Consider the following 108209-nt stretch of genomic DNA (forward strand, 5'->3'; position numbering starts at 1 on the left):
TCTCCAGCAGCGTCTCGCGTTCCTCGAAGAAGGCGGGCGCGTCGGCATCGGCCTCCAGTTCCAGCACTCGTCTGATCGCCTCGGTCGCGTCGCTCTCTGCCTGGAGTGACGATGCGAGGTCGACGTACGCTGCTGCGAGTGTGCCGATCTCGTCGAGGCGCTCCTGCTTGTCGGCGACCGTCGACTGCTTGGCCTCCAGTTCCGCGACGGTCGTCTCGTCGACGGCCTCGCCGGGACCGGCCGGCTGGTCGGGACTGTCTGCCTGTTCCCGACCGGACGCGAGTCGGTCGCGGACGGCAGCGGCCTCCGTGTCGATCTCGTCGAGGAGGTCGTCGATCTCCGCAGAGAGGCGCTCCGACTGTCCGGAAAGGAGCCTCGCCTGTGTGCGACAGTAGTCTACGACGGCCTCGACTGACTGCTCACGGTCGTCCATACTGGTAGTACGCGATCGAGCGGGAAGGTCGTTCCGTCACGAGAACTCGGACGCAGTTAGAACGTGAAGTCGTCGCCGCCCTCGTCGCGGGCTGCGGGGTCGGTCTGGTCGTTCATGTTCTGGTCGAAGAGGTTCTCACCGGGTTCCTCGGTCTCTTCTTCGGCGGGTCCGTACGCGGAGAGGCCCATCGTCAGCAGCTCCTCGTAGGCCTGCTCGCGGTTGAGGTACTCGCCGGACTCGACGAGCCGGTCGATCTCGGAGACGATCCGGTCGGGGAGGTCGACGCTTGTCTTGGCCATGTTCACCCCTCTGTGAGGTACCACCGTCAACGTTACGCTCCCCGTAAGGGCTCTGTCGACACGAACATTGAAGTATGTGCAGTGTTAACATGACAGTAGCGCCAGGGAGCAACCGGCGGGAACCACCGTCGACGCAAACTGGTCGTGGCACTGCACCACAACGACGACCGCGGTGACCGTGGCTCCGGTCCCACCACGAACGCACACCGGCGGAGTCCACGGTCGCCTTTTCACTGGCAGGAAGACCCCCCTGCCTCGCACCGTTTCGCTTTTTTGCGCGAACGTTAAGGACTCGGGCTCACGTAGCAACCGCTATGGACGGGGCCCGGTTGCCGGGAACGCCGACAGACGACGGCGACCGCATCGTCGCCCACGTCGACATGGACTGCTTCTACGCGGCCTGTGAGCGCCGCCGCGAGCCCCCTCTGGAGGGCGAACCCGTCGTCGTCGGTATGGGATTCGAGCCCGGAGAGACACACGGTGCGGTCGCGACGGCCAGCTACGAGGCCCGTGAGTACGGCGTCGACAGCGCGATGGCGATCTCGGCGGCGCTCGGACGACTCCCTCGAAAGGTCGACGCCGTCGAAGATCCCGCTCTGGATGTCGCAGACGCCGGCTTCTACCGCCCGGTCGACATGGAGTACTACGAGTCGGTCAGCGAGCGGGTCCGGGCAATCATCCACGACTGTGCGCCGGTCGTCAGAGAGGTGAGTATCGACGAGGCGTATCTGGACGTGACGGACGAAACGGACTGGAACACCGTAGAGCAGTGGGCGGCGCGACTGAAAGACGAGATCCGGTCGACCGTCGGCGTCCCGGCGAGTGTCGGCGTCGCCCCGACGATGAGCGCCGCCAAGGTCGCGAGCGACCGCGACAAGCCCGACGGGCTCGTCGTGGTCGAACCCGGTGACGTTCGGGACTTTTTCGCCGACCTCCCGGTCGAGGACGTTCACGGCGTCGGACCAGTCACGGCCGAGGAACTGGACGACCTCGGGATCGAGACGGCCGGTGATCTCGCGAGCGCGGACCCGGACGTGCTCGAAGAGCGCTTCGGTGAGCGCGGGCTGGAAATCTACAGCTACGCGCGGGGCGAAGACGACCGGGAGGTGACGCCACGCGGGCGGCCAAAAAGTCTCTCGCGCGAATCGGCCTTCACCGAGGCGACGGACGACCGCGCGGAACTGGGCGACAGGGTGCGCTCGCTCGCGGCGTCGGTCGCGGATCGGGCCACGAGCAAGGACGCACTGTATCAGACGATCGGCATCAAGGTAGTCAGGCCCCCGTTCGACGTCAACACCCGCGCTCGCTCGCTTCCGGGGCCGGTCGACGAACCGGAGCTGGTCGAATCCGTCGCGCTGGACCTGCTGGACGAGTTCGAGGGCCAGCGCGTCAGGAAGGTCGGCGTCCGCGTCTCGAACCTCTCGTTTACCGCCGGTGAGCAGGCCAGCCTCGGCGGCTTCGAGAGCGCGAACGACGACACCGCGACGACCGGGCCAGGTGCGGACGAAGTGAACGACGACGGGGCCTCGGAGCCGGCACCGGACGGCCAGGTGACACTCACCGGGGCCGCGTGGGCGGAGGGCGACGCCTCGGACGACGCCGCGACGCCGGCCGTGGACGGACAGACGACGATCGACGACTTCTGTAAGTGAATCCTCGGGACCGCGTGACGGGCGTCTGACGGAGAGTTATGAGGCGGTGGAAACTGGTAGTGGACAACTGAATCATGGCCGAGACGGAACACATCACTGTCGCGACGACCAGCGCCGGTGTCGGCGGAACTGACGAACCGGGCCACTCCGTCGACCTCCCAGTCGTCGAACTCCTCACCGGCCGGGGGTTCGTCACGGGCAAGTCCGGCTCCGGAAAGTCCAACACGGCGTCGGTCATCGCCGAGAAGCTGCTGGACAACGGCTTCGGCCTGCTGATCGTCGACATCGACGGGGAGTACTACGGCCTCAAAGAGGAGTACGAGATCCTCCACGTCGGCGGCGACGAGGAGTGTGACATCCAGGTCACCGTCGAACACGCCGAGAAGATCGCCTCGCTCGCGCTCGAACAGAACGTTCCGATCATCCTCGACATCTCGTCGTTCCTCGATCAGGAGGAGGCCGAGGACCTCCTCACCGAAGTCGCTCGACACCTCTTTGCCAAGGCAAAAAAGCAGAAACAGCCGTTCCTCATGCTCGTCGAGGAGTGCCACGAGTGGATTCCCGAGAAGGGATCGGTCAACGAGGTCGGGCAGATGCTCATCAAGATCGGCAAGCGCGGGCGCAAGCACGGCCTCGGAATGGTGGGCATCTCCCAACGGCCGGCCGACGTGAAGAAAGACTACATCACGCAGTGTGACTGGCTGGTCTGGCACCGGCTGACCTGGAACAACGACACCAAAGTCGTCGGTCGGATCATCGACTCGGAGTACGCCGACGCCGTCGAGGACCTGGACGACGGCGAGGCGTTCCTGATGACCGACTGGGCCGAGACCATCCGCCGGGTCCAGTTCCACCGCAAGCAGACCTTCGACGCGGGCGCGACGCCGGGACTGGACGACTTCGAACGCCCCGAGCTGAAGTCCGTCAGCGACGACCTCGTCGGCGAGCTGGAGACCATCAGCGAGGAGAAAGAACAGACCCAGGGTCGGATCTCGGATCTCCGGGAGGAACTGGACAAGAAGAACTCCCGGATCGCGGAGCTGGAGAAGGAACTCCAGGACGCCCGCGACATGACCCGCATGGCCGAGCAGTTCACCGAGGCACTGCTGGACCACGTCGAGGGGTACAACCCCGGCCGCACGCAGAAGGAGAAAGAGCGGACCCGACAGGCGCAGCTCCGGGGCGCTCTCGACGACGGTGACGAGGCCGACGACGAATCGAGCGTGGCCGAATCGACCGACGACCGGTCCGCGGGATCGGACGGCCCGGACGGGGAGCCGTCCGACGGAGCCGAGCCCGCATCGACCGCGGACGAACCAGCGGACGCCGCTGACGAATCCGACGGCCGCTCGGACGGGCCCGCGGACACGCCGGACGACGGCTCTGTGACTCCGGACACGGACGAGCCTGCCCCCGACGGGACCTCTGGCGGCGGGTTCGGCGACGCCTTCGGCTCGTTCGCCGACGGTGGCCCGGCCATCTCCGGCGGCGAGCCGGCGGGCGACACTGACGAGACGGCAGCTGGCGAGGGGGCGACCGACGACGCTGGCGAGGGGGCGACCGACGACGCTGGCGACGAACCAGACGGTCTCGACCTCGACTTCGAACCGGCGGCCTCGGGGAACGCCGACGGCGGTGCCGAAGTCGCGTTCGCGGACGCGACAGCCGACGGAGACGAGTCCGGCGACGCGGACGACCAGCGAGAGTCCACAGCCGACGAGAGGCCCCACTCACAGCCGCGGTTCGTGGTCGACCTGCGAACCGAACTCGAAGAGATGGACGAGAAGACCAGGCGGATGCTGCAGTACTACGTCGAGCAGGCCGCGGATACGCCGTTGAACGCGCACTTCTCTGCCGGCGGGAGCGGCGACCGGACGAGCGCCTACGCGCACAACCGCGAGCTTCGGCTCGCCGGGTTCGTCGAACACGTCGGCCGCGGGCGGTACGCGCCGCGGCTGAAAGCGCTCGTCCGAGAGCGCGCTCCCGGCGAGCCGTCGGCGACCGCGGTCGTCGACGCCGTCACGGAGCTTCGAAGCACGATCGGATCGGCGTAATCGCTCGCCTCCTCGCGGTGACGGCGCTACTCCAGCGGTGCGACCAGGTCTTCCAGCGCGGCCCGCGGATCGTCGGCCTTGGCGACGCCGCTCGCGAGCAGGACGCCGCTCGCACCGAGTTCGCCGGCCGACACCACGTCTTCGCCGGTCGAGATGCCAGCGCCACAGAGCACGTCGACGCTCTCGTCGACCGACGCCGCGGCCGAGACCGCGTCCGTGACGATCTCCGGGTCGGCCTTGCTGACCGGCGTCCCGGTCCCGATCAGGGCGGGCGGCTCGACGGCGACGGCGTCCGGTCCCAGCGCCGCCGCGGCGGCGATCTGTTCTGGGTTGTTGGCACAGACGATCGTCTCCAGGTCCGCGCGGTCGGCGGCGTCCAGCGAGCCGTCGATGTCGGCCAGCTTCAGTCGGTTCTCGGAGTGGTTCAACAGCGTCCCGGTCGCACCGGCGTCGACCGCGGCCTCCGCGAGCGTGGAGCCGGTGTGGCTGCCGTGCTCGACGGGACTGACGTGCTGGGCCCACGTCTCGACACCGGTCTCGGCGACGGCGTCGAGGTGGGCCGCCTGAGGCGCGACGGCGACGCGAACGCCGGTCTCGTCGCTCACGTCGGCGGCGGCGGTCGCGACTTCGATCGGATCACACGGGTACGCTTTGAGGTTCACCAGAACGAACATACAGAGCCCACCGGACGCCGGGATCATATGCGTTGCGTGACGCCCTCGGCTCGCGCTCGCCGGTCCCAGTATCGTTAATACGAACAAGCGGGTACCCACTGCTACGAGCGTGAGTGATCTGGTGCCAGACGAACCGACGGTGTTGGTCGTGGAAGACGAGCCCCAGCTGGCGGATCTCTACGCGGAGTACATCGACGACTCGTACACGGTCCTGACGGCCTACAGCGGCGAGGCGGCGATCGAAACGCTTCACGAGGCCATCGACGTGGTGTTGCTCGACCGCCGGATGCCGGTCTGCTCGGGAAACGAGGTGCTCGCCGCCATTGAGGACCATCCACTGGACTGTCGGGTCGCGATGGTGACTGCCGTCGACCCCGACTTCGACATCATCGAGCTCGGCGTCGACGACTACCTCGTCAAGCCCGTCAGCCAGGACGAGATCCGGGAGGTCGTCGATCGACTGTTCAAGATCTCGGAGTACAACGATCAGCTCACGGAGCTCACCGGAAAGAAGCTCAAGCGCAACGTCCTCCAGGTCGAGAAGCCACCGCGCGAACTCGAAGCCAGCGACCGGTTCCAGCAGCTCGAAGCCGAGATCAGAGAACTCGAAGCGACGGTCGAGACGATCGCAGACGACCTCGACGTCGAGGAGCGCGACCTCCGACTCTAGTCCTTCCGCTTGACCACGTCGCCCAGCGTGTACTCGCCACTCGACGAGCCGCCGCTCCACTCCTCGTCGGCGTCGGTACTGCCGGCACTCAGCGAGATGTCGAGCTCGCGTTCGAGCGTCGTCTGGACGTCGTCGCTGGGGAGCGTGTCGCCGTGTTCGAGCTTGCGGATCAGACTCGCCTTCAGGTTGAGCTCGCCGGCCAGCTCCTCCTGGGTGAGGCCGCGTTCCTCGCGCGCCTCGCGGATCCGCTGGTCGTAGTCCTGTGCCAGCTCGTCCATCTCGTCGAACATGTCGTGTCGGGGACGGCTACTGGAGCTGCTGGAACTGCCGGAGCTGCTCCCGGAGCTGCCAGACGAAGAACTGCTCGTCGAGTACTTCGTCGAGGTCGAGGAGCTGTCCTCCGTCGTGACCTCGGTCCCGAAGTCGGTACATTCGTCGCAGACGTCGAGCTCGGCACCCTCGATCTTCACTCGATTCGGTGAAGCGACGTCCTTCCCGCACATCTCACACTGAACCATACGCACGGCTTCGATGTGGCGAGGCATAAATGGTGTGGCACCGGGCCACGGCTCCCCGTGCCCGCCAGTCCCGAGCGACTGTCCCCGTCGAGACGGACCGTCCGTATCAGTCCAGCGCCCGCATCGCGTAGTAGAACCGCTGGAGCGCCGTCAGGTGGCCCACGACCGCGAAGACGACCAGCAGCCAGCCGACGACGGTGAGCCCCTGGACGGGCCGAGTGAGGACGGCCGCGACCGCGCCCGCGACGCCGATCAGCGCCAGCCGGTCCGCGCGACCGAGCAGGCCGCCGTACACCCGGTCGAGGTCGACTGCCTGTGCCTGTGTGCCGAGGTAGGAGGTCATCAGGACGCCGGTGACGGCCGCGAGTCCGAGGTCGTACCGACCGATTCCGGCCGCGAGGCCGACCAGCATGACGATGTCGGCGTACCGGTCGAGCACGTGATCCAGCAGATCACCGCCGGAGGAGGCGACCGACAGCTCTCTGGCCAGCGCGCCGTCGACGAGGTCGAGCCAGCCGTTGGCGAACACCAGCACGGCACCGACGGCGTACAGTCGGGGTCGAGTCCCCGCCAGGAAGAACGCACCGCCGGCCGCGGCCGCGAGGGCGAACGCGACGACGCTGACGCCGTTGGGGCTCACGCCCAGCCGTTTTGCGACCGTCACGAAGGGGCCAAGCGCCCGGTCGGCCAGCGGGCGGAACTGATCCAGCGTCATAGCCACTCGACGAACGAGACGGTGCCGGCGCTCGGCTCTCGCTCACCGTCGACGACGGCCTCGATCTCTTCGGCGACCGACGCCCTCGATCGGTCCGTCGTGTCGATCTCGTAGACGGAGTCGGTGCCGTGAGATTCGACGGCTTCGGTGAGGATCACGTCGAGCGCCTCGCTCTCCGCGTTCTCGGCGATCGAGGCGTCGCTCTCGTCTCGGTCGGCGAGGCGCTCTTCGATCGTCTCCGGATGGGCCCGCAACACGATCACGCGATCCGCGTCGAAGTGGTGCGCGAGGTGAGACTCGATCAGTACGTCGTCGCGGCCGTCGAGCCACGACTCGATCGCTTCGAAGTCGGCCACGACGCTGTCGCGGTCCTCGTCGACGCCGTCGTCCAGCCCCTCGCGCTTGATGGCGTCGTTGAGGTGGATCACGTCGAGCTCCGTCGCCAGCCGCTCGGTCGCCGTCGTCTTCCCGGTGCCCGGCGTCCCGGTGACCGCGACGCGCATCAGTCGAGCACCCCGTTGACGACCTCGACGGCCGTCTTCGTGTCCTCGCGCGTGCCACAGGTGATCCGAACGCACTCGGGCAGGCCGAAGCTGCCACAGTCCCGGACGATGACGCCGTCGCGCTGGGCCGCGTCGGCGACGGCCTCGGCGTCGCCCACCTCCGCGAGCACGAAGTTCCCCCCGCTCTCCCAGGTCGGTGCGTCGAGGTGCTCGTGGTAGTACTCGCGGGCCCACTGGGCGGTCTCGACGGTCTTCTCGACGTGTTCGTCGTCGTCAAGTGCGGCCAGTCCGGCCCGACAGGCCAGTTCGCTGGCCGCAAACGGCGTGTTGATGCGCGCGTAGGCGTCGGCCCACTCCTCCGGGACGAAGCCGTAGCCGAGACGAACACCGGCGAGTCCGTACGCCTTCGAGAAGGTCCGCAGGATGGCCACGTCGTCGCGCTCGTCGACGAGTGCGCGCGCGCTGGTCGCGTCGGTGAACTCGCCGTAGGCCTCGTCGACGAGGACGAGCGTCTCCTCGTCGGTCCGGTCTGCGATCTCGGCCACGTCGTCGTTTCCGATCTCCGTCCCGGTCGGATTGTGGGGGCTGGTGAGATAGACGATCCGCTCGCCGTCGTAGGCCTCGAGGACCGTCTCGGCCGTCTGCTCGAAGTCGTCGGCCTTCGAGAGGGTGTACTCCCGGATCGTGCCGTGGTGGAACCGCGCGCTCATCGGGTAGTAGGCAAACCCCGGCGCGGGGACGAGGACCGCGTCGCCGGGCTCCAGCATCGCGCGGGCGAAGTAGTCGAGGACGCCGTCGCCGCCGTTGCCCAGCCAGACCTGTTCCGGGGCGAGCCCCCAGCGGTCGGCGAGGCGATCGACGAGGTCCGCGTGGGAGGCTTTCGGGTACGAGTGCATCTGTTCGGCCGACGACTGGATCGCTTCGACGGCGGCCGGGCTCGGACCGTACATGTTCTCGTTCGACGCGAGCTTCACGAGGTCGTCCGGGTCCAGGTCGAGTTCCCGGGCGACCTCTTCGATCCCTCGTCCGGCACGGTAGACGCCGTGGGCCGAGAGGTCCCGTGGTTGCATGGTCGATGCAAGCGGACGGGAGGGCTTAAGCGTGCTCACTGTGGGCGGTGTGGCGCGATTACAGCAGTTGATAGCGCGGGGGAAAACAATATGATACGGGCACCGCTCCTGTGAATCGATGCCGTTACTCATCGACGTTCGGAAGCTGTCGATCATCAACCAGCTGATAAAGAGCGGGGCCGAGAACGTGACGGCCTCGCTGGAGACGCTGGCCGGCGTCGAAGCGACCGTCGAGATCAAGAGCCTCTCGTTCGTCGAACCGTCCGACATCCCCGCCGAGATGGGTGACGGCGAGATTTACGGGGCCCGCGTCAGGCTCACCGAGCCGCCCTACGGCGTCTTTCTGATGACCTTCTCTCCGGCGACGGCGGCCGAGGTCGCCAGCCTGCTCACGAACACGTCGACGGAAGACGGCTTCAACCAGCTCCACGAGAGCGCGCTGTCGGAGATGTGTAACGTCCTCACGTCGGGCTTTATCGACGGCATCGCGAACACGCTGGAGACGACGATCGACTTCGCCACGCCACAGCTGGAGCGCGATCAGGCGACGGCGATCGCCGACGACGCGCTGACCCACGTCAGGCGCGACTCGATGTCGATCGTACTGGACTCGATCGTCGACATCGCCGACTCCGACGTGGCGTTCAAGCTTCGGATCTTCCTCGTTCCGGATCCGGGCTCGTTCGTCCACGTGATCGATCAGCTGGAACTCGACCGGTCGACGAGCGAGCCGACGCGGTCGAAGGCCCACGAGGTCGAAGAGCTCGACATGACGGCCGAGGACCCGGTCGACTTCGGCGAGTAATCCCCACTGTTTGATTACGGTCGAGTCCCGACGGCAATCCATGAGCGAGCTACTGGCTGGTATCTACGCCGTCCACATGACGTTCGCCGCTCTGTGGACGGGGAGTGTCGTGTTCGTCGCAATCGCCGTCCTGCCGACCGCGATGGACGGCGAGGGATCGCCCGCGCCGCTGTCGACGATGATCGGGAAACTGAAGCTCATCTCGCGGACCAGCGCCCTCTTGCTCTTCCTCACGGGCGGGCACCTCGCGGCGACTCAGTACGGAGCCAGCGGGCTCACTGGGACGTTCCGTGGCTACCTCGTCGTCGCCATGCTGGTCCTCTGGTTCGTGCTGGCCGGCCTCGTCGAGGTCGGGTCGAGCAAGCTCACGGACGGATTCGACCAGCAGAAGCTCAGAGAGCCGGCGCGCAACGCCCGACCGTTCTTCCTGGGGGCGACGGTCGTCGCCGTCCTCCTGTTGCTCGACGCGGGCATCATCCTCGGGATCTGATCACAGCCGTTCGTCGAGTTCGTCGCCACACCGAAGCGCCAGCGCCGCGATCGTCAGCGTCGGGTTCATCGAGCCCGCAGTCGGGAACACGCTCGACGACGCGATCCAGCAGTTGTCCAGGTCGTGGGTCCGGAGGTCGGGATCGACGACGCTCGCTGCCGGGTCGGTCCCCATCCGCGTCGTCCCCATGTGGTGGGCGGCGGGACCGGTCGAGTCCGGCCCCGCAGTCCAGCCGATGTCGACGCCGAGCTCCGAGAGGACGGCGTGTTGGATGCGGTTCGCCCGCTCGATCGTTCGGAGCACGCGCTCACCCCACGACCAGTGGATCTCCGGGACCGGATTGCCGTGGTCGTCGGTCGTCGACGGGTCGAGCGTGATCCGGTTCTCGGCCCGCGGGGGCTGGCCGACGAGCCCCCCCATCGCGACGTGGTTCCCGTAGCCCGCCCGGAGGTCGTCGAGCAGGTCGTCACCCCACGTCTCGGCGTCTAGCGCCATCTCGACGGGCGACGGGCCGGCGTAGTTGAGAAACTCCAGTTTGATCGGCGACAGCGGGCCGTCGGCGGCCGGCACCACCGTCTCGCCGTCTCTGGTGACCGCCTGTCCGGGCTCGTCGTAGAACTGGTGGCTCTCGCTGGTGAGGAAACCGACGTGGTTCTGGCGGGTCGGCTCGTCGATCGTCCCGCCGGCCCCGGCAAAGAGGTGCTCCATGAAGTACCGGCCGACCGCGCCCGAACTGTTCGCCAGCCCGTCGGGATGGTCGGGCGAGCGAGACAGCAAGAGGAGCCGCGGAATCTCGATCCCGCCGGCCGCCAGCACGAACTGGCGAGCCCGCTGGCGGTGTTCGGTCCCGTCCGGCGTCGCGTACACCGCGGCGTCGATCCGACGGGAATCGTCACCGGTCTCCAGTCGCTGGACCGGCGCGCGGTCGACGACTCGGGCACCCGCGCGCTCGGCCTTCTGGACGTGAGTGTCGGCGCTGTACTTCGCGCCGGAGGGACAGACCGGCTGACAGGTACCGTAGCCGACGCAGGTCGATCTGTCGTCGTAGGGCTCGCTGTTGCGGGCGTTGGGCACGCTGTGGGTCGTGATACCGAGCCGCTCGCAGGCGGGTGCAAACAGCGAGTCGCTGTACGACGGCTCGAACGCCGACATGGGGAATGGCGTTCGCCGTGGCGGTCCGAAGGGGTTGTCAGACGCCCCCGCGACGCCCAGCGCCGACTCCGCCTCGGCGTAGTAGGGTCGGAGTTCCTCGTAGCCGATCGGCCAGCCCGGATCGTCGTTCGGGTGCTCACCGGCGAAGTCTGTCGGATGGAGCCGCGGGACCATCCCCTGCCAGTGAAGCGTCGATCCGCCGACACCCTTGACGCGGTTGGCGTTCAGCGGGTAGAACTGCTCGCCGCCCGTCGAGTACTCGTCGCGCTCGCCGCCCATCCCCCAGATCGACAGGTCGTCGTGGGCCGGCCGGATCGACCGCTCCATCTGCTCGGGCCGCGCGTCGAAGTCGAACCGCGGCCCCGCCTCCAGTACGACCACGTCGTGGCCGGCGCTGGCGAGCCGATGGGCCACGAGCGCGCCGGCCGGCCCCGCACCGACGACGCACACGTCCTGTCTGGGTGACGGCGTGCGCGACTGCACGCGCGAGAATTAGGCAATCCTAAACTTATGGGTTGTCATCCGGCCCGCACTTCGAGAGTCGGGCCCGAGACCATGGTATGGACGTGTTGCCCACCGGCGCGAGTGCAACGGGTGCACGGCGAACGTCCTCCGGGCGGCCCGCGACGCTGGTGTCGAACTGATCGTCTACGCCGCCTCGAACCACGCACAGGAGATGTACGAACTCGACAACGCGCCTGCGATCTACGACTGCGACTTGGTGGCCGATCACACTGAACCCGTTCGGCCCGAACTGTACGACGACGGGCGTGTTCTGGAGCGGTCACGAGTTCGACCACTGGCGACGAGAGTATGAGAACCGTCGTAGCTCACTCCAGCAGTGTGGAAGCCGCTACGCTCGTGAGAACATACCGGAAGTCGGTCGGGAAGAGACAGGCCGGTTCAAGATGATGCTTCATACGGACGGTTGTAGTTGCTTACGCGTAGCGGTCCGCGAACGCCCACTCGCGACGCAGGAGTGCTTCGACGCCGTGGTCCAGCATCGCCTCACCGAGCGAGCTTACGCGGTAGTAGGAGTAGAGACCGTCACGGTCGGGTGCGGATCGCTTTCGGTTCCAGACGAGCCCCACGTCGACGAGGGTGTCGAGATGGTAGTGGAGCGTGTTCGTCTCGATGTCGAGGACCTCAGCGAGCTGGCTCGCGCTCAGGTCGCCGTTGCGCGCCAGCGTCCGGAGGACCTGAAACCGAGTCTCGTTACCGATGGCACGCTGCATCGCCAGGTACTCCGACAGGTCGAGCACGCTGTCGTCGGGGAGCAACGGCTCCGGAGGCTCGGCCCCGCCAGTGTCGTTAGTCGCGTCCGCCATACCCGTTTGTACGGCACGACAGCACATAGTCGTTACTGAGTCAGTATTTACTGAAAACAGCCGTTTTTATATGTGTTGGCGGACACACAGAGCTATGCGCAATCGGCTGCTGGACACCCTCTCGCCCGTTCGATACCGACGCTTTCTGGTGTACGTGATGGGGCCGTACAAAGCGTTCGGAGTCGACGACGTCGTCGACGACGCGGGCCCCTTTCTGGAGTGGGACGAGGACGTAGGCGGCGAGTACGACGAGGAGGACGTGCAAGCGCTGCTCGAACGGACACGTGACAGGCTCCGGGAAGCGGTTGGCGTCAACGCTTTCCTCGCTATCGACGCGGAGATACCACTCGACGAGATGGACGCGGCGACACAGACGATCGAGTTCGCACGAGCAAGCAACGCAGTCGTCTTCGTCGCACCACTGGTCGGAAAGAACCTCGGCGTCGGGATCGAGGTGGGATCAGTGATGGAGGCTCTCGACGAGCAACAGCGTGAGCGGGTGGTATTTGTTCACGAAACAGGTGTTCGCAGTGCGATGATCGATGGTCTAGCACGCCGATGGGACGCGACGATCCTCACCTACGAGACCGAAGACGAACTGTTCGATCGGCTCCGGTACTTCGTCGCACAGGTGATGAACGCAGAGTACACTGGCGACCTCCCAGATCTGGACGAATAAATCTGATCGGTCCAGTCATACGCAACTACACCCGTCCGTATCAGGGAATCCGGACGCTGTGTTTGAGCGTCCCGACGCCTTCGATCTCGATCTCGACGCTGTCGCCGTCGGCCAGCGGACCGACACCCTCCGGTGTCCCGGTCGCGATCACGTCGCCGGGTTCCAGCGTCATGTAGGCCGTGATCTCCTCGATGAGCTCCGGAATGGAGAAGATGAGGTGTTCGATCGAAGAGGACTGCTTGGTCTCGCCGTTGACGCGCGTCTCGATCGTCGCGTCGTCGGGGACGTGTTCCGGCGTCGCGACGAGGGGGCCGATCGGACACGCGTTGTCGAAGGCCTTCCCGCGAACCCAGTTTTGCTCTCTGTTCTGGTCGTCGCGGTTCGAGAGGTCGTTGACGCAGGTGTAGCCCGCGATCACGTCCTCTGCGTTGCGCTGGCTGACGTTCTTGCACTGCTCGCCGATGACCACGCCCAGCTCCGCCTCGTAGTCGATCCGGTCTTTGTTCGCCAGCAGCGTCACCGTCTTGTCGTGGCTCGCGACGGTGTTGGGCGGTTTCAGAAAGAGGAGCGGCCGATCCGGCACGTCGTTGTCCATCTCGTCGGCGTGCTCCGCGTAGTTGCGACCCACACAGACGATCTTCGTGGGCTCGCAGGGCGGGAGTACGTCGACTTCCTCCGGGGCGTAGGACTCGTCGCCGAAGGCGATGCGGCCGTACGGGCCAGCCGCCGCCGTGACGACCGGCTCACCGTCTTCGACGGTCCACCGTCCACCACGGACGTTCCCCGCAGAGTCGCGAAATCGAACACGCTTCATACGGCCGGCAACACGGCCGGTACTGATAAGCGTTTACACGGGCATTCGAGGGCCGTTGTGCGGTACGACGGCCGCCTAGGGCATCTTCGTCAGTCGTCTTCGGCGGCCCCCGAACTGTCCTCCACGTCGATGGGATCTTCGATGTCTCCCGTGATCGACTCCAGCAGGTCGGTGACGGTCACCATGCCGACGACCTCGCCGTTTTCGATGACCAGCGCGAGTTCCTGATTCTCGGCCTGGAACTGGTCGATCGCGTCGCTGACGTCCACGTCCGGTGAGAGAGTCACCGGCGGGGCTGCGAGCGCTTCGAAGTCGACGATACCCTCGGCCAGATCGTCACGGTGGCGTGCGAAGACCGGGAAGTAGAGGATGCCACGGAAGTCGGTCAGCTCCCCGCCGACCAGCGGGTATCGCGTGTGGGGCTGGTCGGCCATCCGCCGGAAGTTCTCCGCCGGGTCGACCGCCGTCGACAGCGCGACGATCTCGTCGGTCGAGACCATCACGTCGCGAACGGGCTGTTCGCCGATCTGGAGGGCGTTCATCACCTCGGTGCGACGCTCCTCGCTGAGATCCCCCTCCTCCAGGACCGACCCGAGTTCGTTTCGGAGATCCGCCCGCGACTCGATGACGTCTTGCTCGGTTTCGAGCCACGCGCCCGTCATCTCGATACCGAACAGCTTCAGCGTCCACTTGGCGACCCCGTCGCCGACCGAGATCAGCGGCGAGATCAGGTGATTGAACCAGTACAGCGGCGTCGCACCGTAGCGACACACCATCCGCGACCGCTCGACCCCGAGATACGTCGGCGTCTGCTCGCCGTGGGTCAGGTGGACGAGGTTGATGATCAGGAACGCGAGGATGGCACCCGATCCGACCGTCGCGAGCACGGTGTTCTCGAACAGCGGTTCGAACAGCGCTGCCAGTGCCGGCTCGGCGACGATCCCGACGGCGATGCTCGACGCCGTGATCCCGACCTGACAGGTGGTGAGATAGATTTCGAGGTTCTGGGTCATCTCCCACGCCCGTTCGAGCGCGGCGTCGCCGTCGCCGACGAACTCGGACTCGGTGAACTGACGGGCCCGCGTCAGCGCGAACTCGATCGCGACGAAGAACCCGTTCGCGAGTATCAGTGCGACACCAGCGACCAGTCTGACGCCGATCTCCGGAGGGTTCATCACTGGACTCCTTCTGATCGACGCCTGTTATACCTCGCGGCTCGGCGACCACCGCAAAGTGTTTGTCGTGGGACTCCCCAGCTTTTATCGTGCAATTGTTGCGTCGGCTACGGGACTGGCTTGCCGGACGGCTTCCGGCCGGGCCCGTACTCGTCGCAATTGGGCTGGTGTGGTTCGCGGGCGCACTCTGGAACTTTCGGCGCGAGATATCCACCCTCGCCGGTGCCGCGTTACCGGTCGCGACGTTCGTGTTGACCGGCGGCCTCTCGGCCGGCGTCGTCTTCGTCGGCTACCGACTCACCCAGAGCCCGTTCGCTCCCGACGAGCGGTGGTCGATCGTCGGCTGGACGGCCGGCGGACTGCTCGTTACGGTGTCGCTGCACGCCGCGACTCTGAGTATTCGCGCCGCGGAGGGACGCCCGATCGGCGAGCCGCAGTTTCCGCTCCTCGTCGCCGGTGGCGTGGGCGCGCTCGCGGGGTACGGCATCGGAGAGTTGCTGGTCGACGTGCGCCGGACGGCCGCCCAGGCGCAACAGGCCCGTGACGGGATGGCGTTCGCGAACAGCCTCCTGCGTCACGACGTTCGCAACGCCCTGCAGGTCATCCTCGGACAGGTCGACGTGCTGACGACGATCGACGACGAGCGCGTCGGCGAGGCCACCAAACGCATCGAGAGCCAGGCCGAAGGGCTGTACGACCTCACGTCGAATGCCGAGGCCGTCACCGCCGTGCTGACGGGCGAGGCGACGCCGGAGCCCAGAAACGTCGTCGAGGACATCGAGACGACCGTCGCCACCGTCACCGAGTCCTTTCCCGACGCCACCGTCGAGACGGCGCTCCACGACCAGCTGGTCGTTCGCGGGACCGACGCACTCAGGCCCGTGTTCGCGAACATCCTCGACAACGCGGTCCAACACACGGGCTCGAATCCGACCGTTCGGGTGACGACGGAGACCGCAGACGGCGTCGCGCGCATCCGCTTTGCCGACGACGGACATGGGATTCCCGAAGGCGAACGCGAACGGATCTTCGAACGCGGCGTCACGACCGACGGCGGGAGCAACGGGCTCGGACTCCACATCGTCTCGACGCTGGTCGAACGCTCTGACGGCTCGATCTACGTCGAAGACAGCGAGCTCGGCGGGGCGGCGTTCGTCGTCGAGTTACCGATCGCGGAGTGATTCCGCTGGACGGGACCGCCCGCCCGAGACGGCAAACTCGCGAGCGGCGGGTGTGTCACGGCCGGCGACCAGCATCGGAGGGAAGCGTTTTGCCCGTCCAGAAACTGCAGGCGGACATGAGCGACCCCACTCTGACCGTCCTCCCGGGCGACGCCGACCTCGAACCCGCCTTCGACGTTCGCCGCGACGTGTTCGTCGACGAGCAGGGCGTCGACGAGGCGATCGAGATCGACGGCAAAGATCCCGACGCGACCCACGTCCTCGCCGAGGTCGACGGCGTTCCGGTCGCTACCGCACGGCTGCGAGTGATCGACGACGGCGTCGGCAAGGTCGAGCGCGTCGCGGTCCGCGCCTCTCACCGGGAGTCCGGCGTCGGTCGCCGGGTCATGCATCGGATCGACCAACTCGCGATCGAGAACGGTCTCGACCGCCTGGAACTACACTCCCAGACCCGTGTCGAAGGGTTCTACCAGCGACTGGGCTACGAGACGGTCAGCGGCGAGTTCGACGAAGCGGGCATTCCCCACGTCGAGATGCGAAAGGAACTGTGAACGTGACCGTTCCCGCGGTCCGTCCGTGATCGGTCGCCGTCGCTCTCGGATTCTCACGTTCGCAGCAAAACGGGCCGGAAGGGATTTGAACCTCGCCCAGACGTGCTCACTCGCTTCGTTCGCTGTGCGCGACTGGTCTGATTCAAATCTCTCGTGTCGTTTTCACTGCTCACTGTCGTTCGCAGCAAAACGGGCCGGAAGGGATTTGAACCTCGGTCAGAGCAAAGCTCTTCCCTGCTTCAAATCCTTCCGCGAAGCTCTCGGATTCTCACGTTCGCAGCAAAACGGGCCGGAAGGGATTTGAACCCTCGACCGACGGCTTAAGAGGCCGTCGCTCTGCCAGACTGAGCTACCGGCCCAGTGCATTCGAAGGTTGTCGGGGCAAGTAAAATAGGTTTCCTTTCGACGCCGCCGTGCAGGGGTTCCACATCCCGCCGCCACCGGAGACAGTTGATATAAGAGGCTTCGATCCGACTCGTATACACACAAATGAGTACAGCCAGCGGGATCACCATGGCCTCTATGTCGAAGTACGCTATTCTCGGGTGTGGGAGCGTGGGCCATGCCGTTGCGGAGGAACTGGTCGACGAGGGTAAGGACGTGCTGATCCTTGACCGCGACGAGGGACGGGTCGAGGCACTGCGCGATCAGGACCTCAACGCCCAGGTGGGCGACATCGCGGACGACGAGATGAGCGAGACGCTGAGCGACAGAGACGTCGTGTTGATTCTCTCGTCCGACGTCGAAGCCAACGCCGCAGCGGTCCGCAATATCCGGGCCGACGGCGGCGAGCAGTTCATCGTCGCCCGGGCCGACGACCCGGTCTCGGCCGACGACCTCAGCGAGGTCGGGGCGGACGTGGTGATCAACCCGTCGACCGTGATCGCCGACTCGGCGATGCGGGCGCTCGAAACGGGCGAGCTGGAGTACAAGGCGAGCCAGCTCGCCGAGGTCATCGAGGACACCGACCAGCGGATGGCGATCCTCATCCACCGCTCGCCGGATCCCGATTCGATCGCCAGCGCGGCGGCGCTGCGGACGATCGCCCAGAGTCTCGACGTGGAGGCGGACATCATCTACGAGGGCGAGATCGGCCACCAGGAGAACCGGGCGTTCGTCAATCTGCTCGGGATCGACCTGGTCTCGCGCGACGAAATCGACCTCGACGACTACGACACGTTCGCGCTCGTCGACACCGCGAAAGGCGGCGATCCGACGGTCGAACGGGTCGATCTCATCATCGATCACTACGAGCACGACCACGCGCACGACGCGACCTTCGAGGACATTCGACCCAACGTCTCCGCGACCTCGACGATCCTGACGAAGTACATCCAGGAACTGGAGCTGAGCCTCCAGCAGGAGGTCGCGACGGCGTTGCTCTACGGGATTCGGGCGGAGACGCTCGACTTCAAGCGCGACACGACGCCGGCCGATCTCACGGCGGCGGCGTACCTCTATCCGTTCGCCGACCACGACACGCTCGAACAGGTCGAGTCGCCGTCGATGTCTCCGGAGACGCTGGACGTGCTCGCGGAGGCGATCCGCAACCGCGAGGTCAAGGGGTCGCACCTGGTCTCGAACGCGGGGTTCATCCGCGACCGCGACGCCCTGTCACAGGCCGCCCAGCACCTCCTGAACCTCGAAGGGATCACGACGACGGCGGTGTTCGCGATCGCCGACGACACGATCTACCTGGCCGCACGTTCGAAGGACATCCGGATGAACATCGGCAAGGTGCTCGACGACGCGTTCGGCGAGATCGGCGACACCGCGGGTCACTCGACGGACGCCAGCGTCGAGATCCCGCTTGGCATCTTCACCGGCATCGAGACGAGCGAGGACAACCGCGACACGCTGCTGGCACTCACCGAAGAAGCGGTCCGGAGCAAACTGTTCGAAGGGATGGGCGTCGACAGCGAGAGTTCGAACGGGAACTGACGGTCGTCTGGTGGCGGTCGCCGCGTCGGCGCTAGGCGGTGACCTCGTCTTCTTCCTCTTCGTCGGCGGGTTCGTTGCTCGCCTGGAGTCGCTCGACGATGTCGTTGACCACGACGACGTCGCCGACGGCCTGGACCCAGCGATAGGGGACGATGACGCCGCGCGCCTGGTTCGCCTTCGCCGAGAACAGTTCGCGGTTCAGTTCGTGCAGCGCGAGTCCGGTCACGCTCTGGCGGTCGAGGTCGAGTCGGATGTCCTCGACTTCACCGACGAAGACGCCGGTGTTCGTGTACACCTCGCGACCCACGAGCGTCGTGATTTCCTGGGGAACACTATCCCGATCCATATGGCTCCGGATGGTGGCCGGCACCTTAATTGTTGGTAGCTGTCTGACGCGGCGGCCACACGACCGACCGTCGTCGGCCACTCGACCGGCCCCATCGCGGCCGAACGCCTCATACCGCCGGCTGTCACTGTTTCAAGACAATTCGGATCACGGGGTCGCGAAATTCGTCACAGACGTACAGCCGGCAGTATCACTCACCGCGCGTCGACGACGCGGTCGGCGCTGTGCGCGAAGCTGTCGGCCAGTTGGTCGTCGAGCGCGTCGCCGGTGATCGTGTAGACGCCCCGGAGGGTCCGGTCGCGGGCCGCCGTGGTGACGTGATCGAAGAAGCGACACACCCGATCCTGGTGGGCGTACATCGCCAGTACGTCGAGCGCGTCGAACAGGACCCAGCCGTGGCCGGCGTCGAGTGCGCCGAGAGCGCTCGTAAACCGCATACTGAGGCCGGTCAGGTCGTCCGGCACGATCGGCTCGCTCGTCCACAGCGGTCCGTCGTATTCGGGCTCGGAGCCGGTGACCGGCACCAGCCCGACCCTCTCGACGGCCAGCCCGCGCTCGCGAAGCCGGCGTTCGACGGTCGCCGGTGGCGTCGACGAGACGAACACGACGTTGTCCGTGACGCCCCGCGGCAACAGCGAGAGCGACCGCTGCATCGACGGCATCGAGACCAGCGCTTGCGTTCCGGGCTCGACGCGCAGACGACGGTCGTCGAGTCCCTGTGTGTCGTTTTCGCTTCGCACGTCGTGTCACCACCGACCGCACCGCCGGCACAGGCACTTCGCCTGCACCACCCCGAGGAGACCCAGTCCTCGTTCCTAACCCGAAGTCGGTACCGACGCTTAAGTGTATTCCGCTCAGCGGGAGTCTGGCCCCCAACGATATCTGTTGTCCGAGCCGTACACTGGTGTATGCCGTCGACAGTCGTACACATGGCGGTCGCGGGCCTCATCGGAGCGGCGCTGCTCGGGACGGCGTTCGATCGACGGTCGGTGCTGATCCTCTTCGGGGCGATGATCGCCGCGGATCTGGACTCGTTCGTCGGTCTGGTCTCGGTCGTGGGCCACCGGACGGCGTTTCACACGCTCCTGGTGCCGATCACGGCGGCCGCCGTCCTGCTGGTCGATCTCCGCCGAGGCGAGGGGTCGTGGGTGCGGCGGCGCTGGGGTCCCCGAGGCGTGCGCATCACGTGGGTGACGATCGTCGCGTACGCCGGTGCGGCGATCGGGCTGGATCTGTTCTCCGCCGGTGGAGCGAACCCGCTCTGGCCGCTCCACGACCAGTTCTACGTGATCGACGGGAAGATAGAACTCTCCAGTCGGCGGGGGATCGTCCAGACGTTCGTCGATCTCGGCTCCGAACGGGCCGGCGACGCGAGCAGTAGCGAGACGGTCGCTCGGGGCACGTCTCGGGATGTCAACGTGAGCACGGGCGTCGACCCGAACCCGGACGGCGGCGACACCGCCGAGCCGGTCGACCGCGTGTTCCCAGTCGTGCGGTCGGGGTGGCAACTCCTCCTGCTCGTCGTGGGAACGGCCGTCACCGCCGCGCGGTTCTACGTCGACCAGGCGGTGCCAGCGGAGTGACTACTCGGGGTCCGGGACGGCGGCCGGCGTGTCGGGGACGTGATCGACGCCGTCGACGAGGTCGCGCGCGCTGGCGGTGTCTTTCAGCCCGGTCCCGGTGACGACGAGCGTGGCGCTGTCTCCTGGGGCGACGGTCCCCGCATCGACCGCGGATTCGAGGCCAGCGAGCGTCGCGGCGCTCGCGGGCTCGGCGTAGATGCCCTCGGTCCGGCCCAGCGTGCGCTCGGCGTCAAGAATCTCCCGATCGGAGACGACGACGGTGGCTCCGCCGCTGTCTTCGAGCGCGCGACACGCCTTCTGTGCGTTGTGTGGGTGGCCCACGTCGATGCTGTCGGCCTGCGTCTCGCCGCCGGCCCGTGCCCGCTCGCCGGTAAAGCGGTCGTGGATGGCGGTTGCGCCCTCGGCCTGTACGCCCAGGAGGCGCGGACACTCCTCGACGATGCCCAGCTCCGCGAACTCGCGGAACCCCTTCCAGGTCGCCGCCAGCCCACAGCCGTTGCCCATCGGATAGACGATCCAGTCGGGCACCGAGGCCCGGCTCTGCTCGGCCAGTTCGTGGCCGACGGTCCGGAGTCCCTCGACGGCGTAGGGGTTGACTGCGGCGCTGCAGTCGTACCACTCGCGGTTCGCTGCGACGCGGCGACACAGCGAGAAGGCGTCGTCGTAGTCGCCGTCGACGGCGTACACGTCGGCACCGTAGACGAGCGGCTGGACGGCCTTGCCCTCGGGCACGTCTGCCGGGACGAAGATACAGCAGTCCAGGCCCGTCCGGGCGGCGTACCCCGCCAGCGACGCCGCGGCGTTACCCGTCGACGCACAGGTCAGCACCGACTCGTCGCCGGCCAGTGCGCGACTCGTCAGGACGGCGCTGGCCCGGTCTTTGATCGATCCCGTCGGATTGCCACGCTCGTCTTTGAGCCGGACGGTGACGCCGAGTTCCCGCGAGAGCGTCGGCGCGTCGAGCAGCGGCGTCCCGCCCGCGCCGAGATCGACCGCGTGCCCGTCCGTCGGCAACAGGGGCGCGTACTTCCAGAGGTCGTCGATCCCCTCTCCGACGCCGGCCGCGACCGCCTCGCGAGCACCGGACTGGTCGTACTGCACGTCGAGGATGCCGCCGACCCCGTCGTGGTCCGGACAGACGAGTCGCTCGTCTGCCGGGACGAACACGCGGCCACAGTCGATGCATTCGAGTGCGATAGTGGGGTTCACGGTACCAGCGACGCTGAATCTGCGTTCGTGGTGTGGTTCCCTGCGACGCGTATATGCCTTCTGGGATTCCGCGGTCCCCGCCGCGTTCCGGACCGTTGATGTACCCCCTCGCACACGTCCCGGTATGGGTCTCGCAGTGCGACGACGACTCGGGGTCGCCGACACCGTGACGCTGGTCAACGCCGTGATCGGGTTCGCCGCCGCGGTCGTCGCCTACAGCGATCCGGCGCTGGCGGCGCGACTGATCCTGCTGGCCGCGATCGCCGACGCGCTCGACGGGATCGTCGCCCGCTTCGCCGGGAACACGGAGGTCGGGCCGCTGCTGGATTCGATCACCGACGTGGTCTCGTTCGGTGCGACGCCGGCACTGTTCGTCCACGGCGTCGCCCGCGAGGCCTACGGCCCGCTGGGCGAGGCGGACACGCCGTTGCGCATCGGGCTCGTCGTCCTCGCGTCGTCGTTCGTCGTCTTCTCGGTCGTCCGAACCGCGTTCTACACGGTCTACGTCGACGAGGGCGAACAGCGGCCGGGCATCCAGAACACGCTGGCCGCGACGATTCTCGCGGCGGCCTATCTCGCTGGCGTCGCACCTGTGCCGGTGTTGCTGGCCGGAACGGTCGTCCTCTCGGCGCTCATGATCGCGCCGGTGGGCTACCCCAAGCTCCGCGCTCGGGACGCGCTGGTACTGGGACTCGTCCAGGCGGGCGCGATCGTCGATCCCGGTGCGTTCCAGCGGGTGTTCCCCCGCGTCCTGCTGGTCGCCGCCGTGGCGTACCTCGCGCTCGCACCCCGGTACTACTGGGGGGAGTGACGCCGTCGTTCGCACTGCGTCGGGCCGTCCGAGAGATCGATTCGAGGCAGTGATGGGGAAAGATTTTACCGTCGGACATCGAACAGACGAGTGATGTCGAAGAAAGCCGTACTTCTGGTTGCAGCAGTCGCCCTGGCCCTCGTCTACTTCGTCAAGAAGTAACTGACGGGTGTCCGAATCGCACGTCAACCGTCGTCCCATCCGGTCTCTGCTCCGACCGGCGGGCGTTCCTTTTCCGAAGTCACTTACCCGGTCCAGGTCGTACCAGCGGACATGTACGGCGTCGTCACCAGGAACGAGGAGGAACTGTCGTGGTCCGAGTTCGACCGCGGATTCTACGAGGTCAAAGACGTGACCGGCCGTGCGGCCGAGCCGGTCGCCGACGCCGTGAACATGGTGTCGTGTTTCGGCGACAACGCCGCCGAGGAGTCACCGGAGCTGCTGCCGATCGACGACGAGGGCAACGAGGCGACGCGCGACCGCCCGTACTTCGACTGGTCGTACGTCTGTCCCACCCACGATCGGTATCGTGAGGGGCTGCTGGAGCTGATCGGGGACGCCGCCGCCGAGAGCGAGGACCTGCGTCTGGACGACGTTGGCTTTCCGCGCGACGAGTACTGCCACTGCGATCGCTGTGAGCGCCGCTTCGCAGAGAGCGAGTACGACGAGTGGGCCGAGTGGCGCGACAGCGTCATCACGTCGTTCGTCGCCGACGCCCGCGAGCGCGTCCCCGGCGACCTGTATCTCACGCTCTACCCCGATCCGTACCCCGGCCACCTCTCGCGGCGGGCCGGGATCGACGTAGCGGCGCTCGAAGCCTACGTCGACGAGTTCGTCGTCCCCGTCTACGATATGGCCTACACGACGACCTACTGGCTCGAAATCCTCGCCCAGGGGTTCGTCGACCGGCTCTCGACGCCGTTCAGTCTCGAACTGTACGCCGTCGACGTAGAGATCGACAACCTCCTGAAAGCGGCGGAGGTCGCCAGCGAGTACGGAGAGAGCGTGCTCTTTGGCTACGACGCGAGCAACGCCCGGGCGACGCTCCGGCGGCTCGACGCCGACGAGCGCGACGGGAAGTCGTTCGGTCCGGACAGCTATAGTAGCCATTGAAAATCAATGCACACCCGATCGCACGACTGCAGTGCGACCGGTGTGTAAATCGTTTCAATTGTTACTATAGACGCGCGTCTCACGCCACTCGTGCAACTGCGCTCGGTCTCGCGTGTCCTCGGGCAACTCGTCGAACCACCCGGCGTCGGAGATCTCGCCGTCGGGGTCGTCGACGGTCAACTCCGTCTCCAGTGCGCGACCCTGGAACATCGGGAGGACGCCCCAGGTGTCGTACTCCTCACAGTGGAACTCGGCGCGTGCGAGAATCGCGAGCCCCTCGTCGGTCGCCTCGATGCCGGCCTCCTCGCGTAGCTCGCGGCTGGCGGCCTCGCGGAACGACTCCGTTCCGTCGACCTGCCCGCCCGGCAGCACCCACATATCTACGTCGTCGTGGCGGACGAGCAACAGCTCTCCGGCGTCGTTCGTGACGACGGTGTGGACCCCGTAGGGCAGTCCGTTGTCGCGGGTCCGTTCGGCGACGGTCTTGAACCGCGGTCGCGAGACGTTTCGGTGTCGCGAGAAGGTGATGTAGTCCTCGTAGTTCGAGGCGAACTGGTGGCGGGTCTGCTCGGCCTGCTGGCGGGCCTGGTCTGCCAGGTACCACAGGTTGTCGACGGCCGTCATACCCATCTGTGACAGGGACGGCTGCGACAATCGTTCTCCGGTCCTGATCCACGTGTCCGAGTCCGGTCGGCCGCCGGCAGTGTCGACGGCGGGCACCGCGGGAACGGGTCCGTGGCCCGAGAGCGCCACGAACGACGACGAGTGGCGAACGCTATCATGCCCGCCAATAGAGCGGGTACTGTCATAAGTGTTCGAGGGCGAAGGGAAAATCAGTCCCTTTTTGCGGGCCGGTCGACTACGGCGAGGTATGGCATTCGAAGAAGACGACACTGTCGTGTTGCACGACAAGCACAGCGAGTACGACGGCGAGGAAGGGACGATCACGCAGGTCGTCGAGACGATGTTCGGTGACGCGAACTACACGATCTCGTTCGAGGACGGTCAGGAGCAGGGCATCCCCGAGGACTCGCTCGAAGCGGTCGAGGAGTAGGCCGGGATGTCGTCGGTCCCGTTTCACTACGTCGACCTGCGAGCGTTCGCCTACGCGACCGAAGACGAAAAGCGGGTCGCCGAGGCGCTACAGACCTATCTCCCCGAGGAGACCGAACTGGAGCGGGCCGAGTCGGAGGGCCACTACGGCGACCGAATCGTCGTCCTCTCGGCGCGGGTCGAGAACGCGGACGACATCCGCCACGTCCTCACGCAGGTCGCGGCGGTCGACGACCTCGAAACGGTGCTCGAAGAGCTGGACGACCGCGTCGACGCCAACTGTTCGTTCTTCCTCACCTTCGACAAACAGGCGGCGTTCGGGAACAGCGTCGAGCGAGGCGACGGGATCACGCTCCGCGCGAAGGTCGAAGCCTACCCCGCCAAACGCGAGACAGCCATCGAGAACGCGCAGGACGCCCTCTCGGAGCTGTGATGTACGCGGCCGTCCACGCCCGTCCGGACGGGCAGAGTACGGTCGCCAGGATGGCCCAGACGGCCAGCCGGTACGGCTACGACGGGATCGTCGTCAGGAACCACGGCGACTGCGCGGCGACGTTCGACCCCGAAGAGATCGCCGACGAGTACGACGTGGCCGTCGTCGAGGGAATCGAGGTCCGGGCGTCTGATCCGTCCCGCGCCAGCGGCCTCGTCGGGAACCACCGGTCGTCCAAGACCATCGTCGCGGTCCACGGAGATTCCGTCGCGATCAATCGCTTCGCCGTCGAGCAGCCCGCCGTCGACGTCCTCGCCCATCCGACGCGGGGCGACGGCGACGTGAACCACGTACTGGCGAAGGCCGCCGCCGACAACGGCGTTCGCCTCGAATTCTCGCTGCAGGACGTGCTCCACGAGACCGGTGGGACGCGGGTCCGTCGCATCCAGTCGCTGCGGAAACTGCGCGAACTCGTCGAACACTACGACGTGCCCTACGTCGTCAGCGGGGACCCACACAGTCACCTCCAGCTCAGAGCGCCGCGGGACCTGATCGCGCTGGGCGAGACGATCGGCTTTTCGCCGGACCAGATCGAGACCGGACTCAGAGAGTGGGCCGAGCTGACCGAGCGGAACCGCCGTCGGCAGTCGGACGCGTTCGTCGAACCCGGTGTCTGGCTCGACGACGAGTGATCCGCCGGGCGTTGTCGGGATCTGTAGACGGCGACCGCCCGTCCCAACGGGGTCGTACGACAGCAACTGAATAGATCGACACGCCGCCAGCCCTCCCGCTCTCGGACGGCGACGAGGATTGATACAGGGCCGTTGCGGTGGATTTATGATGTATGGTTGTTTTCCTAACACTCATGGGGGAGACCGTAAAGTCGTTCGACGCGTACGTCCTCGCGGGCGTCGCAGCGGTGCTGGGTACAGGGTTCGTCGTCGGTGCGATGCTGGCGTTGCTGGGCGGTGCCGAGACGACGACAGCGATGGTACTGGCCGACTCGGTGCCGGTCGGGACGGCGGTCGGCGTCCTGCTGTTGTTGACCACGGGCGCGTTCGTTTCGGGCCAGCGCTGGGCACGCTATCTCGGGTTCCTCGCGTTCGTCGCCGTCGTCCTGTTCGGGTTCCCGTCGCCGTCGAACCCGTCGGTGATCCCGGTGGTACACACGTCCCTGTCGGCGCTGGCAGCCGTGTCCCTCCTCTTCCGGAATCCGATCTCGAAGGCGGAGCGCTCGCAGGTCGACGAGTCCACGAGCGCGAGCAAAGTCGGCTCGACGATCCGGTGACGGCCGGGGCGTCCGGCGGGGCCGGATTTCGACAGTGTATTTGGGCCTGCCGACCAACGACGCCCATGAAACGATCGATCGACGAACACGCCGACCGATTCTCCGACCACGCCGCCGACTACGACGAGAGCCAGGACTCCGAGGAGTACCGCGAGTGTGCCGACCTCGTCGTTCGTCACGCCGCCCCGGCGGCCGACGACGTGGTGCTCGACCTCGGCACCGGAACCGGTGCGATCGCGCTCCCGCTGGCAGACGCGGCAGCCGAAGTCGTCGGCCGCGACATCAGCGAGGGCATGCTCGAACAGGCGCGGACGAAGGCCACGGAGCGTGGCATCGACAACGTCTCCTTCGGCGAAGGACGATTCCGTGAGCCCTCGGTCGACCGCGAGGTCGACGTCGTCACCTCGAACTTCGCGATGCACCACCTCGACGACGAGGCAAAGCGCGAGGCGATCGACGCCATCGCGGCGCTCGAACCGCGCCGGTTCGTCCTCGGTGACGTGATGTTCTTCGACGAGCCCGACCCGTCGATCCCCTTTTACGACCCGTCGGTCGACGATCCGGCCACCGTCGGCGTCCTCGCGGACGCGTTCACCGACGCCGGCTTCGCACTGACGGCCGTCGAGATGGTCCACGGACAGGTGGGGGTCCTCGTCGGCGAGCGAGTGCCCGACGCCGAGGCCGTCGACCAGTCCTGACGGATGAAACACCTCCCCAAACACCTACAGCCCCGGTGGCGCTACCTCGGGGTCGAGATCGAGAGCTGGCCCGACGCCGACTTCGGCCGCAGGACTCTCCAGCGGGAACTGTGGTACGCCGCCCAGAACCTCGTGGGCGACGCCGGCAGTGCCGACCTCGATCTCACCGTGCTCCGCTTCGCGTTCGAGGACGGCCTGGGGAGCGCGCTCGTCCGGACGCGGCGCGACCGGACCGACAGCGCACGTGCCGTGATCGCCTCGCTGTCGACGATCGACGACGACCCGGTCGGCGTCCGGGTCCGTGGCACGAGTGGCACCGTCCGTGCGTGTGAGGAAAAATATATACGACGCGCATCGGAACCGTCCGAACAGAGACAGGTCGCGTTCGACGGCGACGAGCGGACCGCAGTCGTCCGTGACGGCCGTGTCGACGTTGCCACCGACGACGGATTTTCGGGCGCGACCGACCTCGATCTCCAGTAACTATGCAGGGACAAAACCAACAGCAGGCCTACGACCGCGGCAGCACCATCTTCTCGCCCGACGGGCGACTCTACCAGGTCGAGTACGCGCGCGAAGCAGTCAAGCGCGGCACCGCGAGCATCGGCGTCAGGACCAGCGGTGGCGTCGTGCTCGCCGTCGACAAGCGGATCCGGTCGCCGCTCATGGAGCGGTCGTCGGTCGAGAAGATCCACAAGGCCGACGACCACATCGGGATCGCCAGCGCCGGCCACGTCGCAGACGCCCGCCAACTGATCGATCTCGCCCGGCGACGGGCCCAGATCAACCGACTCCGCTACGAGGAACGGATCGGCGTCGAGACGCTGACCAAAGAGATCACCGACCACATCCAGCGATACACGCAGGTCGGCGGCGCGCGTCCGTTCGGCGTCGCGCTGATCATCGCCGGGGTCGCCGACGGCGAACCCAGGCTGTACGAGACCGATCCCTCCGGAACACCCTACGAGTGGAAGGCCCTCGCCGTCGGTGCCGACAGGGCCGACACGCGGGCCTACCTCGAAGAACACTACTCGGAGACGCTGGCCCTCGACGGCGCGATCGGACTCGCTCTCGAAACACTGGCCTCGGTCAACGACGACGCGCTCGCGCCGGAGGCGGTCGGTCTCGCGACGGTCGACGCCGAGACCGAACAGTTCCGCACGCTCTCGGACGAGGAGACGGAGACACACCTCGCCGAGCGAGACCTCCTCGCGGACGGCGAGGACCTCGAAGAGTAACTCACCCTCGCGTCCGCAGTCGGTTTTCGATGCCGTCGTGGAAAGGTCTTTGAACCGGGCCCCAGTAGCGTCGGGTATGATATCACTTGACGAAGCGGTGACGGCGAGACTCGAATCCCACGGCCAGCGGTTCGAAGTGCTCGTCGACCCCGACGCCGCGCTGGCGATCAAACGCGACGAGTTCGACGGGGAACTCGAAGACGTCATCGCCGCCGAGGACGTGTTCGAGGACGCCTCTCGCGGCGACCGACCGCCGGAGAACTCCCTGACGGAGGTGTTCGACACGACGGAGCCACTGGAGATCATCCCGGAGGTGATCAAGCAGGGGGAGATCCAGATCACGGCCGATCAGCGCCGCGAGATGCAAGAACAGAAACACCGACAGCTGATCCAGCAGATCACACGCAACGCCGTAAACCCCCAGATGGACGACGCACCGCACCCGCCAGACCGCATCGAGTCGGCCCTCGAAGAGACGGACTTCAGGGTCGATCCGATGGAGCCCGTCGACAATCAGGTCGACGACGCGCTGGACGCGCTCCGACCCGTGATCCCGATCCGCTTCGACGAGGTGACCGTCGCGGTCCAGGTCCCCGCGGACTACGCCGGTGCCGCCCAGTCTCGCATCCGGCAGTTCGGCGACCTCGAACGCGAAGAGTGGCAGGCAGACGGCTCCTGGATCGGCGTCATCACCTTCCCCGCCGGGATGCAAAACGAGTTTTACGACGTGGTCAACGAACACACGAGCGGCGAGGCCGAGACCCAGATCGTCAAAGACGAAGACGAGATCTCGATCCGCTGAGCGACGCGAGCGACCCCGTGGTCGCACCGACAGCGACCCCGGTCGACGAGTCGCCCGCGCTCTCGGACGCGTGTCGGGTCGGACCGCGATTGTTCGGCTGCGACGAGAACGGTTCGTACTGACGCTATCCCTTCCGGAAGCCGACGAGGAAGCCACCGGTGAATCCGGCGCTCACCGGCAGAGCCGAGAGGAGGCTCATGACCCATCCGGGAGGCTGTGCGCCCGCCGTCTCACCGGCCGCCGACGAGACGTTGCCCGCGGTGCCGCTGATGGCGCTCCAGTTCACTTCGAGGATGCCACGCGTCTCCAGGAACTTGAACAGCGCCAGCTCGATACCGACGAGGATCGCGATGAGCTTCGCGACCTTCTTGGCCGCGAAGCCGATGACCCCCCCGATCACGGCACCGCCGCCGACTTCGAGGCCGACCTGCTGGAGGCCGGGAAGCTCTAGCTGCAACGGTAACTCTATCATATCCGTACTCTCACCGTGATCCGTTAAGGGTCTTGTGCCCTCCGGATCGACCAGCGAAATCGACGTAAGCAGTGGCTACTGATACCGCGGACGACGCTCAGAACGGCCAGTGCAGTCGACTGTCGCCGATACCCGTCGCTGCCGACGGCGGATCGTGTGAGTACCCCGCAGACTAAATAATCGGGCGACGTAGGAAGCGACGAGTGACGGCTAGTACCACAGCGGAGCGAGCGGTCATCGCCAAGCGCGTCGACTCGGGTACTGCAGACACCGAGGAGATCACCGACCTCGCGAGAGCCGCCGGCTACGAGGCCGTCGGCGAGGTGACACAGAAACGGACGGAAGACCCCGCCTACCACCTCGGAGAGGGGAAGGTCGCGCGTCTCGCGAACGTCGTCGCCCGCGAGGGCGCGACGGCGGTGATCTTCGACAACGAGCTGGGACCCTACCAGACGTACAACATCGGCAACGAGCTTCCCGACGGCGTCCAGGTCGTCGACCGCTTCCGGCTCATCCTGGAGATCTTCGGCCAGCGCGCCCAGACGCGCAAGGCACAGCTCCAGGTCGAACTGGCCGAACTGCGCTACGAGTTGCCCCGGGCCGAGGCGAAGGCCAGCCTCGCCAAGCGCGACGAGCGGCCCGGGTTCATGGGGCTGGGCGAGTACGACGAGAGCCGCGAAGAGGACATCAAAAAGCAGATCTCGCGGATACGCGACGAGCTGGCGTCCATCGAGGAGACCGAGCAACACCGACGCCAGCAGCGCCGCGAGTCCGGTTTCGACCTCGTCGCGCTGGCGGGCTACACGAACGCCGGCAAGTCGACGCTGTTGCGCCGCGTGGCCGACGACGTCGACGTCGACGAGAACGAGGAGCTACACCCGGACCTCGATCCGACCGCCGAGAGCGAAGACCGGCTGTTCACGACTCTGGGGACGACGACCCGCCGTGCGGACATGGACCAGCGGGACGTGCTGGTGACCGACACCGTCGGTTTCATCTCGGATCTGCCCCACTGGCTCGTCGAGTCGTTCAAGTCGACGCTTGACGCCGTCTATCGCGCCGACCTGGTGTTGCTCGTCGTCGACGTGAGCGAACCCGTCGAGGAGATCCGCGAGAAGCTGGTCACGAGCCACGACACGCTGTACGAGCGCAACGAAGCGCCGATCGTCACCGTCCTCAACAAGACGGACACGGTCGACGACGCGGAGATCGAGCGCAAACGCGCTGCGCTCTCCGGGCTGGCTCCGAACCCCATCGCCGTCAGCGCGAAAGAGGGGGCAAACGTCGACGCGTTGCTCGACAGGATCCACGACGAACTGCCGGACTACGAGCGCGAGCGACTCGTCTTGCCGATGACCGACGAGACGATGAGCCTCGTCTCCTGGATCCACGACCACGCACACGTCGACAACGTCGACTACGGCGACCAGGTGATCGTCGAGTTCGAGGGGCGATCGGCCGTCGTCGAGCGGTCCCGCGCCAAGGCCGGCGAACTCGTCGAAGCGTCGGCCTAGATCGCGAACGCTACTCTGTGCCCTGCCAGAGCGCCCGTGGGATCGCCGCGACCAGGTCCGTCGCCACGAGTCCGTTGCCCCGCTCGTCGGCGACGAGATCGCCGGCTCGGCCGGTGACGTACGCGCCGATCGCCGCGGCGTCGTGTTCCCCACACGTCGCGGCCAGCGCACTGACCACCCCAGCGAGCACGTCGCCGCTGCCGCCGACGGTCATGCCGGGATTGCCGGTGCGGTTGACGCGGGTTCGCGTCCCGTCGGAGACGATGTCGTAGGCACCCTTGACCAGCATCGTCTGTCCGATCTGTGCGGCGAAGTCGGCGACGCGATCCGCGCGGTCGCGCCACGCCTCTGCCGTCTCGCCGCCCATCTTCAGAAGCTCGCCCTGGTGGGGCGTACAGATCAGGTCCGCCGTCGTCTCGACCTCCGAGACGACCGACAGCGCGTCGGCGTCGACGACGGCGCGCCCGTCGTACCGTTCGAGGAAGTCCGCGGCCGCGTCGAGCGTCGGTTCCGCGTCACCGAGCCCCGGCCCGAGGACGACCGCGTCGCTGGCGTCTGCGAGGGCGATCAGTTCGTCGACGTGTGACGGCGCGAGCGTCGCGCCGTCCAGCGGTCTGACGATGAGGTTCTCGCTGTAGCCCTGTACCGCGTCGGCGACGGCGCGAGGACAGGCGACTCTGACGAGGTCCCCGCCGGCTCGCAGCGCCGCCTGTGCCGCCAGTGCCGGTGCGCCCGTGTACGGGCCGCCGCCGACGACGAGCACCTCCCCGTTGTCGCCCTTGTGGCTCGTCGGATCGCGGTCGAGCCGACGCAGGTCGCCCCGCTCGACGAACAACTCGGCGGTGTCGGGGATGCCGATGTCCGCGACGGTGACGGTCGCGTCGAGCTCGTCCAGTCCGGGCTTCGTATCGTGGAACGTCACGACCCGGTCGGCCTCGACCGCACCCGCTGCCAGCGCCCCGGTGTCGCCGTCCATCCCCGAAGGCACGTCGACGGAGACGACGGTGCTCTCACTGTCGTTTATCCGTGCTGCCGCCGTCGCCGTCGGCTCGCGGAGCGGACCGCTGATCCCCGTGCCGAGCATCGCGTCGACGATCACGTCGGGGTCGTCGAGCGCGAACTGGCTGGCGTCCCTGACCTGCTCGGTCTCGTAGTCGGACTGTTCGAGCGCCGTCCAGTTCTGGCGTGCGATCTCCGTCGTGATCGTCTCGGGTCGCCCCAGCAGTGAGACGCTCAGGTCGTAGGCGTCGAGAAACCGGGCCGCGACGAACGCGTCGCCGCCGTTGTTCCCGCGGCCGGCGACGATCCGTACCGACGCCCCCTGGTCTGCGATCCGTTCGACCGCCCGAGCCACCGCGTTCCCCGAAGACTCCATGAGCTGTTTGCGGGGGACACCCAGCGCGGCCGCGTTCTCGTCGACGACTGCCATCTCCGAACCGGTAATCATGGCTGGGCCTTGGCGCGCGACCATCCTAACGGTAGGGGACGCCGTCGCCGTCGGACACTGTCGCGGACTCGACGATCCGCTACCGCCGGATCTCGAAGCCCTCGATCCCCGCCGGCTCCTCGTACTCGACCTCGACGCCGTCGACGCGGGCTCTGGGACTGCCCTCGTGACACCACTCGACCATCGACTCGACGGCCGACGCGGGGCCCTCGAAGACCGCCTCGACGCGGCCGTCCGAGAGGTTCTTCACCCAGCCGTCGACGCCCGTCTCGCCCGCGGTCTCGCGGGTGGTGGCGCGGTAGAAGACGCCCTGTACCTTGCCGCTGACGAACACGTGTGCGCGCGTGCGATCGGACATGGTCGAACGTGATGACGCCGAGACCCAAGAGCGTGTTCACGCCGGCTCGCCGCCGCTGCGGAGGAAATGGAAGACGTACGTCTGCGCGTAGCCGGCGTACTCGCCGCCCAGCGCCTCACGGATCGCCCGCGAGGTGTCTGCGTAGTTGCCCCGATCGGCGGTCGGGAAGTACTCCTCGATGGTCGTCTTGATCCAGGTGTCCAGCGGGACCGCCTGGAGGAAGTCGAGCGAGAACAGTAACACGCAGTCGGCGACCTTGTCTCCGACGCCGACGAACTGGGTGAGGTGGTCGCGAGCCTCCTCGTAGACCATCTCGCGGGCCGCGTGCGGGTCCGCTTTCCCCTCGGCGACCATCGTCGCGGTCCGCAGGACGTACGGCGCGCGGTAGCCCAGCCCGAGGTCTCGCAGCGCCGCCTCCGTCGTCGCTGCCAGCTGTTCGGGCGTCGGGTACGCGTGGTAGGTCTCGCCGTCGAACGTGACCGGATCGCCGTACGTCTCGCGCAGCGCCTGTTGCATCCCGTGGATGCGGCCCACGCGCATCTGTGCCGAGCAGATAAAGGAGATCAGCGAGCCGAACGGCGGATCGCGGACGAGACGCATCCCCCAGTACTCGTCGTACGCGTCCTGAACGACGGCGTCGTCGGGTGCCGTCGCACGGATCGCTTCGAGGTCGTCGTCCAGTCGGAGCAGTCGCCGGAGGTGCGGCGTCGCGTCGATGTCGCTCTCCCATTCGAGGTGGCCGTCTCGCTGTCGAACCCTGATCACGTGGGCTCGACCGTCGACCCTGACGGTCGTCCAGTACCACGCCGAGCCGCCGTGTGCGCCGTCCTGATCGTACATCCGACCGTCAGAGCGGTCCCAGAGGTACGACTGGCCGCTCTCGACGGTCGACTGGAGGTCGACGCCACCCGGCAGGCTCGCGGTCGCTATCTGGCCCCGTTGCATCGACTCGTCGTCGGGGCTTGGGCGGTTTCTAGTTTTCGAGAGCGTGACGGGCTAACCTTCTTAATACTGGCAGTCGAATCGACATGTATGGATTGTCGAGTTGTCGTCGAGGCCGCTGTGCCCGTCTACGACGTGGAAACTCCCGACGAGGCGGTCCGGATCGCGATCTCGAAGACCGGCGAGATGCTCAATCCGGACCTCAACTACGTCGAGATCAACATGGGTGAACGCCAGTGTCCTCACTGTGGCGACGAACTCGAACCCGCCTTCATCGCTGCCGACGAGAGCCTGGTCGCGCTCGAACTGGAGATGACCGTCTTCAACGTCGAGCGCGACGAACACGCCGCCCGGATCGCTCGCAAGGAGATCGGGCAACGCCTCGAGAACATCCCGCTGGAGGTACTACAGATCGAAACGATCGAGGAGACAGACGACTCCGACGCCGAGGAGCCAGCGGACTCGACCGACGACGAGGCCGACGGTGCCGCGTCCGACACTGACGAGGTGGACGCGGAAACGGAGTCGGATTCGGACGACGTGTTACCAGAGTTCGACGAGTTAATGAACGAATAACGTCGGCGTTTCTCACGCGACAGAGCACTGTCCGTCGATTGCTGTAGATATCGACGACGGGTGACTGAGAGTGGAGTTCAGTCGGCAGCAGCAGAAACAGGTTCTTTTTCTTCGGCGTTCATCTCGGACGTAATACCCTTCGCGAGGGCAAATACAGCGGCCTTGTGATCCGTCTTCGACTTGTGAATCGAGGTCGGCTGGACACCGAGATCGACGTACTTGTCGTGTTCTACTGTGTCCCCTGTCTCTTGTTCGTAGTGGTTCTGTACCTGTGCAAGCAGGCCGTGGAGATGGATGAGTTCCTGCTTCTTCATAGTCACCCACACCTAGAAACCGAAGGGTTATAGTACTACTCTGAGTGTAGTTAACACACACCCCTGAATTACGGTCCCGAAGTAGACGGATTGTACTCCGCTCTCGTCGAAACGAATGCGGTGTCTACTGCCTCTTGGCCGCGGCGTAGTCACTGTCTACGCTCTGTTCAGGCGGAGCGTGAAAGATTTTTGGTCGCCGCTGTGTTGGGTGAGGATATGGACTACGACGAGATGCTCGACCAGGCGATCGAGGAGTCGCCGGAGATCGAGGGCGACGGCGAACGGTTCGAGGTCCCCGACCCGGACCTTCGCCAGGAGGGGAACGCGACGGTGTTCGAGAACTTCCAGTCGGTCTGTGATCGACTCTCGCGAGCGGACGAACACGTGATGCAGTTCCTCCAGAACGAGGTCGGGACGAGCGGCCACATCGACGAGAGCGGCCGGGCCAGGCTCACTGGAGAGTTCCGGGAGCGACGCATCGCCGACGCGCTCGACGCCTACGCCGACGCCTACGTACTGTGTCCGGAGTGTGGGCTCCCCGACACGAAGCTCAAGGACGAGCAGGGCGCGACGGTGCTGCGATGCGAAGCCTGCGGCGCGCAGTCGCCGGCCGGACCGTAGCTACTGTAGTCCCTTCAGCGTCTCCAGGTCTCTGTCGGTTCTGGTGTACTCCGCGAGTCGCCGACTGGCGTGACAGTTCGGACAGTGGTACGTGGCGTCGTGTTTCGGGAGCGCGGTCGGCGTCGACTCCCAGTCTTTCTTGCACTCGGGACAGAGCAGTCGCACGTAGGCCTCCTCCATGGTTGTGAATAACACGCAATGAACGCCGAAAAAGGTTCGTGTTCCAGCAGCGAGCGCATCCGACGCGACGAGCGAGGAGTTACGCCGGGAGGCCGTCGACGTCGAGCAGTTCCTTGTAGCGGTTGCGGATCGTGACCTCGGAGATGTCCGCGACGCCGCTGACCTCGCTCTGGGTGACCTTTTCGTTGGTCAGCAGTGCAGCGGCGTACACGGCCGCGGCCGCGATTCCGACCGGCGACTTCCCGCTGAGAATGCCACCGTCGCGAGCGGCTTCGATCAGTTCGCGTGCGCGTCGCTCGGTCTCGTCCGACAGCGACAGCTCGCTGCAAAAGCGCGGGACGTAGCTCTCGGGCTTTGCCGGGGCGACTTCCAGGCCCAGCTCCCGGATGATGTAGCGGTAGGTCCGGGTGAGTTCCATCCGTTCGACGCGTGAGACGTGGGTCATCTCGTCGAGTGACCGGGGGTTGTTCGCCTGACGCGCGGCGGCGTACAGCGCCGAGGTGGCGACGCCCTCGATGGAGCGGCCGGGCAGCAGGTCCTCGTCGAGCGCGCGGCGATAGATGACGCTGGCGGTCTCGCGGACGTTCTTGGGGAGTCCGAGCGCCGAGGCCATGCGGTCGATCTCGCCAAGCGCCTGCTTGAGGTTGCGCTCCTTGGAGTCGCGTGTCCGGAACCGCTCGTTCCAGGTGCGCAGACGCTGCATCTTCTGGCGCTGGGAGCTGGACAGGGAGTTGCCGTAGGCGTCCTTGTCCTGCCAGCCGATGTTGGTCGACAGCCCCTTGTCGTGCATCATCTTGGTCGTCGGCGCACCGACGCGGGACTTGCTGTCTCTCTCGCTGGCGTCGAACGCGCGCCACTCGGGCCCGTGGTCGATCTCGTCTTCCTCGACGACCAGTCCGCACTCTTCACACACCGTCTCGCCGTGTTCCGCGTCGAGCTGTGTGTGGCCGCCACACTCTGGGCAGAGACTCTCGTCGACGCTTTCCTCCTCCGTCTCGATCTCTGTGCTGGTCTGCTGTTCGCCGCTGTTGGTTCGGGTGTGTATCTCGCTCATAGTGGATGCCTCGATTGCTGAGGGCACAAACCTTAAAGAACAGGTTGCGACCTTCTTAACAAGTAGTTAGTTAGAAAAGTATATAAACCTTTTGGTAGCGGAAAGTAGGATTCGCAGGACTGCGCCGTGCTGTCAGTTGTCGTGGGTGTGTGGAACATCGACGCGAGACGGTCGCTCTCCCGCGGTGGTAACCGGTAGTGACCGTCTAGACAGTAAAGAGGTGGCCCTCGGTCGGCACGTCGAACAGCCCGATTCGTGCCCCGGCGTCGAGCCACGCGTGGCCGTAGGAGAACGACGCCAGCGCGTTGACCGGGTCGTCGTCCGCCCGGAAATGTCGGCCGTCTTCGAGATACGACGCCGCCATCTCCGCACACTCGACGGCCGCGTCGTGCATCGGCGTCCCCTCCGGTGGCGCGATCTCGGCCGCCGCGACGGCGTCCGCGAGCAGTCCCTCGTATCGATCGGTCTTCTCCCATAGCTCCGCAGCCATACCCGGTACAGACCGTCGAGTGGCTAAGCGGTTTCGCCCGATGGACGCGGACCGGACACGACAGCGCAACCTACAAAGCCCGCCACGAAGTAGGGTAAGTAATGACTGACGACGTCGTCGAACACCGGAGACTCATCATCGCTGGGACTGGTATCGCGGGGCTCACCGCCGCCATCTACGCCGCCCGCTCGAACAACGATCCCCTCGTCTTCGAGGGGGACGAACCCGGCGGACAGCTCACCCTCACCACGGACGTGGCGAACTACCCGGGCTTCCCGGAGGGGATCAGCGGCCCCGACCTGGTCAACGACATGAAAGAGCAGGCCCAGCAGTTCGGTGCCGAACTCGATCACGGAATCGTCGAGAACGTCGACGCGAGCGATCGCCCGTTCCGCGTCGAACTCGCTAACGGCGACGCCTACACCGCCGACGCCGTTATCGCCGCCTCCGGGGCGAGCGCGCGCACGCTCGGCGTCCCCGGCGAGGACGAACTGATGGGCTACGGCGTCTCGACGTGTGCGACCTGTGACGGGGCGTTCTTCCGCGACGAGGACATGCTGGTGGTCGGCGGCGGCGACGCCGCCATGGAGGAAGCGACCTTCCTGACGAAGTTCGCCGACACCGTCTATCTCGCCCACCGCCGCGAGGAGTTCCGCGCCGAGGACTACTGGATCGATCGCGTTCAGGAACAGGTCGAGGACGGCGACATCGAGATCATGCGAAACACCGAGCTGCTGGAGATCCACGGCTCGGCCGAAGACGGCGTCGACCACGTCACGCTGGCCCGCAACGACGAAGGATACCCCTCTGAGGCGCTCGACGACCCCGAGACCGAGCAGTTCGACTTCGACGTGGGCGCGGTCTTCCTCGCGATCGGTCACACGCCCAACACCGGCTACCTCGAAGACACCGGCGTCGAACTGGACGACGCCGGGTACCTCCAGACCGAGAGCGGCGTCGGCGACGGCGAGACCGCCACCGCCGTCGAGGGGCTGTTCGGTGCCGGCGACGTGGTCGATCACCACTACCAGCAGGCCGTCACCGCCGCGGGGATGGGCTGTAAGGCCGCTCTCGACGCCGACGAGTACCTCGAATCGCTCCCAGAATCGTCCCAGGCCGCCGAGACCGCGCCGCAGGCAGACGACTAAGCGAACCGGATACCGACCGCCTCGTGCCGTGCTCGCCGACCCGCAGTCCCTTTACGTAGCGGTGGCCAACGCACAGTCATGACAGACGACACTGTCACCGTGACACTCGAAGCCGGCGAAGAACGCGACGAACTGACCGTCCCGACCGCGCTCGTGGACATGCTCCGAGAAGGCGAAGAGTCCGACCCGGAAGTCGTCGGCGACATCGCGATGTTCGGCATGGCCCAGCGGATCCACGGTGCCGTCCACCACGCACAGGGCGAACCCGACGCCGAGATCGAGTCCGTCAACGAGACCGCGATGGAACTGTTCGAAGAGCGCTTCGGCGCGACCTTCTCCGAGCTGACCGGCCACGATCACTAACTACGATCTCTTTTTGCGAGCCGACGGCTCCCGTACTGTCGGCTGTACGATAGCGGTCCATCGACACGCTCACGCCGCGTCTGTGACCGTCCACGAGAGGAGGACGCCGTCGTCTACCCGTTCGACGCCGTCGAGCGAGAGCGCCGGAAACTCCTCGACGAACCCTTCGCCGTCTGCCAGCGTCGGGGCGTCCCGTCCGCCGATCACCGTCGAGCCGACGAACACCGACAGTTCGTCGACCAATCCCTCCTCGAACAGCGAGAAGATCAGCTCGCCCCCGCCCTCGACCATCAGCTGGTCGATGCCGTCTCCCTCCAGCTTGGCGAGTGCGGTGACCAGATCGACGCGGTCCTCGCCGGCTACGATGACCGTCGCGCCCACGTCCTCCATCTGCGTGACGAAGTCCGTCAGTGCCGCCTGGCTGACCAGCAGGTAGGTGAGTGCCGCCTCGTCGAGGACGCGGGCGTCCGGCGGAGTCCTGACCTGTGAGTCGGCGACGACTCGCGCGGGATTTGCGGGCTCGCCACGGTCCTCGCGGGCCCGCTGGCGCTCGGGGTCGTCGAGTGTGAGTGACGGATCGTCGGCCAGCACCGTCCCGACCCCGACCATGACCGCGTCGCTCTCGGCGCGCAACTCGTCGACCCGGTCGAAGTCCCGCGTTCCCGAGATCTCGATCTGTTCGCGGCGGCGCGTCGACAGCTTCCCGTCGGCGCTCATGGCGGCGTTGACGACCACGTGCATGGTCGTCTGGAAGGAACTGGCGCAAAAACCGGTTACGAAACGCTACGTTCCGACTCGCGCTTGCCGTCGGCCAGTAGCTTCCGGGCGTCGATGGCTTTCTTGCCGTGGGCACTCGTCCGGAGTCTGACCGCCGGCCCGTCGAGCCAGAGTTCGCGAACGTCGACGACGATCTCGGACGACCAGCTCTTGATCCGGCCCTCGCCGTGGCTATCGATTTCGATAAAGGTACGCGGCGTTCGCTGGCGACCCATCGTCCACTCCGTGTCCCCCAACTCCATCGTCTCCGCTTCGAGCGCTTCCCACTCGAAGATCACGACGTGTTGCCCGCGTGGCTGGTCCGATCGCTCGTGGTCGACCCGCGTTCGGGTCTCGTAGTCGACGCCGAAGTGCGCGGCCCACAGCTCCAGATACTCGAAGTCGAACTTCTTCTTGCCCTCTCCCTCGCCGTCTCTGTTCGTCCAGACGACGTGTGCGTCCGAGGGCTTCTTGCCGAATGCGCCGCCCATGTCATCCACCCCGCTGGTGGTGCAGTTCGCGTCTGTCACCGAGCGAACGCAACTCGACCAGTCTCGCGATTCGTAACAGACGGACGGCCGGCAGTGTGACCCCGCACTGTGGCATACGCGTAGAGTACCGTTATCTCGAATAAAAATGTGCTGGCCGTGTATCACCACGTCTGTCTGTCGGAGTTCGCCTCTGGTCGGTCTCGGGTCGGCGTACCACCGAACGCTTTTCATCGCCGCCGCCGAACCACGGCCCGATGACACTCGACGAGCATGCCGAGGAACTCGCCTCCGACCTCGGTGTCGACAAAGAGGAGGTCAAAGAGGATCTGGCGAATCTCGTGAACTACTCCGTCCCGATGGACGAGGCAAAGCAGAGCCTCAGACGCAAGTACGGGGACGGCGGCGAGGGCGGGACGACGCCATCGAGCAAAGACATCGCCGAGATCTCGGCGAGCGATTCGAACGTCACCGTCACGGCCCGAGTGCTGACGGTCGGCCAGCGGTCGATCCAGTACCAGGGCGACGAACAGGTGATCTTCGAGGGCGAACTCGCCGACGAGACCGGGACGATCTCGTACACGGCCTGGGAGGACTTCGGACTGGCTGCCGGCGACACGATCACCGCGGGCAACGCGGGTGTCCGCGAGTGGGACGGGCGACCCGAGCTGAACCTCGGCGAGAGCACGAGCATCGAGCGATCCGACGACCCGCTGGACGTTCCCTACGAGATCGGCGGTGACGCCGAACTCGCAACGCTCGCGCCGGGCGACCGCGGGATCAACGTCGAGGTGCAGGTCCTGGAGGTCGAGGAGAAGACGATCGACGGCCGCAACGGCGAGACCGACATCCTCAGCGGCGTCTTCGGTGACGAGAGCACCCGGCTCCCGTTTACCGACTGGGACCCACACGCCGAGATCGAAGCCGGCGCGTCGATCCGCATCGAAGACGTGTTCGTCCGGGAGTTCCGGGGTGCCCCGTCGATCAACGTCTCGGAGTTCTCGGCGGTGACGCCGCTGGACCGCACGGTCTCGGCGACCGAGAACGCACAGCGGATGCCGATTCGCGAGGCCGTCGACTCCGGGGGACTCTTCGACGTCGAGCTGACCGGCAACATCATCGAAGTCCGGGACGGCTCGGGCCTGATCGAGCGGTGTCCGGAGTGTGGCCGCGTCGTCCAGAACGGGCAGTGCCGGAGCCACGGGACGGTCGACGCCGTCGACGATCTGCGGACGAAGGCGATCCTCGACGACGGCAGCGGCACCGTGACGGTCGTGCTCGACGACGAACTGACCGCCGACGTGTACGGCGGTGACCTCGCGGACGCGACCGAGCACGCTCGCGACGCGATGGACAAGGAGGTCGTCGCCGAGCGGATCGCCGACCGCATCGTCGGCCTGGAGTACGTCGTCCGCGGCTCGCTGTCGGTCGACGAGTACGGTGCGAACCTCGACGCGACCAGCTTCGAGGCGAGCGACGACGACCCGGCAGAACGTGCTCGGACGCTGCTCGCGGAGGTCGAGCCATGAGCACCGACGAGGATCAGGGCGGCGCGGGCCGGCGCGAGGTCGCCTATCGCCTCTTTGCCGCCGAGTTCGACGACGCGGACTTCTCGTACTCCGAGAGCGACGAGGAGCGTGCGCCGAACTACGTCGTCACGCCGACGGGCGCACGCGTGAACAGAGTGTTTCTGGTGGGCGTGCTGACGGAGGTCGAGACGGTCAGCGAGGACTACCTCCGGGCCCGCGTCGTCGACCCCTCGGGTCCCTTCGTCGTCTACGCCGGCCAGTACCAGCCCGAGGCGCTTGCCTTCCTGGAGAGTGCCGATCCGCCGACGTTCGTGGCGGTCACGGGCAAGGCTCGGACCTACCAGCCCGACGACAGCGATCAGGTGTACACCTCCGTCCGGCCCGAGTCGATCAGCGAGGTCGACGCGGCGACGCGGGACCGCTGGGTCGTCCAGACGGCAGAGCAGACGATCGACCGCGTGGCACGCGCCGCGGAGGGCAAACACGCTGGCCTGACCGGCGAGGACCTGCGGGCGGCGCTCGTCGACCACGGCGTCGACGAGGGAGTGGCCGCTGGCATTCCGATCGCACTGGAACGCTACGGAACGACCGGCGACTACCTCGCGGCAGTGCGGGACCTCGCGACCGACGCCGCCCGCGTCGTCGCCGGCCAGCGAGACGAGGTCGAGCCACTGACCGTCCGACCGGGACAGGGCAGCGACGACCAACTCGCGGGGCTCGTCGAGCGACCGATCGAGGTGTCGACCGACGACGAAGCGGCCGGAACGGTCGCCGAGGAATCGGTCGAAACAGACCGACCGGACGAGACGGCCGACGACCAGCGTGCGGGAACCGCGGAAGCGACGACGGGCCAGCAGTCGAGCGGTTCGGACGCCCCCTCGATCGACGACGAGTCCGCGGACGAGACGACCGAGAGCGTCGACGACGTGGCCGAGGAAGAACCGTCCGGAGCCGGCTCGCCGGACGAGACGGCAGAAGCGTCGCCGGACGAGATCGACACGACGACGGGCGACGAGCCCACCGACGAGTCAGCGTCAGACCTCGGGACGGCCGCCGATTCGTCTGCGACGGCGGAGGCGGACTCGGTGGACGACGATCTCGGGGAGTTCGACCCCGAGTTCGAACTCGACGAGAGCGAACGCGAGGAGATCGAGTCCGAGTACGGCACGGAGTTCCAGAGCGGGACCGAGGTCGACGAGCCCGGCGCGGCCGACATCGACACGCCCGATCCGGAGGCGGTCGACGCCGAGAGCGCCACGGCAGCAGACGCGGAGCCGTCGTCCGCCGCCGATCCGAGCGAGGGCGAAGTCGGGGCCGCCCGAAGCGCCGACTCGCCAGACGGGGGCGAGGACGACGCGGCCGACGTGGACCTCGAAGACGCGGTGATGGACGTGATGGACGATCTGGACGACGGGGACGGCGCAGCCCGGACGGCGATCGTCGACGCCGTCGTCGACCGGACCGGCGGCGATCCCAACGCCGTCGAGGACGCCATCCAGGACGCGCTGATGGGCGGGCGCTGCTACGAGCCCGACGACGGCCTGTTGAAACCGATCTGATGGGCGTCGAACCGGTTCCAGACAGCCCCGCAGCGGTCGCGACCACCGGCGAGGAGCGCTGTCTCGTCGTCGCGGACTACCACGCCGGTATCGAGCGAGGGTTGCGACGCGAGGGCGTCGAACTGGCGAGCGACGCCGACGTGCGGCGGGCCCGACTCCTCGATCTGCTCGCCGAAACCGCTCCCGATCGACTGGTCGTCCTCGGCGATCTCGCTCATTCGATCGGCGACCCGGCAGGGGCCGAACGCGAGGAGGTGACGGCGCTCCTCGACGCGGTCGAGGTCCCGGTGACCGTCGTTCGCGGGAACCACGACGGCGGGATCGACGAGCTGTGTGCGGACGCGGCGACGCCGGTGACGGTCACACCCAGCGACGGCGTCAGGATCGGTTCGGTCGGATTCGCACACGGCCACACCTGGCCCAGTCGGGCAGTGCTCGGGGCCGACGTGATCTGTGTCGGCCACGAACACCCGGTCGTCCGTCTCGAAGACGAGGTCGGCGGCCGGCGGGTCGAGCGCGCGTGGCTCCGCGGGCGTGTCGACCCCGCGCCGTTCGAGAGCCAGTCCGACGGCGCACTGGGTATCGACGCCGACCTCGTCGTGTGCCCGGCGTTCAACGACCGCTCCGGGGGCACGTGGGTCAACGTCGCTGGTCAGGAGTTTCTCTCTCCGTTCCTCCCGGCGGGACTGGCCGACGGAGAGGCCTACCTCCTCGACGGAACGCGTCTCGGTCGGTACCGATCGATTTGAGGGCCGTAGTCGGACCATACCGGTCGGTAGTGGGCGTATAACAACGGGGGTAGCGCCGGGCTGTCAACCATGAGCGCGGTATCGTCTGACCACACGCTGGGGCGCTGTCCGGACTGCGAGACCGAGATCCCGCTCGGGTTGGTCATCATCGAGTACGAGACCGACGCCGGGCGAGAGTCCTACGCCGAGTGTCCGGGTTGTCGAGAAGTGGTCCACCCGATCTAGAGCCACGTCGCGATCGTCGTGAGGACGAACAGCGACGCACCGACCACGACGACCCACAGCAGCGGCCCGCTCTCGGTCGGCGCGCCGGACTCCTCGGGGTTCGAGAACCCCGCCAGAGCGGTGAGCAGGACCAGCGCGCCGACGCCACCGGTGATCCAGTCGATCGTCGTGAGACCGGTGGACGCGGCGAGTGCGGTGTCGACGACCGAGACGACGCCGAACGCCGTCAACGAGACGAGATAGAGGACGCGAGCGTTCATACCGTAGTTCGTGCGAGCGCGAACAAATGGCTGGCGTCCCACAGCGCGAGCGGTCGGAAGCGATTACTGTGTCCCCGACGGCTTTGAGATAGGTAGCCGCCGTATAAATTTCTGGAAGAATTCCGCATATATTCACCCATCCGTTCACCAGTATCTCACCGTTGATAATGTCTGGGGAACACCTTTATGGGAAAAATGGATTCTTTTGGACCATGCGTACTAGACGTAACGTACTTAAAACGGCCGTCGGTACCGCGGCGGTTGGGCTCTCTTCGGGTTGCTTGGGTACTCTCAGCGGCAGTGACCAGACTGTCTCGTTCGGGGCCGTGTATCCTCTCAGTGGACCCCTCGAACAGGTGGGGACACACGGCAAGCGGGCGACCGAGCAGGCAGTGCGAGACATCAACGCGGCAGGTGGCATCAACGGACAACGGGTCGAACTGACGGCGATCGACAGCGAGGCGACCGTCGAGACCGCGGTCGAGGGATACCGCGAGTTCGCCGAGAGCGGCGGTATCGGATTCGTCGGCGGACTCGTCAGTGACGTGTCGATCGCGCTCTCACAGGAAGTCGCCGACGACGAGATCATGGAGGTCAGTCCGGCCAGTACGGCACCGCAACTGACGACGGCCGGGCGGGTCGACGACCGGAAGTTCTTCGGGCGGACCGTTCCCAGCGACGGGCTTCAGGCGGCGGCGATGGCGAAAGTCGTGGACGACTCGCTGTACATCGGTGCCGACTCCGTCGCGCTGTTGAGCATCGACAACTCGTTCGGGGCCGGGCTCGCGGAGGCACAGCGGTCGCTGCTCGACGCCGAAATCGTCGCCGACGTGCGCTACGACTCCGCGGCCGATTCGTTCGACGGGACGCTCGACACCGTCTTCGAGAACGATCCGGACGCGGTGGCGTTTACGAGCGTCTCCGGACAGGAAGGGGGCATCCTCGACGCGTACAGCCAGCGAGACGAAGACGTTCCGTGGGTGTTCTCCGCCGGTATGTTCGGCGGGGACGTGCCCTCGTACTACGACGGATTCTACAGCGCGTCGCTGTCGTCGTCGCGAGCGGACGGGTACTTCGATCTGGTTCGCCGACTGTCCGACATCGACGCGCTCGAAGCCTTCGCCGCGAACGGCTACGACGCGATGTTCCTGATGGCCGCCGCCGCACAGCAGGCCGGCGAGACGACCGGCCCAGCGATCGCGGACACGATCCGGTCGGTTTCGGGCGGCACGGGACACACGGTCTCCGTCGGTGACTTCGACAAAGTGCGCTCGTTGACGGACGCGGGACGCGAGCTGAACTATCAGGGCGCGTCGGGCGGCGTCGACCTGACCGAGAATCTCGAACCGCTGAGTTCCTATCTCATCCAGCGGATCGACGGCGGCGTCGCCGAGTCCCTGGAGTTGCTCCAGCGTGGCTTCTTCGAATCGGAGGGGGAACGATGAGCCTGGGCACCAAACGGTTCCTCGCTGCGGTCGAGCGATCGCTTCCCGACGTTGTCAGGCGACGCTACGCCGCGAAGTTCGGCGTGTTGCTGTTGGGTGTCGTCCTCGTCCTCGCGGCCGGGGGCGGACTCGTCATCCTCGAAACCGAGTCGCTCGTCGAGTCCCAGACCGAAGAGCAAATCGTCGGCGTCGCGGAGTCACAGGCGTCGTCGACCTCGGAGTGGGCGTCAACTAAACAGTCGACAACGTCGTTCCTCGCAGATTCGCTGGCGGACCGAGCCGACGAAACCGCCGCCGACAACCAGCGCTGGCTCGAACAGAAGCTCATCGGACTGCCAGGCGACGTTCGAGCGCTTCACTACGTCGATACTGCTGACGGATCCGTCGTCGCGAGTACCGACGACGACCTCCAGGGCACGTCGCTCGCCGCAGTCGAGGCACCCTGGACAGACAGTAGCGGCGCAGTCGTCACCTCGGGTCCGACCTCGACCTCCCAGCCCTACGAGAGCGGGAGCGATTCGGTCATCGCGTTCGTCCAGCAGATCCCCGGAGACGACGGGGTCGTGGTACTCACCGCGTCGCTCGAAGCGCGATCCCACGAGTTCACGTCGCCGTTCGCGACCGGCGACGTGAAGGTCGTCAGCCAGGACGGTCGAATCATTCTGGACAACCGGAAAGGCTCGCTCCTCGAACAGTACGAGGCGGCCGACGGCTCGACCGAGACGGCCGTCGAGGCGGCCCTCGGCGGCGAGACCGGATACAGACAGGTCTCGGCCCGGACCGGCATGGACGAGGGACAGTACGTCATGGCGTACACGCCGATCACCGGCACGGAGTGGGCGTTGCTCTACCACGTCCCGACCGACCGCGCGTTCGCGCTCCAGTCGGCGGTCTCCGAGAACATCGGCCTCCTCCTGGCGCTTGCGGTCGGCGCGCTGTTCGTCGTCGGAGCGACGATCGGCCGGGGAACTGCCCGTTCGCTCGCCCACGTAGCCGAGAGCGCGGAGGACATCGCTGCGGGTGAGATCAACAGTACGATCCCCGAGACCGACCGCATCGACGAGATGGGGCAGCTGTACGACGCCTTCGCCGCGATGCAGGCGTACCTGACGACCGCCGCCGACCAGGCGGACGCGATCTCCGAGAAGCGGTTCGACGACCCCGCGCTCGACGAGGAGATCCCCGGCGAGTTCGGTGCGGCACTGGAGAAGATGAGCGTCGACATCCAGGAACTGATCGCCAACATCGAGGAGGCCAAAGACGAGGCGGAGTCCGCACAGGCAGAGGCCGAGTCGATGGCGACCGCCCTCGAAGCGAAGGCGGAACAGTTCAGCGACGTGATGGACAGTGCCGCGGCCGGCGACCTCACTCAGCGGATGGACACCGACAGCGACTACGACGCGATGGTCGACATCGCAGAGAGCTTCAACGAGATGGTCTCGGAGCTCGAACGGACCGTCGTCCGCATCGAGGAGTTCGCCGGGACCGTCGACTCCTCGACGGAGTCGATCTCCGCGAGCGCACAGGAGGTCAAGTCCGCGAGCGAACAGGTCAGTCGATCCGTCCAGCAGATCGCGGAGGGCGCAGACCGGCAGAACGAGCACATCCAGCAGGTCAGCGGCGAGATGACGGACCTCTCGGCGACCGTCGAAGAGATCACGTCCTCGACCGACGAGGTCGCCTCGAAGTCCCAGCGCGCCGCCGAAACCGGTTCTGAGGGGCGCGAATACGGGCAGCTGGCCGCAGACGAGATCGAAGCGATCGACGAGACGGCGACAGAGGCCGTCGAGCAAGTCGAGTCTCTCGCCTCGGAGATGGAGCGGATCGGCGAGGTCGTCACGCTGATCGACGACATCGCCGACCAGACGAACATGCTGGCGCTGAACGCCTCTATCGAAGCCAACAGAGCCGGCGAGGCCGGCGAAGGGTTCGCCGTCGTGGCCCGCGAGATCAAGGCGCTGGCGGAGGAGACCCAGGACGCGACCAACGACATCGCGTCGCTGATCGAGAACATCCAGTCCCGGACGGACAACACCGTCGACGACATCCGCGAGATGGGCGACCGCGTCGACAACGGCAAGGAGACCGTCGAAAACGCCACGGAAGCCCTCTCGGAGATCGTCACGCAGGTCGAGGACGCCAACTCCGGGATTCAGGCGATCAGTGACGCGACCGACGAACAGGCGGCCTCCATGGAGGAGGTCGTCTCGATGGCCGAGGAGGTCGGCTCGATCAGCGAAGAGACGTCCTCGCAGTCGGAGAACGTCGCCGCGTCGGCCGAGGAACAGGCCGCGTCGATCTCCGAAGTCACGAGCAGCATCCAGTCGCTGTCGAGCCAGGCGAGTGACCTGAAGGAACTGGTCAACCAGTTCGACACCGACGCCCGAAACACCACCGGCGAAGTGTCGGCCGCGTCGGACGACTGATACTGCCGGCTGTAACTGTTTCAAGAGATTCGCGATACGGGGTCGCGACATTCTTCACAGACGTACAGCCGGCAGTATGAGCGGTCCCCGTCCGACTCGGGGCCGTTGCGGACCGGCGCTGTCCGCATCTTTAACCTCGTCCAGCCGTTAGCAGTGGCGATGAGTGAGACGGGCGCTGACGCGTTCACTGCACTCGGCGGGTCGGTCCGATCGGCGCTGTCCGAGCGGGGTTTTACGACGCCGACGGAGCCCCAGCGAAAGGCGATTCCGCCGCTGGCGGCGGGAGACGACGCGCTCGTCGTCGCGCCGACGGGGACCGGGAAGACGGAGACGGCCATGCTCCCGGTCTTCGACGCGCTGGCCGACGAGGACCGCTTTGGCATCGGGGCGCTGTACGTCACGCCCCTCCGGGCGCTGAACCGCGACATGCGCGAGCGGCTCGACTGGTGGGGCGACGCGCTCGACCTCGAGATCGACGTGCGCCACGGCGACACGACCGACTACCAGCGCCAGCAGCAGGCCGACGATCCGCCGGACGTGCTCGTGACGACGCCGGAGACGCTCCAGGCGATGTTGACCGGCTCGAAGCTCCGGACGGCGCTGGAAGACGTGGCCCACGTCGTCGTCGACGAGGTCCACGAACTCGCGGCCGCCAAGCGCGGCGCACAGCTGACCGTCGGGCTGGAACGGCTGCGCGAGGTGTCGGGCCCCGTCCAGCGGATCGGGCTCTCGGCGACCGTCGGTGATCCGGAGGCAGTCGGGCGCTTTCTCACCGGCGACCGCGGCTGTCGGATCGTCGAGGTCGACGTGGGGAGCCGTCTGGACGTGTCCGTCGTCCGGCCGACGGTCACCGACGCCGACGAGCGCCTGGCCAGCGAACTCGTCACCGATCCCGAAGTCGCCAGCCACGTCCGCCGGATCGACGAACTGATCGCGGCCCACGACTCCGTCCTGGTGTTCGTCAACACGCGCCAGACGGCGGAGGCACTGGGCTCGCGGTTCAAAGAACTCGGCACGAATCTCGGGGTCCACCACGGATCGCTGGCCAAGGAGACGCGAATCGACGTGGAAGACCGCTTCAAGGAGGGCGATCTCGACGCGCTGCTCTGTACCTCGTCGATGGAGCTCGGGATCGACGTGGGCCACGTCGACCACGTCGTCCAGTACGGGAGCCCGCGCCAGGTCGCTCGGCTCCTCCAGCGCGTCGGCCGCGCAGGGCACCGACGAGACCTGCTGTCTTCGGGGACCGTCGTCACCACCCATCCAGACGACACGCTGGAGGCGCTGGCGATCACGCGACAGGCTCTCGACGGCGAGGTCGAGCCCGCCGAGATCCACGACGGCAGCCTCGACACCGTGGCCAATCAGGTCCCCGGCATCGTCATGGACGTCGGCGAGATCCGCGCGATGGAGGCCTACGAGATCGTCACGCGGGCGTATCCCTTCCGAGACCTGACGACCGAGGAGTTTCGGGAGGTGGTCCGCGAACTCGCCGAGAACCGCGTGCTCTGGGTCGACGAAGAGAACGACCGACTGGAGAAGCGACGGGGGACCTGGCAGTACTTCTATCAGAACCTCTCGATGATCCCCGACGAGGCGACCTACGACGTGGAGGACGTGGCCTCGGGCGACCAGATCGGCACGCTCGACGAGCAGTTCGTCGTCAACTTCGCGAACCCCGGCGAGGTGTTCATCCAGCGCGGGGAGATGTGGCGGATCACGAACGTCGACGAGGACGAGGAAGTCGTCACGGTCTCGCCCATCGAAGACCCGGCCGGGGAGGTGCCGTCGTGGGTCGGCCAGGAGATCCCGGTCCCACAGGCGGTCGCCCGCGAGGTCGGCGAGCTGCGACGTGTCGCCGGCAGACAGCTCCAGGAGGGGGCAGCGGCCGACGCCGTGGCCCGCGATCTCACGCGGCGCTACGAGGGCGACCCGGCCACCGTCGAGAGCGGGCTCGAACAGCTCCGAGACCACGAGGCTCCGATCCCCGACGACGAGACGATCGTCGTCGAGATGCACGGCCGCGAGGTCGTCGTCAACGCCTGTCTGGGCCACCAGGTCAACGAGACGCTCGGCCGACTGCTCTCGTCGCTGGTCGGTCAGCGGGCCGGCGCGACCGTCGCGATGGAGGTCGATCCCTACCGGATCGAACTCGAACTGCCAAGCGGCGTCAGCGGCGGCGACGTGATCGACGTGCTGGAGACGACCGATCCCGAGCACGTCCGCCACATCATCGAGCTGAGCCTGAAAAACGCCGACGCGCTGAAGTTCAAGCTCGCCCAGGTCGCGGCGAAGTTCGGCACGCTCAAGCGCTGGCGGGGCTCTGGCTCGGGCCGGTTCGGGCGCGATCGACTGCTGGCCGCCCTCGAAGACACGCCGATCTACGACGAGGCCGTCCGCGAGGTGTTCCACGAGGACCTGGCCGTGGAAGCGACCCAGACCGTCCTGTCGGCGATTCAGTCCGGCTCGATCGCCGTCGAGACCGTCGGCGACCGCACGCCGATCGGCCTCGGCGGCCGTTCGTCCGGCCGGGAGCTGCTCTCGCCGGAACACGCCGACGCCAGCGTCATCCAGACCGTCAGGGAGCGCATCCAGAACGACCGGGTGCTGCTGTTCTGTCTCCACTGTCGAGACTGGCGGCGCAAACAGCAGGTCGGTCGCGTCCGCGACCAGCCCGACTGTCCCGACTGTGGGTCGACGCGCATCGCCGCACTCAATCCGTGGGCCGAGGAGGTGATCTCGGCGGTGCGAGCCGAGGACAAAGACGAGGACCAGGAGAAGATGACCGAACGGGCCTACCGGTCGGCGTCGCTGGTCCAGAGCCACGGCAAACAGGCGGTGATCGCGCTGGCCGCGCGCGGCGTCGGCCCCCACAACGCCGCTCGCATCATCAACAAACTCCGCGAGGACGAAGACGAGTTCTACCGGGACATCCTCCAGCAGGAACGCGAGTACGCCCGCACCCAATCGTTCTGGTGAGGTCACTTGCACACACGTGACTGGAGATTGGGTAGATTTTTGTTCGTCAGTTGATCACGTTGGATCATGCCAGAGACCGCGATATCGGACTCCAGAGCGCTCCTCGAACGGTCACCGGACGAGCGTGAGGCACTCGATATCGGTGACGACGAAGTCCTCGACGCTCTGTTCTCGGTGATCGAGCGCGGGGATCAGGAGGAGAAAGTACTCTCTGACTGTACGCTACCGGCACTGAACCTCGATTTCAGAACAGTCGAGAGCGACAACAACCATCCGGTCGTCTTCAGGAACTGTACGTTCGAGGGGGCGGTCAGTGCTGTCGACGCCGACGTGACCGTGCCGATCAGCTTCGAAAACTGTGACATCGGTGGTCTCGAACTCCCCGGAGCCCGCTTCGAGTTCGACCTGGAACTGTCCGACTCGACCGTGAGCGGTGACGTAGACGCCTTCGAGGCGCGGTTCGACGACCAGTTCGACGTGACGGGATCGACGTTTACTGGCCCCGTTACACTGCAGGAAGCACACTTCGGCAACGACGCGGACTTCGAACGGGCCAGCTTCGAGGAGTCGGTCTCGTTCGAAACCGCCTCGTTCAGTGGTGCGTCGAACGAACTCGGAGACAACGCCAGCTTCGAGGAGGCGACCTTCGAGGGGGAGGTCGACTTCCGCCAGGCGGCGTTTACGTACGCGGACTTCGCAGACGTGTCCGTCGCCGGTCGTGTCGGATTCGAAGAGACGACGTTTACCGGCGACGTGGCGTTTACCCGTGCGACCTTCCAGAGCGAAGCGGACTTCGACGAGGTCGACTTCGGTGGCGATGTCGACTTCGAGTCGGTCACTTTCGAGGGCACTGCGGTGTTTCGCGGAGCGGAATTCGAGGGCGGTGCCCGTTCACTCGAAGAAGACGCCACGTTCTCGCAAGCGGTGTTCGACGACGAACTGAACGCCCGTGATGCGCACTTTCGGGACGGTCTGTTCGACGGTATCACGGTGAACGGCCCTGCGACGTTCGAGGGGATTCGCTTCGACGGTGACGCTTCCTTCGAAGCTGCGACGTTCGCCGACGAGGTCGACTTCGACGAGGCCCGGTTTGACGGCGACGTGAGCTTCGAGCAGGTGTCGTTCGACGGCGTCGCTATATTTCGCGGAGCGGAGTTTCGGGGAGCCGACAACCACCTCGAAGAGGACGCCTCTTTCGACGGAGCGACCTTCGAGGCGCGGGCGGGTTTCGAGGACGCCGTCTTCAGCTCCGGATCGTTCGTCGACACTCGTTTCGCTGCCGAGACCGACTTCCGCGGTGCGAAGTTCGATCGCGCCGTCTTTCACGTCGTTCCGATTACGAACGAAAGCTACGTGGACTTCACCCGCGCGATCATCAAGGACGGAGAGATCCGTCAGCCAGAGGGGGGCTGGGTTCGTTACGATCTGACGAACGCGAGTGTCGGGTCCGTGTCGCTGAGTGCGACCACCGAGAGCGACCACCGGCAGCTCCTCGACTACTTCCGTTTCTGCAACACGGAGTTCAACGAGTTCGACGGCTACGACTTCGACTTCTCGGCACACACGGACTACCTGGATCGAAACGACTGGTCGCTCCACGAGTTCGACGAGAACTTCGCCGACGTGACGTTCGCGCTGCCGATGACTCCCGAGAACGTCGAGCGCACCTATCTCAAAGCCAAGACGGCAGCCTCCAGTGCTGGCCAGATGAAGGCTGCCGGCGAGTTCCGGGTCAGACGCCAGCAGTTCGCCCGGAAGAAGTACGTCGGCATCGCCAGAGACGGGACGACCGACCTCGTGACGCGGGCGAAAAACGCCAGTCGCGCCGTGGAGAACGCGTTCCTCGGCATCACCTGCGGTCACGGCATGCGACTGGGGCGGATCGTCGCCGTCTTCGCGCTCTTTCCGCTGTTCCCAGCGGTGCTGTACGCCTTCGGCGGGTCAGCGTTCGCGACGACGATTCCGCCGCTCTCCGGTGCTCCCGGTCTGTTCTCTCCCGAGGGACTGTCGATCCTCTATCGAAATATTCACTTCAGTTATATCACGTTTCTCACCATCGGCTACGGTTACATCGGCCCGGAGGGCGCGGCCGCGAGAGCGATGGCCGGGATGGAAGTGTACGTCAACGTCATCCTCTCGGGGCTGGTGTTGTACTGCCTGATCAAACGCTCGGAGATATAGGCCACGGGAGCGCGGTACGGCAAAAGACCTTTTCGAGTCCTCGCCGAACGCCCGACCATGACCGAACGAGTGAGCGGAGAGGACGTAATCGTCGAACACGCGACCGAAGATGTCGTCGTCGAGTCGGCCGAAGACGTACACGTAGACGCCGGTCGCGTCGAGGGGAAACTGGTCATCGAGTCGGCGCAGGACGTGATCGTCGAGCACGGCGGTGAGGTCCACGTCGAACAGTCCGAAGACGTGACTCTCGATTCCGGAACGGTAGAGGGCGACGTGACCGTCGACAACGCACAGGACGTACACGAGGACGACAGTCTCCTCTGAAGATGGCCGAAAACTCCGAGCTACGGGTCGTCGGGACGCGCAAATCCCGGTCACTGGGGGAGGTTAGTGGCACGATCTCCGTCGAGAGCGAGCGCGGATCGGTCGAGTTCACCGCGACCGACGACGTCGTCCTGACTGTCGGTGGCGAACGGAACTCGGTCACGGCACGCGGGAGCGGTAGCACGGTGCGTCTCAGTATCGACGGTGACCGAAACAGTGTCTCGATCGCCCGCTCGCTCGACCTGGAGATCCAGGGCGACGAAGGCGTGGCGAACTCGATCGATCGTCACGGCGAGGCACAGAGCGGCCCCGACCTCGTACGAACCGACCGAGCGGAGGCGTACGCAGACCTCGGGTTGTTCGACTATACGGTGCTGTCCTACCAGACCAACGCCACCGAGCGAGAGTTCTGTCACAACTGCGGCCGCGACGCCGAGACGATCGTCAGACGACACGAAGAGACGGTACTCTCCGTGTTCGGGTTCTCCATCACGCTCGGCGAACGAACGGGGTCGGACGAGTGTCCGGAGTGTACACCCCACGTCCCCGACGAAGACGTGGAACTCACCGAAGCGGAGCGACGCGAGATCTTCCGTTAATCATCCCGTTTCCGGCCGCCTCCCGAGTCGCTCGAACAGGGTTTCGGTAAAGACGGCACAGTCGTGTTCCGGGTACGTGTGCCACGTCTCGTAGCCACCGTCGACCGCGTCGACGGCGGTTACTGCGCGGTCAGAGAAGTCGTATCGCAGATCGAACGATCGCGTCGTCGGGAACCGTTCGATCGAGTCGACACGGATCTCCGTCGTACACGCGACCTGTTCGGTGTCGTACGCGACGGTCGCCGAGTCTCGTCGGCGGAGGTCGATCGCTCGACTACCAGTGACGGTTCGCTCGTCGCAGGACGCGATCTCTGCGAACCCGAGCGACTGGGCACGAACACAGTGAGAGCTACCGATGACGGCAGCGGCGAAATCGACGCCGTCGACGGTCACCGTCGTCTCGTCGTAGACGTTCAGTCGGTCCGGATCCGCGAGTTCGTATCCAAAGTGAAGCAGTTCGTGGTTCATACTTAGCCGATGACGATGTCGTAGTTGGGATCGAAGATGCTGTTCGGTTCGACACCCCGATAGCGATCGATCGCGCGCCACTCCCGGCGTTCGTAGGCAGACTGTACCCGTTCCGTTCGAGCGTTCCGTGCTGTGTCGAGCGTTAGCTCTTCGTTCGGGCTCGGAGAGAGCAAGTAGAAGCGTTCTCCACGCTCTAACTGTCCGTCCCGATCGAAGTCGTCGTAGGTGCTGTAGTCGGCGTAGCCACGAAAGCCGGCCTCGCGGACAGTGTTGGCGTAGGCCATGTGGTGGTTCGTAAACCTGTGACGAGAGTACACCCACGTCGCCACCATCCCGTCGTCGGTCACGTGCTGTCGTAACTGGGTGTAAAATTCGGTCGAGTACAGCGGCAGTGCGTCGTCGGAACGCGCACCCGGCAGATCGAGCAAGATCAGATCGTACTGTCGATCGGTCGAACGGAGGTACGTTCGAGCGTCTGCGACGTGTGTCGTCAGTCGGTCGTACTCGTAGGCGTCGTCGTGGTACTGCTCGAAGAACGGGTGGTCTCTCGTGTAGTTCATGAACTCCCCGTCGATGTCGACGTGGTCGACGGTGACACCGTACTCTCGGAGGTGATCGACGGCGATCCAGTCACCGCCACCGATCAACAGGACGCGCGTCTCGGACCCGTTCTCGAACTGCGACATCGGCACGTCGACCAGCCCCTCGTGGTAGGGCTCGACCCACCGGTCACAGAGCTGGACAGCCATGTCGAGCCGCAAACACGTATCCGTGCCGGGCAGGTCAGTGAGTTGCCGCTCGTACAGAACGGCGTCCTGATACCTGGTGGTGTGGCGTTCGGTCACGTCGATCGACGCCGTGCCGGGCGGATATTCGCTTTCGATCGCCCCTTCGACGTAGAGGTCTGTCAGCGAGTCCTCGACCTGTCGTTCGTTCGCCAGAATTCCGGCGTACGTACCGGTAAGGAGGAGACCGACCAGCAGCAGTGCCTTGCTGCTCTCGGTGAAACGTACTGCAAACGACAGTGCTGCGACGGCGTTGAGCAGCCCCAGAACGACGATTGCGGTGATCAGGCCCATCGACGGGTAGAGGAAGAGCGCGTAGACCACTGTCCCGACGAGGCTTCCGAAGTAGTCCACGCCCAGCACCTCGCTGAACGCGGACCGCTCGCTGGTCACCATCGAGGACAGGAACGGAATCTCCAGTCCGGAAAGCACGCCGACTGCGATAATCGGCAGGTGAGAGGCGGCGAGAACAGCGGTGTCTTTCGCCGGGAACCGCACGTCTGGAACGCTGTTGAGCAGGATCATCACCAGTAGCCCCAGCGGTCCGACGACGGCAAGCAGTACCTCGATCCTGAAGAAGTTCGTCTCCGCTTCGCCGACGTAGTTGTACAGGAAGGCACCGATCCCCAGCGAGAACAGGTACAGACCGATCGTGATCGAGTAGCGTAGGACTGTGCCGCCAAAGAGGACCCGCAGCATCTCCGAGTAGATCAGTTCGTAGACGATGCTACAGAAGGCAACGACCAGCGTCAGGCCGAGCAGGAGCGCTCGATCGGACCGCAGTGACGAACGGAAGTGTGAGAGCACGCGTTACAGGCGCGGTGACACTTTCCACGGGTTCTCGATCTGGTAGCCTGCCCCCTCCTCGGTGACCTCGAAGTCGATCGCTTCCCAGCCGAAGTCGTGTGTCCCTCGTTCGGCTTCGAGTTTGGACCCGACACGGAACCATCCGGGACGAACGTTCCCGTAGGTCAGGGTCTGCTTGCTGGGATCGGACCAGGTTTCGTCCCAGTCGACGGGACCTGGGCCCGGCGGATCGTCGGAGTACCGATCGTCGGACCCAAGATACGCGAGCCCCACTCGCTGGTGTGCGGCCTGGTACTGCTCGATCTCGTCACGGTGGTCGTCGCGCCACTCGTCGTCGTCGTCGTCTCCGTGGTAGATCGCTCGACCGTGATGACCGTGCGGTGCCGTCGCGTAGCCGCCAGTACCGCGTCCCGTCGCACCGCCACCCCGTCCGCCGCCTTTCTGTCCTCGTGCCGTCCCGACGACAGAGAGTCCACTGGCTGCGATGTCGAGACTCGCTTCCACGTCCGCTCGGGACTCGACGACTGGCTCCTCGATTAGCGGGACCTCTAACGTCCCGGAACTGACTCGCAGCTCGTCGAAGACATCTGATTCTCTGGGAGGGGTCGACGTGGAGCCGCTACAGCCCGCGAGGGAACCAACTCCGGCGAGGCCAAAGACACTCGCGCGGACGAACGATCGTCGGCGCATATTTCACCCACTATCTGTTTGGGACAATGAAAGTTGCGAAAGGCAAGTACCGCGCCCAAAGCGGCGTGACGGCCGGCGGGCGGTGTGACCTGCTCGGCAGAAACGACTAAACCCGGCCCCCGACAGGGGACACACATGCGACTGGAGGAATACTGGGGAATCGGGCCGAAGACGAGCGCGCTGCTCTCGTCGGAACTGGGGGTCGACCGCGCGGTTGCGGCCATCGAATCGGCCGACACTCGCGAACTGACGAAGGCGGGTCTCTCTCGGGGCCGAGCGACGCGGATCCTCAGGCGGGCGACGGGGGCCGAGGCGATGGATCTGCTGGCGACCCGCGACACCCGCGACGTGTACAAGGCGCTGCTGGACCTCGCCGAAGAGCACGCGGTCACGGAACACGCGGCCGACCGCATCCGAGTGCTGACGCCGCTGCCGGACCGGGCGGCGATGGAAGAGCGGCTCTCGTCCGTCCTCGACGCGCGCGACGCCTGGGCCAGCACCGACGAGGCGACGCGAGACGACGTGCTGGCGGCGTTCGACCGCTACGACAGCGTCGCCGGGGGCGAGCTGTCTGCCGTCCGCACGGCGCTTGCGCTACAGGAGACCGGCGTCGACGACGGGGTGTTCGAGCCGATCGCGACACTTGACGGGGACCGACTCGGCGACGCGGCACGTGCGCTGGCCGGACTGCAAGGCGAGGGCGACCGTGTCGGCGACGGGGCGGACGACCAACTCGACGGACTGCGCGAGCGGCTCGGACAGGTGGAGGATCTCGCTGTGACCTCCGCGGCGGTCGTCGAGGAACTCCAGTCCGAGGCCCGCCGACCCGACGAGTTTCGGGACGCGCTGGCTCGCTACCTGACCAGCGAGACCGGCGTCGACGCCGCTCGCGTTCGCGACGCCGTCCCGCGGGAGGCCGCCGACGCACAGGACTTCGTCGAGAGCGCGCTCCGGTCGCTCGCTGGCGATCTCCGCAGCGCGGTAGACGAACGCGAAGCGACCGTCGCCGCGACCCTGGAGGAGGACCTCGCGGCCGCCCGCGAGACCGTCGACGCGGCCGTCGAGGCCGTCGACGCTGCCGCGCTGTACGTCTCGCTGGCACGCTTCGCGCTGGCGTACGAGCTCGGACGTCCGACGTTCGTCGCGGACCGGGAGACCATCGCCGTCCGTGGCGCGCGCAACCTCGCACTGCAGGACGCCGGGGACGACGTACAGCCGGTGACCTACGCCGTCGGAGACCACGACCTCCCCGCCGGCCGCGAGCCGCCCACGGGTGACCGGGTCGCCGTCCTGACCGGCGCGAACTCCGGTGGGAAGACGACGCTGCTGGAGACACTGTGTCAGGTGCAGCTGCTGGCCCAGATGGGGCTGCCCGTGCCGGCCGAGGACGCCGAAGTGGGGCTCGTCGACGCGATCGTCTTCCACCGCCGTCACGCGTCGTTCAACGCGGGCGTCCTGGAGTCGACGCTCCGATCCGTGGTTCCGCCGCTGACCGACGCCGGGCGGACGCTGATGCTGGTCGACGAGTTCGAGGCGATCACGGAACCGGGCAGCGCCGCCAACCTCCTGCACGGGCTGGTGACCCTGACCGTCGAGCGCGACGCGCTCGGCGTGTTCGTCACGCACCTCGCGGACGATCTTGAGCCGCTCCCCGAGGCCGCACGGACCGACGGGATCTTCGCCGAGGGGCTGTCGCCGGACCTCGATCTCGAAGTCGACTACCAGCCGCGTTTCGAGACGGTCGGCAAGTCGACGCCGGAGTTCATCGTCTCTCGACTGGTCGCAAACGCCGCCGATCCGGTCGAACGCACGGGCTTCGAGACGCTGGCACAGGCGGTCGGCGAGGAGGCCGTCCAGCGAACCCTCTCTGACGCCCGCTGGTCCGAGGGCGACGGCGACGACTGATACTGCCGGCTGTAAGTCTGTACAGAATTTCGCGACCCCGTGGTCGTGAATCTCTTGAAACAGTTACAGCCGGCAGTATGAGACGCTGTGCCAGCGACTCTCACCAGAGGGTTCGACGACGATCGGCACAGCGGGATATTGACAAGGCAGGGGGCACAACTGTCGGTGATGGCAATCCAAAAGCTGCTGCCGGTAACGTACGCGTGGCTCGTCGTTCAGGGACTGCTGGCGTCGCTCCTGCCGAAGCAGGCGATCGAGCTGAACTCGCGCCTGACGCTCTCTGGGTTCGAGAATCCCGGAGACCTGGAGCCCAAGGCCTGGTACGTCAGGGCGACCCGCGTCGCCGGAGTCGGCATGCTGACCGCCGGCCTCGCCGGGCTGCTGTCGGTGTCGCAGCTCGACGACGAGTCCGCCGACACGGCCGAGTCCGACGCGGGCGAGTCGCCCGATCCGATCGAGGTCGACATCGAATCCGACGACTGACGGCATCTCCTTCTCACTGAGGGGTTTCGTCTCTGCGACCGCCTTCGGCGCTCTCTGCCAGGACCAGCCCGTCGACGGCGACGACGCCGAAGCCGTCTTCGAGTTCGGTCTGGAGCGTCGACGCGCGGTCCTCGCCGTCGACCGTCGCGGTCACCTCAACGCTCGCGTCGACGCGGATGTCGGTCCAGGTCGGGTCGACACCAGTGACACGATCGATCGTCACCGCGTCGACGGCGTCGACACCGGCGAGTACCGCCGCGGCACCGGTTTCGAGGTCTCCGGACTCACCGCGCGGGACGCGCAGTGAGACGCTGGCCGTTGCATCGACCGTGGGTGTCGCTGTCAGCGACATAGCACTCCGCCGCGAGTCGAACGCGGAAGCGGCCAGAGGCCGCCTGGTACCGACCAGCGAAGCGGTGATCCATCTTCCGGCGTCGAACGCCAGCGATGCCTCTGTCTGGCACCTGCGGTCGTCGACGCCGCACTGTCGGGCACCACAGCGGTGCCACCACGACACGGCGTCGTGGATTTGAGCGTCTCACCGGGGGTCGAACCCGCCCGTCAGACCGACCGGTGGTCGACGGGAGTCCAGCACTGTGAGACGAGAGCGCGGGTCACGGACGGGACCGCCCGTCGTGACCGTAGAGAGTCCAGAACCGTGGCCCGCGCCGGTCGCCTACGCGGCGATCGATGCGGGCCGACGATCCCAGGTGTCCACGCGAGCACCCAGCGCCACCGGAATAGGGGACCGCAGCGCCCGGATCGCTGTTCCGGGATTTGCGGCGGACTCGCAGCCGGCGAGGCGTGCGAGCGTGGTGGTTGTGGGCAGATTGAGCATTTGGAACACCGTGGGTCGTCGTTCGTGGCACTTCCTACAGGAGGATATATATTAAATCTTTATCACGAATGTCACACGGTGTCACGGGTCGTGGTACTGCACCGGACGACACGGAGAGACGGTCAATACTGAGGGTATATGAATAGATAGGGCGTTCCCGGCGATTGAAAAGCCGCTGGCCGACTTATGTGTCGGAGTCACTACCCTCGATATATGGTACGAGACGCTCGACACGGAGACTGGGCGAGGACCACGAGAGCCGCGTTCGTCGTCGGGGATGGTGTTCGATGACCGACGCCGACGTGACTCGCCGACGCCTGCTACAGGGCGCGGCCGGGCTCACCGTCGCGGCCGCCGCCCGTCCCGCGGTCGCGCAGTCCGACGGGCCTGACTTCGGGGGCTGGTTCGACAACGTGGGCAACTACGACGGCGTGGTCGACGAGACTGGCAGCGACGAAGTGACGATCTCCGTCGGTGCAGACGCTAACGGCGGTGCCTTCGGATTCGATCCGGCAGCCGTCGAGGTGTCGCCGGGAACGACGGTCGTCTGGGAGTGGACCGGTAGCGGCGGCTCGCACAACGTCGTCGCGGAAGACGGTACGTTCGAGAGCGAACTCACCAAGGAGAGCGGCCACACCTTCGAGTACACGTTCGAGGAAACGGGCACCTACGAGTACGCCTGTACGCCCCATCGCTCGATGGGGATGAAGGGTGCCGTCGTGGTCAGCGAGGGCGGCGGCTCTGGGACCGAGACGGCCCAGAGCGAGGAGAGCGGCGGATCGGATCCGGACTTCGGGAGCTGGTTCGACAACGTGGGCAACTACGACGGCGTGGTCGACGAGACCGGCAGCGACGAAGTGACGGTCTCCGTCGGTGCAGACGCTAACGGCGGTGCCTTCGGATTCGATCCGGCGGCCGTCGAGGTGTCGCCGGGGACGACGGTCGTCTGGGAGTGGACCGGTAGCGGCGGCTCGCACAACGTCGTCGCGGAAGACGGTACGTTTGAAAGCGAACTCACGAAAGAGAGCGGTTTCACGTTCGAGTACACGTTCGAGGAAGCGGGCACCTACGAGTACGCCTGTACGCCCCACCGCTCGATGGGGATGAAGGGTGCCGTCGTCGTCTCGGAGGCCGGTTCCGGTGCCAGCGGCGACGGAGGCGGTGGCGAAAGCGGCGGTAACTCGGGTGGCGATCCGTTCTCACCGGGTGCCAGCGCGCTCGGCATCTCACTGCTGATCGCGTTCCTCTCCCCGCTCGGACTGGCCGCGTTCCTCCGACGACGGGGAGCGGACGAGCCGGGCTCCGGCGGTCGCCCACGCTCTGGCGACTGATCGCACGACCGGGCGGGCGCGGTCCCCGCGGCCAGCAGCCACCGTTATCTGCTTCCCGCTCGACGCTCGCGTATGAAGCAGTACGACAGACTCTACCGACTCTACGACGACTTCGATACGGCGTCGTTGCGGGCCTATCAGGAGTTCGTCGACCTCTTTCCACCGGTCGACTCGCGAGTCGCACTGGACCACTGGCAGGACGCCAGCGACGAACTGGACGAGCGAAAGCGCGAGATCCGGGAGGCGTACCCGACGACCGGCGAGCGCTACGCGGCGATCGCGGCGTACCTCGATCGCGATCAGGCCTTTACCGCGCTGGATCTGGCGACCGAGTACGGCCGGCCGATCAACGCGCTCGTACTCGACGTCGACGAGACGCTGCGCAGTGCCGGGACGACCGACAACGAGATCCCCCGAGAGACGCTCCACCTCCTCGATCTCCTCCACGAGGACGGCATTCCGATCGTCGTCTGTACCGGCCAGACCCTGGAGAACGTCAAGGGATTCCTCATCCAGGGGCTCGGCAACGCCTTCGTCCACTCGGGAGACGTGAGCATCGTCTACGAGTCGGGCAACGGCGTGTTCACGCCCCGCCACGGCAGCCAGACCAAGCGGCTGCTGTACGAATCGCTGGACGAGTCGATCACGAACGTCTTCGACACCGTGCGTTCGCGGATCCTCGCCGACGCCCCCGACGCCATCGCGCGAGGCTGTCACCTCCAGGGCAACGAGTTCAACGTCACGCTGAAGCCAAACGCCGAGAACGGCACCCGCAAGGCGGTCGAGATCATCGACGACGGCCTGCTGTACCTGCTCGATCTCCTCGGCGAGACGGTCGCGAGCGAGGTCGATGCCGACGTGGACGAGCCCGGCGACTGGGCGCGGGCGTACTACGCGTCCGATCCCGAGATCCGCGCGGTCATCGAAGACGCGGGGGAGGGACAGGAAGCCAGCCCCGACGAGATGCCGCCCGCCCTCCGGTCGCTGTTCGACCGCATCGACCTGGGATACTACGAAGGTGACGCCGCGGAGATCGTCAGCCTCGAACTCGACAAGCCGGCCGGGGTCCGGGCTGCATTCGACGTACTCGACATCGACGATCCGTTCGCGCTCGTGATGGGCGACAGCAAGAGCGACCTCCGGGTCATGGAGTGGCTCGAACGAGACGACGCCGGCATCGCCGCCGCGCCGGAACACGCCTCGCGGGACGTGCTCGATCACGTCGTCCGGACGAACGAACTCCTCTTCGACGCGGGCGACGCCGCTGCGGTGCTGGCGGTCGTCTACGGCCTGAACCGCCTCGTCACGAGCCGCGACGACGCGGACCGGTGAGCGCGGCGAAAGCCACCCGAACGCTCAGGACTGGGAGTGTGCGGCCTCGACGTGTGCCAGTGCCTCCTCGGGCGTCATCCCGCGGACGCCACAGGCACACGAGCGCAGCTCCGGATCGGTGAGCTCGTCGACTTCGACCGTCCGGGCGCGCTGGAGTCCCTCTTCCGGGTCGTAGTCGTAGTAGAGCCGGTAGTTCACCTGTGTGACGCCCTCGATGCGATGGTCGGCGTCGGGATCGGGATTCTCGATCGCGTCCTCGTGTTCGGCCCGCATCTCCGCTTGCCACTGTTCGAGCGTCGCCTCCGGATCGCGGTCGTCGGTCATACCTCGTCCTCGCCGCGACGCCTGAAAAATCACCGGCCCGTCTCCTCGCTCGCGGTCAGGGCTCGACGAGCACTTTGATCGCGTCGCGTTCGTCCATCGCCCGATAGCCCGCGGCGATCTCCTCCAGGGAGACGGTCTTGGTGAAGATCGGCGACGGATCGAGCGTCCCGCCGAGCACGTCTTCGAGCAGGTCGTCGGCGTACGCCCGTACCGGTGCAACGCCCCCTCTGAGGGCGATGTTGTCGCCGAACATGTCGAAGATCGGCACACCGGCGTCGTCGACGCCGTGGGGGACGCCGACGTAGCCGACGGTCCCGCCCGGCCGACAGACCTCGACGGCCTGCTCCATCGCGCTGGCGGCACCCACGCATTCGAGCACGTGCTCGGCACCGCCGTAGGTCAGTTCGCGCACGCGATCGACGACGTCGGTGCCGTCGCCGCCCAGCACCGTCTCGGTCGCCCCGAACTCGGCGGCCAGCGCCAGCCGATCGGGATGGTGTCCGACGGCGACGATCCGTGACGCCCCGAGCCGTCGCGCAGCCAGGACGCCACAGAGCCCGACCGCACCGTCTCCGACGACCACGCAGGTGTCGCCCGCGCCGACGCCCGCACTGACCGCCGCGTGGTGGCCCGTCCCCATCACGTCGGTCAGCGGGAGCACGGATTCGAGCACGTCCTCGTCGTCGGCGTACCGATCCGGGACGCGGACCAGCGTCCCGTCGGCGTGGGGCGATCGGACGTACTCGCCCTGCGCGCCGCCGTTGTCCCCGCCCCAGCTGTCGCCGTTGACACAGGAGGTGTGGAGTCCGCGACGGCAGTACTCGCAGTAGCCACAGCTGACGACGAAGGGCGCGAACACGTGATCGCCCGGCCGGACGCTGTCGACGTCGTCGCCCACGGCCTCGACGACCCCCATCGGCTCGTGACCGACGCGTGAGCCCGCCTCGCGGTCACTCTCCCCGCGGTAGAACCAGAGGTCCGAGCCACAGACCGCGGTGTGTGTCACGCGGACGATGGCGTCGCCGGGGTCTTCGATCTCCGGCCGCGGTACCTCCTCGACACTGATCTCGCCTGGTCCGTCGTAGATGGCAGCACGCATGTGTACTCACACGGCGACGAGGCCCTAAAGTGGGACGCCTACGTCCGCCGAAGCCGGCTGTGAGAACGAGCGTTCGTCCCAGGTCCTTTCCGTGTCTTCGTTCCGCAAATGACTCTCTGAGCCGTTTCAGAAACGAGCGCTATAGCGCTGCATATTTGGACCAACTTGAGGTAAATCGCCCTTCGCTCTTGGGAAGTAGATGGGCGTGTTTAGACGCTATAGTAACAATTGAAACGATTTACACACCGATCGCACTGCTGCCGTGCGATCGGGTGTGCATTGACTTTCGATCGACTCCCCAGAGTCGACGACGAGCGTGTCGAGGCCGTGGCGGGCGGTGAACGTCGCTGCCGAGAGCCCGGCGACGCCGCCACCGACCACGACCACATCCGATCGAACGGTGCTCATGGGTCAGAGGTCGCCGTTGATAATGTCTCGGACGCGTTCTCGATCAAATAGCTGGTGTTCCTCAGCACTGTCGAACGGATTTTCTGGATCAAACTCTCCAAACTGCTTGGGATATACCTGCTGAGCAAGTATCTCCGTATTGTAGAGATTCGTCAACGGTCCCTGTCGACTCACTCCGCCCGGCTCGATCCTGTTTTCCTGAACAGCAGTCACCTTCTGACCGACCGAATTATCCTCCATTGGCAGAACGTAATTTTTGCGGAATTGGTCAAGATCAAATACTGCTTCACCGTTCTCGTCGGAGACAAGATTTCCGGTGTATTCTAGAGCTCCCTGAATAATGATTACGTCGGGATCGGCTTGTAGAAGCCCCTCGTAGTCGGTCTGCTCGGAGATTTCAAATGCGTTGACGGCTTCAAGGTCTCGGAAGTGCTTCGACTGTCCTAATTCTCCGTCGAAGCCGACCGGATAAATATTCCCTCTGTTAGGGTCACTCGCATCGCTGAGATACGCGATAGTCGGTCGTTCCTCCTCGGGTGGTAGTTTCGAGTTCACGGTCCGGATCATCTGGTCGTGAACCTCGACGAACGCCTCGTACCTGGCTTCCTCCTTGAAAACCCGTGCGAGCTTTTCAAAGGCCTCGTAGATGGATGGTTGGTCGTAGTTCAGGCTTGAATTGTTCCGATAAACGTTCGTGCCGAAAATTGGGGCTACGTTCTCCGAGATTTCTTCCAAATCACCCTCGTCCCACGCTTTGTTATACACCAAGCGTCGTTGCGGAAAGAACATCAGGAGATCGGGCTCGACTTCGTATACGTACTCTTTTCCGTCGTAGTCCGCTTCTCCTTCCTTCCACGTGTATGGGTCAGAATTGGGGTAACGACTGCGAAGGTCTACACCGAGATGTTCGAAGTAGTTGAAACTCCGCAGTGGTGTCGGAATCCATCCATCGATTTGACCGAGACAGAACGCCATGTCAGTCAATTCCGAGTCTGTACTGAGCCAGGTAGTTGGAACTCCCTCAAATGTAACCTCTCCTACTGGTTCCATCGTCACCGAGTACGACGTGTCTTCGGGAGTTTTGGTTTCTTCAGGACTGTCCGTCTCACCGCCGGTTGATTCTTCGATCTTCGGGCTGTCGGTATCAGCGTTGTCGCCATCAGCGCTGTTTCCCGTACAGCCGGCCAGTAGCCCACCGCCAATGACCGCCCCGCCGTACTTCACGTAGTCTCTGCGCGTCGGTGCCTCGTGTGTCGTATCGTCTCTCGACATACTAGTTTAGGTCTACCTAAAACACTTAAACCCGCCGGTTTTTAGCCCCCGCCTAAAATCCACTGTGCGCTGGCATGTCCACGGGAAGCCCGCTCGACGAACTCCTCGGGCAGGTCGTCGATCTCCCCTGCCTGGACGCCCCAAAGGTTCGCGTACAGCCCGTCGGCCGCGAGCAGCTCCCCGCGGTTGCCGCGCTCGACGATCCAGCTGTCCCCTAGCACGAGGATGGTGTCAGCGTCCTTGATCGTCGAGAGCCGATGCGCGATGGCGACCGTGGTCCGATCGGCGGTCAGCCGGTCCAGTGACCGCTGGATGAAGTACTCCGTCTTGTTTTCGACGCGGTCACGGTAGGCGTCCAGCTCCGTCTCGAACGCCTCGAACTCGCCACCCATCACTCGGCTTCGAGTACCTCCGGCGGAGAGCCCTCGGCCTCTTCGGCGTCGCCGCCTGCTCGGTCGACATCGTCGTGCCGCGCCCGAAGCGGCGTGACCCGCGGCCCGCGCTCGATGACATCGACTTCGGCGTCGATCTCGAACACGTCCGCGAGCAACTCCTCGGTGACGACCTCTTCGGGGGTCCCGCGCGCCCGGATCGCGCCGTCCTTGAGTGCGACCATCTCGTCGGCGAGCCGGGCCGCCTGCTCGATGTCGTGGAGGACGACCACGACCGTGATGTCGCTCTCGTCACGCAGCGTCTCGACGATTTCCATCACTTCGAGTTGGTGATGAAGGTCGAGGAACGTCGTTGGTTCGTCGAGCAGTAACACGTCGGTGTCCTGTGCGAGCACCATCGCGATCCACGCGAGCTGTTTCTGCCCGCCCGAGAGGCTCCCGACCTCGCGGTCACGGAGGTGTCCGCAGCCGGCGAGGTCGATCGCCCGGTCGACCGCGCGGTTGTCCTCCTCGGTGGTAGTCTCGAAGAATCCCCGGTGGGGATATCGGCCGTGGTAGACGAGGTCCTCAACCGTGATCGACTCCGGCGACGTGCTCTCCTGGGAGAGCAGCCCGAGCTTGCGAGCCAGCTCCTTCGTTCCCATCGAGTGAACGTCGCGGCCGTCCAAAAGTACCGTCCCCTCGTCGGGCGTGAGCTGCTTGGCGAGCCCCTTCAACAGCGTGCTCTTGCCGGAGCCGTTCGGCCCGACTAAGGCGGTGACCGCTCCCGGCGTCGCGACGAGCCGCTCGCCGTCGATCACTGGCTCGTCCATCGAGGGGTATCTGAGGACGAGATCCTCTCCCGAGAGCTCGCTCGCCTGCTTCGAGCCGATAGCGTCGGCGGCCGACTCGTTCGAGAGCGCTTCCTCGCTGCCGTTCCGCTGCCGTGTCTCGGTAGTGTTGCGTGCCATCTCAGATCTCTCCCATGTTCTGCTTCTTTCGCATCAGGTACAGGAAGTAGGGACCACCGACGAGCCCGGTGACGATCCCGACCGGGATCTGGACCGGGTTGAGCGCGAGCCGCGCGCCCACGTCAGCGCCGACCATCAGCGCGGGGCCCACGAACAGACAGCCGACGATCACCTTCTTGTAGTCGCTACCGACGAGGTTTCGCACCATGTGCGGGACGATCAGCCCGACGAAGCCGACGATACCGGCGACGGCGATCGACGCCGCAGCGGCAAGCACGGCCACGCCCGAGAGCGCGAACCGCACCTTCTCGATCGACATCCCGAGCGACTTCGCAGTCTGCTCGCCGAGCAGCATCACGTTACACTGCCGCGCGCCGGTGATCGCCAGCAGGATCGCGACGATCGACCACGGCAGCGCCATCCGCACCTGCTCCCAGTCGGTCCCCGTCAGTGACCCAGTCGTCCACGCGATCGCCGACTGGACGATGCCGATGTCGTCGGCGAAGAAGAACAGCCCCGTCTGGACGCTGCCGAAGACGGTCCCGACGATCACGCCCGCGAGGACGAGCCTGACCGGCGACGTGCCGTTCTTCCAGGCGATAGCGTAGACGATCAAAAAGGCGACTGCGCCGCCGACGGCGGCGATGAGGGGCAGGAAGGCCGCCAGCCCGCCGAAGACGACGAGCACGAGCAGGATCATCAGTCCCGCACCCGAGGAGACGCCGAGAATGAACGGGCTCGCCAGTTCGTTGCGAGTGATCGCTTGGAAGATCGCACCGGAGACGCCGAGATTCATCCCGACGATAGCCCCGACGAATACTCGGGGTAAGCGAATGTTCCAGACGATGAGGCTCTCCTTGCCCATCTCCGGCATCTCCCCGCCCAACAGGAACGCGTGCCACGCCTGTTGGTTAAAGATCACGTCGGGGTTGAACACGGCTGCCCACGCCTGACCGATACTCATCGTGTACGCACCGAAGCTCACTTGCACGAGCCCGGCGACGACGATGATGACGACACTACCGATCGCGGTCGTCACGAGTTTCGGGTCGAGCAACCAGACGAATCGACGGGTGTCGCGGGTGCCGCTCGACTGTTCAGTTCCGGTGACGGGTTCGCCGCTCATCGGTGTCTCCCCGCCTCTACGAGTCCGTCGACGGCGCTCTCGTCGTCGTCTCTCAGCATGTGCTTTAGTCTCGCCTAATCCTTCTAAAGGTTTCCGAATTTTAGGGCAGCCGAAATCTTCTGTCAGCGCGATGCGCCACACCGCGGACACATCAGTGGCGCACCTTCCGGAAGCGCGGGTCCACAGTGCGGACACCCATCGTGTCGGGCGTCGTCATCGCGTCGGCGACCACCTCGGTTCCACTCCAGATCGAGTCGAGTGTTCCAACGTCGTCGGGTCTATCGACTGTGTTCTGTCTGTGTGCCCCGGAGAAGCGCGAGTCTCGGGCCGACGAACTCGGCGGCCTCGTCCCCATCAACATCGATCTCGGCGGGTACGGTCACGGTCTCACCGTCGACGCACGCCAATAGCCCCAGCGTCCCGGCAGCCGACCGCGAGTGTAAGGATTCACGATACGAAGACCGGATCGCAGGTCGTCCGCCGAAACGCTGACGACCTGCAGTCCGTCGCCGCCGATAACGGCTTCCAAGACTGGCATCCCGAGTACGAAATCGCCGCACACGACGTTGAGTGCCTTGTTCACTACCGTGGTTCATCAGCGAAAGCAGCCGCGAACAACGCGCTTAATCGAGCAAATGGCTACGCTCGGCGGTGGATGGCCGAAACGTCCGACTCGACAACGAAGCGCTCGCTCGGCGATACCGTGCGAGCGCTGGGCTGGTATCGGCAGTTCCGTGAAACTGTCCTGATGCTTGCCATCATCAACATAGAACCGGTGTGTGAACCGCTGTAACCGTAACTCAGCAGCTATTCAACACAGCATGAAAATCAACAACGTGCTTCACAAGAGCGTTGATCGGTATCGTAGCCTTCGGCGGAACGCCTCCGAGAGATCATCAGGACGTTCTTCGCCCTCTCCTTCGCCTGATTCCGCTTCGAAGCGATCTTCGCGTTCCTTATGTATAGATAGTTTCAGTCACACCAGAGACGATCTCGTCTCGAAAACGAGTCGCCCAGAATACCCATCTATACCAGCAATTTCCCCCGGTAATAAGCGGTCGTCGAATGTGGAATGATGTCTGCCGTGAGTGTCGTGTGTCTGTCGAGCTCAGGTGGTCGTGCTGAATATACGGCGCGTCTCTCTCACAGGGCTAGAGACACGGACTCGGGACGAAGAGCCGTTCGAACCGTGGTCACTCTGTCCGCCGATACCACTTTGCGAGGCCGGCACTCGTCGCCATCTCAACGACACCGAATGCTACCGCTGGAAGTGAGGCTATCGTTGGGAGACCAGCTGCGATTACGAGCGCCGCCGCGATCGCAAAATCACGCATCCCAACCGAGAGCACCGACGCAATGTGCGTAGACCGAGATCCAGCACGGCTCAGAACGAAGCCGATACCGTATCCAAGCGTGTTGAGAACGACGACGCCAACTCCGATGCCAGTCAGAAGTCCTGTATTTAATCTGATAGTTGCGGCGTTTGCGGCTGTTACCCCGCCGATGATGAGGACGACCATCGTTGCCGAGATAGCCGGATAGTAGGCATCATACACGCCGACACGCTCCGGTTGCCACGCCCGAACGCAGACGGCGGCCAGCATAGGGACGACGACTGCCACGATCAACTGTTCGATTATCGGCATCGTCGGGACGGCGACCTCACCAACGAGGAGAGCCACCACAGCCGGGATGAATCCGACACTCCCCACACCGATGACGACCAGTGCAGTCGTCGAGAGGGCTGTCTCACCCCCGGCGAGTTCCGTCATTACTGGTGTCACGAGTTCCGGCGTCGCCGCTCCGAGGACGACAAATCCGACGGTCAACTCCGGCGACAATCCAAGTCTGCGCGCGACCCCGAATGCGAGAAAGGGCATCGTGACGTGACCCACGAGTACGAGTCCCAACGTCCGGGCGCGAATCTGCCTGAACTGTTTGACCGAAAGCGTTAACGAGACACTCCCGATCATCACCGCCAAGATGAGCGTCGACGCCCGTGTTACGACTGCAATCTCCGGGATGGCAATCCCGAGTCCAACCGCGAGGAGAATCCACAGCAAGAGATAGTCTTCAATGAGGTCGGTCACACTCATCGGTATCGGGTGGCTTGTCGTTCGAGCAGTCGTCGTATCACGTCGTCGATCCCGCTCCGGTGTGCAACGTGTCCGATAGAGATTCTGGACGAGAAGTACCGCCGTTGTGCATCGCCCGCTCGAACACGGCGCGCTCGGATTCGACGAACTCTCTGAGGCAGCCGGGCCGACTCCGAACAGGGGGACTCTCGAACACCCTCAAGATCGACGCGGAGCCACCGCCGCATTCAACCGGATGCCCGCTCTACGTGACGTATGTCGATCGTTCGTTCGGTTGTCACGCTCGCTCGCGACCGGAACGTTACGTTCCTCGCGGCGGGCATCGCCTACTACGCGTTCGTGTCTATCGTTCCCCTGCTGCTCCTGGCGATCGCCGTCGCCTCGACGCTCGGCGGCCAGGCGTTCGCAGACCGGGTCGTCGCAGTGCTGGGCCGGATGCTCTCGGCGTCGGGCCAGGACCTCGTGACGGGTGCACTCACCGACACCGCCGGGCGGGGGACGGCCTCGCTGGTCGGCTTCCTGGTGTTGCTCTGGAGCGGACTGAAGCTCTTTCGTGGACTCGATCAGGCGTTCGACGAAGTGTACGCCGCCGAGGTCCACACGTCGCTCCTCCAGCAGGTGCGGAACGGACTGGTCGTCGTCGTCGGCATCGCACTCGCGGTCGGGACCGCGGTCCTCGTCGGTATCGCGCTCTCGATCCAGCCCTGGGAAATCCCGCTCGTCAACGTCTTCGGGACCGTCGCGCTCGTCGTCGTCATCACCCTCGCCTTCCTGCCGATCTACTACGTCCTGCCGCCGGTCGACGTGTCGCTGCGAGAGATTCTCCCCGGCGCGGTGATCGCTGCTGGCGGGTGGGTCCTGCTCCAGCTCGGATTTCGCATCTACGCGGCCAGTGCCGGGCAGTACGCTGCCTACGGTATCCTCGGGGCCGTCCTGCTGTTCGTCACGTGGCTGTACTTCGCGAGCATCGTCGTCCTGATCGGCGTCGTCGTCAACGTCGTCTTGCGGGAAGCCGGGATCGGTTCCTCGTCGGAGCCGGCCGGGTAGCTGGCGTCTCCCTCGTTGCGTCTGCGATCCTCGCAGGAACCTGTGGCCCGGTGTCGGGGCGTCGTTCATACTATCGGCTGTGAATCTGTGAACGATTTCGCCACCCCGGGGTGGCGAAGATCTTCACGAAGTTACAGCCGGCAGTATCACTTCTGGAGCCCGAGATCACTGCCTTCGACCGAGCCGTCGTCGATGCGGAACCAGCCGTCGTGTACTGCCCGCTCGGTCGCCTCGGGATCGTTGCAGTACCTGTCCATGACTGTCGGACCGTCGATCAGGACGTCGCTGTCGGCCGAGAGCCCGACGGTAACGCCGGGCAGTGCCTCCCCGACACTGTCGCGCTCGAAGTCGTCGGGGCCGTTGATCGTTCCGACGGCGCTCGTCTCGGTGGTCCCGGACAGTTCACACAGGGGGACACCGAGGCCGTGGAAGAAATCGAGGAGGTGATCGTCGAGGCGACCGGTGCTCGACAGTGCGTAGGTCAGATCGTCGAGCCCGAACTCCTGGCGCAGCGGCCGGTAGGCCAGTCGTTCCGCTGCCGCGTACTTCAGCGGCGTGCCGCTGCCGTCGATCACGTCGCGCCCGTACCCGGTGACGCTCCCGGCGACCTTGCGCTTGGCCCAGCCGAAGGTGCCGATCCGGTCCTGAAGCTCGCCGTACAGCTGCTGGTACAGCTTGGGGACGCCGATCAGTACCTCCGGGCCGAGTGCCGGCAGTGCCTCGACACTGCTGGCCCGGTCGGTGTACGCGACGGTGGCCCCGGCGTCCCAGAGGTAGTAGGCCCCGACGCGCTGGTAGACGTGTGCGACCGGCAGGAGCGCGGTCCCCGTCGCACCGGGGTCCAGTGGGAGCGCGTCGCTCAGTGCCGCGATGGCCGCCCGGAGGTTCCGGTGGGTCAACGCGACGCCGGTCGGCTCGTCGTCTGCGGGGACCTGATAGACGATCGTCGCGAGATCGGTCCCGCGGCGATTCAACCCCGGCAGGGAGCGCTGTGGCGACGCTGGCAGCGGCTCCGTGTCGACGACCACGTCGACTGCCCGCTCGACGGCCGAAGGCGGGTCATCGGGTGACGCGAACCCGTCGATGTCGGCGGTCGTGACGATCGATCGCAGCTGTTCGTCGTCGAACGAGGGATACAGCGGAACAGAGACGAGCCCGGCGAGGTGGCTGGCGAGGTCGAAGAGCAGCGACTCGCCGTTCGATTCGAGGTCGATCGCCAGCCGGTCGCCCGGCGTGAGCTCCGTCTCCAGTAGCCCGCCAGCGACCGTCGTCGCACGCTCGTACAGCGACTCGAAGCTCCGTTCCGTCCGCTCGTCGCCGCCGTGTTCGACCGTAGCCACACGGTCTCCGTGTGTCGTCGCCACCTGTTCGAACCACGACGCGATCGGGCCGGCGGGAACGGACAGCTCGCCGCCGTCTAAGACCGCTTCTTCCACGGAGACCGTCGTCGTCGGCTGGTCGTCGGTCGTCTCGGGGGGTGACTCCGAGCGGCGACGCTGCCGGAGCGTTCCGGGCGTGTACTCGTAGGTCTCGTCGACGTCCGTCTGGTAGTACTCGCTGTAGCGCTGGTCTTCGTCACCCGCGGCGATGTGGCTGTCGAGCCAGTCCCGGAGGAAGGTGAGGACCTCCATCGTGACGTACTCGCCGTCCTCGTGACGTTCGCGAAAGTCGCTGACCGTCGACGCGAACTCCTCGTGCATCTCTCGGTGGTCGTAGAAACAGTCGGCACAGTCCATCGCGTAGCCACAGTCTTGCATGAACTCTTCCTCGTCGCCGAAGTGGTACTCGGTGTACCGTTCGAGCTCTCGGAGGATGTCACCGATCTCGTCCTGTGAGTGGCCCTCGTCCATGGCCGTGTGGAGATCGTTCAGCAGGCCGAACAGCCGCTTGTGCTGTTCGTCGAAGCGGTCGATCTGTGTGCTGTAGCGCTCGTCGTCCCACCGGGCGAACGCGTCCTCGGACTCTAGTTGCATACTCTGGGCTGGCTCCACCATCCTCAAAAGCACCCCCTCCAGTTCTCGGCGGATGAAAACAGAGCGACACGCACAACAGGGAATCGGTCGATCACGCAGACAGCGATGCGTCAACTCACCGACGAAGCGATCGCCGAGGTCCTCGCGGCGAACGGTATCGGCGTCCTCGCCTTTGGCGAGACCGGTCGCTATCCCTACGCCATCCCCGTCGCCTTCGGGTACGACGCGGACGCCGACGTCTTGGCTCTCCAGCTCGAAGGCGGGACGGACAGTGAGAAACACCGGGCGCTGGAGCGACACCCGTACGTGTCGATCACCGTCTTCGAAGAGACCGAGCCGCGAGACACCTGGCGCAGCGCAGTGGTCAGAGGGAAACTGGTCGAAACGAGCTACGAGGCAGTCGAGACGGCCTTCGCGACACTGGCAAAGCGGACGCGCTCTGCACCGAACCCCGTCGTCTGGGGAGATTCGGCGAGCGTGACGCCCTACGAACTACAGATCGAGGAGTGGAGCGGTCGGTCGTTTCCGATCAACTGAACGACGAGCCTACGTCTGGGCCGAGTAGCCCGCTTGCTCGACTGCTTCGACCAGGGCCGCCACGTCGGCGTCACCCTCGACGCTGGCACGCTCGTCTTCGTGGTCGGCGCTGGCGTCAGTGACGCCACTGACGGCTTCGAGAGCCTCTTCGACCGTCTGTTCACAGTGCTCGCAGGACATTCCTTCGACGGACAGTGTCGTCATACGTTCGCCCGTAGGGACGGCTCGTTTATTCGGGTTGCGCCTCGGTCCCCGCCCGCGGCGGGCCGTGGATGGCAAACCGTTTTTCCGTGCGGTCCGAACGACGGGTATGAACGTACGACGCGTCGGAGACCTCGGTCCGGACGAGCGCCGCGCGCTGTTCGAGCGCGATGCCGGCGTCGACGAGGTCCGCGACGACGTGCAGGAGATCGTCGATCGGGTCCGAAAAGAGGGCGACGTTGCGCTGCGGGAGTTCGCCGAAGAGTTCGACGGCGTCACCGTCGGTAACGTCGACATCACCGACGACGCCGAACGCGCCGTCGAGGAGATCGATGCGGCGACACTGTCGGCCATCGAGGACGCCGCCGAAAACGTCAGAGCGTTCCACGAGGCACAGTTGCCGACCGACTGGCGCGACTCCTTCGAGGGGCGCGAACTCGGTCGTCGATATCGCCCGATCGAGAGCGCCGGTGCGTACGTCCCCGGCGGGACCGCAGCGTACCCCTCCAGCGCGCTGATGGGCGTTATCCCGGCGAAAGTCGCCGGTGTCGAACACGTCGCCGTCGCGACCCCGCCCGCCGAGGAGATCAACCCGGTGACGCTCGCGGCCATCCACGTCGCCGGTGCGGACGTGGTGTACCAGGCCGGCGGCGCGCAGGCGATCGCCGCACTCGCCTACGGGACCGAGTCCGTCGACGCCGTCGACAAGGTCGTCGGGCCGGGCAACCGGTGGGTGACCGCCGCCAAGTCGATCGTCCGGGGCGACGTGGCGATCGATTTCCTCGCCGGCCCCTCCGAGATCATGGTCGTCGCCGACGAGAGCGCCGACCCGGAACTGGTCGCCGCCGATCTCGTCGCCCAGGCCGAACACGACGAGAACGCCTCCGTCGTCGCCGTGACCGACGACGAGGAGCTCGCGGAGGCCGTCGCAGCGGCCGTCGACAGCCAGGCCGACGCGCGCGACCGCGAGGCCGTGATTCGCGGGGCCCTCGACAGCGCGGCCTCCGGGGTCTTCCTCGCGCGGTCGATGAGCGAGGCGGTGCTGTTCGCCGAAGAGTACGCGGCGGAGCACCTCTCGATCGTCGCCGAGGACGACGAGTCGATACTCGACCGCATCCCCTCGGCCGGGTCGGCGTTTCTCGGCCCCCACAGCGCCGTGGCCGCCGGTGACTACGCCAGCGGACCGAACCACGTGCTACCGACGGGCGGCCACGCGCGCGTCACCGGCGGACTCTCCGTGGACTCGTTCCTGCGCTCGACGACCGTACAGCGCCTCTCCGAGGAGTCACTGGCCGACATCGAGTCGACGATCACCACGCTCGCGGAGGCCGAGGGGCTCGAAGCCCACGCAGAGAGCGTCCGCAAGCGATTCGACGACGCCTGAGCGCCCACTCCCAGATGACGGTCGCGACACCGATCGAGCGAGCGACGATCCAGGACCTCCCCGCGATCCAGCGGGTCGCCGACTGGAGCTTCCACGCGGCCTACGCCGGGCTGGTCGACGAACAGCTGCTCGACGCCGTCGTCGACCAGTGGTACGCGACCGAACGACTCCGCGAGCAGATCACCGATCCCGACAGCCTGTTCCTCGTCGCACGTCGCGGCGGCCGCGTTCGTGGCTACGCCAACGTCGAACCGGACGACCAATCCGAGACGTACTATCTCTCGCGACTCTACGTCGAGCCGCTGCTGTGGGGCAACGGCATCGGCACCGAACTGCTCGCCGCCGTCGACCGCCGACTGTCGGCGGAATCGCTCTGGCTCACCGTTCTGGCCGGCAACGAGCGGGCCATCGGCTTCTACGAGCGACAGGGGTTCGAGTACGTCACCACGGAGACGACGACCTTCGGTCCGACTGTGGTCGAGGAGCACGTCTATCGCAAGCCGCTGTGATCCCGGCGTCACTGTTAACACGTTCGGGAGCGACTGTATCCGTATGAGCAGCACCGTAGACGCGGACCCTGGGGGGACAGGTATCGACGTGACCGAGCCGGCGGCTGCGGAGGCCGTCGATCTCATGGAGGGCGAACAGATGGACGTCGACGAGGCGGGGCTTCGGCTGTTCGTCCAACAGGGCGGCTGTGCCGGGCTGTCGTACGGCATGCGCTTCGAGCACGAGCCCGAGCCCGACGACCAGGTGTACGAACACCACGGCCTCCGCGTGTTCATCGACCAGTCCAGCCTCAACTACATCGAGGGCTCCGTGCTGGACTTCGAGGGAGGTCTACAGGGCGAAGGGTTCCACGTTCGCAACCCCAACGTCGAGAGCGAGTGTGGGTGTGGCGAGTCGTTCCGGACCTGATCGTCACTCCTCTAGCTCGAAGGCCACCTCGACTTCGGCCTGGTATTCCCGGCCCTCGACGCCTGCGATCTCGACGCCCATTTCCTCGACTTCCGCCCACTTGAGATTGTCCAGCGTCGCTTCCGCGCGGCCGACGGCGTCGTCGACGGCGTCGTCGAAGCTCTCGGCACTGGTCCCGATCAGCGTGATCTTTTTGAAGACCATGTTCCTCGTTCACAGCCACCAGTGATAAAGATCGGGACCACCCCGGTATCGGGGACAGCACGCAAGGACGGCCGGCAGTGTCAGGCCGACCGCGTGTTCAGCGTCTCCGAGAGGATGCCGACCACGTCGGTGAGGTACGCCGTTCCCCACACTGCGACGAGGACGGCACCGATCGTGTCGAAGACGAGATCCAGCATCGTGTCCCCCAGTCCGTACTGCGTGAGGACGGTTCCGGTTCCCATCATCGCCGCGGCCGTGCTGACGGCGAACTCGATGACCTCCCAGAAGACGCCGAACGCGAGCACGAACAGGAGGATGAACACGAACATGAACCGCGGCGGAATGTGGATCCCGTCGCTGTGCTGGTCGAGCGACCGCACCGTCGTGTACCCCGCCGCGGCGACGATCGACGACGAGAGGGCGTGCGTGAGATGATCCCACCACCAGATCGTCGCGTAGAAGTTCGCCTCTGCGCCGGGGAGGCCGACCGTGCCCAGCGCGTGAAGCCAGACGGCACCGGTGATCCACAGCGTCAGTCCGGCGTCGAGCGGGATCTCGTAGTCCCGTTCGAGGACGGCCGGCAGCTGGGCGACCAGCAGACCGATTCCGGTGTTGACGATGATCCCGGTCGAACCGCGTTCGATGCCGACAAAGAGCATCCCGATCAGCGACAGCTGCATGAGGCGCGTGAGCCGCCGCTGTGTCGGCGTCGAGACGCCGATTCGGTCTCTGAGTCTCATCGCGTCACCTCTGTCGGGAGACGGTCGGTCGCCTCGACCTGCCGGCGCACGTAGAACGCGAAGATCAGACCGGCAGCGACACCGGCGACCGTCGACGCGACGAACTCGACCATCAGCGCGTGTTCGATCTCCGCCTCGGGGACGCCGCGCTTCAACAGCAGCGTCGTCCCGAACAGGATATCTGCCGACCACCGAACGACGGCCCAGACACCCGCCATCGCAAGCGTCGTGACGACGACGAAGGCGACGGCGAAGCCGTCCGTCATCCGGACCGGGGTAAAGAGGTGCAGTTCCACCACGACGACCAGCGAGATCGCCGCGACGGAGAGATACGTCGCGACCTGTCCGGTCACCGGGACCGTCGCGTAGGCCCGCCCGAGCACCGGGAGGGCGGCGAGACCCGTCACTTCCCACGGGAGCGTCGTCTGCCAGCTCTGAAAGCGGACGGGTGGCAGTACCGCCAGCGCGACGACGGCCAGCGCGAAGGCCGCCCACCAGAGCCGGTCGCGCCAGACGCTCGTCGCGACCGCGATCACGAGCAACCCGATCAACAGCCATGAGAGTACGGCGTTCGTTCGCTGGTGGCGGAGGAGCCGCCCGATATCGCTACTCATATTTGGCACCCATGTCGTCCGCGGTTGAAACAGTGTCGACCGTTCACAGCACCGCGAGGTAGACGACCAGATACGAGAGCGCAGCCGCCGTCACCGCGCCCAGTCCCGTCGCGCACGCTCTGGGCCAGTCGACCGCCCGAAGCTGTCTACTCAGCAGTTGGCGCTGGGTGGCCCCGATCACTCCGAACGCCAGGATCGTGAACACGAACTGGTACGACGCTTCCAGCGTCGGGGCCGGCAGCGCGACCGCCGCACCGGCATACGAGAGCCCGAGCACGGCTTTGCGGTCGATCTGTGGTCGACTCGCCCGACCGGTCAGGCGCAAGTAGACCACGAGCCCGAGCCAGAGGGTCGCCAGCTCGATCCCGAACGCGCCAAGCAGGTGCAGGGTCGGATCGGCCGCGAGCGCGACTCGCTCCGTGACGACCGGTACGTCGAACGGGTACAGAAACACCGGCGGCTCGCCGGTGAACAGGTCGCCAAAGGGGTGTGTGACGAGTCCCACGAGCGCCGTCGCGAGCACGGCACCAGAGGAGAGCCCGCGACGAGCGGCGAACTGGGTGATCACGAGCCCACCGATCCCGAACAGCACCGTGACCGCGCCGGCCACGGAGCCGCCGGTCGCCGTCGCAACGGCCGACAGACCGACCAGCACGGTGGCAGCGACGACGCGGCCCGCGCTCGACCGACGCCACAGCGAGAACGCGGCCGCTGCGGTGCCGGCGAACACCAGCGAGTGGGTCGGACCGCGATGGACGACGTTCCCCGTCGACCAGAACGCGTCGGTCGCATCGAACACACCGGAGACGCCGTTGAGCAGTCCCAGCGGCCCGTAGAGGATGTCGATATCCGGGAGCGTCGCGAACAGGCCGGCGACGATCGCTAACTGGAGCGCCCGGTGGCTGTCGATCTCGCGAGACAGCGCCACGGCTCCGACCAGCGCGAACGCCGCGACGCCGTGGCCAACGAACATACGCTGTGTTTGACCGCGAGCGCGTATAAGTGTCTCGCGCCCGTGATAACACGACTCTCGGCACCGGCCGGTCGTCGTGCCGGGCGGGCAGTTGCCCCCGTCGAGGCTCGTACGGACGGTCGTAGTCGCTTCTGCTCCGACTCTACGACTCCGTCCGGCGGATCCGAGACGGAACTACAACGTTCCGTCTCATACGGATTATTGTAGCCGTTTACCCGTTCAACCGCAAGACAGCGTGCGGTCGATCCGGTAAAGATCTACAACAATCCGTATCAGGCAGAGGGTCGATACACCGCGTACTCGCCGTCGTCGTCGACGCCGAGGACGGCCCAGTCGTACGACGGGCTCTCGACGGAGAGCCGGCGGTAGGTGGTCACCGCGTCCTCCATCTCGGTGACGAAACACCGGTGACGCCCGTCTGTCGGGATCGTCGAGGGTTCGGAACACGTGACGCGGACGACGCGCCACTTGCGCTCCGCTCGTAGTTCGCCGTCTGTACGCGACACTGAGTAGCCGAGGTCTGCGAAAATCGACGAAGCCTGATCGGCCAGCGAGGTGGTTACGGCCGCCATCTGACAATCGATACCACGGCACACGTCTTAAGTATTTTGACCGTCAGGATGTCCGACAGTATTCGGTCGTCGGCCGTCTGCGGTCAGGCGCTCACTCGTGGGCGGCGTCCCACTGGTCGGGCTTGCGAACGTTGCTACACTCGTTGCACTGCACCCGTCCCATCGCGTCCATCGCGTTGTCGACGCTCTCGCAGTTCGAACAGAAGTATCCCCAGCGCGTCGTCCCCTCGTCGTCGCTGTACACCAGGTAGAACGGCCCCTTCGAACCGATCTCCGACTCCGACCGGTTCACGAACAGCACCTGCCCGTCCGGACTGTCGTGTCGTTCCATGGAGAGTGGTGGACGCGGCAGGGGTATAGACGTTGTCTTCCCGTGGGTTACCCGGGCAACGGCGACGCGACTCCGTAGCAGAGCACAACACTTGTACGAGCGAGCGTGCTACCCACCACGACATGACTCTCGTCGTCGTCCCGGTCAGGTACCCGCTGTCCGGGCACTCGCGAACGACTCTGGAGACGGCGATTCGCGTCGCCGAGGAACGCGACGCCGACCTGACGGTCCTGCACGTCAACCTCTACCAGAACGGTCGCCGCGTCACGCGGGCGGAACTGCGCGACGCAGTCCAGTCTGAGTTCGGACGACTGCCACGGACCCGATACGCCGTCGCGTCTGGCCTCCTCGTCGAGGAGACCATCCTCGAAGAGGTCGTCAGCCTGAACGCGGATCTCGTCGTGATCGGACGCAAACAGGCCGGTCGCTGGCGATCGATGGTTCGGCGGCTCACCGACGAGACCGACGTGGGAGACTTCCTCCGGCACGAACTCGACTGCGAGATCGTCACCGCACCGATCGAGTGACTCGCCGGGCTACCGATCCGCGGGCTTTCCGCCGTTCTCCGTCGGGGATCGGTCCTCTGTCTCTGCTTCGGGACGGCCACCGTCCGCGACCGCGGGAGAGCGTGCGTTGCCGGACTGTTGGGCCGTCGTCTCCGTCTCGAACGAGCGCAACATTCCGAGCAGTTCGTCGGCGCGGTCCGCGACGGTCCCGATGTCCTCCGAGACGGTCTCGACGGTCTCGGTCTGTTGCTGAGTGGCCGCCGAGGCCTGCTCGGCCTCGTCGCGGGTCTGTTCGCTCACCGCGGTCAGATCGTCGACCACCTTGGCGACCTCTTCGGTCGTCTTCGCCTGCTCGCCGGTCGCGTCGGAGATCTCCTGCATCGAGTCGTCGACTTCGCCGACGACGGTGACGAGCTCCTCGAAGTCTCGGAGCGCCGCCGCGATCGTCGTCGTCGAGCTCGCTACCTGTTCGTCCATCGCTCTGACCTCGGTGACCGTCTCGTCGGCTTCCTCGCTCACCGACTCGACCAGCGTAGCGATCTCGTCGGCCGACGCGCGCGTTTCCTCGGCCAGGGCCTTCACCTCGTCGGCGACCACTGCGAACCCGTCGCCGGTTCCGTCGGCCCGTGCGGCCTCGATCGAGGCGTTCAGTGCCAGCATGTTCGTCTGCTCGGCGATCTCGGTGATCACGTCGACGATCTCCTCGACCGCGGCGATCTGCTCTCCGAGGTCCGCGACCGCGGTCGCGATGTGGTCGATCTTCGACTCCAGTTCGTCGAGTTCGTCCAGCGCCTCGATCGCGTCTTCTCGACCGTTCTCTCCGCGCTCTGCGGCGTCTCTGGCAGTCTGTGCGGCCTCGTCTGCCGTCGCTGCGATCTCTTCGACGGTCGCCGAGAGCTTGCTCATCTCCCGTGCCACGTCCTCGTGGCGCTCGGTCTGTCTGGTCGCGCCGGTCGAGATCTCGTCGACGGACGCCGCGATCTCCTCGCTCGCCCTGTCGACCTCGTTCATGTTCTCGTCGACGCGATCACTCGCCGTCGCGACCGACGCGGCGAAGTCGGTCACGTCACCGACCGTCTGGTCGAGGTTCGAGATCAGATCGTTGTAGTTGGTGACGACCTCGTCGAACACCGCCTCGTCGCCGTCGATCTCGTCGGCGTCGATTCGCGCCGTCAGATCTCCGGCCTCCGCTCGCTCGGCCGCCGCTCCGAACGTCTCGACGAGCCGCTGGAGATTCTCCGACCGTCGTTCGAGCCGGTCGGTCATCTGCTGGAGCTCGTCGGTGTACTGCTCCAGATTGTCCGCCATGTGATCGAGCGACTCGCCCATCTCTCCGGGCACTTCTTCGTCCAGTGCAGCCGCGTCGAACTCCTGGCGAGCGAGGGCGTCCGCCTGCCGGGAGACGGTGTCGAAGTAGCCGTGAACGCGCGAGAACGAGGACACGAGCGTCCCGATCTCGTCGGGCTGGTCGCTGTCCGGTACGTCGATGTCGACGGTCCCGCTGGCGATCGCGTCCGCGCGGTCTGCCAGCGTCGTGATGGGGCCGACGATGTCCTCTCTCGTGATGAAGATCGTGTTCACGAAGACGAGCACGGCACCGAGCAACAGAGCGATCGTCAGCGCGAACTGCGTGATCCCCGAGAGAAACAGCGAGACGACGACGAGCGTCAGCGAGACACCGAACTGAATCGCGACGGCAGCGATGATCTTTCGTTCCAGGGACTTGTCGACACCGACGAGTGTCAGCGACCTGCGTATCTGGCGCTTGTACCAACCGACGAGCGTCGAGAGCATAGGTGTGCGAGACATCGACCACGACGAAGGTCAAAGGATCGGGTCGTTCTCAATTATTGAAAACATCTCTTGGGATCGATTTACCGCCAGTCTCCGTGGTTTTCGCACGAAATTTGGATATTACAATCGATACTACCCGCCCAGACGCGCCGGGGCGTCGCCGGACCACGATGATCCAGCGAGCGGACGCTACTCGTGGGCGTAGCCCGGCGGAAGACTACTCTGCTCGAAACCATCCTGTCGTTCGATGTCGAGTCGATAGACGGAGATCTCGCCCTCGGTCACTGCCGCCTCGAACGCCGCCGGTCGCCACCCGTCGGATAGCTCGTCCCCGAGACTGTCCCACTCATCCTCTGGCACTCGCTCGATCGGCCCGCGGACGACGACACTGCGCCAGGAGAACGGCGACGGCGCATCGAAGACCAGGAAACTGGCCGCCGTCGCTCGCTCCGTTAGCGCCCGCTTCTCGCTGTGGTCGCCCGCAACGTACGTGAAGTACAGCGTTCCCTCGCCGTCGGAGCCGAACGACATCGGGAGCAGGTACGGTGGGCCGTCCGTCGGAAGTCCGAGGACGCCGACACCGCGACTCCGCAGAAACGCTCGAATCGATTCGTCGTCCATCGGTCGTACACCGAGTGATTCGAGGTCTGTCATACATCTCACAACTGTGGGTTCGTCGCTCTCTCCGATAAGTGAACTGTCGATTATTGCTCACCGATAATTGTGCGCTTCCGTGCGGTTTCACTCGCTCTGGCGACCGCCTGTCCACACCAGTAGTTCTCGTCGGCTGAGAACGCGGTGCTGTTTATATCCCGTATCAACGCCAACTCGCACATGTGAGGGAGAGATTATGGCAACCAACACGGCGAACCCACTGGCGACGGACTTCGAGCTCGAGTTAGACGGGCCGCTGACGAGCTACTGGCTGGCCCTGCTGCGGGTCATCACGGGCTGGTGGTTCTTCCACGCGGGCGTGACCAAGCTCGTCGAGGACGGGCTGGCCTACAGCTACGGGCCGATGTACATGCAGGAGATGACGGGCACGGCCCTGGGGCCGATCCCGGTCTGGATGGGCAACAACCTGGCGTGGTTGATCGCGCCCGGCGTCCCGCTGTTCGAGACGCTGATCGGGCTGGCGCTGATGGCCGGCCTGCTGACGCGGCTGGCGTCCATCGGCGGGGTCATCTTCATGACCCTGTTCTGGATCGGCAACGCCGAGTTCGGCCACGGCCTGGTCAACAGCGACCTGATGGGGCTGCTGTTGTTCCTGACCGTGATCGTGCTGGGCGCGGGCCGGTACTACGGCCTCGACGCCATCGTCGAGCAGACGAAGCTGGTGAAACGCCACCCGAAACTGCGCTATATCCTCGGCTAACGAGGTGACCGACAATGACTGACACCACAACGATCGTCGACCGCATCGCGCTGGGACTGAGCGGTGCCCTGTTCGTGCTGGGTATCGTCGTCATGGGCGTGCTGGAACTGCTGGCGGGCAAACCCTACAGCCCGACCGCGCTGACCAACGACGCCGGTGAAGTGATCGCGACGCCGCTGATCGACCCGACGCTGCGAACCGGGATCGTCATCGCCGCGCTGCTCGTGCTGGCCGTCTGGGGTGCCTACAAGCTCGTCACGCCGATGGCCACCGACGCCGCCGACCGCGCCGAGATGCCCGCCGACTGATACGGCCGGCTGTCGCCGTTTCGAGATATTCGCGACCGCGGGGTCGCGAAATGCTGTACAGACGGACAGCCGGCAGTATGGGTCTCCGCTTCGTTTCGCTGCCGTCGAACTGATTCCTCGCGACTGACAGCGCCGCTCTGACTGTGACCGCCGGCAGTGTCGCCGGACGGTAGACTCCACGGCGATGGTCTCGCTGGCCGCCTGAGAAGGGGAACGAACAGAGCGGTGGCTACTCCCCAGAGGGCCTGATCGTCGCCAGTACCCAGTCGTCGGGGGTCGCTCGGCGCACTTCGAAGGGGTCGAACGCCGCCCGTGGAGCGTCGGCCAGGCGGCCGAGGAAGTTCCCCACCGGCGTCGGGTCCCGGTCACTGACGAGGACGAACGGCTCGCCGCCGTCGAGCGCGGTGAATCGCTCGCGGACTCGGGCTTTCCGTTCTTCCGGCGCGAGGCCGCGGATGTCGACGGCGGCGTCCGGTACGTCGACCTCGCCGGCGGTCGCGATCGCGGCGTCGACTTCGCTGGCGAGATCGGCCACGGGCGCTGGCACGTCGCCGGGCGTCGGCGTCCCTTGCAGGTCGTGAGTGAAGGGGAGTTCGGCGAGGACCGCCGCGTCGAGGTCCCCGACCGCTTCCTCTGGGAAGAGGTCGTTTGGCTCGCCACAGCAGTCACAGACGTACTCGGCCATGTTGACGACGGTCCCGAGGACTGGCACGTCGTTGTCCCGGAACAGTTCGACGGTGCGACTCGTGTCGCTGACGCTGGCGTGGAACGGCGTGGTGACGACGACGACGCCGTCGACGGGAACTTCCTGGAGCGTCGTCAGCACTACGTCGCCGGTCCCCGGCGGGAGGTCGATCACGAGCACGTCGTCGTTGCGCCACGCGGTGTTCGTAAAGAGGTCGTCCAGCGCGTCGTGGGCCATCGCGCCTCGCCAGGCCAGCGGCGCGCCCGACTCCATCAGGCCGACGCTCATCACGTCCAGCCCGCCGACCGACACGGGGAGAGGATCGCCCTCCTCGCTGGACTGGACCGGTCCGCTCACGTCGAGCAGTTCCGGCACGTTCGGGCCGTGGATGTCGGCGTCGAACAGCGCCACGTCGTCGTCGGCCGCCAGCGCACAGGCGAGGTAGGTCGCCGTCGTCGACTTGCCGACGCCGCCCTTCGCGCTGGCGACGGCGATCACGTGGTCGAACTCCCGGACGCTCGCCCGGTCGTCACTGGAGGGTGTCGTCCGCTCGACGTGGACGCCTTCGACGCCGGCCACGTCGTCGACAGCGCGTAACATGGCCTGGACGACCTGATTCGCCGTGTCGCCGTCCAGTGCGGTCATGTCCGTTTCGATGGTCACGTCGGCGTCCTCGACGACGACGTTCTCGACGAAGCCGGCCTCGAACACGGAGAGGTCGGCCTGTGGGTCGCGAACCGCACGCAACGCCGCTTCGACGCGATCGGTCACGGTGTCTGTGTTCGTATCTGTCATCTTAGAGATCCGGCATCCTGTTGAGGCGGTCCTCGCCGGGCAACAGGCGACTGTCGTTTTCCAGCGCGCCGCCGAACTGGCGGCGGAAGCGACGCGGCTCGACTTCCAGGGCGCGCTCGGCCGTCTGGCGGACCACCGTCGCGGGATCGTCCGTCAGCTCCCGCAGGCGATCGCGGGCCCGGTCCTCGTCGACGCCCCCGAGCATGTGTGCGGCCCACTCGCGGACGCGCTCGCTGTCGTCGCGGCTCTGTTCGAGCAACAGGTCGGCCATCGCCTCGCCACGGAGCTTGAACAGCGAGATGGCCGCGTTCCGGCGGACGGCGTGGTGGTCGTCGTCGAGTGCCGTTTCGAGGTCGGACTCGTGGGCCTCGCGGTCGAGATTGTCGAGCGCCACGACGGCCTCCGATCGGACCCACGGGTCGGGATCGTCGAGCAGTTCGACCGCGACCGCTGCGGCCGCTTCGCCGGTCTCCGTCCCGGAACCGGCGTCGGTCCCGTGGGCGGTCAGTGCCTCGACGGCGAACTGGCGCACGTCGTCGTCCGGGTCGTTGGTCGCGGCGTAGGCCAGTCCCGCGACGATCGTCTCCGTCGTCGCCCGGTCTTTCAGCGCGAGCGCGGCCCGACGACGGTCGATCTCGCTGTCGGCCGCCAGATCGGCCAGTAGTTCACTGGGATCGTCGCCCTCCACCGGCTCGGTGTCGGCGGCCGCCAGCTCCGCGGGCGTCGCCTCGCCGATGGTAACGTCGGCACGGCTCACTTCGATGTCTTCGAGCGCGTCGATGTCGGCGTGGAGGCCGGGGCTCCGTTCGGGATCGAGCTGGGGGTCCGGCTCCTCTTCGAGGTGCTTCTCGAACTCGTCGTCGGTCATCGCTCCACCTCCAGCGAGAGCAGCGTGGCGATCCCGAGGGCGAACGGGACGGCCCGCGGGAGCGTCGCCGGCACGCCAGCGAAGGCGAGCAACGCGACGCCGGCAAGCAGGGCGAAGCGTTGCTCTCGGAGCGCCACGCTCGCCGCCGTCACCACGCCAGCGACGGCCAGCCCGACGACGACCAGCGACGTGCCCACGACGCCGCTGCCGACGAGGGTGGTCGCGCCCGCGACGAACGGATTCGCGAGGCCGACGGCCACTACGACGGCGAACGCGCCCGCGCCGACCCCGACCGCCCGCGGGCCAGCGCCAGCGAACAGTGGCGTCGCCGCGATGCCGAGCAGCGCGAGCGTCGAACCGATCGGTCTGAGTTCGGGCCAGCCGAAGCTGGCCGCGAGCGCGACTGCGACGGCCGCGACGAGCAACGCGGTCGCCGCGCCCGTCCAGACGGTGAGTCGGCGGCGGAAGCCGACCGCGACGACGCCGGTCCCCGTGGCGACGGCGACGGCCGCGGGCGTGGCGAGGCCGACGGCGGCCGCGAGCAGCCCGAACACGCCGACGAAGAGGAGACCGACGCCCGCGAGGGGGTCGTCCTCGCTCGCCCCGAGCCACAGTGCGACCAGTGCGGCCAGTCCCGTGGTCACGCCCGCGATCGGCTCCCGTGGGAGCGTCGCCGGTGCCGCCGGTGCGTTGACGAGGATCGCCGCAGCGAACCGCGCGCCGACTGCGAGCGCGACGACGGTGGTCGCGACGATTGCGACCGTCCGTCGCCCGAACGAGGCCGGACGCGCGACGGCGGGCCGCTCGATCTCGCTCGCGGTCATGCTCCCTCCAGCCGTGCCGCCAGGTCGTTTCGGTCCGCGCGGACGACTCGCTCCATGAACTGTCCGAGGCGGCCGTACACGCCGGTGCCGGGTTCGTCGGCGAGGCGATCGGCGACGCCGGCCGCGAGATGCCCGAGGTGGCGGTCGTGAAAGTCCAGCCGGGCGGCCGCTGCGCTCTCGTCGACGGCGGCCTCACGGCGGGCGAGAAACGCCGCGAACTCCAGTTCGTAGGCCAGCGCGTCGTGGTTGTCTCGATCGTCCTGATCGATCGCGAGCCCGTAGTAGTCGTAGGCCCGTGCCAGATCGAGGTTCACGTCGTTCCAGGACCGATCCGGCCGGTACTTCGACTCGTACAGCGGCACCGGCGGTCCCCGTGCGTCGAGCGAGCCGTCGGTCCGGTCCGTGTACTCGCTGTACCCCAGCTCGAAGATGTCGTTGTATCGGGCCGCCAGGGTCTCGTAGCCGTCGTCGGTCGTGCAGTCGGGAGCCGCCACGTCCAGCGTCGTCTGTGCGACACACGCCTCGATGTCGGCGTCGAGTGTCCCCTCCGTGGCGGCCTCGTGGAACGCCTCGTCGGGATGCCGGAAGGCGTGTGCCAGGGTCCGGTACAGCGTCGCTCGGGCCGCCGCGTCCACGTCGAGATCGTCGGGCGCGTCGGTGACGGTCGCCATCAGTTCGGCCCTCCTCCCGCTCGGTAGACGCCGAACGCGGTGACGGCAGTCACCGCGACGATCGCGAGTCCGGCCAGCGTCCACAGCAGCGTCTGGTAAGGCGGTCCGCCCGGCCCACCGCTCATCGGGAAGTAGTACCACTCGCTGACAGCCTTCTGTCCGGCGCGCTCGCCGTTGGAGCCGTTCCAGACCGCGAAGGCAACGTCGAGGTCGCCGTCGTCGCTGATCGCGGTCCGGTTCTCGCTGGTCGCGTCGAGGGGGCGCGAGTAGACGACGGTCCAGGTGGCGTTCTCGCCGGTCCCCTCGTGGGTGGCCGTCGCGTCGATCGCCGGCTCGTCGAACGGCGTCGTCGAGCCGGCACCGCCCGCCAGTAGCTCCTGGGTACCGGTGTCGCCGGACCAGTACCAGACGTTGACCCTGTTGTCCTGTCCGCCCATCGCGATTGGCGGGCGGGCGCTGCGGTTGGCCGGGAACTGCACGGCGACGGCGTCGGCGAACGCCCGCACGTCGCTGGCGCTCTCGTCTCTGGTCTGGTCGTGCCACTCCAGACGGACGAAGAGCCGGTCGTCGGTCGTCGCCGCCTGTACGTTCACCTCCTCTATCGTGGTGTCGTCGGCGTTTGGCACGCTCGACGGCGCGCTGGTCAGGGGCACGTCACTGGCGGGCACCGCCTCCCAGCCGTCGGCGTCGGGTCCGTCGAGTGGACCGTCGGGACGCTCGACCACGGGGATCTCGTGGGCCGGCCGCGCGCTCGCCAGCGGCGTCGCGACGGTCGAAACGACCACCAGCGTCGCCACGAGGACCGCCGCGACGAGGGCACGTCGATGCCGGCGGTCAGTCATCCTCGAACACCGGGCGACTTCGCGGTGTTCGTCTCCCGAGCTCGAAGATGACTGCCGTCGCTGTGCTTTGTCAGTCATCTTCGAACACCTCCAACCGGTACTGTTCGGCCGGATTCTTGTCCTGGAGGATCTCCATGAGTTCGCTGTCGGCTCCCTGTCTCGCCCGCTGGCGCTCCCGTTCGATCGTGTCCAGTGCCTCGTCGACGCGGTCGCCGAACAGCTCTCGAAGGTACTGGCGGGGGATACGGTCCACGTCGACCGACTCGCCCTCGTCGGTGTGCTGGGGCGGTGCGAACGGCGGGATGTAGTAGACGTTGGGCTGGGTCTGGAACTCCGGATGCAGCGGGAGCGCGACCTCGTACTCCTCGACGAGCTTGTAGATGGGTCCGTCTTCGTCGTCGAGAAAGCCCACCAGCCGGAGCTGAGGGGGACACTCCTCGGCACAGGCGGGCGCGAACGTCTCGCCGTCCGGCCCCTCGCCCTCGATGCGGGGGTAACAGAAGATGCACTTCTCCGATTTCTTCGAGACGGTGTTGTAGTACACCTTCTTGTAGGGGCACCCCTCGACGCAGTAGCGGTAGCCCCGACAGCGGTCCTGGTCGACGAGGACGATGCCGTCCTCCTCGCGCTTGTACAGCGCCGATCGCGGGCAGGCCTCGACACAGGAGGGGTGGGTACAGTGGTTGCAGATCCGCGGGAGGTAGAAGTAGTAGCTGTTGGGGTACTCGCCGGCACCCTCGTCCTCGTCCCAGTTGGGACCCCACTCCGCGCCGTCGCGGGGGCGCAGCGGCTCGTCGCTGCCCTCGTACATGATCTCTTCGTGGTTGAACTCCCAGGCCCGGCCGTAGTCCTCGCGATCGGGGATCTCGCCGGTCTGGCGGTCCGTGTGTTCCCCGGACTGCCAGCCGCCACCCGACTCCTCCCAGCCTCGCGGGTAGCCTTCGCCGGGCTTGGTCTCGACGTTGTTCCAGTACATGTACTCGCTGCCGCCGTCCTCCGTCCAGAGGCTCTTGCAGGCGATCGTACACGTCTGGCAGCCGATACACTTGTTGAGGTCCATCACCATCGCCACCTGGTGGTCGACGCCGTCGGCGACGTTGATCAGGGTGTCCTCGTCCTCGCCGTCGTTCTGGGTGTTCGAGCTCATTGGTCGTCACCTCCTGCGGGGCGCACACCGACAGACTCGCGCTGCTCGTCTCCCGAGCCCGACTGCCCGTCGGTCAGTCGGACGTCCACGTTCACGTCGCTGTTGACGCCGGTCGGACCCCAGTAGTTCGGGAAGAAGTAGAGGTGTTCGCCGGTGTCCTCGGGGTACTGGACCAGCTGCGTGGGCTTCATGTACATCGGGACGAGCGTGTTGAAGTTGTCTCGGCCCGGATACTGGAACTTCTCCCACGAGAAGAAGTGCCGGACCGTTCCGGGGTCACCCGACGGGTAGATCTTCGCCTGTACCTCGACGCTGCCCATGTCGTTGTACACCTCGACGGTGTCGCCGTCCTCGATCCCGCGCTCCTCGGCGTCCTCGGGATTGAGGAAGACCGTCGGTTCGCCCCGCTGGAGCCGGAGCATCTTCGTGTTCTCGCGCCACGTCGAGTGGATCGACCAGCGGCTGTGGGGCGTGTTGTAGGAGAGGGGGTAGTCGCCGCCGGTGTCCTGTGGCCCCTCCTTGTGCGTGGGCAACTCCTCGCCGAGTTCGAGGAACCAGTCGTGGTCGACGTAGTACTGCTGGCGGCCGGTGAAGGTGGGCCAGGGCTGTTTGTCCTGGACGTAGTCCTGCCAGGGGACGTACGGTGCTCCGTCCTCGATGTCGGAGGTCCAGTGATCCCCCGCCGCTTCGAGACGCTGGGGCTGCTCGACGGTGTCGGCGAACGTGATCTGCTCGTCGCTGTCTGCGGGGTTGGACTCCTCGCTGTGTTCGAGGACGAACTCGGAGGCCTCGCGGCCGTCTTCGAGGGCTCCCTCCTCGCCGGTCTCCCAGTCGCGCACGTAGTCGTCGTAGATCGTCGTCAGGTCGATCTCGCGGTCGAACGATCGGTCCTCGACCGGTTCGACCCCCCGTTCCTGGGCCCGCTCCTGGATCTTCTCGGCCAGCAGGCGGAAGATCTCCCAGTCAGACTTGGCCTCGCCCAGCGGCTCGACGGCGGGCGTGAACGGGTGGACGTACGTGTGCATGTCGGTCATGTTCAGGTCGTGCTTCTCGTAGTGGCTCGCCGCCGGGAGGACGATGTCGGAGTACATCGCCGTCGAGTCCATCCGGAAGTTGATGTCCACGACCAGATCCAGTTTCGGCCAGAGCTGTTCCTCGACGGCGACGTTGCCCTTGGCCTGGTTGAAGTAGTTGCCACGCCAGACGAACATCGTCGAGGGGTCCGGCCAGGACCCGTCCTCGCGCTCCTCGGGGTACACCGGCATCCAGCCCTCGTCGATGGACTCGCGGATCTTCTCGGCGGTGTCGGGATCGGTGTTGTCGAGGATGCCGGCGTGGAAGTAGGTCCACAGCGTCGTCGGCACGCCCCGCACGCTGCCGGTCGGGAACGAGAGCGTCTTCCAGCCGTGGAACGTCCAGATCTTCTCCTGGCCGACGTAGTGATCCAGCCCGGTGCCGGGTTCGCCGAGGTTCCCGGTCAGGGTCACGAGCAACTGGATCGCCCGGTTCCCCAGGTCGTTGTGGTACCAGTCGTTGACGCCCTTGCCGTGGATGATCTTGGCCGCGTCGGCGTCGGCGAACTCTCGGGCGACGCGCTGGTAGGTGTTCTCGCCGACCCCGGTCTCCTCGTGGACGAACGCGGGCGTGTACTGTGACAGTTCCTCACGGAGGTTCTCCCAGACCGACCGGACCGCCACCTCGCCGTCGTCGGTCTCGACGCTCCGCTCGACGCCCAGCTGGGGGTCGAAGTCGAGTTCGATGCTCGACTCGGGGTCGTGCTGGCCGTCGCGCTCGCCGAGCGAACCGGGCGCGGGCCGGAGCTCCCCGTCCTCGTCGACCATCACGAACACCTTGTCCGGGTCGTCGGCGTCCGCCGCGAGACCGACCTCGCCCGCCCGGAGGAACTTCCCGGTGTCTTCTCGCACGAGCAGCGGCATGTCGGTCTGCTCTTTGAGGTGGGACTCGTCGTACAGCTCCTCGTCGACGATCGTCTGGGCCATCCCGAGCGCGAGCGCGGTGTCGGTGCCACCCTCCGGCGCGAGCCACTCGTCGGTGTGGATCGCGGTCTGGGAGTAGTCGGTGAAGATCCCGACGCGTTTCGCTCCCTCGTAGCCGGCGTCGAGGAAGTACTTGGCGTCGGGGATACGGGTGACGTTGATGTTCGACCCCCAGGCGATGATGTAGTCGGCGTTGTGCCAGTCGGCGGACTCGGCGTTGTCCGTCTGGGTCCCCCAGGTGATCGGCTGACCCGGCGGCAGGTCGGAGTACCAGTCGTAGAAGCTGTGGGACACGCCGCCCAGCAGGTTCACGAGCCGGGAGCCGCTGGCGAACGACACGGGCGACATGGCCGGGATCGGCGTAAAGCCCGAGATTGCGTCGTACCGGCCCGCCTGCACCTCGTCGATGACGTGGTCGGCGATCTCCGTCAGTGCCTCGTCCCAGGAGATGCGCTCCCACTGGCCCTCGCCGCGTTCGCCGGTGCGGCGCAGCGGGTGGAGCACGCGCTGGTCGGCGTTGACGTAGTCCGTGTAGCAGGCCCCTTTCTGGCAGCCCCGCGGGTTGGGATCTGGGAGGTCCTCGTCGATCACGGGGTAGTCGCCGGCCTGTTCCTCGCGCCAGACCTGCCCGTCCTTGACGTAGACGTTCCACGAACAGGAGCCGGTGCAGTTGACGCTGTGGGTCGACCGCGCCACGGAGTCCCAGTCCCACTCCTCGCGGTAGAGGTCCTCCCACTCGCGGTAGGGGTACGATCCGATCGGATCGTCGACCGCCTGCAGCCCGTCCATCTCTTCGTCGGCGAACGACAGGCCGGTCGCGCCGACGATCGAGGCGGCCCCGAGGCCGCGGACGAAGTCGCGTCGGGTAATTCCGGAACTGTCCATCCACCGGTCGTCGTCGATGTCGTGTTCACTCATGAGTCAGAAACACCGTAAGCATCGCACAGAGAGCGCCGACGACGGCGAGCGCGAACCCGGTCGGCGTCGAGCCACCGGCTTCGAGGCCCAGCGCGACGAGGCCGAGCCCGAGCAGTTTGCTCGCCGTGTCCAGCAGTCGATACTGTCGCTCCGAGAGAGTGGCGGCGTCAGTCATCGTCGCCACCCCCGTCGGACGACCTCGCTGGTCCGCCGTCGGCCGCAACGTCTTCACCGTCCGTCTCCGGGGGCGTCGCGGGATCGTCCTCGCGCAACAGCAGGTACGTGGCGATCCCGAACAGCGTCGGCACGATCAGCAGCGCGGCCGCGAGGATCGGATTGACGACGCTGGTCGAGACGTCGAGCACCTGGTTCGCGAGGATGTTGTTCATCCCCGCGATGGAGGCGATCATGACGAACGCCACCGCCGCGACGCCGACGGCGGTCTGCCAGGGCCGGTCCAGCGGATCGGCGGTGAAGTGAACTTCCGGCGTCCGGTCGATAAAGGGCCAGGCCAGGATCGCCGCGAACACGAGGCCGGGCAGCACGATGCCACCGAGGAACTCGCTGTTGATGTGGATCGGGCCGAGGTCGATGGCGATGCCCGGAAGCAGCTTCAAGAAGCCGTAGACCCACATCAGGAACCAGTCCGGCATGATGAGCTCCGGCGTCGCTGCGGGGTCGTTGGGGCCGTACTCGGCGACGTTGTGGACCGGGAGCAGGCCGGCCAGCAGCGACAGCGTCGCGGCCGTCAGGAAGAACACGACCGCCGACACCGCGGCCTGGTTGGGGACCGCCGGGAGCCCGACGATCACGTCGTCGTTCTCCCGGTCGATCGCCTCGCGGCCGGTCTCGACGTCGTCTTCGCGGGGTGCCTCGGTGTGTTTCTGGCGAACCAGGATGAACATGTGCAGGGCCAGCCCCCCCATGATCAGCAGGGGGATCACGAGCACGTGCAGGAAGTACAGCCGCGGGATCGTCGCGCTCGTGGGGAACTCGCCCCCGAAGACGATCTCGGCGAGGAAGTCACCGACCAGCGGCACCGAGACCGTGAGATTGTACCCGATCCCCGTCGCCGTCGCGGCGAACTCGTCGAACGGCAGCGCGTAGCCGGTGTAGGCCGCCCCCATCGCCAGCACGGCCAGCCCGGTGCCGACGACCCAGTTCGGTTCCCGGGGGTTCCGGTAGGCCCCGGTGAAGAACACCCGGAGCATGTGGAGCCCGATCGAGGCCACGAACAGGTGGGCCGCCCAGTGGTGGAGCCGCCGGATGAACATCCCGAACGGGACGGTGTAGGTGATGTGCAGCACCGAGACGAACGCTTCTGGCATCTCCTCGCCCTGGAACTGGGCGACGCTGCCGTCGTACTGGACGGCGCTGGTCGACGGCTCGTAGAAGAAGCCGAGGAACACGCCGGTCAGGATCAAGAGGAGGAAACAGAAGACCGCGACCTCCCCCAGCAGGAACGAGTCCTCGGCCGGGAACGCCTTCCCGAGGAACGTCTGGCCGTTCTCCAGGTCGAGTCGGCTGTCGAACCAGTCGTAGACCTGCTTCGCTCGGGACATCATTCACCTCCGGGACCGACGGTCCCTTCGAAGTCTCCGGTCGCGACGAGTTCCCCCTCGCTGGTCATCGTGATCGGGAGCTGTGGCAGCGCTCGTCCCGGCGGCCCGTCGGTCACCGCGGCACCCGACAGCGGATCGAACTTCCCGAAGTGACACGGGCAGACGAGCGCGTTCCCCTCTCGGTTCGAGACCATACAGCCCGCGTGCGTACAGACTTTCGAGTAGGCGGCGTAGCCGTCGACGGTGAAGGCCATGTTCGTGTCGCCGCCGTAGTCGTCCTCCGAGAAGCGCACCAGCAGCGTCGGAGCGTCCTCGATCCCCGGTCGCGGCTCGGGGAACACCGTCATCTGCTCGCCCGCCGACAGCGCGCTCTCGGTGACGCGGTTGCCGTCCCCGTCGACGAGGTTGATCCCGTCGGAGTAGATCGGGCCGCTGTACCCGCGCTCGAACACCTGTGTCAGGCCCGCCAGCGGCGCGGCGAGGCTCGCGACGGCAGTCAGCCCGCCGGTCGTCGCGAGGACCTTCGCGAAGTCACGCCGCTGGAGCTGTGCGCGGTCGTCGGTGAAGATGCTCGGCTGGCTCGCGCTCCCAGCACACGGACACTGTTCGTCGTCTCCGTCGTCGTCCGGTTTCGGGTAGTCCATCATTCGTGCCCCCTGTGTTCTGCGACTTCGATGTGTGGCATGAACCAGGCGTAGTAGGCGACCGTCGACAGCGCCAGCGAGAGGAACATACCGGCGGCGTAGACGCCGAAGTACTGCGTTCGAGCCAGCGTCAGGTACTCGCCGGTAAACAGCGCGGCGAACACGATCGCGAGGACGGTCAGCCCGCCCATCGCGACCAGTCCCTCGATGGCGTCGGTCGCGTCGTGGTACTCGACGATCCAGCGCTCGTCGGTTTCGAGCCACGGTAACGACACCGTCCCGCCGTCCGCGACCGCCTCGGCGTCGTCCGGGGGTCGCACGGCGTCGTTCATGAACCGGTGGACGGCCATCAGCGCCCCCAGCAGTCCGAACAGTCCGACCCAGACGATCACGCCGACCTGACTGGGCGACAGCTTGTTCGGCGTGTCGACGAAACCATCGAGGGGACGGATGTCGGTGACGCTCTCGTCGATCGCGATCTCCTCCGACGGCGGCTCACCGTGTAGCGAGACGTACCACATCGGGAGCAACACCGCGGCGATCAACAGCACGATCAGGGTCGTGTTGCGTCTCATCGTCGTCGCCTCGCCCCTCCCGTATCCGCGGTTATTCGCCGCCGATGGACGCGCTGTACACGAGTTGCCGGTGGCTGTGCTAGTCCTTCCTCAGACCCACCATCAGGCACAGATACTGGTTGTGCAGTGCCACGTCTCTCCATACTCGCGCCTGGGTAGCTGATGCGTATAAACCGACACCGCACTTCCTGTGGCCGAGGAACGAGCGCGAATCTATTCGGGTCGCCTTTTTAATGTTCTCTCGTGGGGATCGTCGTCGCCATCACACCGGACCGTCGCGGTCGGGATCGGGTGACGGATCGTCGGGCGCTCCCTCCTCCATCGCGACCCGCATCTGGCCGCTGGTGTCGTCGAAGTGCAGATGCGAGTGGGGGTAGGCGATCTCCACGTCGGCGTCTTCCAGCGCGGCCCAGACGTTCGTCTGGACTTTCGAGCGGGTCGCGAGCAGCTTGTAGGGCTCGTCGACCCAGTATCGCAGCGTGAGCTGGACGCCGTGGTCGGCGAAGCTGTTGATGTAACACGTCGGCGCGGCGGGGTATCTGGCCGCACCGACGCGGATGTCCGGCCCGCCCTCGATGACGGCGTCGACCTGTCGGGCCGAGCGCTCGACGATCCGCCTGGCCTCGTCGAGGTCGCCCTCGTAGGTCACCGTGATGTCGAGTCGCAGGCGCGTTCGGGGGTCCTCTGCGGAGTAGTTGACCACGTCTCGCTCCCGGATCGTCCCGTTCGGAATGACGATGAACGTGTTGTCGAGAGTGAATATCTTCGTGTATCGGAGCGTGATGTCCTCGACGAAGCCCCGCGTATCGGTGTCGGAGAGCTCGATCATGTCACCGATCTCGTAGGGCTGGTCCGCGAGCAGGAAGACGCCGCTGACGATCGAACCGACGACCGGAGCGATCACCACACCGACCACGGCAGAGAACACGGCGACCGACAGCGAGATGTCGCTCAGCTTGAGCCCGTAGATACGGAGGATCGACAGGAGAGCGATCAGGAACACCGCGCCCCGGATCCCTCTGATCGCGGTCCGGGTCAGACTCGGCCGCTGGAACCGACGCGCGATGCGCCGACCGAACACGAGCACGACGAGCCGCGAGGCGAAGTACGCCACCGCGAGAACCACGACCACCGCACCCAGATCCAGTATCCAGTCGGGCACGCCCGGAAACATCCCGTAGGGCACCGGCGATTCGAGCGTCCCGGTCGGCGACGCTGTCGGCGTCGCTGTCCCGCTCTGGGCCCCCGAGACGCCACCCGTCGTCATGCTCGTCCAATCCGCGTCTCCGGATAAAAGGGTTGCGTAGCGCCCGACCACGGCAGGCGTTATCGCGGTACAACACCGTACTACAGGAACAATTAAACAATTAGCCAACAGGTACTTGACCGTCCACCAGCTAGGCACAGTCGATGACCAGTATCGACTCACGCTGCACTGCAGCGAGTGCAGAGGCACCGCCACCGACGACCGGTCGCCGGAAGTCGTTGCTCTTCTGTCCGACCTGCGAATTCGAGAGTTCCGCCGACGGAAACTGGATCGTCCGCGCCACGGCCGACGAGCGCGAACTCGTCTGCCCGGACTGCCGTTCGACGGTCGCGACGCGGTAGTTCGTCTCGTTTTGCCGGGCGTCTACAGTGACGACCGAAGTGATTCACACCCGTCGCACTCTCCTGGGATCGGAGTTCACTGACTGTCACCGACGACTGTGACCGATCTCTCCGACCCGGGTGGTGACGCCCCCTGCGAACTGACGGCCGTCGGCATCACTCGTCGTATTCCACGACGCGTTCGTCCGTGACGACGTTGTCGAGGAGACGCGTCGGCGTCGCGTCGTAGGCCGGGTTCTCGATCGAGAACCCTTCCGCCGGCTCTCGCATCACCTCCGAGACCGACCGGAACTCGTTTTCGAACGCGAAGCCGCCGTCGATCAGTTTCGACTCCGATCCGACGACGGTCACTGGAACGCCCTGATCGGCGGCGGCCGCCGCGATCGGGTACGTCCCGACGCGGTTGTACAGCGTGTCGTCGACGATGCAGTCCATGCCCACGAGTACGTGATCACACTCCGAGAGATAGTGGCCGGCGGCGCTGTCGACGATCAGGCGCACGTCGACGCCGTCGATCCCCGCCATCGATCGAGCCAGCTTGCGACCGAGATATCGGGGGCGTGCTTCCGTGACGTACACCGTCATGTCGACTTCCCCGTCGGCGGTCTCGATCGCACGCTCGATACTCTCGATCACGGTCGCGGAGTAGTCGTGCGTGAGGAGCGTCGCCGTGGGATCGAGGCGGTCGCCACACCGCTTTGCGGCCCGTTCTTTGCCGGCCTCGACCTGCTCGACGACGGCCTGAATCGCGGCTTCGGTCTCGGCTTTCGCGTCCGCGACGCTATCGAGGTCCGCCCCGGAGACGCGCTCGACGATCGCCCGCTGGGTCGTGTGCAACGACGCGTGCGACGGGTTCGCGCGTCGAAGTGCGCTGCTGTTTCGCTCCAGCGCCCGGACGTACTCCTCGGTGGTCGGGAACTCGCGGTCGGCGAGTGCCGACAGCGCTCTCGCTGCTTTCACGGCGACGACGGAGGAGCTGTGGGTCTGCATCTCGGAAATCTCCTCGACGGTCTCGTCGATCATACTCGTGGCTCGGACCCCCGCCACCAAGGGCTTTCCCCATCGCCGAATCATATTTAACTGCGGACGCGCACCATCCACTGGCTATGGTGTCGATCGGGTCGCCGCTGGACGAGCGAGCGATCTCCGAGAGCACGAGCGTCGCGATTCTGGTCGGCATCACCGTCGTCGTGACCGCCTCGGTCGGACTGAACGTCCTCGTGGCAGACAGCCAGGAGACCGGCCCGCCGTCGGCGAACTTCACCTACGATCACGTCGAGCAGAGCAACACGCTCATCGTGACCCACGACCGCGGCGACGAACTCGAAGCCGGAAAGATCCACTTCGTCGGTGCCGACCAGGACACGACCTGGGCGGCAGCGGCGGGGACCAACGAGACGACGACCGTCGGTCCGGGCGACATCGTCCAGCTCAGCGAGAACAACGCCTTCGGCACGCCGGTGACAGCTTCGACACAGATCGAGGTGCAGTACGTCTACGAGGGCAACCGGACCACGCTCGACCAGTGGCCGTCGGAGCAATGACTCGATTCCGTCTCCAGCACTAGCTCGCCGACACCGTCTCAGCGTCGCCCGCCGGCTCCTCGCCGAGCAGCCGGTCCAGCGACAGCGGGCCGCTCCCGAGGGTTACCAGTGCCGACGCCATCCCGAACAGCGTGACGTGTGCCAGCACGGGATCTTGCGGCAGGCCGAACAGCGTCGTCGTGAAGAGCAGGAATGCGACCCCGGCGCTGGCTCGCGTCAGCAGGCCGACGATCAGCGCGAGTCCGACGACGGCCTCGGTCACGCCCGCTCCGAGCACCCAGAGGCCGGGATCGACCGGGACGACGGCCGTGAGGTCGTACTTCTCGACCACTGCGAGCGATCGCGCCGGATCGCCGAGCTTCTGCGTGACGCCGAGGAAGACGAAAGAGACGCCCAGGCCGACGCGTAGCACCGTCGGGACGTACCGGCGGTACGGGGCCGTCAGCTCGTCGAGCCAGGCTTTCAGCAGGTGGACCCGGTCGACGCGCCCGTAGATCGATCCCTCCGTCGAGGCGATGTCCAGCAGGATGTCGTCGGCGCTGGGGCGACCGCCGCCGAGGACGAACAGCGCGACGAAACCGGGGACGTACTCCAGTGCCAGCAGCGCGTCGGGACTGACGGCCAGTGCCAGCACGTACAGTCCCATCCCGAAGGTGGTCACGATTCGCGTGCCGAGACCGAAGAGCAGGCAGAACCCGACGCCGATCAGCGCGAGGCGCAAGAGCGGGTTCGCGGTGGGATCGAACGACACCGTCGGTGCGAACAGGTACCCCTGAAAGCCCGCACCGACCAGCGGGAGCCCCAGGCTCAGGCGCAACATCCACGGGATCAGGTCCTCGTAGGTCGCGAGTTTGGCGCGGAGAATCTCGATATCGAGGACACGAGGCCGGTACCGCAGGTACAACGCCAGTCCGGTGACGGCGACGGCACCGCTGCCGACGAACAGCGCTGCGTTGACCGGCACCGCCAGTGTCTCGCGAACGAACGCAATCGCGTCGACCGCATCACCGGTCGGATCGGTCACGTAGTCGACGTGCGCAGCGGCCGGTCGAGCGATGGCCGCGAGCCCGACGAGTGCGAGTGCCACACGAGAGACCTTCGAGAACGTCATACACGCTGTTAGGGCCGGCGACGCCTAACCTTGCCCCCGACGACACGGCCGAGTCCTGTGGTCCCGGTGTCAAAAACCCGACCGGTAAAATTATACTTTCCTGGAGGCTATTGGGGACAGTGAGCGTCAACGTCGAATCGCGGGTCGTCGATCGCGGGAACGACGATCACGTCGATGCCGCCTGGAAGCTCAAAGAGCGGATCCGGGAGCGTGAGGGCGTCCTCAGACAGCGACACGGATTCTTCAGCGACGCCTACCGACGATCTCGGGTCTACCTCTACGTCGACGGCTCCCGAAACCGCCTCATCGGCTTCGCGGCCGTCCGCAGTGACGGCTACATCCTCTTTCTGGCCGTCGACGAGGAGTACCGCGGCCACGGGTTCGGCAAGCGACTCATCGCTCGCGTCTCGGAGGACTACGGGAGCGTTACGTGTCACGCGCGTGCGACCAATCAGGCGGCGATCTCGTTCTACGAACACCTCGGGTTCGAACGCCGACGCGAGATCGACAACTACTACGAGGACGGCGGCGACGCCTACTACCTCAAGCTCGGTGACGCTTCGATCCGCGAGAAGCTCTCGAATCTCCTGCGCGGGTGAGCGTCACGCCAGGCGGCTGTGACGGGGTCGTTCCAGTCGTCGCTCGGCTGACCGGCACGTTTATTCCCCCGATCTGTCACACTCACGTATGGTTCTTCAGGTCGGACTGGTGGAAAGCACGCTCGTTCTCGGATTCGTGTTCGTCGTCATCCTCCTCGCGATCGGCCTGTCCGCACTCGCCATCTGGGTCGACCACCGCAAGGAGATGGCGCTCATCGAACAGGGCCGGTACCCCGAAGATCCCAACCCTGCGTGGGTACTGGCCGCCGGATTCCTCCTCTTCGGGTACGGTATCGGCAGCGCTATCAACGGCTTCGCGGCCGGCGCACCGGGCGTTCAGGGTGCTGTCCCGGCGTTTCTCGGTCTCGCCGCGCTGGCGTACTACTTCGTCCGCCGTCGGGAGGGCATCGAGCGCGCCCGCTCCGACGGCGACTGATACCGCCGGCACGCGTCAGTTCGATCACTCCGACAGACACGTCGAACCGAGAGGCGCAACGCCTTTGATGGCCGTCCGCAAAGACGTGTTCAGATGGAAGAGCGGACGCAGGCGTACCTTCGGGGACGTTTCGGCGACCACTATCGCCGCAGCGAGTTCACCCCGCCGCCGGACGCCAACGAGCGCGAGTGGGGTTTTATTCCGTGGACCGACGGCCCCGGCGAGACGATGGTCCGACACCGCTCGCTGCTGGATCTGGGCGAGCTGGGGGAGTTCCTCCAGCGCAAGCGGCCCAAACACGTCTACTTCTCCGCGGGCCGGTACCGCGACCCCAGCGCCTCCTCGATGAGCGCCAAGGAGTGGCGGTCCTCGGACCTCGTCTTCGACCTCGACGCCGATCACCTGCCCGCCGTCGAACTCGGCGAAGACAGCTACGCGCAGATGCTCGCAAAGTGCAAGGACGCGTTGCTCCGACTGCTCGACTTCCTGGAGAACGACTTCGGCTTCGAGGACCTGACCGTCGTCTTCTCCGGCGGCCGAGGGTACCACGTCCACGTGCGCGACGCGGGCATCCAGCAGCTCGAACGGGACGCGCGCCGGGAGATCGTCGACTACGTCCGCGGGATCGGGCTGGAGTTCGAACAGCTCGTCGACGAGGAGGCCGTGGCCGGAACGGCGGGGCGGTCTTCGCCGGCACAGAAGCGGACGCTCTCGACCGAAGGCGGGTGGAGCCGCCGGGCTCACCGCCACGTGATGAGCGTCGTCGACGACCTGCTGGAACGCGACGAGGAGGCGGCGATCGAGCGCCTCATGGAGTACGAGGGGATCGGCGAGGGGAAGGCGACGGCGGCGCTCAGCGCGGCCCGTCAGAACTACGACCAGCTCGCGGCCGGCAACATCGACGTGCATCCGGCCTTCTTCCAGATCGCCAAGCCGCTGATGACCGAGGTCGTCGCGATGGACAACGCCCCGATCGACGAGCCGGTGACGACGGACACGAACCGCCTGATCCGTCTGCCCGGCAGCCTCCACGGCGGCAGCGGTCTCGAAGTACGGCGGATCGAGCGCGACGACATCGACGAGTTCGATCCGCTGGTCGACGCCGTTCCGGAGACCTTCCGCGGCCACGACATCACGATCGAAGTCACTGACGGCGGCCCGGTCGAACTCGGTGGCGACAGCTTTACATTGGAACCGGGCATTGGAACCTATCCAGAGCACGTGGGCGTCTTCGCGATGGCCCGCGGCCGCGCCGAGAAAGGCCCAGAATGAATCTCGACGAACTCCAGTCAGTCCAGTCCCGCGAGCGCCAGACCGACAGCCTCCAGCAGCTGCGGGAGTCGTTCTACGCCGACGCGGGGGAGTTCATCCAGCAGCTCCGCGAGGAGCGCGACAGCGTGGCCGATCGGGCCGACGACCCCTTCGACGCCCCGGAAGTCAACCGCCTGACCGACGACATCAACACCGCCGAGTCGACGGTCGAAGCGATCTACGAGCGCCGCGTCGGCAAGATCGTCAAGATGGCGTCGCTGGCCGCCGCCGACATGCCGGCCGAAGAGGAGGGGCTGACCCGCGAGGAGCGGGACCTCTTCGAGACGCTGGTTAGCGCCATCGAGAACAACCGCGATCACGTCTTCGACGTGCTCGCTGGCGACGTGACGCCGGACGCTGTCGAGGACGCGGGAGCCGACGAGAGCCCCACGGACGAGGTGTCGTCCGAGTCCGACGACGCCAAGCCGGAACCCGAGCCGGAGCCGCCCGCCGACCCCTCGCCGAGCGACGAGCCGACGACGATCGAAGCGGCCGACCTGATGGGCAGCGACGAGAGCGTCGACCTGCCGCCCGACGCGCCGCCGGACGGTCCGCCAGAGGGGGGTGCCAGCCGGGACGACCCGCTGGCCGGCGAGCAGTCGCCGGCCTCCGACGGCGGCACGGTACCCTCGCCCCCGTCCGACGACGCGGGGCCGACCTCGCCGGACGCGCCCGACACCGGCGACGAGCCGGCGACGCCGACGATCGAGCGCGCGACCGTCCGGATCACGGACGATGTCGGCGAGATCTTCGGGATCGACCAGCGCGAGTACGACCTCTCGACCGACGATGTGGTCACGCTCCCCGAGCAAAACGCCGCGCCGCTGGTCGATCGGGACGCCGCCGAACGCCTCGACTGAGACGGAGTATCGTCGCCGTTTGCCAGGTCGACCGCACGCAGTCGTGCGGTCGATTCGGGAACGATCGACGAGTCCGTACGACTATCTCTCCGGTCGCTCGCCCAGCGTGAGATCGACCGTCTCTCGGGATCCCTCGCGGAGTACGTCGACGGCGATCGTGTCGCCCGGCGTCGTCTCCAGTGCGAGAAACGAGGAGAGGTGTTGCCGGGAGGGAGTCGGGGTCTCGTCCATCGCCACGACCACGTCGCCGCCGACGCCGACTCTGACGCCGTTGACGACTTCTTCGCCGTTCGACGGCTCCAGGACGCCCTCGGCGGGTCCGTCCGTGACGACTTCGTCGATGTAGACGCCCTCGGCCGTCCGGAGGTCGTTTGCCTCGACGATCGGCGGCGTCAGATCGGTCAGCCGGACGCCGAGGTACGAGTGGTCGTAGGCCCCGGAGTCGATCAGCGACGGGACGACCCTGCGGGTGAGCGCCGCCGAGATGGCGAAGCCGATGTTGTCGCCCCCGCCGGAGTTGATGACGCCGACGACCGTCCCGTCGAGCGTGACCAGCGGGCCGCCGCTGTTGCCCGGATTGACCGCCGCGTCGGTCTGGACGGCGTCGGGGATCGAGAAGCCGTTCGCCGCCGGGAGCGTCCGGTCGACGCCGCTGACGATCCCGGCCGAGACCGAGCCCGAGAGCCCGAACGGGTTGCCGATGGCGACCACCTCCGTCCCGACGCCGGGGTCGGCCTCGACGAAGGACAGCGGCGTGGCACTCGCCGGTTTGTCGGTGACCTCGATGACGGCCAGATCGCTGTAGGCGTCGACGGCGACGACGGCGGACTCGATCCAGCCCGACTCGCGGTAGCGGACGTAGATCTCGTCGGCGTCACCGACGACGTGTTCGTTGGTCACGAGGTAGTCGTCGCTGTAGACGAACGCACTCCCCTGACCGCCGCGACTGTTCTCGGTGTACGTACGGACCGTCGCGACGGAGTCGACCACCTGCTCGTAGACGGCGCTGTAGCCGTCGCTGGCCGATTGCCCCTCGGAGCCGGCGGTCGCGTCCAGCGCGGGGGCCTGACAGCCCGCGACGCTGGCACCGACGGCCGCCGCCATCGAACCCAACACGCCACGACGCGTCTGCTGATCGTCCATGGGCGTACTATCGGCGGCGATCGAATAAACCCACGGCCAGACGACGTTTCACTCTCTGGGCGGTGGAGACAACGGCCGCGCTGGGACGCCGCGAGTCTCAGACCTGTCGACGAAACGGACACAAGCTTGAGGTAGTGGTTTACCGTATCCGTAGCTATGGCTGGATCTGGCGGCGAGCTGTCGGACGTTCCACATCCGCCGTTCCTGTTCGCCGGAATCAGGTGCGCACTGGAGATGATGCTCGTCGCGTCGCTGATACTGCTGCTTGGCTTGCCGGCCCAGAATCCGATCGTGCTCGCGGTCGTGGTGCTGCTCGCGTTCGTCGCGATGGTGGTCGTCCTGTTCTGGTGTCTCAACCAACAGATGGACCGCTGGATCAAACACGCACGGGGCAAGCCGACAGTTCAGTGACGGGATCGCGCCGGGACCGTCCGACCAGTCACTAACCTTTTGAACGTCTCTCCAGTAGTAGTCGGCAATGTCGACCAAGCGAGCGCTGGCCCAGCAACTCGGCGTGGTGGCAGGGTTCGACGATCCGCGAGCCCCGCTCGAACAGTATCGGACGCCGCCGGAGCTTGCGGCCCACCTGATCCACCTCGCCGACCTTCGGGGAGACATCGAAGATCGCACGATCGTCGACCTGGGCTGTGGGACCGGGATGCTGACGCTGGGCGCGGCGCTGCGTGGCCCCGAGCGAACCGTCGGGCTCGACGTCGATCCGGCACCGCTACAGACCGCTCGGGACAACGAGCGGAAGGTCGCGTCGGCCACGTCGGTCTCCTGGGTCCGGGGCGACGCCGAGAACGCGCCGCTGCGACCGGATCGAGACGGGACGACGGTCGTGATGAATCCGCCGTTCGGGGCCCAGTCGGGCAACGAACACGCCGACCGGGCCTTCCTGGAGACGACGGCCGCGATCGCGGACGTTTCCTACTCGATTCACAACGAGGGCAGCCAGGAGTTCGTCGGCTCGTTTGCGGCGGACAACGGCGGCACCGTCACCGACTCCTACCAGACGGAGTTCGAGATCCCACACCAGTTCGACCACCACGAGGACGAGTCGCGAGCCGTCACCGCGGAAGTGTACCGGGTCGAGTGGTAGTCGCCGTTCTACGCCGCCTCGCGGGTCGCGATCGTAACTCGCGTCCCCTCGTCGCTCGCGAACACCTGCGAGCCGTTGCGCCGGAAGGTGAGCCCTCCAGCGGTTGTCGTCCGGTTCCGGCCGGGCACCGACGCGGTGGCGAGCGTACGGCCCTCTCTGGACACCGCGAAGGCGAACCCCCCGTCGGTCGGGACCAGCGTGACGTTCCGGCCGGCGACGACGGGGTCGGCTCGGCGCGGCTCGCTCGTGTAGCCACGCGTCCGCTCGTCGCCGGCCGGCCTGAGGTACACCTTGTAGACGCTGTCGTTGCCGGCCGGCCGCCAGCCCGTGCGGTTGACGTGGACGTTTCGCCGCCAGCCGACGCCGCCGACCTCGACGGTCGCGAAACCGCGGTTCCGGAGCTGGGATTCGAGGACGACCGTCTGCCAGACGTGGCGTCGCTGGCTCGTGACGACGACGCCGCTGGTGTTGATCGCCGTCGGATCGTCGACGAACGGTAGGGAGACGCTCCGGACGTAGCCGTCGGGCACGTCTTCGCCGTAGCTGACGGTGTAGTCTCGGACTTCGACCGTCGGCTGTGGGGCCGGCGAGTCGCCGATCGGCGCGACGTTGTACGGGATCGCCGCGCCGCTCAGTCCGAGCAAGAGGACGAGGACGACGGCCAGCCCCACAGTGTGGACCCCTGCCGTCGATTCGGGCAGCCGGCGCTCGACGAGCCAGTCGAGTCGCGACCCGGCCCGCTCGTCGCCGTCCCAGATGCCGAGGATCACGACCGCCGCCAGCACGAAGACGACCGCCGCGCCGAGCCACCGAAACAGGACGAATCGGCCGTTTCCTTCCGGGACGTACAGCGCCCACAGCCCCTGGAACTCCGCGAACACGAGGAGCCCGAACCACAGCCGCGTCGGGTCCGGCCAGCGGTCCCGGTAGTACAGCAGGCCGAACCCGAGCAAGATGCCAGCGAAGAGCCCGATGGCGTGGCCCTGGATCGCGATGCTGGCCCACCACGGCGTGATGACGCGCGGACGCGGCACGGCGACGACGCGGGGGGTCTGGACCGCGACGACGAGGAATCCGAGGACCTGATCGGCCAGCAAGGCCAGCAGTGCCGTCAGCGGGCGCTGGACGAGTGCGAAGCCCGCGATGGCGAAGACGACTCCGGAGAACCCCACGACCGGTCCCAGTGCGAACAGCGACGTGAACAGCCCGACGACGAGCGCCCCGGCGGGAACGATCAGGATCCGGACGAACGGGTTCGTCAGGGCCGATCCGAACGAGTGAGCGCCTCGCTTTCGGGGGTAGTGGCCCCAGGCGTACTCGGCGACGGAGCCGAACGCCGCCGTCGCCACGAGGTTGCCCGTCACGTGCCCGAGACTGGAGTGTGTGAACGCCGCCGTCACCATGCCCAGCGGGTAGCGATACGACCAGGATCGAAACGGGATCACCAGCGGATCTCTGGGGTCCTCGATGCCGCCCTGGACGAACAGGTAGACGAGCGCGACCGCGCCGATTGTGAGCGCGGTGCCCCACGGAACGCCGAGCAACAGACGCCGACGGAGCGCGCCGAGTCGCCGATCCGTGCGGTCGCTGGCGACGAGCGCGACCCCCAGCGAGACCGCGGCGGCGAGGAGGACGGTCAGCGTCCTGAGGGGCAGCCACGACGGAACCGCATCCATCGGGCCCGGTAGCATGTCCCGATCATGGAACGGCTGTGGCTTATCCTTGGCGGCGACGGGTCGGACTCATACGGACGGTTGTAGGCGTTTACCCAGTCGACCGCACGACGGTGTGCGGTCGATCTGGTAACGACCTACAACTTTCCGTATCAGAAATCGGGTATCACTCTGTTACCTGGTTCGGAACCGAACCTATATATCTCGCTGGCGACAACGAGAGGGTAAGAGCCAACAGATGTCATCCACGTTTTCCCCGGAGCCAGACGAGACCTGCCAGGTCGTCGAGTCCTTCGACCTGATCGGATCGAAGTGGCGACTGGCGGTGCTGTACGAACTGCTCGACGGCGAACAGCGGTTCAACGAACTCAAGCGAGAGACCGGCACCAGTTCCCGCACGCTCTCGCGGGTCCTCGACGACCTGCAGGACCGCGCCTTCGTCGACCGTCGCGTCGAGGAGGCTGCACCGGTCGCGACCTACTACACGCTGACCGAGAAGGGCGAGGCGCTCGCACCGGTGTTCGACGAGATCGGCGACTGGGCCGACGAGTGGCTCGACGACGCCGTCGCGACGCCGGAGATCGAGACGCAGTGACGCGGATCGTGTAGCGGTTTCCCGATAGTCGTCTCTCCCGTGGCGACGCTCGCCAGCACGCACCTTCGGTAATGCGTATGACACGAGTACGGTCCGACAGCGTAGCTTTTTCCACCTGCAAGTACCACTGTCGACTCGATGGGAGTCCGGCCACCGGCAGACGACGACGGCGACGAACCGGACGCGATCGAGTTCGGTATCGCCGCGCTCGACGGAACACTGAGCGACGCCGATATCGAGTACCCGACCGACAAACAGACGCTCCGGTCCGAGATCGGGCACCGCGAGGTCCCTTTCGACGCCACGGGCCACTCGATCACGGTCGCGGAGGCGCTCGAACAGGTACCGAAGACGAGCTTCGAGAACGAGCAGGAACTGCTCAACACCCTCCACCCGGTGTTCGAGGCCCGACGCGAAGCCACGAGCAACAGTCTCCTCTCGCAGCTTCGGGCGCTGGTCCCCTTCTAGGGACGACTGGTCGAACTGGCCCGCTCCCCGTCCGATTCTCCCTCCGCGCTGGGCTCCGTGCCGTCGCCGACGGCGTCGGCCGCGGTCGATTCGTTACCGACCTGGCGCGCGATCTCGCTCAGCCGTCGGGTCTGCTCGCGATTCAGTGCGACGATCATGTCCGAGAGGACG

122 protein-coding genes, 1 tRNA gene and 3 pseudogenes (2 of these 126 only partly in view) are annotated in these 108209 nt (G+C 66.2%); 60 read left to right on the forward strand and 66 right to left on the reverse strand.

Annotated elements, in window-relative coordinates; translation table 11 throughout:
• Both HMUK_RS11415 and HMUK_RS11420 read right to left on the reverse strand, forming a co-directional pair.
• Positions 1-433: the 5' portion of a hypothetical protein gene (locus HMUK_RS11415; protein WP_015763320.1), read on the reverse strand. It extends 17 nt beyond the left edge of the window; only the first 433 of its 450 coding nucleotides appear in the window; the start codon lies at positions 431-433; its stop codon lies off the left edge, out of view.
• 56 nt (positions 434-489) lie between these two features.
• A complete protein-coding gene (locus HMUK_RS11420) occupies positions 490-732 on the reverse strand; it encodes a ribbon-helix-helix domain-containing protein (RefSeq protein WP_015763321.1) in 243 nt (80 codons plus the stop codon).
• Between the two features lie 314 nt (positions 733-1046).
• On the opposite strand from HMUK_RS11420, the gene dinB reads away from it, so the two are divergent.
• Both dinB and HMUK_RS11430 read left to right on the forward strand, forming a co-directional pair.
• Positions 1047-2384 (forward strand): DNA polymerase IV, encoded by a 1338-nt coding sequence (gene dinB, locus HMUK_RS11425; RefSeq protein WP_015763322.1) that lies wholly within the window; start codon positions 1047-1049, stop codon positions 2382-2384.
• A gap of 74 nt (positions 2385-2458) precedes the next feature.
• Positions 2459-4438: a helicase HerA domain-containing protein gene (locus HMUK_RS11430; protein WP_015763323.1), complete on the forward strand. Its 1980-nt coding sequence runs from the start codon at positions 2459-2461 to the stop codon at positions 4436-4438.
• Positions 4439-4464: 26 nt separating this feature from the next.
• On the opposite strand, the gene tpiA is transcribed toward HMUK_RS11430, so the two are convergent.
• The gene (gene tpiA / locus HMUK_RS11435; RefSeq protein WP_049940820.1) at positions 4465-5112 is read right to left on the reverse strand and encodes a triose-phosphate isomerase; all 648 of its coding nucleotides are present in this window, start codon (positions 5110-5112) and stop codon (positions 4465-4467) included.
• Positions 5113-5221: 109 nt separating this feature from the next.
• On the opposite strand from tpiA, the gene HMUK_RS11440 reads away from it, so the two are divergent.
• Positions 5222-5782 carry a response regulator transcription factor gene (locus HMUK_RS11440; RefSeq protein WP_126967100.1) on the forward strand — a complete coding sequence of 187 codons (561 nt, stop codon included), beginning with the start codon at positions 5222-5224 and terminating at the stop codon, positions 5780-5782.
• Here HMUK_RS11440 and HMUK_RS16805 read toward each other — a convergent pair.
• From HMUK_RS16805 to hisC, 4 genes are all read right to left on the reverse strand, one after another.
• Positions 5779-6300, reverse strand: coding sequence for a multiprotein bridging factor aMBF1 (locus HMUK_RS16805; protein WP_015763326.1), 522 nt, complete (start codon positions 6298-6300; stop codon positions 5779-5781). The genes HMUK_RS11440 and HMUK_RS16805 overlap by 4 nt on opposite strands.
• Before the next feature lie 106 nt (positions 6301-6406).
• Positions 6407-7015 (reverse strand): CDP-alcohol phosphatidyltransferase family protein, encoded by a 609-nt coding sequence (locus tag HMUK_RS11455; RefSeq protein ID WP_015763327.1) that lies wholly within the window; start codon positions 7013-7015, stop codon positions 6407-6409.
• A complete protein-coding gene (locus HMUK_RS11460; protein ID WP_015763328.1) occupies positions 7012-7518 on the reverse strand; it encodes an adenylate kinase family protein in 507 nt (168 codons plus the stop codon). Before HMUK_RS11460 ends, HMUK_RS11455 begins: the two co-directional genes overlap by 4 nt.
• Positions 7518-8588, reverse strand: a complete 1071-nt coding sequence (gene hisC, locus HMUK_RS11465; RefSeq protein ID WP_015763329.1) for a histidinol-phosphate transaminase — start codon at positions 8586-8588, stop codon at positions 7518-7520. Before hisC ends, HMUK_RS11460 begins: the two co-directional genes overlap by 1 nt.
• Before the next feature lie 118 nt (positions 8589-8706).
• Between hisC and HMUK_RS11470 the strand changes: the two genes are divergently transcribed.
• Together HMUK_RS11470 and HMUK_RS11475 are read left to right on the forward strand one after the other, a co-directional pair.
• Positions 8707-9393 (forward strand): chemotaxis protein CheC, encoded by a 687-nt coding sequence (locus HMUK_RS11470; protein ID WP_015763330.1) that lies wholly within the window; start codon positions 8707-8709, stop codon positions 9391-9393.
• Positions 9394-9433: 40 nt separating this feature from the next.
• Positions 9434-9883, forward strand: a complete 450-nt coding sequence (locus HMUK_RS11475; protein WP_015763331.1) for a hypothetical protein — start codon at positions 9434-9436, stop codon at positions 9881-9883.
• Here HMUK_RS11475 and HMUK_RS11480 read toward each other — a convergent pair whose 3' ends face one another.
• Positions 9884-11518, reverse strand: coding sequence for a GMC family oxidoreductase (locus tag HMUK_RS11480; RefSeq protein ID WP_049940824.1), 1635 nt, complete (start codon positions 11516-11518; stop codon positions 9884-9886).
• A gap of 275 nt (positions 11519-11793) precedes the next feature.
• Between HMUK_RS11480 and HMUK_RS17910 the strand changes: the two are divergent.
• Positions 11794-11955, forward strand: a pseudogene (locus tag HMUK_RS17910) (RNA-guided endonuclease TnpB family protein); the annotation flags it as partial.
• 18 nt (positions 11956-11973) lie between these two features.
• Here the strand turns inward: HMUK_RS17910 and HMUK_RS11485 are convergent.
• Positions 11974-12363 carry an ArsR/SmtB family transcription factor gene (locus tag HMUK_RS11485; protein WP_015763333.1) on the reverse strand — a complete coding sequence of 130 codons (390 nt, stop codon included), beginning with the start codon at positions 12361-12363 and terminating at the stop codon, positions 11974-11976.
• Between the two features lie 94 nt (positions 12364-12457).
• On the opposite strand from HMUK_RS11485, the gene HMUK_RS11490 reads away from it, so the two are divergent.
• On the forward strand, positions 12458-13042 hold the full coding sequence (locus HMUK_RS11490; protein WP_015763334.1) for a DUF7509 family protein: 585 nt from the start codon (positions 12458-12460) through the stop codon (positions 13040-13042).
• Positions 13043-13082: 40 nt separating this feature from the next.
• On the opposite strand, the gene HMUK_RS11495 is transcribed toward HMUK_RS11490, so the two are convergent.
• Both HMUK_RS11495 and HMUK_RS11500 read right to left on the reverse strand, forming a co-directional pair.
• The gene (locus HMUK_RS11495) at positions 13083-13856 is read right to left on the reverse strand and encodes a fumarylacetoacetate hydrolase family protein (RefSeq protein WP_015763335.1); all 774 of its coding nucleotides are present in this window, start codon (positions 13854-13856) and stop codon (positions 13083-13085) included.
• Between the two features lie 89 nt (positions 13857-13945).
• Complete coding sequence (locus HMUK_RS11500) at positions 13946-15031, reverse strand: CNNM domain-containing protein (RefSeq protein ID WP_015763336.1); 1086 nt, start codon at positions 15029-15031, stop codon at positions 13946-13948.
• Positions 15032-15120: 89 nt separating this feature from the next.
• Between HMUK_RS11500 and HMUK_RS11505 the strand changes: the two genes are divergently transcribed.
• Together HMUK_RS11505 and HMUK_RS11510 are read left to right on the forward strand one after the other, a co-directional pair.
• Positions 15121-16212 (forward strand): ATP-binding protein, encoded by a 1092-nt coding sequence (locus HMUK_RS11505; RefSeq protein WP_223270952.1) that lies wholly within the window; start codon positions 15121-15123, stop codon positions 16210-16212.
• 116 nt (positions 16213-16328) lie between these two features.
• Positions 16329-16763, forward strand: a complete 435-nt coding sequence (locus tag HMUK_RS11510) for a GNAT family N-acetyltransferase (protein WP_015763338.1) — start codon at positions 16329-16331, stop codon at positions 16761-16763.
• Between the two features lie 285 nt (positions 16764-17048).
• On the opposite strand, the gene HMUK_RS11515 is transcribed toward HMUK_RS11510, so the two are convergent.
• A tRNA-Lys gene (locus HMUK_RS11515) sits at positions 17049-17122 on the reverse strand.
• Between the two features lie 130 nt (positions 17123-17252).
• On the opposite strand from HMUK_RS11515, the gene HMUK_RS11520 reads away from it, so the two are divergent.
• Positions 17253-18704, forward strand: a complete 1452-nt coding sequence (locus HMUK_RS11520; RefSeq protein WP_015763339.1) for a DHH family phosphoesterase — start codon at positions 17253-17255, stop codon at positions 18702-18704.
• A 31-nt stretch (positions 18705-18735) separates the two neighbouring features.
• Here the strand turns inward: HMUK_RS11520 and HMUK_RS11525 are convergent, their stop codons facing one another.
• Positions 18736-19050: a PRC-barrel domain-containing protein gene (locus HMUK_RS11525; protein WP_015763340.1), complete on the reverse strand. Its 315-nt coding sequence runs from the start codon at positions 19048-19050 to the stop codon at positions 18736-18738.
• Positions 19051-19244: 194 nt separating this feature from the next.
• Complete coding sequence (locus HMUK_RS11530; RefSeq protein ID WP_049940825.1) at positions 19245-19790, reverse strand: DUF7504 family protein; 546 nt, start codon at positions 19788-19790, stop codon at positions 19245-19247.
• 189 nt (positions 19791-19979) lie between these two features.
• On the opposite strand from HMUK_RS11530, the gene HMUK_RS11535 reads away from it, so the two are divergent.
• Complete coding sequence (locus tag HMUK_RS11535; protein ID WP_015763342.1) at positions 19980-20633, forward strand: metal-dependent hydrolase; 654 nt, start codon at positions 19980-19982, stop codon at positions 20631-20633.
• On the opposite strand, the gene thrC is transcribed toward HMUK_RS11535, so the two are convergent.
• Positions 20634-21842 (reverse strand): threonine synthase, encoded by a 1209-nt coding sequence (gene thrC, locus HMUK_RS11540; RefSeq protein WP_015763343.1) that lies wholly within the window; start codon positions 21840-21842, stop codon positions 20634-20636.
• Positions 21843-21966: 124 nt separating this feature from the next.
• Here thrC and HMUK_RS11545 point away from each other — a divergent pair, with 124 nt between their 5' ends.
• Together HMUK_RS11545 and HMUK_RS11550 are read left to right on the forward strand one after the other, a co-directional pair.
• Positions 21967-22653 (forward strand): protein sorting system archaetidylserine synthase, encoded by a 687-nt coding sequence (locus HMUK_RS11545; RefSeq protein WP_015763344.1) that lies wholly within the window; start codon positions 21967-21969, stop codon positions 22651-22653.
• A 273-nt stretch (positions 22654-22926) separates the two neighbouring features.
• Positions 22927-23766 carry a hypothetical protein gene (locus HMUK_RS11550; RefSeq protein ID WP_015763345.1) on the forward strand — a complete coding sequence of 280 codons (840 nt, stop codon included), beginning with the start codon at positions 22927-22929 and terminating at the stop codon, positions 23764-23766.
• A gap of 54 nt (positions 23767-23820) precedes the next feature.
• Here the strand turns inward: HMUK_RS11550 and HMUK_RS11555 are convergent, their stop codons facing one another.
• Positions 23821-24390, reverse strand: coding sequence for an NUDIX hydrolase (locus tag HMUK_RS11555; protein WP_049940827.1), 570 nt, complete (start codon positions 24388-24390; stop codon positions 23821-23823).
• A gap of 247 nt (positions 24391-24637) precedes the next feature.
• On the opposite strand from HMUK_RS11555, the gene HMUK_RS11560 reads away from it, so the two are divergent.
• From HMUK_RS11560 to HMUK_RS11595, 8 genes are all read left to right on the forward strand, one after another.
• Positions 24638-24820: a hypothetical protein gene (locus HMUK_RS11560; RefSeq protein WP_015763347.1), complete on the forward strand. Its 183-nt coding sequence runs from the start codon at positions 24638-24640 to the stop codon at positions 24818-24820.
• Between the two features lie 6 nt (positions 24821-24826).
• Complete coding sequence (locus HMUK_RS11565) at positions 24827-25252, forward strand: RNA-binding protein (RefSeq protein WP_015763348.1); 426 nt, start codon at positions 24827-24829, stop codon at positions 25250-25252.
• Positions 25252-25944 (forward strand): RNase P subunit p30 family protein, encoded by a 693-nt coding sequence (locus HMUK_RS11570; RefSeq protein WP_015763349.1) that lies wholly within the window; start codon positions 25252-25254, stop codon positions 25942-25944. Before HMUK_RS11565 ends, HMUK_RS11570 begins: the two co-directional genes overlap by 1 nt.
• Positions 25945-26117: 173 nt before the next feature.
• Positions 26118-26540 (forward strand): hypothetical protein, encoded by a 423-nt coding sequence (locus HMUK_RS11575; RefSeq protein ID WP_126967101.1) that lies wholly within the window; start codon positions 26118-26120, stop codon positions 26538-26540.
• 65 nt (positions 26541-26605) lie between these two features.
• Entirely contained in the window at positions 26606-27238 is a 633-nt protein-coding gene (locus tag HMUK_RS11580; RefSeq protein WP_015763351.1) for a class I SAM-dependent methyltransferase, read from the forward strand.
• A 3-nt stretch (positions 27239-27241) separates the two neighbouring features.
• A complete protein-coding gene (locus HMUK_RS11585; RefSeq protein WP_015763352.1) occupies positions 27242-27721 on the forward strand; it encodes an Rpp14/Pop5 family protein in 480 nt (159 codons plus the stop codon).
• Between the two features lie 2 nt (positions 27722-27723).
• A complete protein-coding gene (psmA, locus tag HMUK_RS11590; protein WP_015763353.1) occupies positions 27724-28476 on the forward strand; it encodes an archaeal proteasome endopeptidase complex subunit alpha in 753 nt (250 codons plus the stop codon).
• A gap of 76 nt (positions 28477-28552) precedes the next feature.
• On the forward strand, positions 28553-29278 hold the full coding sequence (locus HMUK_RS11595) for a ribosome assembly factor SBDS (RefSeq protein ID WP_015763354.1): 726 nt from the start codon (positions 28553-28555) through the stop codon (positions 29276-29278).
• Between the two features lie 124 nt (positions 29279-29402).
• Here the strand turns inward: HMUK_RS11595 and HMUK_RS11600 are convergent, their stop codons facing one another.
• Positions 29403-29750, reverse strand: a complete 348-nt coding sequence (locus tag HMUK_RS11600) for an FUN14 domain-containing protein (RefSeq protein ID WP_015763355.1) — start codon at positions 29748-29750, stop codon at positions 29403-29405.
• Positions 29751-29953: 203 nt separating this feature from the next.
• Here HMUK_RS11600 and hflX point away from each other — a divergent pair, with 203 nt between their 5' ends.
• Positions 29954-31264, forward strand: a complete 1311-nt coding sequence (hflX, locus tag HMUK_RS11605; protein ID WP_015763356.1) for a GTPase HflX — start codon at positions 29954-29956, stop codon at positions 31262-31264.
• Positions 31265-31274: 10 nt separating this feature from the next.
• On the opposite strand, the gene HMUK_RS11610 is transcribed toward hflX, so the two are convergent.
• From HMUK_RS11610 to HMUK_RS11620, 3 genes are all read right to left on the reverse strand, one after another.
• Entirely contained in the window at positions 31275-32711 is a 1437-nt protein-coding gene (locus HMUK_RS11610) for a bifunctional ADP-dependent NAD(P)H-hydrate dehydratase/NAD(P)H-hydrate epimerase (protein ID WP_015763357.1), read from the reverse strand.
• A gap of 79 nt (positions 32712-32790) precedes the next feature.
• A complete protein-coding gene (locus HMUK_RS11615) occupies positions 32791-33069 on the reverse strand; it encodes an acylphosphatase (protein WP_015763358.1) in 279 nt (92 codons plus the stop codon).
• Between the two features lie 36 nt (positions 33070-33105).
• Positions 33106-34014 carry a DNA-3-methyladenine glycosylase family protein gene (locus tag HMUK_RS11620; protein WP_015763359.1) on the reverse strand — a complete coding sequence of 303 codons (909 nt, stop codon included), beginning with the start codon at positions 34012-34014 and terminating at the stop codon, positions 33106-33108.
• Positions 34015-34101: 87 nt separating this feature from the next.
• On the opposite strand from HMUK_RS11620, the gene HMUK_RS11625 reads away from it, so the two are divergent.
• Positions 34102-34587 carry a DUF555 domain-containing protein gene (locus tag HMUK_RS11625; RefSeq protein ID WP_015763360.1) on the forward strand — a complete coding sequence of 162 codons (486 nt, stop codon included), beginning with the start codon at positions 34102-34104 and terminating at the stop codon, positions 34585-34587.
• Positions 34588-34664: 77 nt separating this feature from the next.
• On the opposite strand, the gene HMUK_RS11630 is transcribed toward HMUK_RS11625, so the two are convergent.
• Positions 34665-34901, reverse strand: coding sequence for a UPF0058 family protein (locus HMUK_RS11630; RefSeq protein WP_015763361.1), 237 nt, complete (start codon positions 34899-34901; stop codon positions 34665-34667).
• Between the two features lie 216 nt (positions 34902-35117).
• On the opposite strand from HMUK_RS11630, the gene HMUK_RS11635 reads away from it, so the two are divergent.
• Positions 35118-35522, forward strand: a complete 405-nt coding sequence (locus tag HMUK_RS11635; protein WP_049940828.1) for a translation initiation factor IF-2 subunit beta — start codon at positions 35118-35120, stop codon at positions 35520-35522.
• Here HMUK_RS11635 and HMUK_RS11640 read toward each other — a convergent pair whose 3' ends face one another.
• The 3 genes from HMUK_RS11640 to HMUK_RS11650 all read right to left on the reverse strand — a co-directional run bounded on the left by HMUK_RS11640 (position 35523) and on the right by HMUK_RS11650 (position 37246).
• A complete protein-coding gene (locus HMUK_RS11640) occupies positions 35523-35702 on the reverse strand; it encodes a DUF7836 family putative zinc-binding protein (protein ID WP_015763363.1) in 180 nt (59 codons plus the stop codon). It abuts the gene before it with no gap.
• A gap of 79 nt (positions 35703-35781) precedes the next feature.
• On the reverse strand, positions 35782-36756 hold the full coding sequence (locus HMUK_RS11645; RefSeq protein ID WP_015763364.1) for a transcription initiation factor IIB: 975 nt from the start codon (positions 36754-36756) through the stop codon (positions 35782-35784).
• Between the two features lie 205 nt (positions 36757-36961).
• Positions 36962-37246, reverse strand: coding sequence for a DUF357 domain-containing protein (locus tag HMUK_RS11650; RefSeq protein WP_015763365.1), 285 nt, complete (start codon positions 37244-37246; stop codon positions 36962-36964).
• Between the two features lie 101 nt (positions 37247-37347).
• On the opposite strand from HMUK_RS11650, the gene HMUK_RS11655 reads away from it, so the two are divergent.
• Both HMUK_RS11655 and HMUK_RS11660 read left to right on the forward strand, forming a co-directional pair.
• Entirely contained in the window at positions 37348-38394 is a 1047-nt protein-coding gene (locus HMUK_RS11655) for an NAD(P)/FAD-dependent oxidoreductase (RefSeq protein ID WP_015763366.1), read from the forward strand.
• A gap of 78 nt (positions 38395-38472) precedes the next feature.
• Positions 38473-38757, forward strand: coding sequence for a DUF7545 family protein (locus HMUK_RS11660; protein WP_015763367.1), 285 nt, complete (start codon positions 38473-38475; stop codon positions 38755-38757).
• A gap of 69 nt (positions 38758-38826) precedes the next feature.
• Here HMUK_RS11660 and HMUK_RS11665 read toward each other — a convergent pair whose 3' ends face one another.
• Together HMUK_RS11665 and HMUK_RS11670 are read right to left on the reverse strand one after the other, a co-directional pair.
• Positions 38827-39498 (reverse strand): 2,5-diamino-6-(ribosylamino)-4(3H)-pyrimidinone 5'-phosphate reductase, encoded by a 672-nt coding sequence (locus tag HMUK_RS11665; protein WP_015763368.1) that lies wholly within the window; start codon positions 39496-39498, stop codon positions 38827-38829.
• 32 nt (positions 39499-39530) lie between these two features.
• Complete coding sequence (locus HMUK_RS11670) at positions 39531-40004, reverse strand: hypothetical protein (protein ID WP_015763369.1); 474 nt, start codon at positions 40002-40004, stop codon at positions 39531-39533.
• A 254-nt stretch (positions 40005-40258) separates the two neighbouring features.
• Here HMUK_RS11670 and HMUK_RS11675 point away from each other — a divergent pair, with 254 nt between their 5' ends.
• The 4 genes from HMUK_RS11675 (at position 40259) to HMUK_RS17625 (ending at position 44063) form a co-directional block, all read left to right on the forward strand.
• Positions 40259-41530 (forward strand): Single-stranded DNA binding protein, encoded by a 1272-nt coding sequence (locus tag HMUK_RS11675; RefSeq protein ID WP_015763370.1) that lies wholly within the window; start codon positions 40259-40261, stop codon positions 41528-41530.
• On the forward strand, positions 41527-43089 hold the full coding sequence (locus tag HMUK_RS11680) for an RPA family protein (RefSeq protein WP_015763371.1): 1563 nt from the start codon (positions 41527-41529) through the stop codon (positions 43087-43089). Before HMUK_RS11675 ends, HMUK_RS11680 begins: the two co-directional genes overlap by 4 nt.
• A complete protein-coding gene (locus HMUK_RS11685; protein WP_015763372.1) occupies positions 43089-43838 on the forward strand; it encodes a metallophosphoesterase in 750 nt (249 codons plus the stop codon). The genes HMUK_RS11680 and HMUK_RS11685 overlap by 1 nt, the downstream gene beginning before the upstream one ends.
• Before the next feature lie 69 nt (positions 43839-43907).
• Positions 43908-44063 carry a DUF7837 family putative zinc-binding protein gene (locus HMUK_RS17625; protein ID WP_015763373.1) on the forward strand — a complete coding sequence of 52 codons (156 nt, stop codon included), beginning with the start codon at positions 43908-43910 and terminating at the stop codon, positions 44061-44063.
• Here the strand turns inward: HMUK_RS17625 and HMUK_RS11690 are convergent.
• A complete protein-coding gene (locus HMUK_RS11690) occupies positions 44060-44323 on the reverse strand; it encodes a hypothetical protein (RefSeq protein ID WP_015763374.1) in 264 nt (87 codons plus the stop codon). The two genes, HMUK_RS17625 and HMUK_RS11690, sit on opposite strands and share 4 nt — an antisense overlap.
• A gap of 212 nt (positions 44324-44535) precedes the next feature.
• Between HMUK_RS11690 and HMUK_RS11695 the strand changes: the two genes are divergently transcribed.
• The 6 genes from HMUK_RS11695 to HMUK_RS11720 all read left to right on the forward strand — a co-directional run bounded on the left by HMUK_RS11695 (position 44536) and on the right by HMUK_RS11720 (position 54277).
• The gene (locus HMUK_RS11695) at positions 44536-45768 is read left to right on the forward strand and encodes an ABC transporter substrate-binding protein (protein WP_015763375.1); all 1233 of its coding nucleotides are present in this window, start codon (positions 44536-44538) and stop codon (positions 45766-45768) included.
• Complete coding sequence (locus HMUK_RS11700; RefSeq protein ID WP_015763376.1) at positions 45765-48194, forward strand: methyl-accepting chemotaxis protein; 2430 nt, start codon at positions 45765-45767, stop codon at positions 48192-48194. The genes HMUK_RS11695 and HMUK_RS11700 overlap by 4 nt, the downstream gene beginning before the upstream one ends.
• 159 nt (positions 48195-48353) lie before the next feature.
• Entirely contained in the window at positions 48354-51173 is a 2820-nt protein-coding gene (locus HMUK_RS11705; protein ID WP_015763377.1) for a DEAD/DEAH box helicase, read from the forward strand.
• Positions 51174-51239: 66 nt separating this feature from the next.
• Positions 51240-53354 (forward strand): pentapeptide repeat-containing protein, encoded by a 2115-nt coding sequence (locus HMUK_RS11710; protein ID WP_015763378.1) that lies wholly within the window; start codon positions 51240-51242, stop codon positions 53352-53354.
• 57 nt (positions 53355-53411) lie between these two features.
• On the forward strand, positions 53412-53678 hold the full coding sequence (locus HMUK_RS11715; protein ID WP_015763379.1) for a hypothetical protein: 267 nt from the start codon (positions 53412-53414) through the stop codon (positions 53676-53678).
• Positions 53679-53680: 2 nt separating this feature from the next.
• Positions 53681-54277, forward strand: coding sequence for a hypothetical protein (locus tag HMUK_RS11720; protein WP_015763380.1), 597 nt, complete (start codon positions 53681-53683; stop codon positions 54275-54277).
• On the opposite strand, the gene HMUK_RS11725 is transcribed toward HMUK_RS11720, so the two are convergent.
• From HMUK_RS11725 to HMUK_RS11735, 3 genes are read right to left on the reverse strand one after another with little or no spacing between them, the layout of a single operon-like run.
• The gene (locus HMUK_RS11725) at positions 54278-54745 is read right to left on the reverse strand and encodes a DUF2617 family protein (RefSeq protein ID WP_015763381.1); all 468 of its coding nucleotides are present in this window, start codon (positions 54743-54745) and stop codon (positions 54278-54280) included.
• 2 nt (positions 54746-54747) lie between these two features.
• Positions 54748-56337: a spermidine synthase gene (locus tag HMUK_RS11730; RefSeq protein ID WP_015763382.1), complete on the reverse strand. Its 1590-nt coding sequence runs from the start codon at positions 56335-56337 to the stop codon at positions 54748-54750.
• Between the two features lie 3 nt (positions 56338-56340).
• Positions 56341-57027 (reverse strand): hypothetical protein, encoded by a 687-nt coding sequence (locus HMUK_RS11735; protein WP_015763383.1) that lies wholly within the window; start codon positions 57025-57027, stop codon positions 56341-56343.
• Positions 57028-57162: 135 nt separating this feature from the next.
• Here HMUK_RS11735 and HMUK_RS11740 point away from each other — a divergent pair, with 135 nt between their 5' ends.
• Positions 57163-58932, forward strand: a complete 1770-nt coding sequence (locus HMUK_RS11740; RefSeq protein ID WP_015763384.1) for a MutS-related protein — start codon at positions 57163-57165, stop codon at positions 58930-58932.
• Positions 58933-59100: 168 nt separating this feature from the next.
• Positions 59101-59415 (forward strand): hypothetical protein, encoded by a 315-nt coding sequence (locus HMUK_RS11745; RefSeq protein WP_015763385.1) that lies wholly within the window; start codon positions 59101-59103, stop codon positions 59413-59415.
• A 13-nt stretch (positions 59416-59428) separates the two neighbouring features.
• Here the strand turns inward: HMUK_RS11745 and HMUK_RS11750 are convergent, their stop codons facing one another.
• Complete coding sequence (locus HMUK_RS11750) at positions 59429-59767, reverse strand: hypothetical protein (RefSeq protein ID WP_015763386.1); 339 nt, start codon at positions 59765-59767, stop codon at positions 59429-59431.
• Between the two features lie 773 nt (positions 59768-60540).
• Here HMUK_RS11750 and HMUK_RS11755 point away from each other — a divergent pair.
• The gene (locus tag HMUK_RS11755) at positions 60541-61584 is read left to right on the forward strand and encodes a halocyanin domain-containing protein (RefSeq protein ID WP_015763387.1); all 1044 of its coding nucleotides are present in this window, start codon (positions 60541-60543) and stop codon (positions 61582-61584) included.
• A gap of 72 nt (positions 61585-61656) precedes the next feature.
• A complete protein-coding gene (locus HMUK_RS11760) occupies positions 61657-62916 on the forward strand; it encodes an HAD family hydrolase (RefSeq protein WP_015763388.1) in 1260 nt (419 codons plus the stop codon).
• 24 nt (positions 62917-62940) lie between these two features.
• Here HMUK_RS11760 and HMUK_RS11765 read toward each other — a convergent pair whose 3' ends face one another.
• The 7 genes and pseudogenes from HMUK_RS11765 to HMUK_RS11790 all read right to left on the reverse strand — a co-directional run bounded on the left by HMUK_RS11765 (position 62941) and on the right by HMUK_RS11790 (position 68487).
• Entirely contained in the window at positions 62941-63240 is a 300-nt protein-coding gene (locus HMUK_RS11765) for a hypothetical protein (protein WP_015763389.1), read from the reverse strand.
• A 55-nt stretch (positions 63241-63295) separates the two neighbouring features.
• Entirely contained in the window at positions 63296-64339 is a 1044-nt protein-coding gene (locus tag HMUK_RS11770) for a zinc-dependent alcohol dehydrogenase family protein (protein ID WP_015763390.1), read from the reverse strand.
• Between the two features lie 216 nt (positions 64340-64555).
• Complete coding sequence (locus HMUK_RS18145) at positions 64556-64747, reverse strand: FAD-dependent oxidoreductase (protein WP_015763391.1); 192 nt, start codon at positions 64745-64747, stop codon at positions 64556-64558.
• A gap of 3 nt (positions 64748-64750) precedes the next feature.
• On the reverse strand, positions 64751-66019 hold the full coding sequence (locus tag HMUK_RS11775) for an ABC transporter substrate-binding protein (protein ID WP_015763392.1): 1269 nt from the start codon (positions 66017-66019) through the stop codon (positions 64751-64753).
• Between the two features lie 41 nt (positions 66020-66060).
• Positions 66061-66345, reverse strand: a pseudogene (locus tag HMUK_RS11780) (ABC transporter ATP-binding protein); the annotation flags it as partial.
• Positions 66346-66410: 65 nt separating this feature from the next.
• The gene (locus HMUK_RS11785; RefSeq protein WP_015763393.1) at positions 66411-67361 is read right to left on the reverse strand and encodes an ABC transporter ATP-binding protein; all 951 of its coding nucleotides are present in this window, start codon (positions 67359-67361) and stop codon (positions 66411-66413) included.
• Between the two features lies 1 nt (position 67362).
• Complete coding sequence (locus tag HMUK_RS11790; RefSeq protein ID WP_015763394.1) at positions 67363-68487, reverse strand: FecCD family ABC transporter permease; 1125 nt, start codon at positions 68485-68487, stop codon at positions 67363-67365.
• 287 nt (positions 68488-68774) lie between these two features.
• Between HMUK_RS11790 and HMUK_RS18030 the strand changes: the two genes are divergently transcribed.
• Together HMUK_RS18030 and HMUK_RS11795 are read left to right on the forward strand one after the other, a co-directional pair.
• Positions 68775-68897: a hypothetical protein gene (locus tag HMUK_RS18030; RefSeq protein WP_262983437.1), complete on the forward strand. Its 123-nt coding sequence runs from the start codon at positions 68775-68777 to the stop codon at positions 68895-68897.
• Positions 68898-68935: 38 nt separating this feature from the next.
• Positions 68936-69280, forward strand: a pseudogene (locus tag HMUK_RS11795) (IS5/IS1182 family transposase); the annotation flags it as partial.
• 400 nt (positions 69281-69680) lie between these two features.
• Here HMUK_RS11795 and HMUK_RS11800 read toward each other — a convergent pair.
• Entirely contained in the window at positions 69681-70583 is a 903-nt protein-coding gene (locus HMUK_RS11800; protein ID WP_015763395.1) for a bile acid:sodium symporter family protein, read from the reverse strand.
• 255 nt (positions 70584-70838) lie between these two features.
• Between HMUK_RS11800 and HMUK_RS11805 the strand changes: the two genes are divergently transcribed.
• The gene (locus HMUK_RS11805) at positions 70839-71630 is read left to right on the forward strand and encodes a YihY/virulence factor BrkB family protein (protein ID WP_015763396.1); all 792 of its coding nucleotides are present in this window, start codon (positions 70839-70841) and stop codon (positions 71628-71630) included.
• Positions 71631-71776: 146 nt separating this feature from the next.
• Here the strand turns inward: HMUK_RS11805 and HMUK_RS11810 are convergent, their stop codons facing one another.
• Entirely contained in the window at positions 71777-73603 is a 1827-nt protein-coding gene (locus HMUK_RS11810; protein ID WP_049940831.1) for a bacteriohemerythrin, read from the reverse strand.
• Positions 73604-73708: 105 nt separating this feature from the next.
• On the opposite strand from HMUK_RS11810, the gene HMUK_RS11815 reads away from it, so the two are divergent.
• On the forward strand, positions 73709-74140 hold the full coding sequence (locus HMUK_RS11815; RefSeq protein WP_015763398.1) for a pyridoxamine 5'-phosphate oxidase family protein: 432 nt from the start codon (positions 73709-73711) through the stop codon (positions 74138-74140).
• A 9-nt stretch (positions 74141-74149) separates the two neighbouring features.
• On the opposite strand, the gene HMUK_RS11820 is transcribed toward HMUK_RS11815, so the two are convergent.
• On the reverse strand, positions 74150-74344 hold the full coding sequence (locus HMUK_RS11820; RefSeq protein ID WP_015763399.1) for a heavy-metal-associated domain-containing protein: 195 nt from the start codon (positions 74342-74344) through the stop codon (positions 74150-74152).
• Between the two features lie 106 nt (positions 74345-74450).
• Between HMUK_RS11820 and hisD the strand changes: the two genes are divergently transcribed.
• The 3 genes from hisD to HMUK_RS11835 are packed head-to-tail and all read left to right on the forward strand — an operon-like array spanning position 74451 to position 76643.
• A complete protein-coding gene (gene hisD / locus HMUK_RS11825) occupies positions 74451-75725 on the forward strand; it encodes a histidinol dehydrogenase (RefSeq protein WP_015763400.1) in 1275 nt (424 codons plus the stop codon).
• Between the two features lie 14 nt (positions 75726-75739).
• Positions 75740-76234: a GNAT family N-acetyltransferase gene (locus HMUK_RS11830; protein ID WP_015763401.1), complete on the forward strand. Its 495-nt coding sequence runs from the start codon at positions 75740-75742 to the stop codon at positions 76232-76234.
• 43 nt (positions 76235-76277) lie between these two features.
• Positions 76278-76643 (forward strand): HesB/IscA family protein, encoded by a 366-nt coding sequence (locus HMUK_RS11835; RefSeq protein ID WP_015763402.1) that lies wholly within the window; start codon positions 76278-76280, stop codon positions 76641-76643.
• Between the two features lie 3 nt (positions 76644-76646).
• Here HMUK_RS11835 and HMUK_RS11840 read toward each other — a convergent pair whose 3' ends face one another.
• The 6 genes from HMUK_RS11840 to HMUK_RS11865 form a co-directional block, all read right to left on the reverse strand.
• A complete protein-coding gene (locus tag HMUK_RS11840; protein ID WP_015763403.1) occupies positions 76647-76847 on the reverse strand; it encodes a dodecin in 201 nt (66 codons plus the stop codon).
• Between the two features lie 80 nt (positions 76848-76927).
• The gene (locus tag HMUK_RS11845) at positions 76928-77587 is read right to left on the reverse strand and encodes a hypothetical protein (protein WP_015763404.1); all 660 of its coding nucleotides are present in this window, start codon (positions 77585-77587) and stop codon (positions 76928-76930) included.
• Positions 77584-78201 carry a hypothetical protein gene (locus HMUK_RS11850; protein ID WP_015763405.1) on the reverse strand — a complete coding sequence of 206 codons (618 nt, stop codon included), beginning with the start codon at positions 78199-78201 and terminating at the stop codon, positions 77584-77586. The genes HMUK_RS11845 and HMUK_RS11850 overlap by 4 nt, the downstream gene beginning before the upstream one ends.
• A 43-nt stretch (positions 78202-78244) precedes the next feature.
• The gene (locus tag HMUK_RS11855; protein ID WP_015763406.1) at positions 78245-79174 is read right to left on the reverse strand and encodes a metal-dependent hydrolase; all 930 of its coding nucleotides are present in this window, start codon (positions 79172-79174) and stop codon (positions 78245-78247) included.
• A gap of 272 nt (positions 79175-79446) precedes the next feature.
• Positions 79447-79746: a DUF7116 family protein gene (locus HMUK_RS11860; RefSeq protein WP_015763407.1), complete on the reverse strand. Its 300-nt coding sequence runs from the start codon at positions 79744-79746 to the stop codon at positions 79447-79449.
• A 91-nt stretch (positions 79747-79837) separates the two neighbouring features.
• Complete coding sequence (locus tag HMUK_RS11865) at positions 79838-80077, reverse strand: DUF5816 domain-containing protein (protein WP_015763408.1); 240 nt, start codon at positions 80075-80077, stop codon at positions 79838-79840.
• A 122-nt stretch (positions 80078-80199) separates the two neighbouring features.
• Between HMUK_RS11865 and HMUK_RS11870 the strand changes: the two genes are divergently transcribed.
• On the forward strand, positions 80200-80604 hold the full coding sequence (locus tag HMUK_RS11870; protein ID WP_015763409.1) for a universal stress protein: 405 nt from the start codon (positions 80200-80202) through the stop codon (positions 80602-80604).
• A gap of 9 nt (positions 80605-80613) precedes the next feature.
• Here HMUK_RS11870 and HMUK_RS11875 read toward each other — a convergent pair whose 3' ends face one another.
• Both HMUK_RS11875 and HMUK_RS11880 read right to left on the reverse strand, forming a co-directional pair.
• Positions 80614-82377 (reverse strand): methyl-accepting chemotaxis protein, encoded by a 1764-nt coding sequence (locus HMUK_RS11875; RefSeq protein ID WP_049940832.1) that lies wholly within the window; start codon positions 82375-82377, stop codon positions 80614-80616.
• Positions 82378-82566: 189 nt separating this feature from the next.
• Positions 82567-82998, reverse strand: coding sequence for a pyridoxamine 5'-phosphate oxidase family protein (locus HMUK_RS11880; RefSeq protein WP_126967104.1), 432 nt, complete (start codon positions 82996-82998; stop codon positions 82567-82569).
• Between the two features lie 229 nt (positions 82999-83227).
• On the opposite strand from HMUK_RS11880, the gene HMUK_RS11885 reads away from it, so the two are divergent.
• Both HMUK_RS11885 and HMUK_RS11890 read left to right on the forward strand, forming a co-directional pair.
• Complete coding sequence (locus HMUK_RS11885) at positions 83228-83752, forward strand: DoxX family protein (protein ID WP_015763412.1); 525 nt, start codon at positions 83228-83230, stop codon at positions 83750-83752.
• Between the two features lie 14 nt (positions 83753-83766).
• Positions 83767-84060 carry a hypothetical protein gene (locus tag HMUK_RS11890; RefSeq protein WP_015763413.1) on the forward strand — a complete coding sequence of 98 codons (294 nt, stop codon included), beginning with the start codon at positions 83767-83769 and terminating at the stop codon, positions 84058-84060.
• Positions 84061-84289: 229 nt separating this feature from the next.
• On the opposite strand, the gene HMUK_RS11895 is transcribed toward HMUK_RS11890, so the two are convergent.
• The 12 genes from HMUK_RS11895 to HMUK_RS11950 all read right to left on the reverse strand — a co-directional run bounded on the left by HMUK_RS11895 (position 84290) and on the right by HMUK_RS11950 (position 96855).
• Positions 84290-85540, reverse strand: coding sequence for a P-loop NTPase (locus HMUK_RS11895; RefSeq protein WP_015763414.1), 1251 nt, complete (start codon positions 85538-85540; stop codon positions 84290-84292).
• 1 nt (position 85541) lies between these two features.
• Positions 85542-86408, reverse strand: a complete 867-nt coding sequence (locus tag HMUK_RS11900; protein WP_015763415.1) for a HEAT repeat domain-containing protein — start codon at positions 86406-86408, stop codon at positions 85542-85544.
• Complete coding sequence (locus HMUK_RS11905) at positions 86405-87232, reverse strand: hypothetical protein (protein WP_015763416.1); 828 nt, start codon at positions 87230-87232, stop codon at positions 86405-86407. Before HMUK_RS11905 ends, HMUK_RS11900 begins: the two co-directional genes overlap by 4 nt.
• On the reverse strand, positions 87229-87903 hold the full coding sequence (locus HMUK_RS11910) for a molecular chaperone TorD family protein (RefSeq protein WP_015763417.1): 675 nt from the start codon (positions 87901-87903) through the stop codon (positions 87229-87231). Before HMUK_RS11910 ends, HMUK_RS11905 begins: the two co-directional genes overlap by 4 nt.
• Positions 87903-88745, reverse strand: a complete 843-nt coding sequence (locus HMUK_RS11915; RefSeq protein WP_049940833.1) for an ethylbenzene dehydrogenase-related protein — start codon at positions 88743-88745, stop codon at positions 87903-87905. The genes HMUK_RS11910 and HMUK_RS11915 overlap by 1 nt, the downstream gene beginning before the upstream one ends.
• A 70-nt stretch (positions 88746-88815) precedes the next feature.
• Positions 88816-89892 carry a nitrate reductase subunit beta gene (narH, locus tag HMUK_RS11920; protein WP_015763419.1) on the reverse strand — a complete coding sequence of 359 codons (1077 nt, stop codon included), beginning with the start codon at positions 89890-89892 and terminating at the stop codon, positions 88816-88818.
• On the reverse strand, positions 89889-92807 hold the full coding sequence (gene narG, locus HMUK_RS11925) for a nitrate reductase subunit alpha (protein WP_015763420.1): 2919 nt from the start codon (positions 92805-92807) through the stop codon (positions 89889-89891). Before narG ends, narH begins: the two co-directional genes overlap by 4 nt.
• A complete protein-coding gene (locus tag HMUK_RS11930; RefSeq protein WP_015763421.1) occupies positions 92800-92982 on the reverse strand; it encodes a hypothetical protein in 183 nt (60 codons plus the stop codon). The genes narG and HMUK_RS11930 overlap by 8 nt, the downstream gene beginning before the upstream one ends.
• On the reverse strand, positions 92975-94369 hold the full coding sequence (locus HMUK_RS11935) for a cytochrome b (protein ID WP_015763422.1): 1395 nt from the start codon (positions 94367-94369) through the stop codon (positions 92975-92977). Before HMUK_RS11935 ends, HMUK_RS11930 begins: the two co-directional genes overlap by 8 nt.
• Positions 94369-95016, reverse strand: a complete 648-nt coding sequence (locus HMUK_RS11940) for a QcrA and Rieske domain-containing protein (RefSeq protein ID WP_015763423.1) — start codon at positions 95014-95016, stop codon at positions 94369-94371. Before HMUK_RS11940 ends, HMUK_RS11935 begins: the two co-directional genes overlap by 1 nt.
• Complete coding sequence (locus HMUK_RS11945) at positions 95013-95588, reverse strand: hypothetical protein (RefSeq protein WP_015763424.1); 576 nt, start codon at positions 95586-95588, stop codon at positions 95013-95015. The genes HMUK_RS11940 and HMUK_RS11945 overlap by 4 nt, the downstream gene beginning before the upstream one ends.
• A 262-nt stretch (positions 95589-95850) precedes the next feature.
• Positions 95851-96855 carry a mechanosensitive ion channel family protein gene (locus tag HMUK_RS11950; RefSeq protein ID WP_015763425.1) on the reverse strand — a complete coding sequence of 335 codons (1005 nt, stop codon included), beginning with the start codon at positions 96853-96855 and terminating at the stop codon, positions 95851-95853.
• 143 nt (positions 96856-96998) lie between these two features.
• Between HMUK_RS11950 and HMUK_RS16815 the strand changes: the two genes are divergently transcribed.
• The gene (locus tag HMUK_RS16815) at positions 96999-97196 is read left to right on the forward strand and encodes a hypothetical protein (protein WP_015763426.1); all 198 of its coding nucleotides are present in this window, start codon (positions 96999-97001) and stop codon (positions 97194-97196) included.
• Positions 97197-97352: 156 nt separating this feature from the next.
• Here the strand turns inward: HMUK_RS16815 and HMUK_RS11955 are convergent, their stop codons facing one another.
• Complete coding sequence (locus tag HMUK_RS11955) at positions 97353-98219, reverse strand: translation initiation factor eIF-2B (protein ID WP_015763427.1); 867 nt, start codon at positions 98217-98219, stop codon at positions 97353-97355.
• Positions 98220-98302: 83 nt separating this feature from the next.
• On the opposite strand from HMUK_RS11955, the gene HMUK_RS11960 reads away from it, so the two are divergent.
• Entirely contained in the window at positions 98303-98740 is a 438-nt protein-coding gene (locus tag HMUK_RS11960) for a type IV pilin (protein ID WP_015763428.1), read from the forward strand.
• 19 nt (positions 98741-98759) lie between these two features.
• Here the strand turns inward: HMUK_RS11960 and HMUK_RS11965 are convergent, their stop codons facing one another.
• Positions 98760-99851 carry a DoxX family protein gene (locus HMUK_RS11965; protein ID WP_015763429.1) on the reverse strand — a complete coding sequence of 364 codons (1092 nt, stop codon included), beginning with the start codon at positions 99849-99851 and terminating at the stop codon, positions 98760-98762.
• A 119-nt stretch (positions 99852-99970) separates the two neighbouring features.
• Here HMUK_RS11965 and HMUK_RS11970 point away from each other — a divergent pair, with 119 nt between their 5' ends.
• From HMUK_RS11970 to HMUK_RS11985, 4 genes are all read left to right on the forward strand, one after another.
• A complete protein-coding gene (locus tag HMUK_RS11970) occupies positions 99971-100450 on the forward strand; it encodes a GNAT family N-acetyltransferase (protein ID WP_015763430.1) in 480 nt (159 codons plus the stop codon).
• Positions 100451-100538: 88 nt separating this feature from the next.
• Positions 100539-100886: a DUF6249 domain-containing protein gene (locus HMUK_RS11975; RefSeq protein WP_015763431.1), complete on the forward strand. Its 348-nt coding sequence runs from the start codon at positions 100539-100541 to the stop codon at positions 100884-100886.
• Between the two features lie 93 nt (positions 100887-100979).
• Entirely contained in the window at positions 100980-102158 is a 1179-nt protein-coding gene (priS, locus tag HMUK_RS11980; RefSeq protein WP_015763432.1) for a DNA primase small subunit PriS, read from the forward strand.
• Positions 102155-103057 carry a hypothetical protein gene (locus HMUK_RS11985; protein ID WP_015763433.1) on the forward strand — a complete coding sequence of 301 codons (903 nt, stop codon included), beginning with the start codon at positions 102155-102157 and terminating at the stop codon, positions 103055-103057. Before priS ends, HMUK_RS11985 begins: the two co-directional genes overlap by 4 nt.
• An 81-nt stretch (positions 103058-103138) precedes the next feature.
• Here HMUK_RS11985 and HMUK_RS11990 read toward each other — a convergent pair whose 3' ends face one another.
• Positions 103139-104200, reverse strand: a complete 1062-nt coding sequence (locus HMUK_RS11990; protein WP_015763434.1) for a S1C family serine protease — start codon at positions 104198-104200, stop codon at positions 103139-103141.
• Between the two features lie 156 nt (positions 104201-104356).
• Between HMUK_RS11990 and HMUK_RS11995 the strand changes: the two genes are divergently transcribed.
• Complete coding sequence (locus HMUK_RS11995; RefSeq protein ID WP_015763435.1) at positions 104357-104611, forward strand: hypothetical protein; 255 nt, start codon at positions 104357-104359, stop codon at positions 104609-104611.
• A 67-nt stretch (positions 104612-104678) separates the two neighbouring features.
• Positions 104679-105302 (forward strand): METTL5 family protein, encoded by a 624-nt coding sequence (locus HMUK_RS12000; protein WP_015763436.1) that lies wholly within the window; start codon positions 104679-104681, stop codon positions 105300-105302.
• Between the two features lie 8 nt (positions 105303-105310).
• Here HMUK_RS12000 and HMUK_RS12005 read toward each other — a convergent pair whose 3' ends face one another.
• Positions 105311-106993 carry a rhomboid family intramembrane serine protease gene (locus HMUK_RS12005; RefSeq protein WP_015763437.1) on the reverse strand — a complete coding sequence of 561 codons (1683 nt, stop codon included), beginning with the start codon at positions 106991-106993 and terminating at the stop codon, positions 105311-105313.
• A gap of 220 nt (positions 106994-107213) precedes the next feature.
• Between HMUK_RS12005 and HMUK_RS12010 the strand changes: the two genes are divergently transcribed.
• Both HMUK_RS12010 and HMUK_RS12015 read left to right on the forward strand, forming a co-directional pair.
• Positions 107214-107570, forward strand: a complete 357-nt coding sequence (locus HMUK_RS12010) for a winged helix-turn-helix transcriptional regulator (RefSeq protein ID WP_015763438.1) — start codon at positions 107214-107216, stop codon at positions 107568-107570.
• Between the two features lie 138 nt (positions 107571-107708).
• Complete coding sequence (locus HMUK_RS12015; RefSeq protein ID WP_015763439.1) at positions 107709-108038, forward strand: hypothetical protein; 330 nt, start codon at positions 107709-107711, stop codon at positions 108036-108038.
• Here HMUK_RS12015 and aglJ read toward each other — a convergent pair.
• On the reverse strand, positions 108035-108209 hold the 3' portion of the coding sequence (aglJ, locus tag HMUK_RS12020; RefSeq protein WP_015763440.1) for an S-layer glycoprotein N-glycosyltransferase AglJ. 860 nt of this gene lie beyond the right edge of the window; 175 of the gene's 1035 nt are visible here — the last part of the coding sequence; the start codon falls outside the window, past its right edge; its stop codon occupies positions 108035-108037. The two genes, HMUK_RS12015 and aglJ, sit on opposite strands and share 4 nt — an antisense overlap.

This window comes from Halomicrobium mukohataei DSM 12286, from assembly GCF_000023965.1.
Lineage (GTDB): Archaea > Halobacteriota > Halobacteria > Halobacteriales > Haloarculaceae > Halomicrobium > Halomicrobium mukohataei.

Bases quoted from the DNA above. Each gene is read 5' to 3' on its own strand.
- HMUK_RS11420 (WP_015763321.1), bottom strand. From the start codon at position 732: ATGGCCAAGACAAGCGTCGACCTCCCCGACCGGATCGTCTCCGAGATC.
- dinB (WP_015763322.1), top strand. From the start codon at position 1,047: ATGGACGGGGCCCGGTTGCCGGGAACGCCGACAGACGACGGCGACCGC.
- HMUK_RS11430 (WP_015763323.1), top strand. From the start codon at position 2,459: ATGGCCGAGACGGAACACATCACTGTCGCGACGACCAGCGCCGGTGTC.
- tpiA (WP_049940820.1), bottom strand. From the start codon at position 5,112: ATGTTCGTTCTGGTGAACCTCAAAGCGTACCCGTGTGATCCGATCGAA.
- HMUK_RS16805 (WP_015763326.1), bottom strand. From the start codon at position 6,300: ATGGTTCAGTGTGAGATGTGCGGGAAGGACGTCGCTTCACCGAATCGA.
- HMUK_RS11455 (WP_015763327.1), bottom strand. From the start codon at position 7,015: ATGACGCTGGATCAGTTCCGCCCGCTGGCCGACCGGGCGCTTGGCCCC.
- HMUK_RS11460 (WP_015763328.1), bottom strand. From the start codon at position 7,518: ATGCGCGTCGCGGTCACCGGGACGCCGGGCACCGGGAAGACGACGGCG.
- hisC (WP_015763329.1), bottom strand. From the start codon at position 8,588: ATGCAACCACGGGACCTCTCGGCCCACGGCGTCTACCGTGCCGGACGA.
- HMUK_RS11470 (WP_015763330.1), top strand. From the start codon at position 8,707: ATGCCGTTACTCATCGACGTTCGGAAGCTGTCGATCATCAACCAGCTG.
- HMUK_RS11475 (WP_015763331.1), top strand. From the start codon at position 9,434: ATGAGCGAGCTACTGGCTGGTATCTACGCCGTCCACATGACGTTCGCC.
- HMUK_RS11485 (WP_015763333.1), bottom strand. From the start codon at position 12,363: ATGGCGGACGCGACTAACGACACTGGCGGGGCCGAGCCTCCGGAGCCG.
- HMUK_RS11490 (WP_015763334.1), top strand. From the start codon at position 12,458: ATGCGCAATCGGCTGCTGGACACCCTCTCGCCCGTTCGATACCGACGC.
- HMUK_RS11495 (WP_015763335.1), bottom strand. From the start codon at position 13,856: ATGAAGCGTGTTCGATTTCGCGACTCTGCGGGGAACGTCCGTGGTGGA.
- HMUK_RS11500 (WP_015763336.1), bottom strand. From the start codon at position 15,031: ATGAACCCTCCGGAGATCGGCGTCAGACTGGTCGCTGGTGTCGCACTG.
- HMUK_RS11510 (WP_015763338.1), top strand. From the start codon at position 16,329: ATGAGCGACCCCACTCTGACCGTCCTCCCGGGCGACGCCGACCTCGAA.
- HMUK_RS11520 (WP_015763339.1), top strand. From the start codon at position 17,253: ATGAGTACAGCCAGCGGGATCACCATGGCCTCTATGTCGAAGTACGCT.
- HMUK_RS11525 (WP_015763340.1), bottom strand. From the start codon at position 19,050: ATGGATCGGGATAGTGTTCCCCAGGAAATCACGACGCTCGTGGGTCGC.
- HMUK_RS11535 (WP_015763342.1), top strand. From the start codon at position 19,980: ATGGCGGTCGCGGGCCTCATCGGAGCGGCGCTGCTCGGGACGGCGTTC.
- HMUK_RS11545 (WP_015763344.1), top strand. From the start codon at position 21,967: ATGGGTCTCGCAGTGCGACGACGACTCGGGGTCGCCGACACCGTGACG.
- HMUK_RS11550 (WP_015763345.1), top strand. From the start codon at position 22,927: ATGTACGGCGTCGTCACCAGGAACGAGGAGGAACTGTCGTGGTCCGAG.
- HMUK_RS11555 (WP_049940827.1), bottom strand. From the start codon at position 24,390: ATGACGGCCGTCGACAACCTGTGGTACCTGGCAGACCAGGCCCGCCAG.
- HMUK_RS11560 (WP_015763347.1), top strand. From the start codon at position 24,638: ATGGCATTCGAAGAAGACGACACTGTCGTGTTGCACGACAAGCACAGC.
- HMUK_RS11565 (WP_015763348.1), top strand. From the start codon at position 24,827: ATGTCGTCGGTCCCGTTTCACTACGTCGACCTGCGAGCGTTCGCCTAC.
- HMUK_RS11570 (WP_015763349.1), top strand. From the start codon at position 25,252: ATGTACGCGGCCGTCCACGCCCGTCCGGACGGGCAGAGTACGGTCGCC.
- HMUK_RS11575 (WP_126967101.1), top strand. From the start codon at position 26,118: ATGGGGGAGACCGTAAAGTCGTTCGACGCGTACGTCCTCGCGGGCGTC.
- HMUK_RS11580 (WP_015763351.1), top strand. From the start codon at position 26,606: ATGAAACGATCGATCGACGAACACGCCGACCGATTCTCCGACCACGCC.
- HMUK_RS11585 (WP_015763352.1), top strand. From the start codon at position 27,242: ATGAAACACCTCCCCAAACACCTACAGCCCCGGTGGCGCTACCTCGGG.
- psmA (WP_015763353.1), top strand. From the start codon at position 27,724: ATGCAGGGACAAAACCAACAGCAGGCCTACGACCGCGGCAGCACCATC.
- HMUK_RS11595 (WP_015763354.1), top strand. From the start codon at position 28,553: ATGATATCACTTGACGAAGCGGTGACGGCGAGACTCGAATCCCACGGC.
- HMUK_RS11600 (WP_015763355.1), bottom strand. From the start codon at position 29,750: ATGATAGAGTTACCGTTGCAGCTAGAGCTTCCCGGCCTCCAGCAGGTC.
- HMUK_RS11610 (WP_015763357.1), bottom strand. From the start codon at position 32,711: ATGATTACCGGTTCGGAGATGGCAGTCGTCGACGAGAACGCGGCCGCG.
- HMUK_RS11615 (WP_015763358.1), bottom strand. From the start codon at position 33,069: ATGTCCGATCGCACGCGCGCACACGTGTTCGTCAGCGGCAAGGTACAG.
- HMUK_RS11620 (WP_015763359.1), bottom strand. From the start codon at position 34,014: ATGCAACGGGGCCAGATAGCGACCGCGAGCCTGCCGGGTGGCGTCGAC.
- HMUK_RS11625 (WP_015763360.1), top strand. From the start codon at position 34,102: ATGGATTGTCGAGTTGTCGTCGAGGCCGCTGTGCCCGTCTACGACGTG.
- HMUK_RS11630 (WP_015763361.1), bottom strand. From the start codon at position 34,901: ATGAAGAAGCAGGAACTCATCCATCTCCACGGCCTGCTTGCACAGGTA.
- HMUK_RS11635 (WP_049940828.1), top strand. From the start codon at position 35,118: ATGGACTACGACGAGATGCTCGACCAGGCGATCGAGGAGTCGCCGGAG.
- HMUK_RS11640 (WP_015763363.1), bottom strand. From the start codon at position 35,702: ATGGAGGAGGCCTACGTGCGACTGCTCTGTCCCGAGTGCAAGAAAGAC.
- HMUK_RS11645 (WP_015763364.1), bottom strand. From the start codon at position 36,756: ATGAGCGAGATACACACCCGAACCAACAGCGGCGAACAGCAGACCAGC.
- HMUK_RS11650 (WP_015763365.1), bottom strand. From the start codon at position 37,246: ATGGCTGCGGAGCTATGGGAGAAGACCGATCGATACGAGGGACTGCTC.
- HMUK_RS11655 (WP_015763366.1), top strand. From the start codon at position 37,348: ATGACTGACGACGTCGTCGAACACCGGAGACTCATCATCGCTGGGACT.
- HMUK_RS11660 (WP_015763367.1), top strand. From the start codon at position 38,473: ATGACAGACGACACTGTCACCGTGACACTCGAAGCCGGCGAAGAACGC.
- HMUK_RS11665 (WP_015763368.1), bottom strand. From the start codon at position 39,498: ATGCACGTGGTCGTCAACGCCGCCATGAGCGCCGACGGGAAGCTGTCG.
- HMUK_RS11670 (WP_015763369.1), bottom strand. From the start codon at position 40,004: ATGGGCGGCGCATTCGGCAAGAAGCCCTCGGACGCACACGTCGTCTGG.
- HMUK_RS11675 (WP_015763370.1), top strand. From the start codon at position 40,259: ATGACACTCGACGAGCATGCCGAGGAACTCGCCTCCGACCTCGGTGTC.
- HMUK_RS11680 (WP_015763371.1), top strand. From the start codon at position 41,527: ATGAGCACCGACGAGGATCAGGGCGGCGCGGGCCGGCGCGAGGTCGCC.
- HMUK_RS11685 (WP_015763372.1), top strand. From the start codon at position 43,089: ATGGGCGTCGAACCGGTTCCAGACAGCCCCGCAGCGGTCGCGACCACC.
- HMUK_RS17625 (WP_015763373.1), top strand. From the start codon at position 43,908: ATGAGCGCGGTATCGTCTGACCACACGCTGGGGCGCTGTCCGGACTGC.
- HMUK_RS11690 (WP_015763374.1), bottom strand. From the start codon at position 44,323: ATGAACGCTCGCGTCCTCTATCTCGTCTCGTTGACGGCGTTCGGCGTC.
- HMUK_RS11695 (WP_015763375.1), top strand. From the start codon at position 44,536: ATGCGTACTAGACGTAACGTACTTAAAACGGCCGTCGGTACCGCGGCG.
- HMUK_RS11700 (WP_015763376.1), top strand. From the start codon at position 45,765: ATGAGCCTGGGCACCAAACGGTTCCTCGCTGCGGTCGAGCGATCGCTT.
- HMUK_RS11705 (WP_015763377.1), top strand. From the start codon at position 48,354: ATGAGTGAGACGGGCGCTGACGCGTTCACTGCACTCGGCGGGTCGGTC.
- HMUK_RS11710 (WP_015763378.1), top strand. From the start codon at position 51,240: ATGCCAGAGACCGCGATATCGGACTCCAGAGCGCTCCTCGAACGGTCA.
- HMUK_RS11715 (WP_015763379.1), top strand. From the start codon at position 53,412: ATGACCGAACGAGTGAGCGGAGAGGACGTAATCGTCGAACACGCGACC.
- HMUK_RS11720 (WP_015763380.1), top strand. From the start codon at position 53,681: ATGGCCGAAAACTCCGAGCTACGGGTCGTCGGGACGCGCAAATCCCGG.
- HMUK_RS11725 (WP_015763381.1), bottom strand. From the start codon at position 54,745: ATGAACCACGAACTGCTTCACTTTGGATACGAACTCGCGGATCCGGAC.
- HMUK_RS11735 (WP_015763383.1), bottom strand. From the start codon at position 57,027: ATGCGCCGACGATCGTTCGTCCGCGCGAGTGTCTTTGGCCTCGCCGGA.
- HMUK_RS11740 (WP_015763384.1), top strand. From the start codon at position 57,163: ATGCGACTGGAGGAATACTGGGGAATCGGGCCGAAGACGAGCGCGCTG.
- HMUK_RS11745 (WP_015763385.1), top strand. From the start codon at position 59,101: ATGGCAATCCAAAAGCTGCTGCCGGTAACGTACGCGTGGCTCGTCGTT.
- HMUK_RS11750 (WP_015763386.1), bottom strand. From the start codon at position 59,767: ATGTCGCTGACAGCGACACCCACGGTCGATGCAACGGCCAGCGTCTCA.
- HMUK_RS11755 (WP_015763387.1), top strand. From the start codon at position 60,541: ATGACCGACGCCGACGTGACTCGCCGACGCCTGCTACAGGGCGCGGCC.
- HMUK_RS11760 (WP_015763388.1), top strand. From the start codon at position 61,657: ATGAAGCAGTACGACAGACTCTACCGACTCTACGACGACTTCGATACG.
- HMUK_RS11765 (WP_015763389.1), bottom strand. From the start codon at position 63,240: ATGACCGACGACCGCGATCCGGAGGCGACGCTCGAACAGTGGCAAGCG.
- HMUK_RS11770 (WP_015763390.1), bottom strand. From the start codon at position 64,339: ATGCGTGCTGCCATCTACGACGGACCAGGCGAGATCAGTGTCGAGGAG.
- HMUK_RS18145 (WP_015763391.1), bottom strand. From the start codon at position 64,747: ATGAGCACCGTTCGATCGGATGTGGTCGTGGTCGGTGGCGGCGTCGCC.
- HMUK_RS11775 (WP_015763392.1), bottom strand. From the start codon at position 66,019: ATGTCGAGAGACGATACGACACACGAGGCACCGACGCGCAGAGACTAC.
- HMUK_RS11785 (WP_015763393.1), bottom strand. From the start codon at position 67,361: ATGGCACGCAACACTACCGAGACACGGCAGCGGAACGGCAGCGAGGAA.
- HMUK_RS11790 (WP_015763394.1), bottom strand. From the start codon at position 68,487: ATGAGCGGCGAACCCGTCACCGGAACTGAACAGTCGAGCGGCACCCGC.
- HMUK_RS11800 (WP_015763395.1), bottom strand. From the start codon at position 70,583: ATGAGTGTGACCGACCTCATTGAAGACTATCTCTTGCTGTGGATTCTC.
- HMUK_RS11805 (WP_015763396.1), top strand. From the start codon at position 70,839: ATGTCGATCGTTCGTTCGGTTGTCACGCTCGCTCGCGACCGGAACGTT.
- HMUK_RS11810 (WP_049940831.1), bottom strand. From the start codon at position 73,603: ATGCAACTAGAGTCCGAGGACGCGTTCGCCCGGTGGGACGACGAGCGC.
- HMUK_RS11815 (WP_015763398.1), top strand. From the start codon at position 73,709: ATGCGTCAACTCACCGACGAAGCGATCGCCGAGGTCCTCGCGGCGAAC.
- HMUK_RS11820 (WP_015763399.1), bottom strand. From the start codon at position 74,344: ATGACGACACTGTCCGTCGAAGGAATGTCCTGCGAGCACTGTGAACAG.
- hisD (WP_015763400.1), top strand. From the start codon at position 74,451: ATGAACGTACGACGCGTCGGAGACCTCGGTCCGGACGAGCGCCGCGCG.
- HMUK_RS11830 (WP_015763401.1), top strand. From the start codon at position 75,740: ATGACGGTCGCGACACCGATCGAGCGAGCGACGATCCAGGACCTCCCC.
- HMUK_RS11835 (WP_015763402.1), top strand. From the start codon at position 76,278: ATGAGCAGCACCGTAGACGCGGACCCTGGGGGGACAGGTATCGACGTG.
- HMUK_RS11840 (WP_015763403.1), bottom strand. From the start codon at position 76,847: ATGGTCTTCAAAAAGATCACGCTGATCGGGACCAGTGCCGAGAGCTTC.
- HMUK_RS11845 (WP_015763404.1), bottom strand. From the start codon at position 77,587: ATGAGACTCAGAGACCGAATCGGCGTCTCGACGCCGACACAGCGGCGG.
- HMUK_RS11850 (WP_015763405.1), bottom strand. From the start codon at position 78,201: ATGAGTAGCGATATCGGGCGGCTCCTCCGCCACCAGCGAACGAACGCC.
- HMUK_RS11855 (WP_015763406.1), bottom strand. From the start codon at position 79,174: ATGTTCGTTGGCCACGGCGTCGCGGCGTTCGCGCTGGTCGGAGCCGTG.
- HMUK_RS11860 (WP_015763407.1), bottom strand. From the start codon at position 79,746: ATGGCGGCCGTAACCACCTCGCTGGCCGATCAGGCTTCGTCGATTTTC.
- HMUK_RS11865 (WP_015763408.1), bottom strand. From the start codon at position 80,077: ATGGAACGACACGACAGTCCGGACGGGCAGGTGCTGTTCGTGAACCGG.
- HMUK_RS11870 (WP_015763409.1), top strand. From the start codon at position 80,200: ATGACTCTCGTCGTCGTCCCGGTCAGGTACCCGCTGTCCGGGCACTCG.
- HMUK_RS11875 (WP_049940832.1), bottom strand. From the start codon at position 82,377: ATGCTCTCGACGCTCGTCGGTTGGTACAAGCGCCAGATACGCAGGTCG.
- HMUK_RS11880 (WP_126967104.1), bottom strand. From the start codon at position 82,998: ATGGACGACGAATCGATTCGAGCGTTTCTGCGGAGTCGCGGTGTCGGC.
- HMUK_RS11885 (WP_015763412.1), top strand. From the start codon at position 83,228: ATGGCAACCAACACGGCGAACCCACTGGCGACGGACTTCGAGCTCGAG.
- HMUK_RS11890 (WP_015763413.1), top strand. From the start codon at position 83,767: ATGACTGACACCACAACGATCGTCGACCGCATCGCGCTGGGACTGAGC.
- HMUK_RS11895 (WP_015763414.1), bottom strand. From the start codon at position 85,540: ATGACAGATACGAACACAGACACCGTGACCGATCGCGTCGAAGCGGCG.
- HMUK_RS11900 (WP_015763415.1), bottom strand. From the start codon at position 86,408: ATGACCGACGACGAGTTCGAGAAGCACCTCGAAGAGGAGCCGGACCCC.
- HMUK_RS11905 (WP_015763416.1), bottom strand. From the start codon at position 87,232: ATGACCGCGAGCGAGATCGAGCGGCCCGCCGTCGCGCGTCCGGCCTCG.
- HMUK_RS11910 (WP_015763417.1), bottom strand. From the start codon at position 87,903: ATGGCGACCGTCACCGACGCGCCCGACGATCTCGACGTGGACGCGGCG.
- HMUK_RS11915 (WP_049940833.1), bottom strand. From the start codon at position 88,745: ATGACTGACCGCCGGCATCGACGTGCCCTCGTCGCGGCGGTCCTCGTG.
- narH (WP_015763419.1), bottom strand. From the start codon at position 89,892: ATGAGCTCGAACACCCAGAACGACGGCGAGGACGAGGACACCCTGATC.
- narG (WP_015763420.1), bottom strand. From the start codon at position 92,807: ATGAGTGAACACGACATCGACGACGACCGGTGGATGGACAGTTCCGGA.
- HMUK_RS11930 (WP_015763421.1), bottom strand. From the start codon at position 92,982: ATGACTGACGCCGCCACTCTCTCGGAGCGACAGTATCGACTGCTGGAC.
- HMUK_RS11935 (WP_015763422.1), bottom strand. From the start codon at position 94,369: ATGTCCCGAGCGAAGCAGGTCTACGACTGGTTCGACAGCCGACTCGAC.
- HMUK_RS11940 (WP_015763423.1), bottom strand. From the start codon at position 95,016: ATGATGGACTACCCGAAACCGGACGACGACGGAGACGACGAACAGTGT.
- HMUK_RS11945 (WP_015763424.1), bottom strand. From the start codon at position 95,588: ATGAGACGCAACACGACCCTGATCGTGCTGTTGATCGCCGCGGTGTTG.
- HMUK_RS11950 (WP_015763425.1), bottom strand. From the start codon at position 96,855: ATGACGACGGGTGGCGTCTCGGGGGCCCAGAGCGGGACAGCGACGCCG.
- HMUK_RS16815 (WP_015763426.1), top strand. From the start codon at position 96,999: ATGACCAGTATCGACTCACGCTGCACTGCAGCGAGTGCAGAGGCACCG.
- HMUK_RS11955 (WP_015763427.1), bottom strand. From the start codon at position 98,219: ATGATCGACGAGACCGTCGAGGAGATTTCCGAGATGCAGACCCACAGC.
- HMUK_RS11960 (WP_015763428.1), top strand. From the start codon at position 98,303: ATGGTGTCGATCGGGTCGCCGCTGGACGAGCGAGCGATCTCCGAGAGC.
- HMUK_RS11965 (WP_015763429.1), bottom strand. From the start codon at position 99,851: ATGACGTTCTCGAAGGTCTCTCGTGTGGCACTCGCACTCGTCGGGCTC.
- HMUK_RS11975 (WP_015763431.1), top strand. From the start codon at position 100,539: ATGGTTCTTCAGGTCGGACTGGTGGAAAGCACGCTCGTTCTCGGATTC.
- priS (WP_015763432.1), top strand. From the start codon at position 100,980: ATGGAAGAGCGGACGCAGGCGTACCTTCGGGGACGTTTCGGCGACCAC.
- HMUK_RS11985 (WP_015763433.1), top strand. From the start codon at position 102,155: ATGAATCTCGACGAACTCCAGTCAGTCCAGTCCCGCGAGCGCCAGACC.
- HMUK_RS11990 (WP_015763434.1), bottom strand. From the start codon at position 104,200: ATGGACGATCAGCAGACGCGTCGTGGCGTGTTGGGTTCGATGGCGGCG.
- HMUK_RS11995 (WP_015763435.1), top strand. From the start codon at position 104,357: ATGGCTGGATCTGGCGGCGAGCTGTCGGACGTTCCACATCCGCCGTTC.
- HMUK_RS12000 (WP_015763436.1), top strand. From the start codon at position 104,679: ATGTCGACCAAGCGAGCGCTGGCCCAGCAACTCGGCGTGGTGGCAGGG.
- HMUK_RS12005 (WP_015763437.1), bottom strand. From the start codon at position 106,993: ATGCTACCGGGCCCGATGGATGCGGTTCCGTCGTGGCTGCCCCTCAGG.
- HMUK_RS12010 (WP_015763438.1), top strand. From the start codon at position 107,214: ATGTCATCCACGTTTTCCCCGGAGCCAGACGAGACCTGCCAGGTCGTC.
- HMUK_RS12015 (WP_015763439.1), top strand. From the start codon at position 107,709: ATGGGAGTCCGGCCACCGGCAGACGACGACGGCGACGAACCGGACGCG.